80 protein-coding genes are annotated in these 106,250 nt (G+C 66.8%); 36 read left to right on the top strand and 44 right to left on the bottom strand.

From position 1 onward, the window contains the following. The coding region (locus ENSA7_RS21820; RefSeq protein WP_181233984.1) for an enoyl-CoA hydratase/isomerase family protein at nt 1-686 on the bottom strand (686 nt) is incomplete at its 3' end. A gap of 119 nt (nt 687-805) precedes the next feature. On the opposite strand from ENSA7_RS21820, the gene ENSA7_RS21815 reads away from it, so the two are divergent. Beyond that, a complete protein-coding gene (locus ENSA7_RS21815; RefSeq protein ID WP_106091249.1) occupies nt 806-4,570 on the top strand; it encodes a tetratricopeptide repeat protein in 3,765 nt (1,254 codons plus the stop codon). A 12-nt stretch (nt 4,571-4,582) separates the two neighbouring features. Here ENSA7_RS21815 and ENSA7_RS21810 read toward each other — a convergent pair whose 3' ends face one another. The 10 genes from ENSA7_RS21810 to ENSA7_RS21765 form a co-directional block, all read right to left on the bottom strand. Then, nucleotides 4,583-4,855 (bottom strand): hypothetical protein, encoded by a 273-nt coding sequence (locus ENSA7_RS21810; protein ID WP_106091248.1) that lies wholly within the window; start codon nt 4,853-4,855, stop codon nt 4,583-4,585. Nucleotides 4,856-5,272: 417 nt separating this feature from the next. Further along, a complete protein-coding gene (locus ENSA7_RS21805) occupies nt 5,273-6,178 on the bottom strand; it encodes a sigma-70 family RNA polymerase sigma factor (RefSeq protein ID WP_106091256.1) in 906 nt (301 codons plus the stop codon). A gap of 81 nt (nt 6,179-6,259) precedes the next feature. After that, on the bottom strand, nt 6,260-6,694 hold the full coding sequence (locus ENSA7_RS21800) for a cupin domain-containing protein (RefSeq protein ID WP_106091247.1): 435 nt from the start codon (nt 6,692-6,694) through the stop codon (nt 6,260-6,262). Nucleotides 6,695-6,735: 41 nt separating this feature from the next. Further along, nucleotides 6,736-7,485, bottom strand: a complete 750-nt coding sequence (locus ENSA7_RS21795; protein WP_106091246.1) for an SDR family oxidoreductase — start codon at nt 7,483-7,485, stop codon at nt 6,736-6,738. Nucleotides 7,486-7,691: 206 nt separating this feature from the next. After that, complete coding sequence (locus tag ENSA7_RS21790) at nt 7,692-8,147, bottom strand: carboxymuconolactone decarboxylase family protein (protein ID WP_106091245.1); 456 nt, start codon at nt 8,145-8,147, stop codon at nt 7,692-7,694. A gap of 278 nt (nt 8,148-8,425) precedes the next feature. Next, on the bottom strand, nt 8,426-9,169 hold the full coding sequence (gene istB, locus ENSA7_RS21785; RefSeq protein ID WP_106091244.1) for an IS21-like element helper ATPase IstB: 744 nt from the start codon (nt 9,167-9,169) through the stop codon (nt 8,426-8,428). Further along, the gene (gene istA, locus ENSA7_RS21780) at nt 9,156-10,760 is read right to left on the bottom strand and encodes an IS21 family transposase (RefSeq protein ID WP_106091243.1); all 1,605 of its coding nucleotides are present in this window, start codon (nt 10,758-10,760) and stop codon (nt 9,156-9,158) included. Before istA ends, istB begins: the two co-directional genes overlap by 14 nt. Nucleotides 10,761-10,813: 53 nt before the next feature. Then, the gene (locus ENSA7_RS21775) at nt 10,814-11,206 is read right to left on the bottom strand and encodes a helix-turn-helix domain-containing protein (RefSeq protein WP_181233983.1); all 393 of its coding nucleotides are present in this window, start codon (nt 11,204-11,206) and stop codon (nt 10,814-10,816) included. A gap of 175 nt (nt 11,207-11,381) precedes the next feature. Beyond that, nucleotides 11,382-11,654 carry a hypothetical protein gene (locus ENSA7_RS42425; RefSeq protein ID WP_146157979.1) on the bottom strand — a complete coding sequence of 91 codons (273 nt, stop codon included), beginning with the start codon at nt 11,652-11,654 and terminating at the stop codon, nt 11,382-11,384. A 68-nt stretch (nt 11,655-11,722) separates the two neighbouring features. After that, on the bottom strand, nt 11,723-11,950 hold the full coding sequence (locus tag ENSA7_RS21765; protein ID WP_146157978.1) for a hypothetical protein: 228 nt from the start codon (nt 11,948-11,950) through the stop codon (nt 11,723-11,725). A gap of 467 nt (nt 11,951-12,417) precedes the next feature. Between ENSA7_RS21765 and ENSA7_RS21760 the strand changes: the two genes are divergently transcribed. The 5 genes from ENSA7_RS21760 to ENSA7_RS21750 all read left to right on the top strand — a co-directional run bounded on the left by ENSA7_RS21760 (nt 12,418) and on the right by ENSA7_RS21750 (nt 22,496). Continuing rightward, the gene (locus tag ENSA7_RS21760) at nt 12,418-12,738 is read left to right on the top strand and encodes a J domain-containing protein (protein WP_106091239.1); all 321 of its coding nucleotides are present in this window, start codon (nt 12,418-12,420) and stop codon (nt 12,736-12,738) included. A 303-nt stretch (nt 12,739-13,041) separates the two neighbouring features. After that, on the top strand, nt 13,042-20,364 hold the full coding sequence (locus tag ENSA7_RS21755; RefSeq protein WP_106091238.1) for a SpvB/TcaC N-terminal domain-containing protein: 7,323 nt from the start codon (nt 13,042-13,044) through the stop codon (nt 20,362-20,364). Nucleotides 20,365-20,373: 9 nt separating this feature from the next. Then, nucleotides 20,374-20,601, top strand: a complete 228-nt coding sequence (locus tag ENSA7_RS42420) for a hypothetical protein (protein ID WP_146157977.1) — start codon at nt 20,374-20,376, stop codon at nt 20,599-20,601. A gap of 204 nt (nt 20,602-20,805) precedes the next feature. Continuing rightward, nucleotides 20,806-21,027: a hypothetical protein gene (locus tag ENSA7_RS42415; RefSeq protein ID WP_146157976.1), complete on the top strand. Its 222-nt coding sequence runs from the start codon at nt 20,806-20,808 to the stop codon at nt 21,025-21,027. A 143-nt stretch (nt 21,028-21,170) separates the two neighbouring features. Beyond that, nucleotides 21,171-22,496 (top strand): hypothetical protein, encoded by a 1,326-nt coding sequence (locus ENSA7_RS21750; RefSeq protein WP_146157975.1) that lies wholly within the window; start codon nt 21,171-21,173, stop codon nt 22,494-22,496. Nucleotides 22,497-23,060: 564 nt separating this feature from the next. Here ENSA7_RS21750 and ENSA7_RS21745 read toward each other — a convergent pair. The 3 genes from ENSA7_RS21745 to ENSA7_RS21735 are packed head-to-tail and all read right to left on the bottom strand — an operon-like array spanning nt 23,061 to nt 26,372. Beyond that, nucleotides 23,061-23,537: a hypothetical protein gene (locus ENSA7_RS21745; RefSeq protein ID WP_106091236.1), complete on the bottom strand. Its 477-nt coding sequence runs from the start codon at nt 23,535-23,537 to the stop codon at nt 23,061-23,063. Between the two features lie 48 nt (nt 23,538-23,585). Then, nucleotides 23,586-25,385, bottom strand: coding sequence for a hypothetical protein (locus ENSA7_RS21740; protein WP_106091235.1), 1,800 nt, complete (start codon nt 25,383-25,385; stop codon nt 23,586-23,588). Between the two features lie 42 nt (nt 25,386-25,427). Continuing rightward, nucleotides 25,428-26,372, bottom strand: coding sequence for an ABC transporter ATP-binding protein (locus ENSA7_RS21735; RefSeq protein ID WP_181233982.1), 945 nt, complete (start codon nt 26,370-26,372; stop codon nt 25,428-25,430). A gap of 227 nt (nt 26,373-26,599) precedes the next feature. On the opposite strand from ENSA7_RS21735, the gene ENSA7_RS21730 reads away from it, so the two are divergent. Together ENSA7_RS21730 and ENSA7_RS21725 are read left to right on the top strand one after the other, a co-directional pair. Next, complete coding sequence (locus ENSA7_RS21730; protein WP_181233981.1) at nt 26,600-28,033, top strand: S1 family peptidase; 1,434 nt, start codon at nt 26,600-26,602, stop codon at nt 28,031-28,033. A gap of 56 nt (nt 28,034-28,089) precedes the next feature. Further along, complete coding sequence (locus tag ENSA7_RS21725) at nt 28,090-29,193, top strand: hypothetical protein (RefSeq protein WP_106091233.1); 1,104 nt, start codon at nt 28,090-28,092, stop codon at nt 29,191-29,193. Between the two features lie 26 nt (nt 29,194-29,219). On the opposite strand, the gene ENSA7_RS21720 is transcribed toward ENSA7_RS21725, so the two are convergent. The 4 genes from ENSA7_RS21720 to ENSA7_RS21705 form a co-directional block, all read right to left on the bottom strand. Next, on the bottom strand, nt 29,220-30,548 hold the full coding sequence (locus ENSA7_RS21720; RefSeq protein WP_106091232.1) for a hypothetical protein: 1,329 nt from the start codon (nt 30,546-30,548) through the stop codon (nt 29,220-29,222). A 132-nt stretch (nt 30,549-30,680) separates the two neighbouring features. After that, the gene (gene truA / locus ENSA7_RS21715; RefSeq protein ID WP_106091231.1) at nt 30,681-31,496 is read right to left on the bottom strand and encodes a tRNA pseudouridine(38-40) synthase TruA; all 816 of its coding nucleotides are present in this window, start codon (nt 31,494-31,496) and stop codon (nt 30,681-30,683) included. A gap of 14 nt (nt 31,497-31,510) precedes the next feature. Continuing rightward, entirely contained in the window at nt 31,511-33,604 is a 2,094-nt protein-coding gene (locus ENSA7_RS21710) for a hybrid sensor histidine kinase/response regulator (protein WP_106091230.1), read from the bottom strand. A 50-nt stretch (nt 33,605-33,654) separates the two neighbouring features. Continuing rightward, complete coding sequence (locus tag ENSA7_RS21705; RefSeq protein ID WP_146157974.1) at nt 33,655-35,103, bottom strand: L,D-transpeptidase; 1,449 nt, start codon at nt 35,101-35,103, stop codon at nt 33,655-33,657. A gap of 242 nt (nt 35,104-35,345) precedes the next feature. Between ENSA7_RS21705 and ENSA7_RS21700 the strand changes: the two genes are divergently transcribed. From ENSA7_RS21700 to ENSA7_RS45420, 3 genes are all read left to right on the top strand, one after another. Continuing rightward, the gene (locus tag ENSA7_RS21700; RefSeq protein WP_106091228.1) at nt 35,346-36,173 is read left to right on the top strand and encodes an AAA family ATPase; all 828 of its coding nucleotides are present in this window, start codon (nt 35,346-35,348) and stop codon (nt 36,171-36,173) included. Next, entirely contained in the window at nt 36,170-37,441 is a 1,272-nt protein-coding gene (locus ENSA7_RS21695; RefSeq protein ID WP_244923867.1) for a VWA domain-containing protein, read from the top strand. The genes ENSA7_RS21700 and ENSA7_RS21695 overlap by 4 nt, the downstream gene beginning before the upstream one ends. 140 nt (nt 37,442-37,581) lie before the next feature. Further along, entirely contained in the window at nt 37,582-38,670 is a 1,089-nt protein-coding gene (locus tag ENSA7_RS45420; RefSeq protein ID WP_244923866.1) for a hypothetical protein, read from the top strand. A 16-nt stretch (nt 38,671-38,686) separates the two neighbouring features. On the opposite strand, the gene ENSA7_RS21685 is transcribed toward ENSA7_RS45420, so the two are convergent. Further along, nucleotides 38,687-41,143, bottom strand: a complete 2,457-nt coding sequence (locus tag ENSA7_RS21685) for a response regulator (RefSeq protein WP_106091227.1) — start codon at nt 41,141-41,143, stop codon at nt 38,687-38,689. A gap of 54 nt (nt 41,144-41,197) precedes the next feature. Here ENSA7_RS21685 and ENSA7_RS21680 point away from each other — a divergent pair, with 54 nt between their 5' ends. The 3 genes from ENSA7_RS21680 (at nt 41,198) to ENSA7_RS21670 (ending at nt 44,902) form a co-directional block, all read left to right on the top strand. Next, the gene (locus ENSA7_RS21680; protein ID WP_106091226.1) at nt 41,198-41,566 is read left to right on the top strand and encodes a response regulator; all 369 of its coding nucleotides are present in this window, start codon (nt 41,198-41,200) and stop codon (nt 41,564-41,566) included. Between the two features lie 135 nt (nt 41,567-41,701). Then, complete coding sequence (locus ENSA7_RS21675) at nt 41,702-43,210, top strand: protein kinase domain-containing protein (protein ID WP_106091225.1); 1,509 nt, start codon at nt 41,702-41,704, stop codon at nt 43,208-43,210. A gap of 321 nt (nt 43,211-43,531) precedes the next feature. Beyond that, nucleotides 43,532-44,902, top strand: a complete 1,371-nt coding sequence (locus ENSA7_RS21670) for a hypothetical protein (RefSeq protein WP_146157973.1) — start codon at nt 43,532-43,534, stop codon at nt 44,900-44,902. 222 nt (nt 44,903-45,124) lie between these two features. Here the strand turns inward: ENSA7_RS21670 and ENSA7_RS21665 are convergent, their stop codons facing one another. Continuing rightward, on the bottom strand, nt 45,125-46,561 hold the full coding sequence (locus ENSA7_RS21665) for a lipase family protein (protein WP_146157972.1): 1,437 nt from the start codon (nt 46,559-46,561) through the stop codon (nt 45,125-45,127). A 107-nt stretch (nt 46,562-46,668) separates the two neighbouring features. Between ENSA7_RS21665 and ENSA7_RS21660 the strand changes: the two genes are divergently transcribed. Then, entirely contained in the window at nt 46,669-47,685 is a 1,017-nt protein-coding gene (locus ENSA7_RS21660) for a fibrinogen-like YCDxxxxGGGW domain-containing protein (RefSeq protein ID WP_244923865.1), read from the top strand. 173 nt (nt 47,686-47,858) lie between these two features. Continuing rightward, nucleotides 47,859-49,274, top strand: coding sequence for a sensor histidine kinase (locus tag ENSA7_RS21655; RefSeq protein WP_181233980.1), 1,416 nt, complete (start codon nt 47,859-47,861; stop codon nt 49,272-49,274). Nucleotides 49,275-49,369: 95 nt separating this feature from the next. Here the strand turns inward: ENSA7_RS21655 and ENSA7_RS21650 are convergent, their stop codons facing one another. Beyond that, complete coding sequence (locus tag ENSA7_RS21650; RefSeq protein ID WP_106091220.1) at nt 49,370-51,469, bottom strand: YgiQ family radical SAM protein; 2,100 nt, start codon at nt 51,467-51,469, stop codon at nt 49,370-49,372. A 148-nt stretch (nt 51,470-51,617) separates the two neighbouring features. Here ENSA7_RS21650 and ENSA7_RS21645 point away from each other — a divergent pair, with 148 nt between their 5' ends. The 3 genes from ENSA7_RS21645 to ENSA7_RS21635 all read left to right on the top strand — a co-directional run bounded on the left by ENSA7_RS21645 (nt 51,618) and on the right by ENSA7_RS21635 (nt 55,138). Beyond that, nucleotides 51,618-52,046, top strand: coding sequence for a nuclear transport factor 2 family protein (locus ENSA7_RS21645; protein ID WP_106091219.1), 429 nt, complete (start codon nt 51,618-51,620; stop codon nt 52,044-52,046). 148 nt (nt 52,047-52,194) lie between these two features. Then, nucleotides 52,195-53,916, top strand: a complete 1,722-nt coding sequence (locus tag ENSA7_RS21640) for an N-acetylmuramoyl-L-alanine amidase (protein WP_181233979.1) — start codon at nt 52,195-52,197, stop codon at nt 53,914-53,916. Nucleotides 53,917-53,926: 10 nt separating this feature from the next. Then, nucleotides 53,927-55,138 carry a TolB family protein gene (locus ENSA7_RS21635; protein WP_106091217.1) on the top strand — a complete coding sequence of 404 codons (1,212 nt, stop codon included), beginning with the start codon at nt 53,927-53,929 and terminating at the stop codon, nt 55,136-55,138. An 87-nt stretch (nt 55,139-55,225) separates the two neighbouring features. Here the strand turns inward: ENSA7_RS21635 and ENSA7_RS21630 are convergent, their stop codons facing one another. From ENSA7_RS21630 to ENSA7_RS21620, 3 genes are all read right to left on the bottom strand, one after another. Next, complete coding sequence (locus tag ENSA7_RS21630; RefSeq protein WP_106091216.1) at nt 55,226-56,128, bottom strand: hypothetical protein; 903 nt, start codon at nt 56,126-56,128, stop codon at nt 55,226-55,228. Between the two features lie 103 nt (nt 56,129-56,231). Next, a complete protein-coding gene (locus ENSA7_RS21625; protein ID WP_106091215.1) occupies nt 56,232-57,608 on the bottom strand; it encodes a hypothetical protein in 1,377 nt (458 codons plus the stop codon). A gap of 6 nt (nt 57,609-57,614) precedes the next feature. Further along, entirely contained in the window at nt 57,615-58,316 is a 702-nt protein-coding gene (locus ENSA7_RS21620; protein WP_244923864.1) for a DUF6484 domain-containing protein, read from the bottom strand. Nucleotides 58,317-58,469: 153 nt separating this feature from the next. Here ENSA7_RS21620 and ENSA7_RS21615 point away from each other — a divergent pair, with 153 nt between their 5' ends. Continuing rightward, the gene (locus tag ENSA7_RS21615; RefSeq protein ID WP_106091214.1) at nt 58,470-60,377 is read left to right on the top strand and encodes a type VI secretion system Vgr family protein; all 1,908 of its coding nucleotides are present in this window, start codon (nt 58,470-58,472) and stop codon (nt 60,375-60,377) included. A 35-nt stretch (nt 60,378-60,412) separates the two neighbouring features. Beyond that, nucleotides 60,413-61,762 (top strand): cyclic nucleotide-binding domain-containing protein, encoded by a 1,350-nt coding sequence (locus ENSA7_RS21610; RefSeq protein WP_181233978.1) that lies wholly within the window; start codon nt 60,413-60,415, stop codon nt 61,760-61,762. 71 nt (nt 61,763-61,833) lie between these two features. Here ENSA7_RS21610 and ENSA7_RS21605 read toward each other — a convergent pair whose 3' ends face one another. After that, nucleotides 61,834-62,613, bottom strand: a complete 780-nt coding sequence (locus ENSA7_RS21605) for a thioesterase II family protein (RefSeq protein WP_181233977.1) — start codon at nt 62,611-62,613, stop codon at nt 61,834-61,836. 32 nt (nt 62,614-62,645) lie between these two features. Further along, the gene (locus ENSA7_RS21600) at nt 62,646-64,385 is read right to left on the bottom strand and encodes a serine/threonine protein kinase (RefSeq protein ID WP_106091211.1); all 1,740 of its coding nucleotides are present in this window, start codon (nt 64,383-64,385) and stop codon (nt 62,646-62,648) included. Nucleotides 64,386-64,791: 406 nt separating this feature from the next. Between ENSA7_RS21600 and ENSA7_RS21595 the strand changes: the two genes are divergently transcribed. Then, nucleotides 64,792-65,271 carry an RNA recognition motif domain-containing protein gene (locus ENSA7_RS21595; protein WP_106091210.1) on the top strand — a complete coding sequence of 160 codons (480 nt, stop codon included), beginning with the start codon at nt 64,792-64,794 and terminating at the stop codon, nt 65,269-65,271. A 36-nt stretch (nt 65,272-65,307) separates the two neighbouring features. On the opposite strand, the gene ENSA7_RS21590 is transcribed toward ENSA7_RS21595, so the two are convergent. Beyond that, on the bottom strand, nt 65,308-66,276 hold the full coding sequence (locus ENSA7_RS21590) for an alcohol dehydrogenase catalytic domain-containing protein (protein ID WP_219908032.1): 969 nt from the start codon (nt 66,274-66,276) through the stop codon (nt 65,308-65,310). A gap of 112 nt (nt 66,277-66,388) precedes the next feature. On the opposite strand from ENSA7_RS21590, the gene ENSA7_RS21585 reads away from it, so the two are divergent. The 3 genes from ENSA7_RS21585 (at nt 66,389) to ENSA7_RS44010 (ending at nt 69,216) form a co-directional block, all read left to right on the top strand. Beyond that, complete coding sequence (locus ENSA7_RS21585; protein WP_219908031.1) at nt 66,389-66,787, top strand: CBS domain-containing protein; 399 nt, start codon at nt 66,389-66,391, stop codon at nt 66,785-66,787. 5 nt (nt 66,788-66,792) lie between these two features. Beyond that, nucleotides 66,793-68,769, top strand: coding sequence for an acyl-CoA dehydrogenase family protein (locus ENSA7_RS21580; RefSeq protein WP_106091207.1), 1,977 nt, complete (start codon nt 66,793-66,795; stop codon nt 68,767-68,769). Between the two features lie 174 nt (nt 68,770-68,943). Beyond that, the gene (locus ENSA7_RS44010; RefSeq protein ID WP_106091206.1) at nt 68,944-69,216 is read left to right on the top strand and encodes a hypothetical protein; all 273 of its coding nucleotides are present in this window, start codon (nt 68,944-68,946) and stop codon (nt 69,214-69,216) included. 1,490 nt (nt 69,217-70,706) lie between these two features. On the opposite strand, the gene ENSA7_RS42400 is transcribed toward ENSA7_RS44010, so the two are convergent. The 3 genes from ENSA7_RS42400 to ENSA7_RS42395 are packed head-to-tail and all read right to left on the bottom strand — an operon-like array spanning nt 70,707 to nt 74,324. Next, complete coding sequence (locus ENSA7_RS42400; RefSeq protein ID WP_146157969.1) at nt 70,707-71,639, bottom strand: hypothetical protein; 933 nt, start codon at nt 71,637-71,639, stop codon at nt 70,707-70,709. After that, nucleotides 71,632-73,467: an ORC-CDC6 family AAA ATPase gene (locus ENSA7_RS21570; RefSeq protein WP_146157968.1), complete on the bottom strand. Its 1,836-nt coding sequence runs from the start codon at nt 73,465-73,467 to the stop codon at nt 71,632-71,634. Before ENSA7_RS21570 ends, ENSA7_RS42400 begins: the two co-directional genes overlap by 8 nt. 2 nt (nt 73,468-73,469) lie before the next feature. Next, on the bottom strand, nt 73,470-74,324 hold the full coding sequence (locus tag ENSA7_RS42395) for a phosphoribosyltransferase-like protein (protein WP_146157967.1): 855 nt from the start codon (nt 74,322-74,324) through the stop codon (nt 73,470-73,472). Nucleotides 74,325-75,177: 853 nt separating this feature from the next. On the opposite strand from ENSA7_RS42395, the gene ENSA7_RS21565 reads away from it, so the two are divergent. Next, nucleotides 75,178-75,438 (top strand): helix-turn-helix domain-containing protein, encoded by a 261-nt coding sequence (locus ENSA7_RS21565; protein ID WP_244923863.1) that lies wholly within the window; start codon nt 75,178-75,180, stop codon nt 75,436-75,438. Between the two features lies 1 nt (nt 75,439). Here ENSA7_RS21565 and ENSA7_RS21560 read toward each other — a convergent pair whose 3' ends face one another. After that, a complete protein-coding gene (locus ENSA7_RS21560; protein ID WP_106091204.1) occupies nt 75,440-75,751 on the bottom strand; it encodes a helix-turn-helix domain-containing protein in 312 nt (103 codons plus the stop codon). Nucleotides 75,752-77,268: 1,517 nt separating this feature from the next. Between ENSA7_RS21560 and ENSA7_RS21545 the strand changes: the two genes are divergently transcribed. Continuing rightward, on the top strand, nt 77,269-77,922 hold the full coding sequence (locus tag ENSA7_RS21545) for a hypothetical protein (protein WP_244923862.1): 654 nt from the start codon (nt 77,269-77,271) through the stop codon (nt 77,920-77,922). A 142-nt stretch (nt 77,923-78,064) separates the two neighbouring features. Further along, nucleotides 78,065-79,219: a tyrosine-type recombinase/integrase gene (locus ENSA7_RS21540; RefSeq protein ID WP_106091200.1), complete on the top strand. Its 1,155-nt coding sequence runs from the start codon at nt 78,065-78,067 to the stop codon at nt 79,217-79,219. Between the two features lie 34 nt (nt 79,220-79,253). On the opposite strand, the gene ENSA7_RS21535 is transcribed toward ENSA7_RS21540, so the two are convergent. From ENSA7_RS21535 to ENSA7_RS44005, 7 genes are all read right to left on the bottom strand, one after another. Then, the gene (locus ENSA7_RS21535; protein ID WP_106091199.1) at nt 79,254-81,176 is read right to left on the bottom strand and encodes an ATP-dependent DNA ligase; all 1,923 of its coding nucleotides are present in this window, start codon (nt 81,174-81,176) and stop codon (nt 79,254-79,256) included. Nucleotides 81,177-81,245: 69 nt separating this feature from the next. Then, nucleotides 81,246-81,677, bottom strand: a complete 432-nt coding sequence (locus ENSA7_RS21530) for a hypothetical protein (RefSeq protein ID WP_146157966.1) — start codon at nt 81,675-81,677, stop codon at nt 81,246-81,248. A gap of 29 nt (nt 81,678-81,706) precedes the next feature. Continuing rightward, entirely contained in the window at nt 81,707-82,504 is a 798-nt protein-coding gene (locus ENSA7_RS21525) for a hypothetical protein (protein ID WP_106091197.1), read from the bottom strand. Nucleotides 82,505-82,516: 12 nt separating this feature from the next. Further along, complete coding sequence (locus tag ENSA7_RS21520) at nt 82,517-83,251, bottom strand: hypothetical protein (protein ID WP_146157965.1); 735 nt, start codon at nt 83,249-83,251, stop codon at nt 82,517-82,519. 127 nt (nt 83,252-83,378) lie between these two features. Further along, the gene (locus ENSA7_RS21515; RefSeq protein WP_106091195.1) at nt 83,379-83,951 is read right to left on the bottom strand and encodes a response regulator transcription factor; all 573 of its coding nucleotides are present in this window, start codon (nt 83,949-83,951) and stop codon (nt 83,379-83,381) included. Further along, nucleotides 83,948-85,372: a HAMP domain-containing histidine kinase gene (locus ENSA7_RS21510; protein ID WP_106091194.1), complete on the bottom strand. Its 1,425-nt coding sequence runs from the start codon at nt 85,370-85,372 to the stop codon at nt 83,948-83,950. Before ENSA7_RS21510 ends, ENSA7_RS21515 begins: the two co-directional genes overlap by 4 nt. A 42-nt stretch (nt 85,373-85,414) precedes the next feature. Further along, nucleotides 85,415-85,909: a FixH family protein gene (locus ENSA7_RS44005; protein WP_181233975.1), complete on the bottom strand. Its 495-nt coding sequence runs from the start codon at nt 85,907-85,909 to the stop codon at nt 85,415-85,417. Nucleotides 85,910-86,128: 219 nt separating this feature from the next. Between ENSA7_RS44005 and ENSA7_RS44000 the strand changes: the two genes are divergently transcribed. Together ENSA7_RS44000 and ENSA7_RS21500 are read left to right on the top strand one after the other, a co-directional pair. Next, nucleotides 86,129-86,434 carry a NapC/NirT family cytochrome c gene (locus ENSA7_RS44000; protein WP_181233974.1) on the top strand — a complete coding sequence of 102 codons (306 nt, stop codon included), beginning with the start codon at nt 86,129-86,131 and terminating at the stop codon, nt 86,432-86,434. Then, nucleotides 86,421-87,314 carry a hypothetical protein gene (locus tag ENSA7_RS21500; protein ID WP_181233973.1) on the top strand — a complete coding sequence of 298 codons (894 nt, stop codon included), beginning with the start codon at nt 86,421-86,423 and terminating at the stop codon, nt 87,312-87,314. The genes ENSA7_RS44000 and ENSA7_RS21500 overlap by 14 nt, the downstream gene beginning before the upstream one ends. On the opposite strand, the gene ENSA7_RS21495 is transcribed toward ENSA7_RS21500, so the two are convergent. The 6 genes from ENSA7_RS21495 to ENSA7_RS21470 all read right to left on the bottom strand — a co-directional run bounded on the left by ENSA7_RS21495 (nt 87,256) and on the right by ENSA7_RS21470 (nt 94,610). Further along, entirely contained in the window at nt 87,256-88,572 is a 1,317-nt protein-coding gene (locus tag ENSA7_RS21495; protein WP_146157963.1) for a hypothetical protein, read from the bottom strand. The genes ENSA7_RS21500 and ENSA7_RS21495 overlap by 59 nt on opposite strands. Before the next feature lie 49 nt (nt 88,573-88,621). Then, nucleotides 88,622-89,533, bottom strand: coding sequence for an agmatinase (gene speB, locus ENSA7_RS21490; RefSeq protein WP_106091190.1), 912 nt, complete (start codon nt 89,531-89,533; stop codon nt 88,622-88,624). Further along, nucleotides 89,530-90,357, bottom strand: a complete 828-nt coding sequence (gene speE, locus ENSA7_RS21485) for a polyamine aminopropyltransferase (RefSeq protein WP_181233972.1) — start codon at nt 90,355-90,357, stop codon at nt 89,530-89,532. The genes speB and speE overlap by 4 nt, the downstream gene beginning before the upstream one ends. 162 nt (nt 90,358-90,519) lie before the next feature. Further along, complete coding sequence (locus ENSA7_RS21480; protein ID WP_106091188.1) at nt 90,520-91,176, bottom strand: OmpA family protein; 657 nt, start codon at nt 91,174-91,176, stop codon at nt 90,520-90,522. Nucleotides 91,177-91,494: 318 nt separating this feature from the next. Then, on the bottom strand, nt 91,495-92,886 hold the full coding sequence (locus ENSA7_RS21475; protein WP_106091187.1) for an NHL repeat-containing protein: 1,392 nt from the start codon (nt 92,884-92,886) through the stop codon (nt 91,495-91,497). A 23-nt stretch (nt 92,887-92,909) separates the two neighbouring features. After that, on the bottom strand, nt 92,910-94,610 hold the full coding sequence (locus ENSA7_RS21470) for a M66 family metalloprotease (protein WP_106091186.1): 1,701 nt from the start codon (nt 94,608-94,610) through the stop codon (nt 92,910-92,912). Nucleotides 94,611-94,938: 328 nt separating this feature from the next. On the opposite strand from ENSA7_RS21470, the gene ENSA7_RS21465 reads away from it, so the two are divergent. The 6 genes from ENSA7_RS21465 to ENSA7_RS21440 all read left to right on the top strand — a co-directional run bounded on the left by ENSA7_RS21465 (nt 94,939) and on the right by ENSA7_RS21440 (nt 105,588). Next, entirely contained in the window at nt 94,939-95,415 is a 477-nt protein-coding gene (locus ENSA7_RS21465; RefSeq protein ID WP_106091185.1) for a nuclear transport factor 2 family protein, read from the top strand. Between the two features lie 29 nt (nt 95,416-95,444). After that, nucleotides 95,445-101,087 carry an AAA family ATPase gene (locus ENSA7_RS21460; RefSeq protein ID WP_106091184.1) on the top strand — a complete coding sequence of 1,881 codons (5,643 nt, stop codon included), beginning with the start codon at nt 95,445-95,447 and terminating at the stop codon, nt 101,085-101,087. Nucleotides 101,088-101,203: 116 nt separating this feature from the next. After that, nucleotides 101,204-102,379: an STAS domain-containing protein gene (locus ENSA7_RS21455; RefSeq protein WP_106091183.1), complete on the top strand. Its 1,176-nt coding sequence runs from the start codon at nt 101,204-101,206 to the stop codon at nt 102,377-102,379. Next, on the top strand, nt 102,376-103,551 hold the full coding sequence (locus tag ENSA7_RS21450) for a V4R domain-containing protein (protein WP_106091182.1): 1,176 nt from the start codon (nt 102,376-102,378) through the stop codon (nt 103,549-103,551). The genes ENSA7_RS21455 and ENSA7_RS21450 overlap by 4 nt, the downstream gene beginning before the upstream one ends. Next, nucleotides 103,548-103,841: a hypothetical protein gene (locus tag ENSA7_RS21445; protein ID WP_106091181.1), complete on the top strand. Its 294-nt coding sequence runs from the start codon at nt 103,548-103,550 to the stop codon at nt 103,839-103,841. The genes ENSA7_RS21450 and ENSA7_RS21445 overlap by 4 nt, the downstream gene beginning before the upstream one ends. 136 nt (nt 103,842-103,977) lie before the next feature. Then, the gene (locus ENSA7_RS21440; protein WP_146157962.1) at nt 103,978-105,588 is read left to right on the top strand and encodes a vWA domain-containing protein; all 1,611 of its coding nucleotides are present in this window, start codon (nt 103,978-103,980) and stop codon (nt 105,586-105,588) included. Nucleotides 105,589-106,250: the final 662 nt, after the last annotated feature.

Below are 106,250 nucleotides of genomic sequence, written 5' to 3'. Positions count from 1 at the left end.
GTGGGGGGGGGGGGGGCTAGGGCTTGGTAGGCCTCGCGGCGGAGTTGGTCGTGGGCGTCGAGGAGGTCGGGGGGGAGTGGGGGTTGGTCGAGGGCGCGTAGGAGGGCTCGGTTGCCGGTGACGCTGTGGGGGGATTGTTCGCGGATTCGTTTGGCGAGGGCTAGCGCCTCGTCGTCGAGCTGGTCGAGGGGGACGAGGGCGGTGAGGCTGGACTGGGCGTCGGTGATCTCGACCTTGTCTCCGGCGAGCAGGAGGCGGCGGGCGATTGTGGGGCCGAAGGCTGCGTGGACGCGGGTGAGGCCGGCGGCGTGATAGACGACGCCTAGCTTGCCTGCTGGTAGGCGTAGGGTCGCGCCGTGACAGGCCAGGCGGAAGTCGCAGACGGCGATCAGCTCGACGCCGGCTCCGACTACGGCGCCGTTGAGCGCGGCGATGAAGGTGGCGTCGGCGGTTTGGATGGCTGTGGCGGCGCGGATTAGCGCGGCGTCGGGGGGGAAGGGCTGGTCGAATAGCTTGGGATCGGCGAGCGCGGTCAGGTCGAAGCCCGAGGTGAAGACTCGGTCGCCGGCTCCACGCACGATCACGACCTCGCCGCGCAGCTCGATACAGCGCGCCGTGATCCACTCGAACATGGCGGGGTTGATCGCGTTGCGCCGCGCGGGGTTGTCCAGCACCCAGCGCAGCACGCCTGGTTCGAGTTCGAGCTCTCGCAGACCTTCGGGGGGCGGCGTCATGGGGCGTGAGGGTACCCGAGCTTCGAGCGACGTGTGTTGCGCGGACCACTCCGATCGACGACCATCGCGGCGTGGAACCGCAGATCTTTCGTGACCAGTTGGATGGCTTGGCCGAGCAGCTCGAGCAGCGTGATCCCAACCCCGCAGCGAGCTGGGTGGGGGAGTCCAGAACGCTAGATGCGATCAAAGAGCGCTGCGTGTGGTTGCTCGACAATCACGCTGGGATCGAGTCGATCTCTGACAGCGAGACCACCGCCCGGCGCGTGCGCTTGTATCTGCTCGATCGCAGCGCCGCCGGGGCGGCGCTGCTGGATGTCGCCGGTCGCAGCAAGGAGGCGGGCGTGCTGCTGTCGCGCTGCGCGGAGCATTGCCCAGACATCGGCGACCAGCGCCTGTACCAGGCCGGCGTCGCGGATCTGAGCAGCTTCAGCAAGTTGGTGCGTGCGAGCTGGCTGCTTCGTCACAATCAGCTCGATGAGGCCCGGCGGCTGGGCGCGGCGCTGGCTTCGGCCGCGCCGCCGATCGCCGAGCTCGGGCGCCGCATCGCCAAGACCCCCACGCCGATCAACGGCGCGCCAGCCCTGTTCACGATCAACGGCTGCGGCGTCAAGTTCTACGGCAATCTCGATCACGAGACCGACGGCAGCTACACGACGATCCGGTTTGCGACCCTGATCTTCATCCCGATCATCCCGATCGACGCGTACAACGTCACGGACCATGGCGACCAGTACCAGATCCACGGCAAGGTGCCGCTCGGTCTGCTGATGCGGGTGTGGCAGTACGGCCTGCTCGCCTTGCTCGCGCTGGTGATCACGTTTGGCGTGGTCAGCTCGTACCTCGACTCGCCCGAGCGGCACCTGCGACTGGCGATCGACGAGGTCGCGCAGCTCGAGTCGAGCGACCCCGAGGCCGCGCTCGAGCGCTACGAGCAGCTGGCGATCGAATACAACGGCGTGGACGACGACACGGACCTCCTGCCGGTCGTGCAGGGCTGGGTACGCATGGCCACCGCGCAGGTCCCCGATCCGATCACGCCGGCCGCGGTCGATCCGATCACGGGCATCATCGAGCGCTACGCGGCGCTGCCGGGGCGCGTGCAGAACAACGAGCTGGCCGAGCCGTTCGTCGATCGCCTGCTCGACTGGTCCGACCAGCTCGACACCGACACGCCCGAGGGCGCCGACGCGAGCCTGGAGCTGCTGATCGCGGCCGATCGCTTCGCGCCGCCCAGTCGGCGTGAGCGCGTCGACCGGTCGATCGCCGCGGCGCGCATGGCCCTGGCCACCCAGCTGGCCGTCGACTGGCCGCTCGAGGCTCTGCGCCAGTATGCCCGGCTGGCCGAGGATGAACCCAAGGCCCGCGACGCCATGGGGGAGTTGATCGCCGCGCTGCCCGACTCCCCCACGCTGTTCGCCGACATCGCGCCGGAGCTGCGCGTGTGGGGGGCGGAGGTCGACCCGGCCGAGAGCGCGCGGGCGGGCGAGCTAGCGAACCGTGGGCTCGCGCTGGCGAATGATCCCGAGCGCGCGCTGATGTTGCAACATGGCGCCCCAGCGCCCGACCCAGCGCTCGCCGTCGAGGGAGCGGATGAGGGGGCGGACGAGGACGCCGAGCAACCGCAGGCGGTCGAGGAGCAGCCGGCCCCGGACCCAGAGCAGCTGGCTGTCGAGCGCGAGGCGCAGCTGCGTGCGGCCCTCGAGGCCGACCCAACCGATCAACCGGTGGTCGTCGCGCTCGCGGACTTGCATCGCAGCCGCGGTCAGCTCGACGAGGCCGCCGCCCAGCTCGAGGTGCTCGGCAAGCCGGGCCTGATGACCCACGACGCCCAGTACCTGCTGGCCTCGATCGAGCGTGATCGCGGCCACGTCGAGCAGGCCGCGGCGCTGCTCGAGCAGATGTTGCGCAACCGGCTGCCCGCGTTCATGGACGCGCGCCGGGCGTTCGACACCGAGATCACCCGGCTGCAGGACCAGCTGATCGCCCGCGCCGAGCAGGGCAACATCCCCGCGCAGCACAAGGCCAAGCTGCTCAGCGAGAACGAGGACGTCGCCCGCGCGGCGTTCAGCGCGTGGCTCAGCGAGGAGCTCGAGCGCTCCGGCAAGCTCACCACGTTGCAGGACGAGTACCAGCGTCAGAGCGACATCGTGCCGGTTGCGATCTTGCTGGGCACCGTGCAGCTGGAGCGCGCTCGCACGGCGACCGGTGAGCAGCGCGAGCAGCTGCTCGACTCGGCGCAGAGCACCTTCTTGTCATTCCGCAGCGAGGCCGGGGGTCTGCCCGACTACCACCTCTCGCTCGGTCAGGTGTTCTTCCGGCTCGGCAAGACGGAGCAGGCCCAGGCCGAATTCCAACACCTGCTCGACGACCCCGCGCCCGGCGTGCAGCTGCTCGCCGCCGCTGGCTACCGCGCGCTCGGGCAGTTCGAGCAAGCTCGCGAGATCAGCGAGACGGTCTACGAGACCAGCGCGGACCAGCCCGGCAAGCACCAGGCCGCCGTGTTTCGCTCGTTGCTCGCCCACGACATCGACGAGCGCCGGATGTGGTTGCAGCGCGGCAATCAGCAAGACGAGTACGTGCGCACCAGCTTGTTGGACGTCGAGGCCGACGCCCTGCGCCGCGACGGCAAGTTCGCCGCTGCTGACAAGAAGTACGCCGAGGTCTACTCCCTCTACGCCGCCCAGGCTGAGCGCCAGCACGGCTCGTTCAACAACGCCGCGTTGACCCTGGTCGCCCGCCACGCGTGCACGGGCGAGCTGCGCCACGTCGACGACGCGGTCGCGCTCATGCAGGGCGCCGTCGCGGACTCACCGGACGATGGCATCGTACTTGGCAACTACGCGACGGTGCTCGACTTCAGGGCCCAGCTCGAGCTGCTCGATCGCTTCGTGCCGACCAAGGGCCTGCGGATCTCCGCCCCCGAGGTCAGCAGCTTGCTCGTCGAGATCTCGCGCTCGTCCAAGCACGACGAGCTCCTGGCCGCAGTTCAAGGCGACCCCATGCGGGTCCGCGCGCTCGACACCTGGACCCGGCTCGAGACCATCGCGCCGCAGATGACGGTGCCCTATATGGGTCAGTATGAGTGGCAGCGCCTCGCCGACGACTCCGCGGCGACGGCCAAGATGCTCGAGCGCCTGCGCCTGGTCGGGGGCCTCGACACCTCCGATGGCGCGCGGGCCACCGCCGAGTATGTGGACGGCACCAATGACGAGCAGGGGCTTCAGGAGCTGACCACCAGGCTCGAGGCGCGGGCGGCCGCGGAGCAGCTGGGCAAGCGCGCCAAGCCGGCGACGCGGGCGGTGCTGCGCCAGCTCGACGGGGATGACCTGTACCAGCGTTCCCGGATCCAGCAAGGTGAGGCCGCGCTGGCGGACGCCCGCGCGGCCGTGCAGGCGTACGAGGACGCGCAGGAGCTGTGGGCCGAAGGCCTGAGCACCAGCAGCCTCGCCAGCGCGCTGGTGCTGGTCGCCGTGTTGGAGATCGAGGCTGAGGATCCCAGCGTGACCGAGCAATGGCGCGCTCGGGTGCGCGGCGATGGGTTTACGCTGACGCTCGTCGATCTGCGGGCCGAGGGCGCGCCGCTGTTGAACAAGCTTGCTGCGCACTCGGAGTTTGTGCGGAGCGTGGAGCTGCGGCGGGCTGCACCGGACGCGAGCTTGACTCCGATGGATCTGCTGATTGCCGAGATGATCGATGATCAGACGCTGCGAGCGCGCGCGCTCGAGCAGACGGCTCGTCCAGCTGTCGATCTGGGGTTTGAGGTACTCGGGGTGCTTGCGCCGTATGACACGTCTTCGACGCGGACCCGGGCGTGGTTGGTGTCCGCGCGTGGGTAGGCGTTCCTCGACCTAGATGCTGTTCTCGAGCGCGACGGCGTTGAACTCCACGACCTGGGTGCTCGGCTGCTTGCGCTCGACACGTACTTCAACCCAATAGATGGCCTTGCCAAAGTCGACGTTGCACGGCGTGCTGATGTTCCGTTGCCATTGGCCCGCTGTCTTCGAGTTCACCGAGCACTCTGTCTTCAGGTTTCCGTTGCTGCGCGCGAAGCTCGAGAGTCGCGCGCTCACGCCGAAATCATCGCCCGGTCCGTCGGGGTCTTGGTAGTAGAGCGCCAGCACGGTGTCTGGACCACCGAAGGCCTGATCGTTGATATTGTTGCATCAGTTAAATTGTATGTCTGGTTTGCGACGAGCACAGGCGGCGGTCGGATATTGCGCTGGCTCGGGTGGAACGTGGAGTCGATCCACACGCCGAAAATGAGCGGCGCGACGTTCACGCTAGCCCCGACCCCGCATCGCATGTCCCATCCGCCCGCGCTGTTGACGAGGATCGACACCGGCTTGCTGGCGGAGACGACACGATCAGCGAAGGCCCGAGATGACCTCCATCGCCGTGCTGGCGGCACCGAAGCCGGAGCCGATCGGCTTCTGCGTCATGCTGTTGTCCTGCGCGAGTTGGCGCGCCCTGCCGGAGCTTGGAGCGCTTCAAGGGGTTGGATGTTGTGCGAGGCGTCCCCGCGGTCGCCCGCTGCTCGATCACTGTGTCCGGTAGCCCGGGTCCAGCTCCGCCGCGAGAGCCTGCGCGACGTGGCGAAGCTTGTCAGGATTGCGCGTGATGTAGATCGCGGTGATCCGGCCGTCTTCGATGGCGAGCGCTGTCGTCTGGAGGACGTCGCCACGCTCGCGGCTGACATAGCCGGGCAGCCCATCGATCCAGATGGGTTCGAGCAATTGCGCCCAGCTTCCCCCCCACTTGCGCCGCACAGCCTCGTACAGCCGCAGGAGGCGGTCCAGTCCCATGATGGGATTGATGAAGGCCAGAACCTTGCCGCCGCCGTCCGAGCGCAAGACCGCGTTCTCGGCAAGAAGCGTGCGCAGCATTGCGGTATCGCCGCTGGTGGAGGCCGCGAAGAAGGCACGCGCGATCCGCTCGCCCTCCTCGCGCTCCACCGGGAAGCGCGGGCGCGCGGCCTGAACGTTCCGCCGCGCCCGGACAGCGAGCTGGCGTACCGCCGCCGCTTCTCGGTCGAGCGTATCCGCCACCTCGCCGAGCGGCACCCCGAAGACGTCGTGGAGCAGGAAGGCTGCCCGCTCGAGCGGCGACAGGCGCTCCAATGCCATCATCAGCGTCAGCGTCAGGTCGTCCTCGCCCACGCCGTCCTTCTCTGTTTCCACCAACGGTTCGGGCAGCCAGGCGCCAACATAGTTCTCCCGACGGACGCGAGCCGATTTCATCTCGTCGAGGCAGAGCCGGGTGACGATGCGCGCGAGGAAGGGATAAGGGGCCGCGACATCGTCCCGGTCTGCGCCGACCCAACGCAGCCAAGCGTTCTGCACGACGTCCTCGGCCTCGCTGCGTGAGCCAAGCATGCGGTACGCAATGCGCAACAGCCGCGCCCGATGGGTCTCGAAGATGGCCGTGATGTCGTCTACCTTCCGCATGTGCATGTCCTCGACGATGGTTTCGGTTGCCTCAGCGATGATAGCCACGGATGAGCCCCTCCGCCGAGATACATGGGTCTCCTACGGGCGGTCCGGCGTTGTCAGCTTGGTGTCGTCCGTATCCACGACGAGGACGGCAAGGAGCTTGGACGGCTCGACGTCACTGGCGTTGGCGCTGACGCCGTGATGGTCGCCCGGTATCTCGACGAAGCTCTCGCCAACGCGGAAGACGATCTCCGGCCCGTCGTTGATCCGGCTGCGCACCGCGCCCTCGATCACGGTTGCCGTGATGAGGGCGGATGCGGCGTGAGTGTGGGACGGCGAGGAACCGCCTGGGCCGTACTCGACAAGGACACCGCGCAGGCTCTTGCCGGGGACCGAAGGCAGAGGATGGTCGAAGATCGTCGTGACGCGTGCCTCGCCCCTCGCGACATCCGCCGCCATGGCGGGGATGGGGGAGATGGGGGAGATGGCGGAGATGGCAAAGAGGGTGCCCAGCAAGATTGTCCTGAACATGGATGGGACCCTTTTTCGTGGATGGGAGAAGCACATCGGGATCAGGCGGCGGAGAGCCAGTTCTCGAACCGCGTCGGCCCGAGACGCGCCGCTCCCACATGCTCGGGAACAAGCGAACCCGGCTCGAGCGCGGCGCCGAAGTAGAGCGCCGCCCTGTCGGCCTGCACCTCCCGATGGTCGCCGCCGGCGGCGATGCGGCGGGCGACGAAGTCGCGGAACGGCAGGCGGTCGGGCCCAGCGATCTCGATCGTGGCGTTGCGTGGCGAAGCGAGCGCGACCTCGGCGAGCGCTGCGGCGACATCGGCGGCGGCGATGGGCTGGAAGTCGGCATCGGGTACGACGAGGCGGTTGCCGTCGACGGCCGCTTCGATGATGGTGGCGACGAACTCGAAAAACTGGGTCGCACGCACGATGGTGAAGGGGATGCCGGCGTCCTTGATAAGCCGCTCCTGTGCGACCTTGGCGCGGAAGTAGCCGTTCCCCTCGAGGCGGTCCGCGCCGACGATCGACAAGGCGACGTGATGCTTCACGCCCGCCTCGCGCTCAGCGGCGAGGAGGTTGCGGCCCGAACGCTCGAAGAAGTCGAGCACCGCCGCGTCCTCGAAGGAGGGCGAGTTCGACACGTCGACGACAGCGTCGGCTCCGGAAAGGATCTCCGCGAGGCCTTCGCCGGTCAGCGTGTTCACTCCGCTGCTCGGCGATGCCGCGATGGCCTCGTGGCCCTGTCGCGAGAGTTCGGCCGTCAGATTTCGACCGATGAGCCCGCTTCCGCCAATTATCACGATCTTCATGGCACCCGTCTCCTTGTTCGAGAACGGACCCGGCGGCCCCATGCCGCTGTCAGGCGTCCGTTGAACCAAAGGACGATGTAGGATGGGTCGGATGTGACATGGTTTGGAAAAATTGGCGATGTGAGACGCAGAGCCACGGACCAAAGATCGACATCGGCGGTGGCGGGACGGCTATGTCGCCGCCCCTGACAATATGAGCGAGCTGACTAGGCTTTCGCTTGGACAGGGAGGCGGAAGGGGGCGCCGAGGCGGTTGAACGCGTTCATCGCCGCGATGGTGATCGTCAGGTCGACGAGGTCCTTTGGCGCGAAGGCGGCGCTTGCAGCGGCATATGCCTCGTCGGAGGCGTGCGTCTCGCTGACCAGCGTGACCTCCTCCGCCCAGGCCAGCGCGGCGCGGTACTGTTCTGAGAACAGGTGGGGCACCTCGGCCCAGACCGGAACCAGAACGACCTTCTCGAGTGGCATCGTCTTCAGAAGGTCCCGGGTATGCAGGTCGATGCAGTGCGCGCAGCCGTTGATCTGCGACACCCGCAGGAAGACGAGGTGGATCAGCTCGTTCGGGAGATCGGTGCTCGTGGTGATATAGTGGTGGATGCCATAGAGCGCCTTGGCGCCTCGCGGCGCCACCTCGTTCCAGACCAGTCGCGTGTTCTCGCTCATGTCTCGTCCTTGTGCTCGGAGCGCCGGGATCGACGTTCGAAGCTATGACGAGCCGAGCGGCCGAGGTGTGACATGCTATACAGCATCCCCAATCAAAGCGGCTCGTATTCCTGTCAAGGGTCGGCAGGACTGATCGCGCTCAGTTCGGCAGGACTGATCGTACTCAGCTCGGCAGGACTGACCGCGAGATCGGGCGTCGCAAAACCGCCGATCCCAGATTCAGAAAATCCACCGCCAGCTCGGCAGGACTGATCCACGGCAGCCCCCCGGACATTGCCTCAGGCGACCTTCCCAGGAGGCGGGTTGCGGTACGAGTCGCCGGTGATCTCGATGATGTGAGCGTGGTGCCGAAGCCGGTCCATCGCGGCGCTCGCGAGCAGAGCATCCTTGAAGAGCGGGTCCCACTCCTCGAGCGCTCGATTGGACGTGATGATCGTCGACCCTCGTTCGTAGCGAAGCCGGATGATCTCGTAGAGGTCGAGCGGTTCGTCACCAGTCAGCGCTCGCAGCCCGAGGTCATCGATGATCAGCAAGTCGACGCTGCCGTAGCGAGCCAGCCGGCGCTCGTGCGAGTTGTCGGCCCGACCCGCGCGCAGCTCCGTCAGCAGCTTGTGCGCGGAGGTGAAGAGCACTTTGTAGCCGGCCATGCAGGCACGATGGCCGAGCGCCTGGGCGATGTGGCTCTTGCCGACGCCGGTCTCACCGACGAGGCACACGTTCTCGTGTTTGGCGATGAAGGTGCAGGTGGCGAGATCGATGATCTTGCCCTTCGGGATCTTGAGGTTGAAGGTGAAGTCGAAGTCCTCGAGCGACTTGTGGTGCTCGAAGCTCGCTTGGCGCAATCGGTTGTCGATCTGCTTGGCGTCTCGGCGCTCGACCTCGTCAGTCAGCAGTCGCAGGAGAAATTCGGAGAGAGCCAGGTCGTCGTCGACCGCCTGGCGCATGCGGAGATCGAGGGTCTGCAGCACGCCGGACAGGCGCAGCTTTTTCAAGATCGAGGGTAGTTCGTCAGTTGGGTGCATCGTTGGGGTCCACTGTGAAATCCAGGAGTTCCTGGACGTTGCGGGCAAACCTGGGACGTTCGAGGCCGCCGCTCGTTGGCACGAGGCGCGACGGTAAGGGCTCCAGATCCAAGCCCTCGAGCAGGATGTTCTTGATCGCAAGGTAGCTGTAGCTGCCGTAGAACGACGCGCGACGACACGCCGCACGAGCTCGCTCGATCGGGAAGTTGTCGAGGTGACGGATGATCGCCTGGACCTTGGTCAGCTGGCACAGCACGTCGTCGCTGGCGAAGATCTCGGCGACGTAGCTCTCGACTTCCTCGCCGAGGGCCTGCGCTCGCTCGACCCAGTAGCTGCGCTCGCGGTGACGGTACTCACCGCGCTCGGGCGGGAGGTGCTCATCGTGCGTGCTGCGTCCACCTGGCTGCCTGAAACCGTGGGTCGCCACGCGAGTGTTCTCGAAGTACAGCTCGACGCTCTTGGAGCCGACGCGCGCGAGCAGCTGCTTGCCGATGAGGCGCCACGGTCCGGAGTAGCGGGCACCGTCGACGAGGGCGTGGCAGTCACGCTGGAGCATCGGCTGACGCCACGAGACCGGCTGCCAGCGGTGTGCTGGCAGCGGGCGCATCTTGGCCCTCTCGACCGTCTCGAAGACCTCGAGCGGTCGCTTGTGCGTGGTCCCGTGCGTGCGCTGGCCGGCGACCTCGAGCACCCAGTTCATCAGGCGAGGATTGAGCACGGTGATGTCGCGCTCCTTGCCGATCGTGACCATGAAGTTGTGCTTGACGTACCCGACGCCGGACTCGACCTTGCCCTTCTTCTCGGGGTTGTAAGGCGGCGTCGGATCGACTTGAAACTCGTAGTAGCGCGCGAGCTCGCGGTAGCTGCGGTTGAGGACGGGCTCGGTCCGCACGTCGAAGGCCGCCCGGATCACCGCGGCCTTGAGGTTGTCAGGGACCATGGTTGCGATCACGGCTCCGAAGAACTCGAAGGCCTCGACGTGCAGCGCGAGCCAGGTCTCGACCTTCTGGTCGAAGACCAGCTTGGCGAATTGGTGGCGCGAGTAACCGAGCACGATCACGAAGACGTAGGCCTGGCGCAGCGCGTTGGTCACTGGATCCCAGAGCTTGCCGACGGAGCCGAAGTCAACCTGCCCGACATGGCCGGGGTTGGTGTCGACGGGGATCTCCACGTCGTCTGGCGAGATGCCCTTATCGGCCCGGATCCGGGCGTACATACGCTTGACCGCGGACAGGCTGCCCTTGAAGCCTGCGGCTTTGTGCTGGGTTCGCAGGAGATCGTAGATCGCCGTCGGCGTGGCGCCGTCGTTGGTCAGCTCGACGATCTTCTCGCGCCACTGCTCGACGCTGGATGTCTGCTGCTGCGCGGGTGGCTTGGCTGGCCTGGTGGCCTCGATCGCAGCGCGGAGGATCACGAGCTCGGGGAGGTCGTCGGGGTCGCCCTCGAGCAGGCCTGCCTCGCGGAGCGCGAGTCGGTAGTCACGCTCGGTGTTGGGGCTCATCCCGAGCAGCCGAGCGACCTCGCGGGCGCCAGTGCCGAGGCGGTGGAGTCGAACCAGATCTTGAAGTCGATGCATGGTGATCGTGCGCATCTCGACAGGATCGCCGGGTGATCCCGAACAACGTTCCGGGACTGGTCGCCTGTTTAGGTTCTAGCGATCAGTTCTGCCGAGCTGAGTGCGATCAGTTCAGGCGAGCTGGCGGCGATCAGTCCAGGCGAGCTGGCGGCGATCAGTTCTGCCGAGCTGGCTGCGATCACATAGCCCGGGCTGTGACACCCGGTACGAGCGAGCCACAAGATGTGGTCGTTGGCCTTCGCCCGGTGCTCATCTCCAAGTGCCACGATTCGGTCCGCGAGCATCCACGCCTCCGGAGCACGCTCGAGGAAGTAGTCGATTACTGTGAGGTAAGTGGACATTCGAACGTCTCCACCGCATTCCAGGCGAGCGAGGGCGCTGGCGTCGACGCCAGTCGCGTTCGACAGCTCAGCCCGGCTCAGACGCAAGTACTCTCTCAGCACCCGCAGGCGCTGGCCCACGAGCGGTTGTCGGAAGGTCCTCCGCACGCCGCCGCTGGTTCTCCAACATCTAAATTGGAGGCCCGTGCGTGTTTCGTTCGAATTATTTTCAACTTTTTCACGCGCACCAAACTGCACGCGTCGAGGCGTCGCCAGAACGCTGCCCCTGCTGCACGTGCAGCCGTTTGTAGATACTTCAACCAGCAGATGTTCGGGGTGTTACCATCACGATCACATGGATGAGCAGGCCGACCAGTCCCCCCGGCGTCTGAAGGAGTTCAGTTCGGACCGGTTCGAGAACGCGTCCCCGATCGGTGGGGGCCGCAACGCGACGGTCTACCGGGCTTGGGATAACCACCTCGAGCGTCAGGTCGCGTTCAAACGGGCGGAGGATCCCTTCGCCGACATCGACGTCGCCGACGTCGAGGCGCTGTTCGCAGGTCAGCGTCACGGAATTCGACACGATCATCGACGAAGTCTCGAAGGATTGAGAGGGTGGGACGAAGCGAGGCTTCGTCCCACCCACCAACCTGGCGGTTAGTCGAGACAGGTGACGGTACCGTCCTGATTTGTGACGCCGTCGTTGCACCAGTAGATGTCCTGGATCTCGCAGTCGTTCGACCCAGTGTAGGTGTTCCAGCAGATCCCCTCATAGCAACACATGAAGTTTGCCTGCGGCTGCGCCTGGAACCCCGGCTTGCACGGGAACACCTCGCAGAAGTCGGGGACCTCGAAGTAGCAGCTCACCTCGCCGGTGGCGCGCACCTCCCCGAGCTCGCAGTAGTAGGGGTTCCCGCTGACGCAGTGACATCCCGGGCCGGGGAGCAGCTGCGACCCTCGCAGCAAACGGTGTCGTCGAAGATCGGCGCACCGTCGCGGTGAGGCTCGCAGAGGATCGGCTTGCCCGTGTCCGTGTAGTAGAGGTCACACAGATCCGGAGGCCCCCCGTTGGTGGCAGTGAGTGTCGCGAAGAACGTGAGTAGTACCTGTAGCTTGATGAACATGATGCTTTCCTTTCGCCAGCGGTTGGCTGGCAAGGAAAGCGTCGCACCGCCGAGGCGCGCGGCTCGACCGCTGGGTTTTCTGCCGCTCGGCTGGTCGGAACGGTCAGCAATGCTGCCCGTACAACGCCGTTGCAACCCAACAGCCCGCCGTCCGCCGCGAGTCGATGACCCACCGGTACGCCTCGGGTTGCGAGCGCGTCGCTGCCGCGAGACGATGGCGGCGGCAGAATGAGTGACGTCGACTACTACGCGATCCTCGGGGTCGGCCCGGAGGCCGAGCGCGACGAGATCCAGGACGCCTACCAGCGAGAGTTCTTGCGGGTCGAACCCGGCCGAGCACGGGTGCTCATGGAGGCCTGCGCGGTGCTGCTCGATCCCGCCGCTCGGGCGGCCTACGACGCTCGCGCTGTCGGGTCGGCGTTGATCGAAGAGACCGTCACCGCGATCTTGCAAACTCACCTGCCCCGGGCGGAAGCGCGCCGGTTCATTCGGGCGCAGCGACAGTTGATCGCCGCCACCCGGCCAGACGCCCAAACCCCGTCGAGTTAGAGCCGCGTGAGTCGGGGCAGCGCTCTCACGTCCCCGACCTGCGGGCAGTAGGCGTCCCACCTTGGGCCACGTGGTGCGAAGCTGCACGTGCGTGTCCGTCGATGATGTTTCCGTCACGGTTTCTTCGTTGTGATCTCTCATGTCCGATCTTCGCGACGGATGATCAATTTGCTCGCACCGACAACAAACCCTGATACCGTTGGCTCCGCGTCGAGTAGTCTTCCTTCGGTGAACCCGGCCGCTCGGCCGGCTCACCAAGCGCCGCTATATTCCCTTCGCTACACGCTCGATTGAGGTGACGGCATGGGCAACAACGACAATGATCGTCGCAACCGATCCAACTTGACCTCCGGCCCCTCGTTGCCGATTCACGGCGCGCAGCGGAGCCAGCCGTTCAACGCGGGTGTGTTTCCCGGGCGAGACGCGCCCGGGGCTGGCAGGCCGGCTGATCCCAACCCGTTCGCGCGTGCGTTTCGATCTCCCTACGGCGGCGATCAGGCTGGTGATCCACGCTCGACCTTCGCACCGACGATCTCGCTGCCCACCGGCGGCGGCGCGGTGCGCAGCATCGGCGAGAAGTTCTCGCCCAACCCATTCACCGGGACTGGCTCGACCTCGGTGCCGGTCGCCACGTCACCGGGCCGCGGTCGCTTCGGGCCGAGCCTCGCGCTGAGCTACGGCTCGGGTCAGGGCAATGGGCCGCTTGGGATCGGGTGGTCGCTCGGCGTGCCGACGATCTCGCGCAAGACCGAGAAGGGCCTGCCCGAGTACTGGGACACGAACCCCGACCCCAAGCAAAACGACACCTTCATCTTGTCGGGTGTCGAGGACCTGGTCGAGGTCGACTTCGAGAAGCGTGATGGTCACTTCATCCACCGATTCCAACCGCGAGTCGAGGGCGGGTTTTCGAGGATCGAGCGTTGGCGCTCCAAGGCCACGAAGCAGGTGTTTTGGAAGACGATCTCGCGCGACAATGTCACGAGCTACTATGGCAAGACCGCCGCGGCGCGGGTGGCTGATCCAGCATATCCAAAGCGCGTGTTCTCGTGGCTGCTCGAGGAGTCCCACGATGATCGCGGGAACATCATCGTCTACGAATACAAGCAAGAGGATCTGGCGGGCGTGGACGTCAACGCGGCCGAAGAGCGGCCGCGGCTCGCCAACGATGGCGTGCAGGCGCAGCGCTATCTCAAGCGGATCAAGTACGGCAACGCCACGCCCTTCGTCGCGGGTGGCTGGATGTTCGAGGTCGTGCTCGACTACGGCGAGCATGGCACCTGGCACGGTGAGCAGCTCGAGGTCAGCCCAGCCGAGGATCGGCCCTGGCCGGCGCGGCTCGACACCTTCTCGAGCTACCGGGCTGGGTTCGAGATCCGCACGCGCAGGCTGTGTCGGCGGGTGCTGATGTTCCACCACTTCGCCGAGCTCGGCGAGGCGCCGTATCTGGTTGGCTCGACGGATCTGCTGCATGCGGAGGATCCCGCAATGACGCGGGTGACCGGTGTCGTTCAGCGCAGCTATCGACTCGACGCCGACTCGGGTTGGTTCGACACTGCCGCTCTGCCCACGCTGGAGTTCGAGTACAGCGACGCGTCGGTGGATCCGGTGCTGCACGAGATCACCGACGCGACCACCTTGAAAAGTCTCCCCGCGGGGATCGACGGGCGCATGACTCGGCTCGTGGATCTCGACGGCGAGGGCGTACCGGGGTTGGTCACCGAGTCGGCCGGGACCTGGTACTTCAAGCGTGGCCTCGGCGACGGCCGCTTCGGGCCGATGGTGGCCATGCCCTCGCGGCCGACCACGCTCGGTGCTCCCGGCGTGCAGCTCATGGATCTCGACGGCGACGGCCGCAAGGAGCTGGTCAGTTTCGTCGCGCCAGCGCCGGGGTACTTCACGCGGACCAATAACGAAGGCTGGGGCAACTTTCGCAAGTTCTCGACGATCCCCAACATCGACTGGCAGGACCCGCGGATGCAGCTGATCGACGTCTCCGGCGATGGCTTCCCAGACGTGTTGATCGATCGCGGAGATCACTTCACCTGGTACCGAAGCAAGGGCGCCGATGGGTTTGACGCACCCAAGCGGATCCCCAACACCCACGACGCGGGCTCGCGGCCGACGCTGGTGTTCAACGACGCGCGGACATCGATCCAGTTCGCGGACATGACCGGCGACGGCCTGCCGGACTTGGTTCGGATCCGCAACGGCGAGGTCGCATACTGGCCTTGCCTCGGCTTTGGGCAGTTCGGGAGCATGATCCGCATGCGCGGGCTGTCCAGCTTCGCGTCGGCCAGCGATCTGTTTCATCCGAGCCGGGTCCGGCTCAGCGACGTCGACGGCAGCGGCACGACGGACTTGATCTACCTCGGTGATCGCGGCGCCACGATCTACCGCAACCTGTCGGGCAACAGCTTCGCGGCTGGCGAGCACGTGTCGCAGTTCCCCAGTCTGCGCGGCGTGGACTGGGTCGAAGTCGTGGATCTGAAGGGCAACGGGACCGGGTGCCTGGTCTGGTCATCGTCGCATTCGGCCGGTCGCGGGGGTGTGCTGCGCTATATCGATCTGACCAGCGGCACGAAGCCGCACTTGTTGATCGCTACCAAGAACAACATGGGGGCGCAGACGCGGATCAGCTACGCGCCCTCGACGAAGTTCTACCTGGCGGACAAGGCCGCCGGGAAACCGTGGTTGACCAAACTGCCGTTCCCCGTGCACGTCGTCGATCGCGTCGAGCACCTCGACCACGTCTCGCGCCAGCGGTTCGTTCAGCACTTCGCATATCACCACGGGTACTTCGACGGGCAAGAGCGCGAGTTTCGGGGCTTCGGCATGGTCGAGACTTGGGACACCGAGTCATTCGCGGACTTCTCGGGTGATGGGTTGTTTGCGTTCGAGCAGTTCGACGTGGTCGAAGAGCAGCTGCACCAGCCGCCCGTCTACACGAAGAGCTGGTTTCACACCGGGGCCTATCTCACGGGCGGCAAGAAGTACTCGAGGCTGTTCGCGGATGAGTATTGGGCCGGCGACGCGGACGCGTGGCAGCTGCCCGACAGCCGCATGCCGTCGGGGCTGCGCGGCGACGACACGGCCGAGGCCTTGCGCGCGCTCGCGAATCGAACGCTGCGAACCGAGGTCTATGCGCTCGACGGTTCCGAGCTCGAGGGCGTGCCGTACACGGTCAGCGAGGCGACCTTCGAGGTTCGTCAGGTGCGAGCGCGAGGCGACAATCGGTTCGGTGTCTACCTCGCGCATGACCGTGAGGCGCTGAGCTATCACTACGAGCGCGACGCTGCGGATCCGCGGATCGGGCACAGCTTCGTGCTCGAGGTCGACGACTATGGGACGGTGCTGCGCTCGGCGGCGGTCGCCTATCCGCGGCGGGGGGCCCCTGAGCACGCCGACCAGTCAGCTTTGCACGTCACGATCAGCGAGGCTGACGTGGTGCACCTCGATGGTGATCCCAACACCCTGCGCCTTGGCGTGGCGATCGAGTCGCGCAGCTACGAGCTGCACGGCCTGGTCGCGCCTGCCGACTCGGCGTTCGCCTGGAAGGTCATGCGCGCCGCCGCGGACACGGCCGACGGCGTCGACAAGCGGCTGCTCAGTCGCACGCGCATGCGCTACCTCGCCGATGATCTGTCGGACCCGCTGCCCCACGGCAGCGTGCAGAGCAAGGCGCTCGTCTACGACAGCGACGCGATGGCGATGACCGAGGCCCAACGCCAAGCGGTGTTCGGCGGGCTCACCGGCGCGCCGACTAACGCGGAGCTCGAGGACGAGGGCAAGTACGTGCTCGCCGACGACGCCTGGTGGGTCCGCACCGGTCACCCGACCTACGACGCGACCAAGTTCTTCATGGTGACGGCCGTCGAGGATCCGTGCGGCAACGTGTACTCGACCACCTACGACGCGCACGCGCTGCTGACCGTCAGCAGCACGGACCCGCTCGGCAACACGGTCAGCGCTGCGCACGACTATCGCCTGCTCGCGCCCTGGCAGCTGACCGACGCCAACGGCAACCGCAGCCAGGTCGCCGCCGACGTGCTCGGATTCGTGATCGCTAGCGCGATCATGGGCAAAGTGGGCGACAACGACGGCGACACCCTCGATGATCGAACCAGCACCTTCGAGTATGACTTGTTCGCGTGGCAGAACTCCGGCAAGCCAAGCTGGGCGAAGTCGCGGCAGCGGGAGACCCATCAAGACCCGAACACGCGCTGGCTCGAGCAGCGCACCTATTTTTCTGGCGCAGGTGGTGTGGTCATGGTGAAGGCCCAGACGCGTCCCGGCCTCGCGCCGCAGCGCGACCAGGACGGCGCGCTGATCATCATGGATGGCGAACTCCAGTATGCGGACACCAGCCCAAACCTGCGCTGGGTGGGCAACGGTCGCGTGGTGCTCGACAACAAAGGCAACGTCGTCAAGGCGTATGAGCCCTACTTCTCCAGCATACCCGACTACGAAGACGAGGCGGAACTCGTCGAGCAGGGCGTCACGTCGCTCAACCACTATGATCCGCTCGGCCGGCTGATCCGCACCGACCTGCCCAACGGGACGTTTTCCCGCGTTGAGTTCACGCCGTGGGGGCAGACCAGCTGGGACGTCAACGACACCGTGCTCGACAGTGACTGGCACGCGGCACGGATCGGCTACGAAGGCCAGGACGTCGCGCTGCAGAAAGAGCGTCGCGCCGCTCAGCTCGCAGCCAAGCACGCGGACACGCCGAGCAAGGTCCACCTCGACACGCTCGGCCGGCCATTTCTCGCCGTCGCCCACAATAAGGATGATCAAGGCGTAGACGAGTTCTACGCGACCCGCTCGGTACTCGACATCCAGGGCAACGTGCTCGAGGTCGTCGACGCGCGCGGCAACTCGGCCGAGACCCGCACCTACGGCATGCACGGCCAGTCGCTGTTCGTCGGCAGTGTCGACGCTGGTGATCGCAGGCACCTACTTACCGCGCTCGGCCAGCCCATGCGCAGCTGGGACAGCCGGGGCCAACGCTTCTTGAGCACCTATGACACTCTGCGACGACCCGTTGACCGCACGGTCTCCGTCGGTGGCGGCGCAGAAAAACTGCTCGAGCGCATGGTCTACGGCGAGCTGCTCGCCACACCGGAGACCACCAACCACCGCGGCCGCGTGTACCGTGTCTACGATGGCGCTGGCGTGGCCACGACCTCCGCGTTCGACTTCAAGGGCCACGCGCTGAACGAGCAGCGCCAGCTCGTCGCCAGCAAGACCACAACGCCCGATTGGAGTGCGCTTCTCCAAGAAAGTACAATTCCCGCGATGGCCACCGCCGCCGCACCGCTGCTCGACACCGAGACATTCTCGGCGCGCAGCCAGCGTGACGCGCTCGGCCGCGTGCTCACGGCGATCTCCCCCGACAACTCCGAGGTCACGTACTCCTACGACGAAGGTGGTGGACTCCAGCGCGTCGAGCTCGAGCACCGCGGAAGCCCGACGCTGGAGACCGTCGTCGGCGAGATCACCTACAACGCCCGCGGCCAGCGAGAGCGCGTCGTCTACGGCCCCGCAAACTCGCCGACCACGACCACGACCTACGCCTACGATCCGCAGACCTACCGACTCTCCCGACTGTTGACGATCCGCGGCTCCGACCAGACCGCGCTCCAGGGCCTCCACTACCATTACGATCCCGCCGGCAACATCACCGACATCCGCGACACCGCCCAGCAGACGGTCTACTTCCAGAACGCCGTCGTCGAGGCCGCGAACTCGTACACCTACGACGCGACCTACCGCTTGATCGAAGCCACCGGCCGCGAACACGCGACCCAAGGCACGACGCAGCGCACCCACGAGCAACTCCCCGTCGGCCCGCAGCCGATGACCAGCGATCCGTCGGCGATGCGCCGCTACACGCAGCGCTACGTGTACGACAGCGTCGGGAACATTCTGAAGATGCAGCACCTCCCCGCCGCGGGGACCGGCTGGACCCGCCGCTACGAGTACGCTGCCAACGGCAACCGACTGCTCGCCATCTCCGCTCCAGGCGACGCGGCGAACGGCCCATACTCGCACACCTATGGTTACGATGCCCACGGAAGCATGACGACCATGCCGCACCTCGCGGCGATGGACTGGGACCACGACGACCAACTCAGGCACGCCACCGCTGGCACGGAGCAGGTCTACTTCCAATACGCTGGCGGAATCAGGAGCCGCAAGTACACCGAGAAGCAAGGCAGCACGACCGAAGAGCGCATCTACCTGGGACCCTTCGAGTTCTACCGCAAACGCACCAACGGCACTCTGGACCTCGAGCGGGAGTCACTGCATGTCAGCGATGGCAGCGGCCGGATCTGTATGGTCGAAACGAAGACCGTCGACGACGGCATGACTGTCGGCAACTCGGTGGCGTTCTGCCGCTACCAGCTGAGCAACCACCTGGGCTCAGCGGCGACCGAACTCGACCGAGGCGGAGCGATCATCTCCTACGAGGAGTACCACCCCTACGGCACCAGCGCGTACCGAGCGGTCGACGCCAGTATCGATGTATCGGCGAGGCGATACCGGTACACCGGAATGGAGCGCGACGAGGAGACCGGGCTCGAGTATCACTCGGCTCGATACTATTCGCCATGGATATCACGTTGGATATCGCCCGATCCAGTCGGACTCACAGCGGGGGACAATCGCTATCGATATGCTTGCAATAATCCATCAAGCGCATCGGATGTGACCGGTGAAGAGGAGACATTTGTCAGTGAGACCATGCCAGACTGGGCCGGCTCGAACGCGAAAGGATCTTGGGAAGCGGGAGGAACAGACTTCGATGACTATGGACATGAAGCGACAATCTGGGTTTGGCATGCAGAGGAGTCCGTCGGGCCACCGACGGGATCAATCAAAGCCGGAAACCGCGCCAAAGCAGCGGCCGCGCAGCGCCAATACGAGCAGGACCTAGCTCAGGCCCAGCAGATTGAGCCACCCTTGGGATTATATGAGAATTTTCCTGCCCATGCCGGACCACATCTCCGCGACCAGACCGTCGGCATCCAGGACGACTTTCTCGCTTTCCATGCTGACTTCGTCCAGAGCGAGCAACGACGAATCACATATATCGGAGGCCGAGTCAGCTTTGGCGCACAGGTCGCAATGGAGGCGATGCCGCTGATTGGAGAATTCGGGCACCTTGCGGCACTGGGGGCGCGTGTTGGCCGATCGGTGAATCGCGCACTGTCGAAAGGACTCGGGCAGATCGAAGCACTGTCCGCAAGTACCAGGGGAGGGGCTCAAGTCGGGGAAGGACTCGTCGAGGGGGGAGGGCCGGTGTTCAAGATCTTGGAGGAGGAGTCTGGAACGATCCACCTCACCGCCAACATCGGCGACGACACCTTGGAAATTCTCGCAGGCATCAAGCGTGAGGGTGACATTCTCGTCCTGGAAGGACTCCACATTCAGAAGACGACCGGCGAAGTTGAAACTGCGTTCAACACGGTTGGTCCCCGGAAACTGATCGAAACCGTAAGGGCATTTGGCAAAGAACGCGGCGCAACCGCCGTCAGGGTCGAGGGCTTTGCCCGTTCGACCGGCTCCACAAAGGGGCGGACTCCCAAGCCGTTCACCATCACAGTCGACCCGGTCGACCCGTAGGCTGAAACAATGGTCAAAATCACAGGTTATACCGAAGGTTTTCTCCCGATCTCCGTGGTAAGGGCAATTCGGACCGGCACCGGCGTTGGCCTGGCAGAAGGCAAGGCGCTCATGGAATCGATCGTTGATGGACGAGATGTCATTTTGACTCCCGCAGACGGTGTCAGCGATCAAGCCCTTCTTGATGTTATGCGCGCGGCAGGTGTCGAAGGTGAAGTAATGCGCAAATGTGAATGAGTCGCTCCGTCAAGTCCAGCATTTGCATCTATGGCGGCCACACACCGTTCGATGCATGCCCGGCACGCCAGATATTATCCAATAATATCATATAGTTACAGCGATATCCCGGGCACGCATCGAACGGTGCGTGGCCGGTGCGAATGGGGCGTGGATCGCAGCCTGAGCAAGCTTCCAGCTTGCTAGCTGATCAAACGGATCTGTGTGTCCCGATCGCACATCGTCGTCATCGAAGAACTCGTGCATCCTGATCCTACGATGGCAAGGAACGCGAGGATCCCGAAGATCACCCTGTCCGACACGCAGCTCGATGATCTCGCGCAAATGATGAACGAACTCGTGGATGCGCGAATCGGGGCGGGGGCGACATTGGCAGAGCAGTCGGCGGCGACGCAGGCGCTCACCGAGGAGCTTCTTCGGCGGTAGCCCGGCGACTTCGTATCGAGGATGAACCCCCCTCGGACTGAGCCGTCCTGGGATCACGACAGGCTTCAGCAACGACTTAACCAGGTATGCCCAGGAACGCCAGGATCCCCCAGATCGATCAAACCGATGAAGAGCTCGACGCGATGGCCGAAGCCATCATGAGGAGGGCGCGCACGCGAGCTAGCGGCGACAGTTGGATGGAGCAGTCGTTCGCCGAACGCTCAATTGCCGGAGAGCTCATGTGGCGATGCGAGCAAAAGCGGCTCGAGGCCGCGCGGACCACTGCGTCGCGGGTCACCGTCGACGGAGAGCCCTACAAGCGGCTCAGTCAGGAGTCGACGTGCCTGTACCACGGTTTGTGGGGAGCTCACGTCGTTGACGAGCCGCTGTATCGCCGCGAGGGCGTACGCAACGGACCGACCATTCACCCGCTCGATGTCGTCGTGGGCGTCGTCGACGGTTCTTTGCTGCCCGACCTGGCTCTGGCCGCGGGTGGCCTCGCGGCGACGCTGACGAGCCGCGAGGTCGAAGCCACGCTCGCGCGACTCGGGTTTCTCCCGCCGAGCCGGACGACGCTGAAGAACCGGCTCGATGGCCTCTACGGCGACATGGCGACGACGGCACGCGAGCTCGAGGGCAACGTCCGTGTCGAGGAGGACCTCGACTTCGAGCTCGGATCGATCAGCTGCGGCCTCGATCGTTTCGCCGCGCGGATGCGGGAGGAGCTGCCTGAGGGACCCAAGCGCGACGCGAAGCTGGCAGCTCGACAACAGCGCGTATATCAGCGGACCCCCGTCGACCCTTGCGAGTGTAACTGGCGGATGGCTTGGGCGGGCAACGTCACACTCTACGATACCGATGGCGAGGCGCGCCGAACACTGCGATATGGGGCAGACGCCGACGCCGACGTCGATGATCTCGTCGCGCGCATGGCCGACGAAATCATCCACCACATCGAACACCGACGAGATGTCCCCGTGGTGACCATCCAGGACGGCGCCGCGGAGCTCGAAACCCTCCCTCGCGAGCTGCGCGAGCGTCTTCCCGAAGGAGTCCCTCGCTGGCAGCTCGTCGACTTCCATCACGCCATCGCCTACCTCGATGCGGTCATCGTCGCATGCAATGACGGCGACCCCTACGACATGCGACGTACCTACCGCAACTGGCTGCTGAACGAGGAGGACGGCGCACAGCGAGTCGTGCGTCATCTCCGGCGCGAGGCAGACAAACCCGACCTCGAGGCCACAGTCGCAGCCGCCCTCCATTCGGCCCTGACCTACTTCAAGAAGCGAAGGCCATTGATGAAATACAAAGCCGCGCGTGAGCACGGGATGGCGATCGGCAGCGGGGCAACCGAGTCGACGTGCGCGCTTCATCAGCTGCGCGTCAAGCATCCGGGCTCTCAGTGGGAAGTGCCCGGGTTACGTGGTGTCATCACGGCTCGTGGGTTGCAGCTCTCTGGGCGGTAGCCCGGCATTCCCGCGGGCCGGCGCCAAGCGGTGTCTCGGCCCCAAAAGGCCCCCGATGTTGCTCGGTTAGGGTGCATCCGCGGCAAGAAGGGCACCGTGTCGCCACAGTCTCGGCTTGGCCTTGCGAAGCTCCATCAGCGATCATGAGTCGGGACACCGTAGTGATCGGCAAGGAGCCAGCGCCGGAACGTTTGCGTCGATCATGGTCGCTCACTTCGTGACGCGTGGGGCAGCAGCTCGTGGTCGTCGGTCCAGTCGGACTGCGCATGGAGCCGCGAGGCGGTGAAGTCATCTGCCAGCAGATGTCTTGGTCGATGCGGTAGATCGGCATCGATGACGAGGCTCGCTCCAACGTAGACTCCCCCCCGAGAGCGACTTGAGGAGCGATACGGCCCGGTGCAAGGTTCAGGCCCACGCCTGCCGCACTCGGCCACCGCCCAGCCGCCAAAAACTCGTGCTGTCCTTGTGCTGTGACTCTGCTGCAGCAGCCCAAACAATCACGGCGGGATGCGGGCCAAGGCCGCGCCATCGTTGCGGAAATCCGTATCCCGCCGTACGGGCTCCCTAGCCCGCAGGCTTGTCGTCAGCCAGCGACGGATCATAGGTCTGATCCGGATTCCGCAGATACTCCGGCGCCTCGATCACCATCCCCTTCTCCTTGGGCGGCTGACCCGGAATCTCCACCTGCCCAGCAAGCGCAGCCTCGCGGGCATCCTCGAGCGCCCTCGCGGCCTCCGAGTCGGGGTTCTGCATGATCTTCTTGCGCAGCGCATACGCGCGCTTGCGGTTCTGCTCGGGGCCGAGCGTCTTCGGATCGCGCGCGAGCAGGTCGACCTCTTCTTCGGTCAGCTCGTACTTGCCCAGCGGCTTCGCGTCAGCCGTCGCACTAGCCTTCACGTCAGCCTTGGCGTCTGGGTCGGCGTCCGCCGTGGCTGGCTGCTTCTGCTCCGCCTTGGTGGCCGCCGGGGGATCAGCCACGCAGGCAAAGCAGGGCAGGGACAACAACAGCAGGGCCGCCAGCGGCACGCGGGAGAGACTCATGGCCAGGAGCTTAGCCGGTTTCTTGAGGAATGAAAGCTTTCACGTGCACTAAGAAATCGCCCGCAAACTCTTGCGCAAGTGCAGGACCAGCGAGGTCGGGATCCAGATCGTGAGCGCGATCTGCAGCAGACCCAGCACCGGGCTCAGCCCGCTCATCACGAACACGTCGCCGAAACCGTGGTGCCCCGAGCCGTCGGCCCAGAAGATCGCCTGGCCAAACCCGACCAACAGCGACATCGCGCAGAACCCCGCCCACAGGTTCGCGGCGATCTTGCCGGGGACCGCGACGATGCGGATCGCAATGAGCGCCAGCACGGCCGTGCACCACACCAGCCAGCCGAGCGCCACCGGGTGCAGCGACTCGACGCTGCTGCCGAACAGCGCGGCCACGATCACCAGGTGCAGCACCCCCCAGCTGCCAAACTCGAGCAGCAGCGCGGGGACCGGCACCGAGCGCATGCGCGGGTGCCCGTCGCCGGTGGGGACCCGGGACATGAGCAGCAGCGCCAGCGGGAGCGCGAGCATGCCGAGCCCAACGTACTGGCGCACGAACCCCTCGCTGTGGTTGAGGTCGGGGATCGCAACATTGACCAGCGCGATGCAGGTCAGCGCGCCGATCAGCGCCGACCACCGATCCAGGAGCACGCCGCCGCTGCCCTCGATGCGGCGCGAGAGCGCGTTCATGGTCAGCCAGCCCAAGATCACGGCCCCGCCGATCCACACGAACGCGCCGACGAACACCTGGCTGAAGCTGGCCTCGACGTCGAAAAAGGTCTCGACCAGCAGCGCCGAGAGGCCCAAGTGCGGGAGCACGGCGGAGATGCCGGCGATGTCGTGCTCGCCGCTGGACATCAGGCCTGCGCCCGCCAGCCACGCGACGCCGGTCAGGCACATCAGCGCGATGCCGATGATCCCCGGCGTGCGCTTGTCACCCATGAGCTGGCCGAGCAGCTGGGCGCCGAAGATGAACAGCGCGCCGGTTGCAGCCAGCGCGGCCAGCAGCGCGCCCGCGACGAAGATCTCACCGACGAGCAGGGCGCAGACCAAGAAGATCAGCAGCTGCGGCGCGGCGAAGATGCCGATCACCGCGGTGGGCCCGGCGGCCAGGCCGACCGCGAGCTCGCGGGGCGACAGCGCGGTGCCAGTCAGCGGCATCAAGGTGTTCTCGTGCCGCTCTTGCGCCTGCTGAACCGCCACGAGCAGCGGGGCGAACACGGTGGCGAGCCCGGCCAGGAGCATCCCGGCGAACATGCCGATGAGCTTCAGGCCGTCGGCGACACCCAGGGGCGAGCTGTAGGCCGCGACCTGGGGGATCCCGTCGTGGTCGAGCACGGCCTCGAGCATCCGAACCTGGACTGAATCGTGCCACGGGAAGGTGTTGTCCCAACCGCCGTACTGGTTGAACTGCGGGTCGTCGATCAACGCGGCGGCTCGCTGATGCAGCAGGTTGTGGCTGGGATCGGCCGCGGGCGAGACCGCAGCCTGGCGGACCATGGTTTGGCCCTGCTCGAACAGATCGTAGGCCTCGCCGTAGTAGGTGTCGGGGTAGCCCCCGTTGGCCTCCAGCGTGGCGATCTCGGCCTTGGCCCGGCGATGCTCGAAGGGGTCGTGGGTGAGGACCGTGAAGGTCTCGCGCTCGACCTCGTACTCGTAGGCCTCGACCCCGAGATCCGTCCGCAGGCTCTGCTCGAGGGTGCCGCTGCCGAGGGTCAGCCACATGCCGATGAGGCTGGTCAACGCGGCGAGGATCAGGCTGAAGATCACATAGCGCCTGCCCCGACCACCGCGCAGCGAGCGGGTCACGAAGGGCAGGGCGAAGGCCGGGAGCTTGGAGAGGAGAGCTTGCATGAGGTGGACTCCAGCCAGCGCTGCGGCGCCGGCGGTGGGGGACTAGTTGACTTGGTCGGCGGAGATGCGGTCGTAGACGTCTTCGAGCCGCGAGCGCAGGCGACTGCAGGTCACGACCTTGACCCCGGCGGTGATGAGCTCGGCGAGGATCGAGGCCATGAGCGCCTCGTCACCTTGGACTTGCATGCGGATCAGCTTTTGACCCTCGGACTCGCCGGTGTGCTCGATCAGCACGCGCTGGCTGGCCAGGACCTCGAGCGCGCGCTCGTGCCCTTCGATCGTGCGCAGCTCGTAGACGAAGCGGCTGACCTCGTGGCTGTCGATGATCTTGTCGACGTTGCCGGCGACGACCAGGCGGCCGCTCTGGATGATCGCGACTTGGTCACACAGATCATCGAGCTCGCGCAGGATGTGGGACGAGATGACGATCGTGACCCCGCTGTCGCGCACGCGGTCGAGGGTGCGGCGCAGGTCCGAGCGGCCGCGCGGGTCGAGCCCGTCGGCCGGCTCGTCGAGGATCAACAAATTGGGCTTGTGCAGCAGGCAGCGGGCGATTAGCACGCGCTGGCGCATGCCCTTGGACAGGTCACCGCAGACGGTGTCGCGCTTTGCGCTGAGATCAAAGGTGGTCAGGGTCTCGTCGATCGCGGCCTCGAGCTCCGCCCGACCCATGCGGAAACACTGGCCAAACATGCGCAGGTAGTCGGCCGGCGTCATGTCCTTGTAGAGCGGGTTGCCGTCGCCCAGGAACCCGATGCGGCGGCGGGCGGCGAGCGGATCGGCGCTCGAGTCATGACCATCGAGGCGGACTTGGCCCTCCGTCGGGGTCATGACGGTGGCCATCATGCGCAGCGTGGTCGACTTGCCGGCGCCGTTGGGGCCGATCAGGCCAAAGATCTCGCCACTTTGGATATCGAGCTTCAGGTCGCGGACCGCCCAGCTGTCGCCGTCGTAGGTCTTGCCAACGTTCTCGAGTTCGACCCGCACGCCGCCCAACGATGGCACGAGTCGGCGCCGAGCGCATGCCGACTTGGCGTACTTCGCTCGCCGCTTCGGTGGGTTTTATGTGCAGCAGTCCGATTGCCGGCTGCGCACGCGACGCTTCGGCCGGCAGCGCAATTTCGCACCGCCATCGGACCCTCACTGGCCACGCCGCCTCCACCAGCGTAAGCTGCCCAACAGTGGGTTCACGCGGTTTGAGCTGCACTCGGCGGGTGCCGGCGATCGCCGTCCTGGCGCTATTGCTGAGCACGACGGGGGCCTGCGCCTCGGCCCAGGAACTCAACGGCGTGCGGGTGCTGGAGGGCGCCAAGCGCCGCTCGTACGAACCAGGCGCCGTGGCCGAGCGCTCGGTCGGGGCGATCGGCGTGGTCATCACCGACACCGGTCGCGGGCTTGGCTTCGTGATCGATCCGGGCGGCTACATGATCACCAACCGCCACGTGGTCGAGGACGCCGACTACATCGACATGGTCAGCTTTCCGGGCCTCGATCCGGCGCCGGAGTTCACCCAGGTCGAGATCGTCTATATCGATCCGGTTCGGGACCTCGCGCTGCTTCGGATCGAGAGCGACGAGCCGCTGCCGTATCTGGCCCTGGCCACGGGCAAGCGCGCGCCGGCCAGCCACTATGTCGCGGAGCGCGACGCGGTGGTGCTGTTGTCGCGCGAGGTCGGCCCCGAAGAGGCGGCCGAGCTCGAGCACGATCCGGGACTGCTGGCCCACACGGGCCGGGTCGAGCGGCTCGAGGTCTACAACCCCACGGTCGGCCCGGGCCCCTACCTGGGGGTCAGCGCGCAGATCGAGCAGGGCCAGAGCGGCGGGCCCGTGTTGGATCGTTTTGGTCGGGCGGTCGGCGTGGTCACCTGGACCTGGAAGGATCAAAAGGGTGGGTTTGCGATCCCGATCAGCGAGGCCGCGCGGATGCTCGCGGAGCGGCCCAAGCTCGGCACCAGCGGTGAGCAGCAGCAGCGCGCCGAGGATCGGGTCAAGGCCTACGTGGCCGCGCTCGGGGCTGGCTCGGGCGGTGAGCTGCGCCGCCTGACCTCGCCCAGCCGGGCCCGAGAGGTTCGCGGGGAGACCGTGGATGTGCTGCTCGAGCGCAGCATCGAGGGCACGGTCTTGCAGAGCTTCGTGACCTCGATCGACGAGCTGCTGGTCGAGGCCGCGCGCGGCGGCAACGACCCCACGCCGATGTTCGAGGGCATGGTCGACCACACCTCCAGCGACGCGTTCATGCGCAAGCTCGGGGTTGAGGGCTCGATGTCCAAGCACGCGGTCGTGACCTTCTTTTATGAGCTGGGCAGCGCCTACATGGCCGCGCGCTGGCACGGCAACTACGATCGGCACGACGCCCTGATGCTCGCGGTCCAGCGGGTCCACAGCCTCGAGGCGGCGCGCAGCATCACGGTGCTCACCACCATCGAAGCGCTCGCGGGGTTGCGGGCGGTGGTCGAGCGGGTCGAGGTTCGACCTGGGTTCTACACGCCGCAGGCGGTGGCCACCGTCGACGTCGGCGAGGGCAAGAAGATCAGCGTGCAGATGCGGCTCGAGTGGGGCGACTGGTACGTGGTCAGCATCGAGGGCAGCGGCGAGCCTGTGCGGCTGCACCCGGCTGGGGTTCAGTCCAGCCCGATCGGCCAGCGCTGAGCGCCTGCGATCGCGCCCCGGTTTCCTGAGAATTTGGGTACACTGGCCACCTCATCGTGGCCAAGACCAATGATACCGATCATGAATGGGAGTCGCCTTATCAGGTGATCACGGCGGAGTGCGACGCCATGCTGCGCTACGCCATGGGCAGCGGTCGGCCGCTCAGCTCTGCGATCGTCGAAGACGTCGCGGCGGCCGTGGCCTGGGGCGAAGCTCGAGCCCAACACGCGGCCGAGACGCTGTCGCAGGCCAAGCTCGACGAAGCGAAGGCCAGCGCGCCCACAATTGGGAGGCTGAGCAGGACCCACCAGCGGCTCGCCCAGGTGATCGCGCCTGCGCAGCCGCGACCGCTGCGACTGATGCATCAGGTCGCGGGCTACGACAACAACAATTTGTGGCTGCGGATGCCGATGCCGCGCAACATGGCGATCGTCGCCGGAGTGTCGGTGGTCGTGATGCTCGCGGTTGGAACCTCGCCGCTGGTCTCGGCCGACCCGGCCGACGGCAACCCGCTGTTGTCCTCGGGCCCGAGGCTGCTGCTCAATCAGCTGTTCTTCCTGTCGATCGCCTCGCTTGGGTCTTGTTTTCACGGGCTGTTCAAGGTCAATGAGTACATTGTCCGCGGCACCTACGATCCCGACTATGCGTCGACCTACTGGGTTCGATTCTTGCTCGGCGTGATCTCGGGATTGATCCTGGCCTCGCTGATCTCGATTGATGAGAGCAACGCGCTGTATACGGTGGCGCGGCCGATGCTGGCGTTGCTCGGCGGGTTCTCGGCGTCGGTGGTTCACCGGATCTTGGATCGCCTGGTCAGCACCGTGGAGGATCTGATCAGCAGCGACCCCAAGAAGCTGGCGGACGAACAGCAGCAGGTGGCCAAGTCCGCCGGTGACGCGCGGGTCCGCGACGCGCGGGTCGACGCCGCGTCGGCGCTCCTGAAGCTGCAAGTCAAGCTGAACGCCGGGATGACGACCGAGCAGGCGCGGGCCGAGCTCGCGGAGCTCGTCAAGCAGCTGGTGCCTGCGGGGGAGCTACAAGCGGACGAGCCAGCCGAGGCCGCGGATCCGAAGCCGCGCGTCAACGGGTCGAGCGCGCCCGAGCTGGCCGCCGCCGAGCTGACCGGACCCGCGACCGAGCCGGCCGAGCCCGCGAACTAGCTGCCTACCCCGCAGAAGCCGTGGGATCACTTGAAGGTGCAGGGCGCCTCGAACAGCGAGTTGAGAAACAGCCGCACCCCCACCGTGGTGGGGTTTTGCGAGATCGGTAGCTTGGTGTCGTAGGCGTGGCCGCCGAGGTAGCTGATCTTGCCCGCGCCCGGGCAGACCTTGGCGGACGCCGGACACTGGCCGTTGCGAAAGCCGGTCATCCACACGTCGGCCACGCCCTCGGCGGTGCCGGCCTCGGAGATGATCGTGGTGTCGCTCTCGAGGTAGCTGTCGCCAGCCGGCAGGGTGTAGGCCGGCTCGCTGCCGCCAACGCTCTCGAAGCTGCCGTCGTGCTGACCGAAGGGCGTGTCCATTCGGTAGAAGTCGTAGGTCGTGGGCCGGTCCGCGATCTCGAGCCCGTTCGGGGTCAAAAAGTGGCCGAACTCTGGGTGGTTCTCGAACGCGTTGACGGCCTGACACTCGGCGAAGAAGTGGGTCGAGAAGCGCAGGTACTGGCCGACCTCGGCGACGACCTCGGGATTGTTCAGGGCCTCGTTGATGCCCCAGTGCATCGACATGAACTGGCAGTAGATCGGCGCCTCTTTGCCGCCGAACAGGGCCCCGTCTTGATGGTCGACGTCGCTGGGCCCGGCGACCTCGTCCACGTCGAGCAGGTCGGGGCTGTCGTCGGGCCAGCTCAGGTCGCCCGTGGAGTCGGGGATCTTTGCCGCCAACAGGTAGCCGCGGGCGATGTCCTCGTTGCCGTCGGCGAAGATCGCGATGGTCGGGGCTTGCAGCAGGTAGCGGGCGACGAACACCTCGAACGGAGCGCTGGCCTCGTGAACGTTGGTGTTGGGGTTGGCGTCGAGCCAGTCCTGAACGACCGGGAGCGCGAGCGCGACGTCGTCAGGGTGAACCACGAACGGGCCGCCGCGGTAGCCGTGATCGAGCACCTCTGCGCCGCTGCGCAGATCGACGGCCGAGGTCGTGAAGTCCACATCGCCGAGTTCCTTACCGGGGGCGATCGCCCAAGAGACCGGGACCTTGGCCAGCAGCAGCTGATAGAGCAGCCCGTAGGCCTCGAGCATGCCCATGTCCTGGAAGTCGGTGTCCATCGGGATGATCAGCGCGCCCGGCCCGAACGCGACGACCAGGCCATCGTCGCCATCGCCGTCGCCATCGCCGGGGTCGCCGTCCCCGTCGCCGTCGCCTGTCCCGTCCGCGGTGGCGTCACCGCTCTCGTCGCTGCCGCTGCCATCGTCGCCGCTCTCGGTTCCGAGCGTCCCCCCGGCGTCGCCGTCCGCTCCGTCGGTGGCGGGTCGGTCTCCACCGCAGGCGAGCTCCGGCAGTGCCAGCAGTGTCAGCAATGGGAGAAGGGCGGCAGGGGCTCCTCGGCGCAGACGGGTCATGTGGTTTGGACACTGCGGCGCATGTCGATTCCAACCTCGTCATGACATCGAAGCGCGGGGCCGCCGGGCGCGAGGGTGTGAAGCAGGCAATCACGCGAGCGGGGGCGAGTCCGTCACCGGCCGATAGAACACTTCGTCGAGCACCAGCCCGGACGCGGGCGCGCTGCCGGGCGCGGCGGCGCGATCGCGTGCAGCCAAGATCTCGGCCAGGCGCGCGGTGTCGTAGCGACCCTCGCCGACCTTGGCGACCGCCCGCACCAAATTGCGGACCATCTTGTACAGAAATCCGTCGGCGGTGATGTTCAGGGTGACCCGCCGCTTTTGCTTGTACAGCTGATCGAGCGTGAACGACTCGACCACGCGCACGCTCGACGTGCGGTCGAAGTTGCTGCGGGTCGCGAACGACGTGAAGTCATGCTGGCCCACGAACACATGCAAGGCCGCGCGCATGGCCTCGACGTCGAGCGGCCGGCGGACCTCCCAGACCTGCCCCTCGAGGTCGCGCGGGCACTTGCCACCGTTCCAGATCTCGTAGCGATAGCGCTTGGCGATCGCGTGCTCGCGCGGATGAAACTCGAGCGGCACACGATCGACCTCGAGCAGGCCGATGTCGTCAGGCAGCGCGCCACCGAGCGCGGCGGTGAAGCGCTCGAGCAGCGCCCCGTCGGCGGCGATGTGCTCGGGCAGGGTCACCGTTGCGATCTGTCCCTGCGCGTGCACGCCCCGGTCGGTCCGACCCGAGCCCCTGATGTGGAGGTCGAGGCCGGTGACCGCGGTGATCGCCGCCTCGATCGCGCCCTGCACGGTCGCAGCGCCGGCTTGTCGCTGCCAGCCGCGATACCCACGCCCGTCATAGCGCAGCCGCATCCGCAGCTGGATCTGAACCGATCCTTCAGGTGAGTTCATGCGCGCATACCGGCTCAGCCCGCGCGGGGGTGGGGGCCCGAGACGTCGGCCCCAGGTGTGATCGGCACGGGCGTGAAGTCGCCGCGCAGGTAGCCTTCAGTCGGGTTGAGCAGGTCCGTGAGCACGGCCGAGAATAGCCGGTTGTCCATCGGCTTGCGCACCGATCGGGTCGGGCCGGCGGCGATCATGCGCTGCAGCATCGGATCGGTCGGCTGGTTCGACAGCAAGATCACGGGCATCTCGGGGAACAGCTCGCGCACGGTCTTGAACAGGCGCTTGCCGTCGGTCGCGGTGATCTCGAGGTCGAGGATCAACAGATCGACCTTGTCGCCCATCTCGGTGAGCAGCGGCGTCGCGCCCTTGGCGTCGTTGGTGCAGATCGGCGCGCACTCCGTCGCCTCGAGCAGCTCCTCGAACTCGTCGAGCGCGTCTTGATCTTCGGTCAGCACGACCACGACGGGGCCCTTGGCGTCCCCGCGCAGGACCGGCCAGGGCTTGGGCGCGTCGGCCTTCTCGTCGGTCACCGCGAGCGGCAGGTAGATCTTGAAGGTCGTGCCCTCACCGACCACGCTCTCGACGTCGACCCGGCCGTGGTGGCGCGTGATCGTGCCCATGACCATGGCGAGCCCCAGCCCGCTGCCGGACCCGACCGCCTTGGTCGTGAAGAAGGGGTCGAAGATCTGGCGCAGGTGGTCCTCTTCGATCCCGGTGCCGTTGTCGCTCACCGTCACGATCGCGCTGCGCTCGGTCTCGGGGTTGAAGTCTTCGCTGTCGTCGGCGGCCTCGGCCTTCTCGCTGGCGGCTTCGGTGCTGGTCGTGAGCCCGACCGTGATCACGCCGCCTTCGGGCATCGCGTCGCATGCGTTGAACACCAAGTTGACGATCGCTTGCTGAAACAGGTTGCGATCGACGTCGACCGAGACGCTGCGCGCGAGCTCGATCTCGAGCTTGACGTTGCCCGGCAGCGCGTTGGACAGCATCGGCAAGATCGTGCTCTGCAGCAGCTGACGGAGGTTGGAGCGGACCGGCTGATAGGTGTCTTTGTGGGCGTAGGTGAGCAGCGCCTGGGTGATCTGCGCGGCCGAGATCGCCGAGTCGAGGATCCGCTGGCCATAGCGGCGGGTCTGCTCGACCTTGTGATCGCCCTCGGTGATGAGCTCGGCGTGGCCGCGGATCGGCGTGAGGATGTTGTTGAGCTCGTGGGCGAGGCCGGCGGCCATGGTCCCGACCATCTTGAGCTTCTGAGCCTCGAACAGCTGCTCGCGCGAGAGCTCGAGCTCGTTGCTCTTGCCCTCGAGCCGGCGCTTGAGCTCCTCGCGCTGCTCTTGCAGCTTGGCGATGCTGGCCAGCAGGCTGTGCTCGGCGTTGCGCTGACGCAGGTGCAAGGTCGCGCCGAGGCCCAGCGGGATCGCGATGAAGGTGACGAGCACGGGCAGCGCGTACTGCCGACCTTCGTCCACCGGGGCTGCGGCGGCCTCACCGGACCCGCTGGCGACGGCCCGGGGCTGGAGCTCCATCTGCGAGGGTGTGAGCACGAACTGGCCGCCGAGTAGCCACATGGTCAGGACGCAGTAGGCGGCCAGCAGCAAGTTGTGGCGCGGACGCAGCAGCATCCCGCACCACATCAGGATCACCAGCACCCCCGCGAGGATCACCGAGCTGTCCATGCTCGATGACGCGAGCAAGGTGTTGAGCGACGCGATGCCGATCAGTCCGGTCCAGATCTGTTGGCCGCCGCGCTCGCGCAGCCCGAACGCCAGCCACGAGAGCGCCGCGGCCACGACCAGCCAGATCAGCCAGCCATAATGGTCCCCGACCTCGCGAAAGTGGCCGGTCGCGAGCTCGGTGATCGTGAACGCGCTGGTGCACACCGCGGCGACCAGGAACAGCATGGCGTTGCTGCGGATCAGCGCAGAGGAGTCGACTAGCCCGCCTTCGTCCGACCCCTGGCGCGGGCCACCGCCGAGCGAGCGGGCCGCGCTCTGCATGACCGAAAGATGCTTGTCACCCGGGGTCGCGTCGTCGTCCCGACCGCTCGCGCTGATCCGTATCTTGCCGCTGGTTGCGGCAGCGGCCGATCCTTCGCGCTCCGACTTCCGATCTGCCATCGCGGCGAGTCTATCAGCCGAGCGCGCACCCGGCTGATGAACCTGCCCGCTCAGGGAACTTGATCTTCTGACCACGCCGCGATCGAATTGCCGCCCTGACCCCCCAGCTGCTCGCGTCGATCTGGCGTGGGTGTGTCTCGCTTGCGGACCCGCACCACGGCGCCGGGATCGTCGGCGTGCTCGTGAACGAACAGCCAGCCGTGGGGCAGGGTGGGGCTCGTCAGCTCGAACACGCGCTTCGCGTCGCGCGGTGACAGGTTCACGCAGCCGTGGCTCATTCGGTGGCCAAACATGTCGTGCCAGAACGAAGCGTGGAGCGCGTAGCTGCCCTGGAAGTACATCGCCCACGGCACCGCGTCGACGTAGTAGGGATCGCGGGCGTGCGCGTTGCTCTGCATCTTGCCGTAGGCGCGCTTGTTCTCGATCCGATAGATGCCCGGTGGGGTCTCGTCGTTGCGCTTGCCCGACGAGATCAGGGTGACAAACACCGGCGTGTCTTCGAGCCAGACACTCAGCACTTGCTCGTCGAGGTCCACGTCCACGGTGATCTGCCCGCCGCGCACGGGCTCGGGTGGTGGCGCTGGCACGAAGCGGCCAATGTCGTGATCGCTGATCCAGCCGCGCGCGTGGTCGTTGCTGGCGGGGACCTCGAACCAACGCTCGCCGTCTTCGCCGACCACGCCGTCGCCGACCACGCTCAGCGTGTCGTGATAGTTGACGCGGGCGAGCGTGTCGGACTCGGGGTTGGGCTCCGCGTGAATCCACGTCTGCCAACGGATCGCCCACGCGAGCGTGTGGCCTGCAGGGATCGGCGCCTCACCGAGCTCGCGGCCGCCGAACTTGCTGGGGTCGAACAGCGTGAGCTCGGCGGCGCGAACCACCCGGCGGTCGCTGGTGATCAGGAGTGGATCGCCGTTGTTGGGGCGGTAACGGGTGAACGCGTAGCTGCCGTAGGCCGGCAGCAGCTCGACGGGATCCGCGTGGGCGCGGGCGTCCGAGACGCTGGCGTAGGCGGGGATCGGCGGGGTCGAGGCGACGTCGTGATGCTGGTGTCGCGCGTACAAAAACGGCACCAGCGCCCCGTCCTCGAGGGTGGGCAGCGGCGCGGGCTCGACGTCGCTCGGCTCGGTGTGCTCGAGGCAGATCCAGGCGGCCGCGGCGACCTTGGCCCACGCCCGCGAGCAGCCGGGACCCTCGCGCTTCTCGAACACCTCGAAGCTCTCGCGGCTGGGGATCCGGCCGCGGATCGCGGCGCCCTCGTCGAGGTCGGCGTAGACCATGCGCGTGCGCTTGGTCTTGCGGATCTCGATCGGCTCACCCAGCGACGACGGCGGCTTGTACGGGGGGCGCTGCGCAGGCTCGCGGGCGCTCGGGCCCGCGTCGTCTTCGGACGCGATCACGGTCTCGGCATCGGGTGCGACCTCGCCAGCGGTCCGCGGGCGCTGGGTCGTCTCGCCGTGGCAGGCGAGCATGACCAGCGAGACCACGAGGGTAGTCACACGCCTGATCTCACGCCTCGGCTCGGGTCGGCTCACAGGGCTGGTATGCCACAGACTCGATGAGATCGGAGCATGATCACCTCGGGGCGCCCCGGTCACGCCCCGCGCAGATCCGGCCTGACTCCCCGCTACCAGCGCAGCCGGCTCAGTCGACCCGCGAGATGGCCGAAACCAGCCCGCTGCCAAAGTGAGCCAATCCACCCATGGCTGCGCGGGTCCAAACCCATCATACTGCGCCACCAATGAGCCGATTTAAGAGCAGTGAGCGCTATATCGTCTCCGACGATCTGGGCAAGGCCGTGGACGTGGCGATCGCGATTGGGCGACCGCTGCTGATCAAGGGTGAGCCGGGGACCGGCAAGACCTTGCTGGCTGTCGACCTCGCCAAGCAGCTGGGCAAGCCGCTGGTCCGGTGGCAGGTCAAGTCCACGACCAAGGCGGTCGAGGGGCTGTATCAGTACGACACCGTCAAGCGCCTGCACGACAGCCGGTTTGGCGACGGCGACGTCGGTGACATCGGCAAGTACATCGAGCTTGGCCCGCTCGGTCGCTCGTTCGCGGCCGAGCACCAGAGCGTGGTGCTGATCGACGAGATCGACAAGGCCGACCTCGAGTTCCCCAACGACCTGCTGCACGAGCTCGACGCGATGAGCTTCTCGATCCCCGAGACCGGCGAGGTCGTCGACGCCAAGCAGCGGCCGATCGTGGTGATCACCAGCAACAACGAGAAGGAGCTGCCCGACGCGTTCTTGCGCCGCTGCGTGTTCCACTGGATCGCGTTTCCCGAGCGTGAGCTGATGGCCCAGATCGTCGCGGTGCATCACCCCGATCTCGAGTCGGAGCTGCTCGCTTCGGCGCTCGAGGCGTTCTATCGGCTGCGGCGGCTGGACGGCCTGCGCAAGCCACCAAGCACGAGCGAGCTGATCGACTGGATCGCCGCGCTGCGCCACGCCGACATCGATCCGGCCAAGCTGCTCGGCGCCGGCTTGCCGTTCCTGGGCGTGCTGCTCAAGAAGGAGCAAGACGTGACATTGGCCGAGCGTGGGGGCGCGCGCGGGGGCCGGCATTGAGCGCCGCCGAGGCAGCGCCGCCAGCCGGGGGCGGCCGGGGGATCCCGCTGTTCCTCGATTTCTTCTACAAGCTGCGCGAGCGCGGGCTCAAGGTCAGCGCCCACAACTGGCTGGCGCTGCTCGACGCGCTTGGCCAGGGCCTGCACGAGTCCTCGCTCGATGGGTTCTACGCGGTCGCCCGCTGCATCCTGGTCAACGACGAGGGTGACTACGACGGGTTCGATCTCGCGTTCGCCGAGACCTTCCGCGGGGTCATCACCGATCTCGAGCACCTGACCGATCAGCTCGAGCAGTGGCTGCGCGACCCCAAGCAGCTGATGTACCTCGATCCGGCCATGCGCGCGCTGCTCGAGAGCATCGGCATCGAGGAGCTGCGTCGGCAGCTGCTCGAGCGCCTGGCCGAGCAGAAAAAGCGGCACGAGGGCGGCAACCGCTGGGTTGGAACCGGCGGGACCTCACCGTTTGGGCAGGGGGGGGTGCACCCCTCGGGCGTGCGGATCGGCGGCAGCGGTGGCGGCCGCTCGGCGCTGGCGGTCGCCGACGCCCGGCGGTTCAGGGACCTGCGCAAGGATCTGGTCCTCGACACCCGGCAGATGGGCACCGCGCTGCGACGCCTGCGTCGGCTCAAACGCAAGGGCGCGATCGAGGAGCTGGACATCGACGGCACCGTCGACGAGACCGCCCGCAATTGTGGCGACCTCGAGATCGTCATGCGGCCGCCCCGAAAGAACGACGTGCGCATGATCTTGCTGCTCGACGTCGGCGGCAGCATGGATCCGCACACCGAGCTGGTCAGCCGGCTGTTCTCGGCCGCCCACCAGCATGGCGGGTTCAAGCAGCTCGAGAGCTACTACTTTCACAACTGCGTGTACTCCAAGGTCTACGAGGACGCGGCCTTCACCAAGCCCGTGACCATCGACTCGCTGCTGCGCCGGACCGACAGCAACTGGTACCTGGTGCTGGTCGGCGACGCGTGGATGCACCCGGGCGAGCTGATGATGAACAGCTCGAGCTTCTGGAGCGTGGAGGCGGCGCCCAGCGGGTTGCGCTGCCTGGCCAAGCTCGCCGACCACTTTCCCCGGTCGGCCTGGATCAACCCCGAGCCCAAGCGGCTGTGGGACGCGCCGACGATCCACGAGATCGGTCAGCTGTTCGAGATGGTCCCGCTGACCCTCGACGGGCTCGGCGAGATGGTCGAGCACATGCGCACCCCCCCGCGGGCGGGCCGGCGCACGCGGATCGCCAAGGTCCTGCGCGAGCGCGAGTGATCGCTGGAGCAATCAGACGTCGACAGTCGCAATGGCGGTCATCGGGGGGTGCCACGAGTCGCCAGATCGATCGTTCTCTTTGTTCGATCGAGCGAGCGGTTTGGCTGGTGTTCGCGCGTCGGCTGTGCGAGTGTCGCGCTATGGGTATGTCGAACGATCGCTGGGTGGGTCTCTTGGGTCTCGCGCTCGTGTCCCCGCTGCTGCTCGCGGGCTGCGGCGACGACAACGAGGCGACCAGCTATCAAGTGACGACGATCAACAGCTCGCTCGGGGGCTCGAGCTCCGACTCGGAGACCGACACGGCCGAGGATCAGATGGACACGTCGAGCACGGGTGACACCAGCGACACGAGCGACAGCAGCGACACCACCTCGGACACGGACACGGACACGGGTACCGACACGGGCACCGACACGGACACCGACACGGACACCGACACGGACACCGACGACACCGGTCTCGAAGGATGCAGCGACGGCGACTCCGGCAACGCCCCCGCACCCGGCGATCCGGACGACATCTCCGCGTCCGATCCACCGGACAATCCGCTGGGAGGTGGGTTCGTCCCGCCAGACGAGGACATGGGCGGCGCCAGCGAGTGTGACATCTTCTTGCAGGACTGCCCCGACGGCGAAAAGTGTGTGCCTTACGCCAGCGGAGGCGGCAACTGGGACGCCAACAAGTGCGTGCCCGTGCTGGGGAACGGCATGCTCGGCGAGGCGTGCAACTACGACGGCGTGGTCGCGGCGACAGACGACTGCGACGAGAGCACGGCTTGCTGGGACGTGAATGATCAGGGCATCGGGACCTGCACGGCGTTCTGCGAGGGCACGCCGCTGAATCCGATCTGTGCGGCCGGCACGTCTTGTCTGCAAGGCAGCAACGGATCCATCGCGTTTTGCGTGGATACCTGCAATCCGCTCACGCAAGAGTGCCCCGTGGGCGAGGCCTGCTTTTGGGCGACCGATGAGTTCAACTGCATCTTCACGACCTCGGACATACCGACCGGGCAACCCTGCGGGTACATCAATGACTGCGCCGGGGGCAACATGTGCGTGACGGGTGAGGTGGTGCCGGCCTGCAATGGCGCGAACTGCTGCGCAGAGTTCTGTGACCTCGACTGTGGCGCGGGCGTGTGCTCGACACCCGGAACCGTGTGCGTGCCATTCTTCGAGCAGGGCATGGCGCCGCTGGGCTCGGCTGACGTCGGCCTGTGCCTCGAGATGTAGCCCGCTTGGGATCTCGTCAGGACTTAGCGATCGAGAGGTCCACGAGCGAGCGGATGTGCTGGACCAGCTCCGAGCGCGAGTACGATCCCTTCTGCATGATCGAGCTGACCCGCTGGGCGAGCTGGTCCCGCTCGCCGCCGCCGAGCTGCTTGGCGGTGACCACGATCACCGGCAGCGACGCCAGCGATGGATCGGCGCGGAGGATCTCGAGCAGCTCGAACCCGTCCATCTCGGGCATCATGAGATCGAGCAACACCAGCTTGGGTCGTGACGCGCGGATCGACTCCAGCGCGCGCGCGCCGTTGATCGCTTGTTGCACGTCCCAGCCCTCCTTGAGGACGGCGCGGCACAGCAGATCGCGGGCTTCGGGGTCGTCGTCGACGACCAGCACGTGGTGCGAGCCAGCGTTTGGACCAAACCGCGAGAGCACGCCGCGCAGGCGATCGATCTCGATCGGCTTGGCGAGCACGTCGGCGGCCCCGAGCGCGTAGCCCATGTCGGCGTCGGGCATCAACGAGACGATCACCACGGGGATGTCGGCGAACTCGGGTCGCTGCTTGAGCCGCGAGAGCACCGCCCACCCGTCCATGCCGGGCATCATGACGTCGAGCGTGATGACGTCGGGCTTGTGGAGCTCGGCCAGCTGCATCGCGCGCGCGCCAGTCGGAGCGGTGAGCACCGCGTAGCCCTCGGCCTCGAGCAGCCGCGCGAGCATGCCGCGGGACTCGGACTCGTCGTCGACGACGAGGACGGTCCCGATGTTGTGGCCGGTCACGGCCCGGAAGGTGCCCGAGGCGCTGGCGGCCTGCTGCTGGGCGTGGTGGGTGGGCAGCCACAGGGTGAAGGTCGAGCCGACCCCGTACTCGCTCTCGACCTCGATCCGACCGCCCAGCATCTGCGCGAACTGATCGCTGATCGACAGCCCGAGCCCAGTCCCCCCGAACCGCCTCGAGGTCGACGCGTCGGCCTGGGTGAACGGCTTGAACAGCTTGGACAGCTGCTCGGGCTTGATGCCGACGCCGCTGTCGCTGACGTCGAGGCGCAGCCAGCCTTCGGTTCCGACTCGGAGCTCCTGGACCCGCAGCGAGACCCGGCCTTGCTCGGTGAACTTGCACGCGTTGCTGAGCAGGTTGAACAGCACCTGGCGCACGCGGGTGATGTCGGTGGTGATGATCCCGGCGCCGAGCTCCAGCGACAAGCTCAGCTCGTTGCCGTTGTTCTGGGCCAGCGGCCGGACGGTGTCGATGATCTCGTCGATCAGCGCGGACAGCTGCACGGACTCGATGAACAGCTCGATCTTGCCGGCCTCGACCTTGGACAGATCCAGGATGTCATTGATGATCCCCAGCAGGTGCTTGCCGGCGTTGCGGATCCGCTGGAGATCGGGGACCAGGTCCTCGCTGCCAGTGTCCTCGGCCTCCTCCATCAGCATCTCCGAGTAGCCGATCACCGCGTTGAGCGGGGTCCGCAGCTCGTGGCTCATGCTGGCCAGGAACTGACTCTTGGCCAGGTTGGCGGCCTCGGCCGCGCGCATGGCCTTGTTGAGCTCTTGCTCGGTTCGCTTGCGCTCGGCGATCTCTTGCTCGAGCGCCGCGGTCCGCTGCGCGACCAGCTCGTCGAGGCGCTCGAACATCTCGCGGCGCTGGGTCTCGATCTGCTTGCGCTCGTTGATGTCCTCGATGAACGCGACGGTGCGGACCTCGTCGGTCTTGGGATCGCCGTAGCGAAACGCCGACAGCTGGGCCCACAGGATCTTGCCGCTGCAGCCGGCGTAGCGCTTCTCGACCCGAACGAACTCGCGCTCGCCCCGGCGCAGCTGCTCGAGCTCGCTGCGCCCAATCTCGAGGTCGGCCTCGAGGGTGATGTCGTCGAGCGTGCGCCCGATCAGGCCGCCCGAGCGGGCGCCGAGCATCTGCTCGAGCGCCGGGTTGGCGGCCATGATCGTGCCCTGGGCGTTGATCAGCACCAAGCCCGTCGGTGCGCCCTCGAACACGGCCTGGAAGCGCAGCTCTTCGCGACGGCGCGCAGCCTCGGCGGCCTTGCGCTCGCTGACGTCGCGACAGATCGCCGCGAACAAGCGTTGACCCTGCTCCTCGAATGGCGCGACCACGACCTCCATCGGGATCTCGTGTCCGTCCTTGCGGACCAGGTTGGTCTCCACGGTCACCGAGCTGTCGAGCGGCATCTTGCGCCACTGCTCGCCCAGCCGTTCCTTGGGGATCGACCCGACGTCGGGGTTGACGTCGCCGATCGACAAGCGCAGGAACTCCTCGCGCGAGTAGCCGAGGCTGTCGTGGCCGAACCGGTTGACCTCGAGCAGGCGGCCGCGCACGTCGTGCAACATCAGGGCGTCGCGGCTGCGGTCGACGAGCAGGCGCAGACGCCGGAGTTCTTGCTCGACCTCACGCATCCGCTCGGTCTCGCCCAGCTCGTCGCCCGCCTCGCCGCGCGCGCCCGACTTTGAGTCACTCATCTGCTGCTGTCGCTCCCCACTCGTGTTGGGTTGGTGTATCGTCGCTCGACCCCAATGGTGTCGATCCTCATCGTCGAAGACAATGAACTCAGTCGCGACATGCTGAGTCGTCGGCTCCGCCGCCGTGGGTTCGACGTGCTGACAGCGGCGGATGCGGAGATCGGCATGGATATCGCACATCGGGAGCGGCCGTCGATCATCCTCATGGACATGAGCCTCCCACGGATCGACGGCTGGGAGGCCACCCGCCGGCTCAAGGCGAACGAGCTCACTCGCGCGATCCCGATCATTGCGCTCACCGCCCACGCGATGGCCGGTGACCGCGAGTCGGCGCTGGGTGCCGGCTGCGATGACTACGACACCAAGCCCGTGGAGCTACCGCGCTTGCTCGCGAAGATCGAGCGGCTGCTGGGAACGGCGTGAGCCCCATACTGAAGAACGGGGTGGGGCTCGTGCTCGAGGGCGGTGGGTGGATCCCTGAGGGGCGATTTCACCCGTCTCGTTCGACGCGCCGCTCGGGCTCGACGCGAGCCCTACGCGCGGACAGATCAGTTTAGAATGCTGCGAGGTGGCGCTGCCCAGCGCCTCTTGGCGATCGTGCCTGGCGATCTACCACAGACGACGTTGATGGCCGAGCACCACGGTGAGCGGCTGCTCGTGGTCGATGACAACCAGGACAACCTCGACATGCTCGCGCGGCGTCTGAGGCGACGCGGCTACGAGGTCACCACGGCGGACTCGGGGGCCGAGGCGCTGGCGGCCGTCGCTCGGGTTCGATTTGACGCGGTCGTGCTCGACATCAACATGCCGGTCATGAGCGGGCTCGACGTGTTGCGAGAGCTGCGCAGGCACTACTCGAAGCTCGAGCTGCCAGTGTTGATGGCGACGGCGCGCAGCGAGAGCGACGACATGGTCGAGGCGCTCTCGCTCGGCGCCAACGACTACGTGACCAAGCCGCTCAATTTTGCCGAGGTCGTCGCGCGGCTCGCTACCCACCTGGGGCTGCGGCGCGAGTTCACGGCGATGCGTGGTGAGGTCGCCAGCAAGGTCCGCTCGACCGACGCGATGGTGGCCGGCACCCTCGTCGACCGCCGCTACGAGATCGAGTGCCAGATCGGTCACGGCGGGTTCGCGGTGGTCTACCGGGCCCGACAGCTCAGCACCGGGCAGGCCGTCGCGCTCAAGGTCCTGCGCGCGCGCCGGGCCATGCGGGCGGGCACCGACGGGATCGAGTACACCCGGTTTCGGCGCGAGATGCAGGTGATCGGCGCGGTCAAGCATCCGGCGATCGTGCGCTTGATCGACTCGGGCAGCCTCGAGCTCGAGGGCGGGTGGAGCACCTTCGAGGACGAGACGCCCGAGGGCTCGACCCAGACCAACGCGGTCACCGAGGACTCCAGCAGCGATCACGTCCCCACGCCCATGCCCCCCGCGATCGCGCGCGTGCCGTACTTCGTGATGGAGTGTCTCGAGGGCGAGACCCTCGCGCAGCTGCTCGAGCGCGATCAAAAATTGTCGCTGGCAGACACGCTGGAGCTGTTCTTCCCGATCATCGGGGGGGTCCACGCGCTGCATCGTCGCGGCATCGTGCACCGCGACATCAAGCCATCGAACGTGTTCTTGCACGAGGGTGATCAGCGTCGCCGACAGCCCAAGGTGCTCGACTTTGGCATCGCCAAGCTCAAGTCCGAGGACACCGAAGAGCAGATGACGGTCGGGTTCGTCGGGACCCCGAGCTACATGTCGCCCGAGCAGGCGCTGGGCGAGCGCGACATCGACGCTCGCTGTGATCAATATGCGCTGGCGGTGATGCTCTACGAGTGCCTGGCTGGCCAGCGGCCGTTCACCGCTGACAACTACACGCAGGTGCTGTTGCTGGTCACGGCTGGGGACTTCACGCCGCTCGCTCAGCTGTGTGACGAGCCGAAGCTGAGCGAGATCATCACCAAGGCGATGCAGCGCGAGCGCGCACGTCGCTACGAGGACCTGCAGGAGTTCGGTCGGGCGCTGTTGGAGGTCGCGCCCGAGTCAGTCCGCGCCCGCTGGGGCAGCACACTCGACGAGTGAGAATCTAGCAAGTAGATGACCCCCACATGGACCTTGGACTTCGCCGACTGCAGCCGCTGGCGCGTCTGGTCGCTTCGCTCCTCGGGGCTGTTTGTTCGCAGGCGCATGTGTGGCCCCCTGGGAGGGGGCTCTGAACACATTTCCTGTGTCCATGGATTTCACGAGAAGTGCCGTCAAGGGCACTAGCTATCAGCTCGGGCGAGGCTCCTCGCCCGCTTGCAGGCGCCATTCCTGGACTGGCTCACTGTTGGCAGCGAGGATTTACGAGTTTGGGTCAGCGCGACTCCGGGTTTGGGCTCAGTTCGGCTTATGCTCGGCGCCGTGCTCGCCTTGGCCCTGTCGCTGATGCTCGCGCTCGGACCCGGGAGCGCGGCCGAGGACGGCATGCGCTTCGCTCCGCCGCCTGTCGAGCATGGGTTCGACCTGCGCGAGAACTGGGACGACTTGTGGCGGCGCGTCGAGGATCGTCACGGACGGCCAGATCCTCGGGGCCCGCTGCTGCAGCCGGCGCCCGAGCTGCAGCGGCCCGAGTACGAGCTGACGCTGGCGGTCGCCGAGTCGCCGCTGTACCTCGAGCGTGACTGGAACCGGCGGACCCGCGGGGCGCAGATGTTTCTGCACTCGGACGACGAGTTCGTGTTCTTCAATCAGGTCAGGCTCAAGGAGTACACGCCGGTCGGCCCGGTCGGCGCGTTTGGGATTCGCTATGATCGCCGGGAGCTGCGCGGGATCCGAAGCTCGCTCGTGCAGCTGACCTTTGCGTTCCCCGACATTCGCGGGACCGGGCTGTTCGTCGAGATCCGACCGATCGCGCGGCTCGAGAAGCCCGACCTCGACGTCGATCTCGCGGTCGGCTGGGCCCGGCCCAAGCTGGGCAGCGTGCGAACCCGCGTGTTCGTGTTGGATCCGTTCAACAACGCCAGCGACGCGCTCGCCCAGAATCGTGCGGCGACCCAGGACCTGCGGGTGGTCCAGCGCAACCCCTCGGTCGGGCTCTCGGCCGAGGCTGAGGTGTCGGTGCTGCCCAGCCTGCGCGCGCAGGCGTACATGGGTGGGGTCTTGCCCTCGCGCTCGAGCTACTACTACTCGACCTTGCTCGAGGACGAGCAGGGCAAGTTCGACGTCGAGCGCGAGCAGTCGGCGCTGCTCGGCGGCGGCTGGCTCGAGTGGGCGGTGCCGCGGGTGCCCGTGCAGATCGGCGCGAGCACGACCGTGATTCGCACCCACCAGCACGACTTCAACGACCGGGGGGCCCGGCTCAGCCGCGTGCCCGAACGCGAGACCCGGGCGCGGGCCTACCTGCTCGTGCACCTCGACGCTGAGAACGTCACCCGGTTTCCTGGCCGGTTGGATCTCGAGCTCACGGGCAGCACTCGGCTGACCGAGATCCCCGCGCACACCTCCGAGTTTGGCGCGATCCCGCGGGATCAGAGCTGGCTGGGCATGCTCCGGGCTCACTGGCTGCCCACGCGGACCTTTGGGCTCGAGCTTGCGTACCTCGTGCTGGATCGGCAGGCCGAGGGGGACAATGATCTGTCTGCATATTTGAGCGAGACCAATCATCGATTGAGCACACGGTTTGCGTTGGCGTTTGACCCCTATGTGCGGATTACCTTTGGGGTTGGGTGGGATCTCGATGATGCTAGCAATCGTTATGATCAGGGGGGGATGACGCTGATCGCTCGCTGGTAGACGTGGTGGGGCCATCGGCGCCCGGCGGCAGGCGCGTGCACCCGGGCTCCGGTGCGAAGACGTTGCGGTTTGCTGCTGCTGGCGGGTGGCCTCATGATGGGGATGATCGGTCTGATCGGTCTGATCGGTCTGCTCGACGCCGTGCTCCGCCGGCGCTGGCGATCCGAGAGTACACGCGAGTAAACCGCCGTCCGATGTGCACCGTATCCCCGTGCAGCAGGCCTAAAATTCGTTGTCGCGCAGCAGTCGGGCGTTGTCGCGGAAGAATACGATGTGATCGTAATTGATCCCGGTGAGCCCGCTGATCTGGCCGATCTCGTCGATGTGGTCGGCCGGGATCAGGCCCAGGTACTCGCCCCAGATCGCGCTCTCGAGCGGGACCAGGCCGTCGTTGTCGCCCGCGACGCCAAAGATCATGTTGTAGCTGAACAGCAACAGGGGATCGACGGCGTCCTGGCAGCCGATCGCGGCCACGCAGGTCTGGCCCATCCAGCTGTAGTACTTGACCCGCGGGTCATCGGGGTAGAGGACGTTGAACTCACCTTGCATGTAGGTCTCGCTCAGTGTGTAGAGCGAGGCCTCCACGTCGGACTGCTGGTTCTGGGCGGCGCCAAGCAGGTTGAGCAGGAACGCGAGGGCCTGCTCGGCCGGGCCGGGGATCAGGCCCAGCGCCATGTCGGTGAACGGGGTGCCGTAGTGGGGGGTGCCCAGCGTGATCACGGCGCCGATCCGATCGCCGTAGCCTCCGCCGGCCTCGGCCGCGACGTAGCGCGAGTCGATACCGCCCTGGCTGTGGCCGAACAGGTTGACCTTGCGCGCGCGCTGGGACTCCAGGGTGCCCTGGACGAAGCTCACCAGCTGCTCGCCGCGGATGTCCACGGAGTTGTAGGGATCGAGCACGGCGATCGCCAGCGGATAGCCGAGTCCCACGAGGTCGGCCTGGACGTTGTAGAAGTAGGTGAGCGGGCCGATGTTCTCGAACCCGGTCCAGCCGTGGACCATGACCATGGGGAATCGCGTGGTCTCGCGGCCGCACTCGTTGCTGCAGGTGGCGGTGATGTCGTAGTCGAGCTCGAGCTCGGGATCATCGCCAGGGTTGACGGCGCGCACGACCACCGCGAACTCGCCCGAGCGCGGTGCGACGAACGACAGTGAACCGGGCTGGTACAGCGAGTCCGCGGCCAAGGTCTGGGAGAAGCTCGGTTCGTCGGGGTAGCTGACTGCGATGTCGACGGGCTCGCTGGCCGCGACCGAGATCGTGAGCTCGGTGCCGGACGCGGCGGACACCCACCATACATGGTTGTCGCAGGCGCTCAGCGGCACGGCGTCGCGGCCGTCGCCGGATCGCAGGTAGGCCTGTTCGACCAGCTCGGGCGTGAACAGGTCGCATGCAGCCGGCTCGCCGGTCTCGGTCGTCGTGGTCGTCGCGCCGTCGGACTCGGCGGTCGTGGTCGACTCGTCGTGGCTCTCGTCGCCCGCCTCGGGGCTGACGGTCTCGCCCGTGTCGCCGGTCTCGCGGCCCGTGGCACCAGTGGCATCACCACCGCACGCGAGCGCCGGCAGCAACAACGAGACGGCCAGGCAAGCGAAGGGACGATGAGCAAGATCCATGGCGGCCGCAGTGTAGCGAACTTGGCCGGGATCGAGCAGGCCTGTCATTTGGGCCAGTGGCCGTGGATCCAGGGGCGGGGTAGATTCGGTGGCCCGCCCGGTCCATGGAGTGTTCGAACACAGTCAAGCATGGGTCGAGGTGGCGAATCGCAGCTGTGGGACTGCTGGCGCTGGCTTGTGCGTGCAATGACGACGCGGGGCGGGAGTTCGGCGCGGAGAGCCTCGGGACTGACAACGGTGACAGCGGCGGCGAGACCGAAGCCACGAGCGGCGCCGGGGATGGTGACGGGGATGGTGACGGTGACCCGAGCGGCGACGGCGACGGCGACGGCGAGGGTGGATGTGGCGACGGCGTGGTCGGCGGCGAGGAGGCCTGCGATGACGGGGTCAATGACGGCGGCTACGGCGGCTGCCTGGCCGACTGCAGCGACTTTGGCCCGCGCTGCGGCGACGGACGCGTCAACGGGCCCGAGCAGTGCGACGACGCCAACTCGGGCACCTCGGACGGCTGCCTGGGCGACTGCAAGATCCCGCGCAGCTGTCGAGAGATCCTGAATTACGATCCCAACGCGTCCGACGGGGTGTATATCGTCGCGCCCAAGAGCCCCGAGCTGGGGTTTACGACCAACTGCGACATGACCACCGACGGCGGGGGGTGGACGGAGATCACCCTGCCGCACCTGTGCAACGGTGATCTCGACACCCAGATCAGCGCGATCGAGGCGGCCTCGGTCGAGGGCATTGACGCGATGTGTCGGCCCTATACTCGCGACGGCCAGGGCGAGCATACCTATGTATTCGACCTCACTTTCCCGCCCGGGTTCGAGTCGTTCTACCTGAGTGCGCACGTGATGAAGGCCAACGCGGCCGGCGGAGACTCGTCCGATATCACCCCGGCTGGGTTCGTGCAGACCGACTGGAACCTCGGCTATGGGCAGGCTGGCGATGTCTCGTTTGGTTCGGCTGACGACGCCGGTCCGGTGGTCAGCTATGCGGCGTTGTTGGTGGACCCAGTGTCGTGCCAGAGCTGCGAGACCGCGCTGCCGCTCGATCCGGCCGGGCCGTATTTGGTTGGTTCGGCGACGACGCTGTTTCGCGTCGGGTGGGGCGAGTCCGGTAGTCAGTCGGAAGGGTGGTACCCGTGGTGGAGCGGGAGCGTGTACCTGCGGTAGGCTCCGTGCGGCCAGAGCGCGCACGTCTTGCAGCGTCAACGGGTGCATATTCGGGATTCGCACCAGCCGGGCAATGAGCGCTGGCATTGGGTGCAAACAGCGCGATATTCTCGGGCGGCCACGTGGATGTGGCAGCGTTAATGCTATGTGTGCGATCGCCGCGAGGCTGCCACATGAACACCATCGACTTCACCGCGCTCGACCTACTCCCAGGGATCGCCCTGGTCCTGGACCCAGATGGTGGCATCGTTCACTCCAACCGTGCGTGCGGGCTGCTGTTTGGTGAACCCGTCGAGCAACTTCGCGGCCGGCCAATCTCGCAGTTCGTCGCGGATCCCAAAGACGCCGCGTTCGTGCCGAGCATGATCGAGTCGCTGCAAGCCGGGAAGCCGCCAAGGACCTGCGAGTGTGGCTGGGTCCAGCCCTCGGGTGAGGCGTGTGTGTTCGCGGTCTCGGGCGCGCTGGCTCCAGGTCCCGACGTCGAGCGTCCATTCCTCGTGCTCACCGGGGTCGACGTCACGCAGATCGTGACCCGACGCGAAGAGGCGATGGTGCGGCTTAGAGCGCTGCTCGAGCAAGCACCCGACGGCATCTTCATCGCCGATCTCGCGGGTCGCTTCACGGACGTCAACGACGCTGGCTGCGAGATGCTGGGGTACGCCAAGGACGAGATCGTGGGCAAGGCGATCGTCGATGTGATCCTGTCAGAGGACGTCGAGCGGCTGCTGCGATCTCGCGAGCAGATGCTGGGCGGGGCCGTCGAGGTGGGGACGTGGCTGCTCTGCAAGAAAGACGGCTCGCACCTTTCGGTCGAGATCAGCACCAAGCTGCTCTCCGATGGCAGGTGGCAGGGCTTGGTCCGCGACATCAGCGGACGCGACAGGATGGAGAGCGCGATCCAGGACAGCCGCGTGGCCCGCCGGGCGATCGCGGCGCGCGATGAGGTGCTCGGCATCGTCGCCCACGATCTGCGAAACCCGCTGAACATCGTGCTGTTGCACTCCGAGATCCTCCGGCGCCGCGGTGCGAAGGCTCCGAAGTCACTCGACGCGATCCGGCGGGCGGCGCTGCGGATGAACCGCCTGATCGGGGACATGCTCGACATCACCGCGCTCGAGGCTGGGTCGCTGGCGATCGTGCGGGGGGCGGTGTCGGTCCAGGGCTTGCTCGACGAGGCGGTGGACACGGAGTACGCAGCGGCGGCGCGGGCCCAGCTGTGCATTCGCGTGGAGGTGACGGAGCAGCTGCCGGATCTGTACGCCGATCGCGATCGGCTGCTGCAGGTGTTCGACAACCTGATCGGCAACGCGATCAAGTTCACGCCGCCTGGGGGCGAGGTCGTCGTGGGCGCGCAACCGCAGCTGGGCGTGGTCCAGTTTTGCGTGTCCGACACCGGGGCAGGGATTCCGCAGGACAAGCTGACCCGCGTGTTCGATCGGTTCTGGCAGGCCAAGAAGACCGACCAGCGGGGCGCGGGCCTGGGCTTGCCGATCGTCAAGGGCATCATCGAGGCCCACGGCGGGACGATCTGGGTGTGCAGCGAGCCCGGCGAGGGCACGAGCTTCTATTTTACGGTGCCGGCGGTGTGAGAGCGGACGCAGCGCTGGTCACGAGCGACGACGCGCGAGACCGCGAGCGCCTCGCCGCGGGTCTGGCCACCGACGAGTCGGAGGACGCCCGCGGGTCAGTCCCGGCGCCGTCGAGCGCCCGTCTCGCGCGGCGGGAGCCCAGTATGCTGGGTCAGCGCTGAGCCCTTGCGCGGCCCTTGCTTGCCCTGCTTGCGCCGCCTGCCTTCGCCGAGGCCCCCGGTGCCAGCCGGCTGGAACTTGGGGATCAAGTGTCGCTTGCCGTTGCCGATCAGATCCTCGCGACCCATGCGGGTGAGCGCCTCGCGGAGCAGCGGCCAGTTGTTGGGATCGTGGTAGCGCAAGAACGCTTTGTGCAAGCGGCGAAGCGCGAGTCCCTTGGGCACGCTGACCTGCTCGGCGTCGTCGGCCCGGGTCAGCTTGCGCAGCGGGTTGCGACCGCTGTGATACATGGCGGTGGCGGTGGCCATGGGCGAGGGCAGAAACGCCTGGACCTGATCGGGGCGAAACCGGTTTCGCTTGAGCCACAGCGCGAGCTCGAGCATGTCTTCGTCGGTCGTGCCGGGGTGCGCGGCGATGAAGTAGGGGATCAGGTATTGCTGCTTGCCGGCCTGCTCGCTGTAGCGCTCGAACAGCTGCTTGAAGCGCTCGTAGGTGCCAACCCCGGGCTTCATCATCTTCGCCAGGGGCCCCTGCGCGACGTGCTCGGGGGCGATCTTGAGGTACCCCCCGACGTGGTGGGTGACCAGCTCGCGCACGTACTCGGGCGACTCGACGGCGAGGTCGTAGCGCAGCCCCGAAGCGACCAGAACCTTCTTGATGCCGGGCAGCGCCCGGGCCTCGCGGTAGAGATCGATCAGGTCGCTGTGATCGGTGTTCAGATTCTCGCAGATGCCCGGGTACACACACGAGGGCCGCCGACACGCCGCCTCGATCTTGGGGTCTTTGCAGCCCAGCCGCCACATGTTGGCCGTGGGTCCGCCGACGTCGGAGATGATGCCCGTGAACCCGGGCACGGTGTCGCGGATCTGCTCGATCTCGCGGATCACAGACGCCCGCGAGCGGCTCTGAATGATGCGTCCCTCGTGCTCGGTGATCGAGCAGAACGAGCAGCCGCCAAAGCAGCCGCGCATGATCATGACCGAGGTCTTGATCATCTCGTAGGCGGGGATCTTGGCGTCGGCGTAGCGCGGGTGCGGGCGGCGGCCGTAGGGCAGCTCGAACACCTCGTCCATCTCCGGGGTCGTCAGCGGGATCGGTGGCGGGTTGAGCCACACGTCCCGGTTGCCGTGGCGCTGGATCAGCACCCGACCGTTGTGGGGGTTGGCCTCCTGGTGGAGCACCCGCGAGGCGTGGGCGTAGAGCACCTTGTCGTTGCGGACCACCTCGAACGCGGGCAGCCGCACCGCCGTGCGCTCGCGCGGCACGGCGGGTCCCGAGCGGACCCGGCGCAGGCTGACCAGGTTCTTGGGTTGATCGACGTCGCTCGAGTCGATCTCCACGAACGCCTTCGGCAGCTCGCGCACGACCACCGCGGTCCCGCGAATGTCACGTAGCGCGCTGATCGGCTCGCCCTCACCCAGACGATGGGCGATCTCGATGATCGAGCGCTCGGCGTTGCCGTAGACCAGCATGTCGGCCTTGGCGTCGAGCAGCACGCTGCGCCGGACCTTGTCGGACCAGTAGTCGTAGTGGGCGATGCGGCGCAGGCTGGCCTCGATGCCCCCGATCACGACCGGGACCTCGGGCGCGACCTCGCGGCAGCGCTGGGTGTAGACGATGACCGCGCGATCGGGCCGCGATCCCGAGCTGCCGCCGGGGGTGTAGGCGTCGTCCGAGCGGTGCTTGCGATCCGAGGTGTAGTGGTTGACCAGCGAGTCCATGTTGCCGCCGGTCACTCCCCAAAACAGGTTGGGCGCGCCGAGCTGGGTGAACGCCTCGGGGTCCTGCCAGTCGGGCTGGGCGAGGATGCCGACCCGGAACCCCTGATGCTCGAGCACGCGGCCGATCACCGCCGCGCCAAAGCTGACGTGATCGACGTAGGCGTCGCCGGTCACGATGATCACGTCGCAGCTGTCCCACCCGAGCTGGTCCATCTCGGCGCGCGACGTGGGCAGGAACGACGCGACGCCGAAGCGATGCGCCCAGTACTTTCGCCGACCGAATAACGGCGGCGCGCTCGCACGGGTCACGGACACGGCGGGAGAGTAGGGGATTTTGATGCGTCCCCACAGGCCGTCTCGCAGTTTGCCGGGCGCATCCGCGCTGGGTCGGGTCGGCCGGCGGCGCTCCCTGCGAGCGCGCACGTTGGCCGCGATCCTGCGCGCGCTGTTATGCTGCGCGCGAATGAGCGACTCGCCCCGATCCGCCCTCGACGAGCTGACGCGGGCCAACCGCGAGTTTTACCGGGCGTTCGCGGCCGGCGACATCGTCGGCATGGATCGGCTCTGGGCCGATCACCAAGAGGTCCTGTGCACGCACCCGGGGTGGACGCTGCTGCGCGGGCGCGAGCGGGTCATGGCCAGCTGGCGAGGGATCCTGCGCCGGCCTACGCCGGTCCGGTTTCGGGATGAGGTGGTCGAGCTGCTCGGCGAGGTCGGGGTGGTCGTGTGTGTCGAGGTCCTGCCCGAAGCCGAGCTCGCGGCCACCAATGTGTTCGTGCTCGAGCAGGGCCGCTGGCGAATGCTTCATCACCAGGCCGGCCTGATCGCGCGCCATGTCGAGCCCGAGGACGACGAGCCCGAAGATGTCGACCAAGGTCGCTTGCTCAACTGATACGCGCGATTTCACTCAGTGCAGAACTTTGCGTGGGACAGGCCACTGAAATCGAAAGCAGTGCAAATCTTCGTTGACGCCGTGATGGTGGACACGATACCTAACCACTCGCACCTACACGTAGGTTCGGGTGCTCAAAGAGACCGCCATGTATCGCCAAAACCTGTCCATCTGCTCGATTTCGCTGTTGCTGCCCATTCTTGCGCTGTCCGCGTGCGACGAGAGTGACGGTCGTCCGGACGATCAATCGGGCATCCAAGACGGTGGCGACACCGATCCAGACGGCGACGAGAGCCTGCCTCAGCAGCCGCCCGAAGACCTGGCCGAGATGTTCGAGGTTGCCGGCGAGGAGTTCGACGTGCCCGCCGCGATCCTCCGCTCGGTCTCGCTGGTCGAGACCCAGTGGCAGATGGTCCAGGGCTCGTCCGAGTTCGAGGGTCAAGCGGTGGCGACCGGGTTGATGGCGCTGCGCGGGCAAGACCTGGCCGAGGGCGCCGAGCTGGCGGGTGTCTCGATCGTGCAGGCGAGCGGCGACCCGCTCTCCAACATTCGCGCTGGTGCGGCGCTGCTGTCTGCGCTCGCCGATCAACACGGCATCGCCAACCGCGGTGACATTGGCGCGTGGGTCCCCGTGCTCGCCGAGTACAGCGGGATTCAGAGCCAAGAGGGCATCGACGCCTACGTCTACGACGAAGTGTTCCCCGAGGCGATCGGTGGCGTTGGCTACGAGGTTGGTGACATCCCGCTCGCGCTCGACTCGGGCAACGGCGCGGCCGCGACCGCGCTCTCGGCTGGCCCCAACTACGCGGGCTCGGTCTGGCGGCCGTCGCCCAACCACAGCGCCCGGCCAGCGGGGGCGATCGGTGATCCTTCCATGGTCATCATCCACACCTGCGAGGGCTCGTACAGCGGCTGCTGGAGCTGGCTGAAGAACGGCAACTCTGGGGTCAGCGCCCACTACGTGGTCAACAACACCGGCTCCGAGATCTCCCAGCTGGTCGACGAGAGCCGCAAGGCTTGGCACATTGGCGCGTCTTACAACTGCGCGCTCAATGGCAACACCGACTGCAACAAGGGCGGCACCAGCAGCAATAACTTCACGATCGGGATCGAGCACGCGGGCTACGGCAACCAGGCCAACTGGGACGGCGGCCTGATCGACGCCTCGGCCGAGCTGGTGTGTGACATCACCCAGGATCAGGGCATCCCGCGCGATCAGTATCACATCGTCGGGCACGGCCGGCTGCAGCCCTACAACCGCACCGACCCGGGCCCGAACTGGCCGTGGTCGGACTACCTCGCGCTGATCAACAACTACTGTGGTGACGGACCCGCGCCGGATCCCGATCCGCAGCCGGATCCCGATCCGCAGCCGGATCCCGATCCGCAGCCGGATCCCGATCCGCAGCCGGATCCCGATCCGCAGCCGGATCCCAACCCCAACCCGGTCGATATCGTCATCGACAGCAACAACGGCCTCAACGGCCAGAACGCCAGCATCTACGTGTCCAACGCGTGGGCCTCGGCGACCGGACCGACCCAGTACGAGACCGGCTATTGGTGGCACTCGACCCAGGGCATCTCCGACGCGGCCGAGTTCGCGTTCTACCTCGACGAGCCCGCGCAGCTGACCGTCGAAGCGTGGTGGACCGCGGGCAGCAACCGGTCCTCGTCGGCGCCCTTCTTGATCTACGACTCGTCGATCAACCTGCTCGACACGGTGTACGTCAACCAGCAGCAAAACGGCGGCAAGTGGAACGGGCTCGGCACCTACCAGTTCAAGGCTGGCTGGAACTTCGTGGACCTCTCGGTCTGGGCACCGGCGGGCTACGTGGTCATCGCCGACGCGGTCCGCGTGCACACCCCGTGACTCGCACCCCGTGACTCGCACCACGCTCGCCACGCTCGCGCTGCTGACCGCTGTGGTCGGCAGCGCGTGCTCCAAACCCAGCGCGGATCCTGGCGCCGAGACCCGCGCCGAGGGTGGGAGCGCTGACTCTGCTTCGCCCGCCGATCGTCCCGTGAAACCGGCGGTCTGCGGGCGGGTGTTGTTCGTGTCCTCACCCGCGGAGGGGTTCGACCAAATCTGGTCGGTGCCCGCAGCCGGCGGTCCAAGCAGTGAGCTGCTGCGCTCGGGCGCCTCGGTGTATCCGGCCGCGATCTCGCCGGACGCTCGCTCGCTGCTGGTGCTTCGCTCCGAGCCGCTGCCGGAAGGAAAGACGCGCGATCGGTTCGGGATGCTCGGGCTGACGCCGGACAGCGCAGCGTCGGGCCCTGCCGCGCTGGCGGCTGCGATCGGGCCCAAGGACATCGGGCTGCGCAACCCCCAGTGGTCGCCCGACGGCGGCTGGATCGTGTTCGAGAGCGACGCCAACAGCTTTCGAGATCTCTACCGGCTCGAGCTCGGCTCCGACGCGCTGCTGCGCCTGACCGACAACCCCGAGGGCAACTTCGAGCCGGCCGTGTCGCCCGATGCTCAGCGGATCGCGTTTGTCTCGAGTCGCGACGGCAACGCCGAGATCTACGTGATGACGGCCGACGGCGGCGCGCCGATGCGCGTGACCAACAGCCCGGGCGACGACACCGAGCCCGTGTGGTCGCCGAATGGGGAGACGATCGCGTTTCGCAGCGCCCGCGACCGCGAGCGGGGCGTCGATATCTTCATGACCGACGTCGCGGGCGCCGAGGTCCAGCCAGCGCTGCGCGAGGGGCCGCGAGAGCCATCGGTGATCGCCAGCGGCGTGGCCTTTTCACCCGATGGCTCGCTGCTGGCGTACACCGAGTTGGTGCCCAAGCGCGGCGTCGCGACGATCGTGATCGTGCGCGCGGATACGGGCGAGCTGGTCGCGCGGACGGGCAGCGCGGGTGCGAAGACTGTCGACGAGCAGCCGACCTGGTCGGGAGATGGCGAGCACCTGGTGTTCGCTCGCAGTCAGGATCAGCGGTCCGACATCGTGCGCATGCGGGCCGATGGGAGCGAGCAGGAGCTGCTGACTGACGGCGCGGGGGTGTACTGGTTGCCGCGCTGGGTCGCGGATCCGCAGTGCGCTCGGGTGGCGCCGCTGGTGGTGCCGGTCGCCGGTCAGGGCTGAGCCTCCTGGGCCTGTTGAACCTTCTAGCCATTGCTCAGGCATGCTCAGCCATCGCTCAGGCCATGGCCCGATGCTCGGTCTCGCGGTTCATGCGTCCTCGAACAGCGCCGAGACGTCGGTCACCTCGCGGGCCCGATCCGCCCAGCGCTCGAGAACCGCGATGTCTTCGCATGCGCGGAGGCGTGCTTCGCTGTCTGCCTCACAGGCGACGCCGCGGACGTCGAGCAACGCGAAAATCAACTCGACGAGGGTCACGCGTCGACCTTCCTGCCGACCGGTCTCCAAGCCGTGCCTACAGCCGCGCAAGTAGGTCCCGCTGTTCTTCTCAATCTGCCAGATCTCGTGCTTCTCTTCCATGTTCAGCTCCTGTTCTATCGCTGCCCGCTCTCGCTCTGACAACGCCGCTAGTATCGTTCGAATATACGATTGCCTTCGCTTCTCCGGAAGGCCCATGCACGCGCGCACTCCATTTTGCGCGGCCTCGCTGTCACCCGCGTGTCCGTGCAGGGCCCCAACCAGCACACCTGCGGTTGGCCACCGCATCATCTCCTCGAGACTGAGGCGCGGCACGGTGTCCACGTCGAGCAGCAGGCCGTCGATCCGAGGTGGTGGACCCACTTTCCAGTCACGAATCGCCGCCGACATGCGGCGACAGTACGAGACGAACACCATCCAGGTCTGAAGCTCGTAGCTGTCGGCCAGGACGGCTTGATAGTACGGGAACCGCCATCGCTTGATGCGCTGGTACGCCCCCTGCGCCTCGACACCAATGACGATGCCGCGCTTGGGGACCTCGACCTCGTGAACCAGCACGAGGTCGGGGTAGCGCACGATGACCTTGTCGGGATCCTCGGGATCTTCGCGCTCGACTTCGCCCTGCCGGGGAGTTGGTGTCCCAGCTACGGGCCGCTCGACACCGAGGAGATCGAACGCGAGCCAAGGGTCGTGGCGGAACAGCTCGATGGTTCCTTGATGAAGCTTACCCAGCACATCTGCGATGTCGGCCCCCGCAGATGTGCTTTGCAGCTGCTGCGATAATTTCTTGCCGCGATGTTCGCGCCGCTCGAGTCAGGGGCCCGCGCAGAGCGACGCCCTACATCAGCGGCAACCCACCCTGGAAGTCGACGCTGCCGCGACCTTGGGCGCGCAGCTGATCCAAGCTGGCGAAGATCGCCGTGGTCTGCGAGGTCTGGATCCGCGCCGCCGCCCGGGTGTCGAGCATGCCGATCCCCGCGCTGCGGATCGCAAGCTCCAGCGCGAGCGGGTGTCGTCGTCGCATGGGTGCGGTCCGCAGCGCGTGCTCGATCGTGCTCGGCTCCAGCGGCCGCCCGGCGTAGTAGCGCAGCGCAGGCGAGAGCTCGTTGCGACACTCGAGCCACCACGCTCGCGCGCGCTCGGGGTGGGGCAGCCGCAGGCGCAGCTCGTCGGGCGGGACCAGGTTGGCCGCGAGGTCGTCCCGCCCGAGCACGGGCAGCCCTTCGTCCTCGTCGTCGCCGTAGCCCCCGTGCGCGCCCTCGTCGAGCCAGTAGTGGTCGACGCGAGTCGGGAGCCCGGCGACGAAGGTCATCAGCTCCCCCGCGAGTCGGGCCAGCTGCGGGTGGTCGAGCAGCGCGGCGGCGAGGTCGACCGCGTCGGGCCGACCGGTGACGCCGGCCGCCCACAGCAGATCCGGGTCGGGCCGGGCACGCAGCAGCTCCAAGATCCGCGCGTGGGAGGCCGCGTCGCCCTGCATGGCGACCCATCCGAGCGCGGCGCGGCGCAGGGATCCGGCGCCGCCCGGGCTCTGGCGATCGAACGCAGCCTCGCAGGCCAGCTGCCACGAACCGGGCAGCCCGCGGATCAGCGCGCTCTCGATCGCGGCCTCGCGCAGCTTGGCGTCGGGGTCTCGCATCAACTTGAGCAGCCGCTTGAGCACGTTCGACGAGGTCGAGTACCGGGCGAGCCAGGCCGCGGCCCGGCGGACGCGCGGCTCACCGTGCTTGAACCACACCCGCAGGCGCTTGCCGACGTCGACGCCGAGTCCGGTCAGCGCTTCGAGCCGGCCCGCGAGCGCGGGGCCGTCGTGTTCGGGTAACGAGGCGATCAAGCGCGCGGCCAGGTCCGTTCGCCGCGACAGGTGCATGGCCCGGATCAGCCCCCAGCGACCCTCGGCGCCAGCGCGGGGCAGATAGTCCAGGACGATGTCGGGCCCCTCGAACCCGCCGCCATCGAGGATCGCGAGCGCGGCCGCGGCGGTTCGGTAGCGATCATCGTCGAGGTCTTCGTCGAGCACGGGACGCACGAGGCGGTCGAGCACGGGCTGGCCGCCGACCACGAGCCCCATGATGTTGGCCATCAGCCGCTCTTCGGGTCCGGCCCGCAGCTCGCCGATCGTGAAGATCGGCGAGTCGACGGCGCGCTCCCAGGTCTCCCAGAAGAACTCTGCCTCGCCGAGGTGCTCCTCTTGTACGTCCCAGAGCAGCGCTGCCACTTGGCCTCAGTTGATCTGGACGGAGCCGCCCTTGATGCGGTTGACCCCGCGCGAGCGGGTCTCGACGTAGGTGCCGCGGATGACGACGCGGCCGTTTCGGCGCAGCACGATGCTGGCCTGTCCGCAGCGCAGGACGATCTCGTCGGCGGCCTCGATCTCGACGCGCCGGCCGTCGACGCTGGCGGCCATCGGCGGGATGGCCTCGCTGGCGGCGAGCTCCTGACCGGCGTTGGTGTCGGTGTTGGTGTTGGTGTTGCCCGGCTCCCGATCAGTTTCGAGCTCGACGTCGACCTCGAACACCACGGGCTGCAGCAGCCCGGCGATGATCGGCGCGCGCGGCTGGCCGTCCTCGAAGGTCAACATCACGCCGCGCTGCTCGGCGATCGCCTCGGCCACCAGGTCGGGGTCGAGCGGGATCACGCTGCGGGCGGCGAGCGGGCCGTGCTCGTTGCCCGGGAAGTCGACGGTAGGGGCGGAACCGGACGCCCACTCGACCAGCCACCCCACGCGGGTGCCGAAGCTCGGGTGTGAAGCGGGTGTTACAGGCCGCAGCTGAGGCCCAGCTTGCGGGCTGGGTTGGTCGCGGGTGCCCTCGAGCAGCTCGGCGAGCAAGCCGGGCGTGGGGCCGTCGCTGGGCTGGATCGCGTGTTCCGACGCCGCTGGGGTGTCCGCGGGGGCTTCACCGTCTTGGTTGGCAGACTCGGTCACGACCGGGGGCAGTCTACCAGATGAACGGTTGCCGTACGCACGTTCACGCCGGTATTCTGCGAGGGTCCAGACCCAGGTTTGGGCGAGCGCTGGCGCGGCCATATCGGCGGTCGGCGATTTGTTGGGCCGCTGGACGTGCCCCCGAGAGATATCATGCTCAAGCTCAGTCTCCCGCCGCCCGCCTACGAGCTGACGTTGTCCGAAGAGGGCGCGCAGTGGACCGTCACTCGCGTGTTCATCGCGGAGGGGCTCAACCGCAGCTATCGCGTGGTCATCGACGCCGAGACCGACGGCGAGGCCGAGACCGACAGCTTGCTCGGCTGCAACGCGGCGCTGCGACTGGTCCGCGGCGGCCAAGAGCAGCGCGCGATCTGTGGGGTGGTGTCCCGCATCGACTACACCGGGATCGTCGATCACCACATGACGATCCGGCTCGAGGTCGTGCCCGCGTTCGAGCTGCTGCGACAGCAGGTCAAGTCGCAGATCTGGCAGGAGCTCAGCGTCCAGGCGATCATCACGGAGGTGCTCGACGAGGCGCTGGGCGCCTACGGTCGCGCGATCGACTTCGGTAGCGTCAGTCGGGGCGCCGCAGCCCGCGACTACTGCACGCAGTACCGCGAGTCCAACTTCGACTATGTCTCGCGGCTGCTCGAGGAAGAGGGCATCAGCTACGAATTCATCCACGACGGCGACAGCGGGCTCGAGACCCTGACCTTTCGCGACGCCAACGATCAGTACACCGAGATCGAGAATCTCGACGGCACCCCGGACATCCCGATCATCGGGACCCAGCCGGAGCTGGCCGACGTCGAGTCGATCCAGGCGCTCGAGTGGTCCAACCAGCTCACGACCACGGGCACGCTGCGGCGCGACTACGACTGGATGACCCCGCGCAACCTGCTGAGCGAGCCGGCCACGGGCACCGACGCGCGCGGGCTCGAGCGCCGCGTGTACACCCACGGTCGGCGCCGCTACATCGACGACGATCTCGGCGACCAGGCCACGGATCTCAAGCACGCCTCGACGATCGGTGGTCGGATCGCGCGCGGCCGCAGCAACTGCATGAGCATGCGGCCCGGCCTGCGCTTCAAGCTGGCCAACTCCGAGCGGCCCGACATCGAGATCGAGTACCTGATCACCGCGGTGACCCACTCGGGCGGTCACAGCTACCAGGCCCAGGACGACGGCGGCGCCGAGGCCGGGTACACCAACGAATTCGAGTGCGTGCCGTTCGACGCCGTGATGCGGCCCGAGCCGGCCACGCCCAAGCCCCGGGTTCACGGCCCGCAGACGGCGATCGTCACCGGCCCCGACGGCGAAGAGATCCACACGGATCAACACGCGCGGATCCACGTCCAATTTTACTGGGAAGAGAAGCCGACCTACACGGCCGGCTCGTCGTGCTGGGTGCGGGTCTCGCAGAGCTGGGCCGGGCTCGGGTGGGGCACGCAGTTCATCCCGCGGATCGGCATGGAGGTCATGATCGAATTCCTCGAGGGCAACCCCGATCGCCCGCTGTGCACCGGCTGCGTCTACAACGGCGAGTACCCGCCGCCGTTCGCGGTGCCCGACAACAAGACCCAGACCGGCTGGCGGACCAACTCATCGCCGGGCGGCGGCGGCTTCAACGAGCTGCGCTTCGAGGACGCCAAGGGCGAGGAGCACATCTACATCCACGGTGAGAAGGACTGGGTCGTGGAGATCTTGAACGATCATCGTGAGACGATCGGCCACGACCAGTACCAAGAGATCGGCAACGATCAGACCAACGTGATCAAGCACGATCAGACCGAGGACGTCGGCCACGATCGAACTGAGAGCATCGGCAACAACGTCAGCGAGTCCGTGGGCAAGCTGCGCACGGTGACCTCGGGCGACAACATGAGCTTCACCAGCGACAAAGAGACGCTGATCGAGGCCGCCGACAAGATCACGCTCAAGTGCGGGGCCGCGTCGATGACCATGAAGAGCAACGGCAACATCGTGCTCAGCGGCAACAACCTCACCCTCAAGGGCAGCGGAAACATCGTACTCAAGGGCAACAAGATCGGGAGCAATTGAGCTACCTGAACAGGCCGAACGGGCGGGGTACCAGCTTGGGCGACACGTCGGGCGACATCTCGAGCTACTGGCCGTTCGACGCGCTGCCCAAGGCCGCCGGCAAGCTGTTGTCGGAGGCGGCCCTCGAGCTCGAGCTCGACCACGACACCTGGCTGTTCCATCAAGACGATCCGGCTGACGCCCTGTTCGTGCTCGTGTCCGGCCAGCTCGACGTCTATCAAGGTGATCCACCGATGTGGCGCAAGCGGCTCGCGCCCGGGGCCTGCGTGGGTGAGCTGCCGCTGGTCGTGGGGGGCGAGCGCGTGCGCTCGGGCTCGATCCGGGCGGTCGGCAGCTGTCGGCTGATCGGGCTGGGCTACAGCGACGTGCGCCGGTTGTTGACCCGGCGGGTGTTCGACGCGCTGCTGACCCCGGTGACCGAGCGCCACCTCGCGCGGCTCGAGCTCGGGCTCGCCACCTTGTTTGGCACGCTGCCGCTGTCGATGCTCGTCGAGATCGACGGCGCGATGATCCAGCGCCACCTTCAGGCCGGCGAGGTGCTGTTCAACCCCAACGAGACCTTGCGGCATGTCTGGCTGGTCGATGAAGGCCGGCTCGAGGTCCTGGTCGAGCGAGACGGCCAGCTGCAGCGCGTGGCCGAGATCGGACCGGGCCAGCCCGTCGGTGAGCTGGCGGTGCTGATCGGCGGCGAGCGATCGGCGATGGTCCGCGCGGTGCGTGACACCTGGTTGCGGGGGCTGACCGCGCCCACCTTCGAGGCGCTGCTGATGCGCCACCCCGGCGCGGCGCTGGGTCTGGCGCGGACGCTGGCGCGGCGCCTGGTCCAGGCCAACCAGCAGCCCGTGGTCGTCAACCATCCGCGCACGCTCGCGCTGGTTCCGGCCCAGCCAGGCGTGGATCTACGCGGCTTCGCGGGCGCGCTGGTCGAGCAACTCAGCAGCGACGTGGCCGTGCTCGGGGCCCAACAGTTCGCCGCGGACGCCCCCGGTGCGGTGTCGCTCGACGACGATCCAGCCCTGCGTCGGTTTGGTGAGTGGCTGTCGGCGGCCGAGGCCGAGCATGACGCGGTGCTGCTGTTGGTCGCCGGTCAGCTCGACGCGTGGACCCGGGCGTGCGTGAGCGCGGCCGACGAGGTCGTGCTGATCGCCGACAGCGGTGACGTGCCGCCGCCGACCGAGGTCGAGCGGGCGATGCTCACGGGTGAGTCGCCCGGGGAGCTCGTGCAGCTGGTGCTCTGCCATCCGCCCGGGACGCCGACCCCCGGAGACGAGAGCGTGCTGATGCCGTGGCTCGAGGCCCGGTCGCAGCTGGTGTTCCTGCACGAGGTCGCCAAGGGCGATCGGCGGGACTTCTCGCGGCTCGGACGTGGGCTGTTTCGCAGCTGATCAGCTCCGAGCAGGGCTGATCAGGTCTGACCAGGTCTGATCAGGTCTGATCAGGTCTGATCAGGTCCCAGTCAGACCTGGGCCGGTAGATCGGCGCGGAGCTTGTCGAGCAGCCAGCGCATGCCCGGCGCGGGTGCTAGATAGAAGTGATCGCCCGCGAACTGGCCCGACTCGAAGCTCGCGGTCGTGAACTCGGCCCATCGCTCGAGGCCGGCCTTGCCCACGTGGGGATCATCGACGCCCGCGTAGGCCCGGATCGGGATGTCGAGCGGGGCTTCTTCACTGAGCGTGTGGGTCTCGTTAATCGTGAGATCGGCGCGCAGGACCGGGAGCGTGAGCGCGAGCAGCTCGGGCTCGTCGAGGATCGGCTTGGGGATGCCGCCGTAGATCCGCTGGACCTCGTCGATCAGCTGCTTGTCGCTGAGCTTGTGGAGCTCGAGCTTGCGGCCCACGCCCGGCCCGTTGCGGCCCGACGCGACCAGCAGCTCCGGGCGTGGGAGTGATCGACGCCGGAGCTCACGGGCGAGCTCGAAGCCCAGCAGCGCGCCCATGCTGTGACCAAAAATCGCGAGGCGAGGGCTGGCTCGCAGCAGGGGCGCGAGCGCCTCGGCGAGCGGCTCGACGACCTCGGCCACGCTGTTGACCGGGGTCTGCCGCAGCCGCGCTTCACGACCGGCGAGCCGCACGGCGAGCAGCTCCACGTGGTCCGGGAGCTCGTCGAGCCACGGCCGAAAGCTAGACGGGCTGCCGCCCGCGTGGTGAAAGCACAGCAGACGGATCGTGGCGTCGGGGCGGGGCCGCGGGCACGCCAGCCACGTTCGGGTCAGCTCGGGGGCGTCTTGAAGTTGCACCACGGCCAGCCTACCCGCGGGCGCCAGGCTTGTCAGTCATCATCATCGTCGCAGTCGCGGCCGCACAGGTACACGTCGCCGCACTTCTTGGGCTTCTTGCGCTTTTGTTTGCCGCGCTTGTCGGGGCGATCTGGACACTGGACGTCGCAGCCACCTTGTGGGCAGTGGACCTCGCAGTCGCCCAGACACTCGACGGTGCACTTGCCGACCCGATCACACCAGACCGAGCTCTCGTCACCCACGCTGAGCTCGCAGTGGCCGACGTCCGTGCAGCGGACCACGCAATCCTCCCCACAGCCGAGCTGGCAGCTGGGCATGCTGCGGCACTCGCAGACGCCGTCCGAGCAGTCCAAGTCTGCGCGCTCGCCAGCGGAAGCTGGTTGTGCTCGTGCTCGTGCTTGGTCTCCGAGCTCGGCCCCCGCGGCGGTGGGGCTGGTCGCCGCCGCGGGCTTGTCGTGGTCGGCCTGCAGCGCCTGGCCAGCGCCGAACGCCATCAGCGCGACCATGATCGCGGCCGCCCCGATCGCCCACGGCAGCCACGGACGCGCCGGGCGGGCCGGAGGCCGCGTGATCACGACGGGCTCGTAGCTGGTGATCTCGAGCCCGGGGTGATGAGGACCTCCGGCGTGCGGGGCCAGCTGATGGCCGTGGGTGGCGGCGTTTGGTTCCTGGGCGGGCGCTCGCGGGGGACCAACCGGCGGCAGGGGAAGAGCGGGCGCCAGGGCAGGGCCGGGCGCGTGTGGAGCAACGGGCGCTGGCGGAACAACGGGCGCCAGCGGAGCCGCGGGCCGAGCTGCGGGTCCGGCCGCCGGTTGCCAGGCGCTCGACCCCGCGGCCGGCTCGGCGTGGGTCTGCATTGATGGCGTCGCGCTGGGACCCGTGACCTGCGGGGCCGCGGCCGCCGGGGCGCTCGCCGCTCCGACCAGCTCCGGCCGCAGCCGCGCCAGCTCGTCGATGACCTCGCGGGCGCTGGCGTGTCGATCATTGCGCGACTTCTCGAGCAGCTTGGCGACCACCCGCGCGAGCGGCTCGGGCACGCTGGGCGGCAGCGCCGGGGGATCCGCCAGGATGTGCATGCGCAGCAAGGTGGCCGCGTCGTCCGAGACGAACGGCGGGTGCCCGGCCAACATCTGATAGAGGATCAGCCCGGTCGCGTAGAGATCCGTCCGCTCGTCGAGCTTGCCGCCCGACGCCTGCTCCGGCGACATGTAGCGCGGCGTCCCAAACACCATCCCGGCCCGCGTCAGCTGCTCTTTGGCGCCCTCGTCGTCGATCAGCTTGGCGATCCCGAAGTCGACGAGCTTGACGATCTCGCCGCCCCGAAAATCCTGGGTCACGAACACGTTCTCGGGCTTGAGATCGCGGTGGACGATGCCGAAGTGGTGCGCGTGCTCGAGGCCCTCGAGCATCTGCATGATCGTGTCGACCGCCCGAACCGGCGCCCACGGCTGGCCCAGCGACGCCTCGAGCTCGGCGCCCTCGAGCAGCTCCATGACCAGGTACTTGACCCCGCCGTCGGTCGTGCCGAAGTCGGTCACGCGCACGCAGTTGCGGTGGTCGAGGCGCGAGACGCTGTGGGCCTCGCGATCGAACCGCTTGGCGGTCGAGGGGTCACGGCTGAGCTCGGTGTGGAGCACCTTGATCGCCACGTCGCGACGCAGCCCCACGTGGTGAGCCCTGTACACCGCGCCCATGCCCCCGCGACCGAGCAGCCCCTCGATCCGGTAGCGCTCGTGGATCATCTCCCCGGTGATCATTGCGCCCACCAGCATCGTGCCCGCTGGCCGCCGCGGCCGCCACCGCTGCGGCCGCCACCGCTACGCCCCGCCACCGCGATGGCGGTGGCGCCGCGGCCCTCGCTGCGCAAACCGCTGCTGGTCAGCTGTGCGGCGATGAGCTAGGGTACGCGCTTGTTGGGCACCCACTGGCGTGGGTTGCGCAACGGAGACAAGACCGATTTCAGCTCGAACACATCGCGCGCCCCATCAGATCGAGCCCCTCGCGGGCGCTCGATCGACTGCGTTGGGGCGACAACGTTGATGATCGCTCGAGTCGAATTCACGGCGGGGTACCAGCGCGCAGGCTCATGTGGAGCTGCGTCGGGTCGGTCCACGCCTCACTCGCCCACGCGACCAACACACTGTCGCAAGGGTCCAACCAGCCACAGGGAGTCCATGCATGGGTCGCGGTAGTAACTCGGTAGGTAAGCGTAGGCGTGAAGCCGAGCGTGAGCGTAAACAGCGAGAGAAGGGGGAGCGCGCGCGTCAACGACGTGCAGACTCCACCGGCGAGGTCGAGATCGCCAATGTCTCTGATATCCAGACGGCCGCCGTCAACGCGACGGTCGAAGGCGTGCTCGCCGACGGCACCATCCTGACCGGCGAAGATCCCGATGGCGCGTCCTCGGGCCCGCCCTGCCGCTTGTTTGTCGGCGGACTGAGCTGGGACACCACCGCCGTGGAGCTGCGCAAGGCGTTCGCCGATGTCGGCGAGGTCGTTGACGCGGTGATCGTCATGGATCGCGACACCGGCGACTCGCGCGGGTTTGGGTTCGTGACCATGGCCGATCGCAGGGCCGCCTCGAAGGCCATGCGCGAGCTCGGCGGGCACGAGCTCGATGGCCGTCCGATCCGCATCGACATGGCGACTGACCGTTAGTTGGTCGATAGCTGATCGATAGCTGCTCGCAGCTGTCTACATCCGCAGCAACACCTTGAGCACGCCACGTTGACCGGCGTGCTCGAGGGCTGCGGGCGCCTGCGCCAGGGCCATGGTCGCAGCGATCATCGGGCGGGGATCCAGGCGCTGCTGCGCCAGCAGGTCCACCGCCCGATGCATGTCGCCGCAGCGTGATCCAACCACGCGCAGCTCATTGACGACGATCGCCGAGAGATCGACGGGGATCGGCGCGGCGCTGGTCGTCTTGAGGATCACCAGCCCGCGCGGCCGCGCCAGCCACAGCGCCCGCGCGAGCCCGCTGGGGTGACCGGTGGCCTCGACGACGACCGCCGAGCTGCGCTGATCGGACGCGGCGAGCTCGTGCTCGAGGGCCGTGGCGGCGACGCCCGCTGCGGCCGCCAGCTCGAGCTTGGCGCGGTGGTGGCCGATCGTCCGCACCTGGCGACCGCTGGCCGCCAGCGCGAGGCTGATCAGCAGCCCGAGCTTGCCGTCGCCGAGCACATCGATCCGCTCGCCCGCCGCGCGTGGATCGAGCTCGTCGAGCACGTGGAGCGCCGCCGCGACCGGCTCGGCGAACACCGCGAGATCGTCGTCCACGCTGTCGGGGACCCGCACCAGGTTGCGGCGGGGGATCGCCACGCGGTCCGCAAAACAGCCAGGGCGAGATCGAATCCCGAGCGTGGTCCGATCCGGGCAGTGGTGACCGTCGCCGTGGCTGCACCGCGGACACGCACCACAGCCGATGTTGATGTCGGCGACGACCCGCTGGCCCGCGAGCTCGGGATCGGCCTGGTCGACGACGCCAACGAACTCATGGCCAAGCACGCCGGCAAATCCAGCGTACCCGCGCACGAGCTGCAGATCCGTGTCGCAGATGCCGGCCCGCTTCACGTGGATCAGCGCCTCGGCTGCGCTCGGGATTGGGTCCGGTTGATCATCGACGAGGGCGAGCTCGCCGGCGGCGTTCAGGATCAGCGCGCGCACGGCTCGACCATACGCGTTGCTTGGCGCACTTGCTGCAATCAGGCGTGGCATGCAACCCAGCCAGTCACGAGAACCAGGACAAGAAGCACAGCCGAACACGGTCGGGGCGATCATGACCCGCGATCCACTGACCCTGCCCAGCACGGCCTCGCTGACCCAGGCCGCCGGGGCGATGCGAGACAACAACATCGGCGCGGTGCTGGTCGTCGACGGCAATTCCCAGCTCGCGGGGATCGTCACCGACCGCGACATCACCGTGCGCGCGATCGCCGACGGCCAGGACCCCAACAAGGTTCCGCTGAGTCGGATCGTCAGCAAGCCCGAACACACCCTGAGCCCAAATGACCCAGTTGACCGCGCGGTCGAGCTAATGGGTTCCAACTACGTCCGCCGGATCCCCGTCGTCGAGGGCGGGCGCGCCGTCGGCATCGTGTCGCTTGGTGACTTGGCCGCGGTCCGCGACCCCAAGTCGGTGCTCGGCCAGATCAGCACCGCCCCCTCGACCCACTGAGCGGCATGTCGGAGGCAGACGAACTCATCCAAGCGAGGGAGGCCCGCGCCGTCGCGGAGGCGTCTCGCGAGCGAGTATGGAGCGGCGCGAGCTTCATCCGTGATCTGTTCATGGGGCGGTTCCGCCTCGAGTTGATCGAGTCGCTCGAATTCCAGCCGCCGACGCGACCCGAGTTCATTCAGTTCATGCAGACCTTGCGCGGGTTCTTGCTCAGCAGCGTCGACCCAGTCGAGATTGACGCGACCGGCGAATACCCGCCCGACGTGATCCAGGGGCTGCGCGAGCTCGGGGCATTCGGCCTGAAGATCCCCAAGGAGTATGGCGGCCTCGGCATGTCGCACATCGAGTACGTGCATGTCATGGCGCTGCTCGGCAGCCACGACGCCAACGTCACCGCGCTGCTCTCGGCCCACCAGGCGATCGGGGTCCCGCAGCCCGTGCTGTTGTTTGGTACGGAGGCGCAAAAGCGTCAGTTTCTGCCCCGCTGCGCCAAGGGAGCGATCTCGGCGTTCGCGTTGACCGAGCCGGCCGTGGGGTCGGACCCGGCGCGGATCCAGAGCCGCGCCGCGCTCAGCGACGATCACACCCACTATATCCTCGACGGCGACAAGCTGTGGTGCACCAACGGCACGCTCGCCGAGCTGCTGGTGGTCATGGCCCGCGATCCCGAGACCGGGCGGATCAACGCGTTCGTGGTCGAGACGTCGTGGCCGGGCGTGACCGTCGAGTATCGCTGTCGGTTCATGGGCCTGCGCGCGCTGGCCAACGCGTACATTACGTTTCGCCAGGTTCGCGTGCCGCGAGAGAACCTGATCGGCCCGGTCGGTGAGGGCCTGCGGGTGGCGCTGACGACCCTCAACACCGGGCGGTTGACGCTGCCGGCCGCGACCGCCGGGGGCGCCAAGAAGTGCGTGGAGATCGTGCGCAAGTGGTCGAGCGCGCGGGTCCAGTGGGGCCAGGAGATCGGCAAGCACGAGGCCGTCGCCCTCCTCAACGCCAAGATCGCGAGCTCGGCGCTTGCGATGGAGTCGGTCGCCCACGCGGTCGGGGAGATCGCGGACCGCGAGCAGTTCGACATTCGGCTCGAGGCCGCGGCGGCGAAAGAGTGGAACACGGTCCGCGCGTGGCACTTGATCGACGACACCCTGCAGGTCCGCGGTGGGCGTGGCTATGAGACCGAGCTGTCGCTCGCGGCCCGCGGCGAGCCGGCGATCGGCGTCGAGCGAGCGCTGCGCGACGCCAGGATCAACACGATCTTCGAGGGCTCGAGCGAGATCATGCACCTGTTCATGGCCCGCGAGGCCGTCGATGAGCACCTCGAGGTCGCGGGCGCGCTCGTCGATCCCGGGGCCAGCATGGCCCAGCGCCTGGCCGCGCTGCCGCGGGCGATCGGCTTTTACGCGTGGTGGTATCCAAGTCGCTGGATCGGCTGGGGTCGCTGGCCTCGCTACCGCGGCTACGGACCGCTGGCCAAGCACCTGCGCTTTGTGGATCGCTGCTGCCGTCGGCTGGCGCGGGCAGTGTTCCACGGGATGGCGGTATATCGGGCCAAGCTCGAGCACAGGCAGGCGTTCTTGTTTCGGGCCGTCGACGTGGCCATGGAGCTGTTCGTGGTCACGGTGACGCTGCGGCGCGCGCAGCTGCTGCACGAGCGGGATTCGAGCGCCAGCGACGGGGTGCTCGAGCTCGCCGACTTGTTCGCCGCGGGTGCGCGTGAGCGGATCCGTCAGCACCTGCGGGGGCTGTGGCACAACGCCGACTCCGCCGGCTATCGGGTCGGGCGCGAGCTGCTGGCGGGTCGCTACGAGTGGCTCGAGCGCGGGATCATTGGGATCGCGGAGCAGGCCGACGAGCTCACGCCCATGTCGCTCGAGGACCTGCTCGCCGAGCACGCTGCACCCACGGAGGAGCCAGGGCCAGCGCCAGAGCCAAGTCGGCAGAGCCAGGTCGGCCAGGGGAGCGAGGATCGCAGGGCCGGCTGAGGACGGCCCCACGGGCTCCTAGCCCGTGCAACCACACACCGCAACACCGCGACATGGCTGCGGATCTTCGTTGGGCACACGAAAACAAGGGTTCTGAGGCGAGGGCGGAGTCCTCGTGGGTCCGGTAGGGTCCGCGGGGTTCCGCCCTGTTCTTGGAGATATCCTGGAGACGGGATGATCGGGTCGCCAGAACTGTTCGGCGCGGCGCTGTGTGGCGGCGTCGGTTTCGCGTTCGCGCGACAGAGTTGGCCAGGTTGGGGACAGGCTTCAGGGGTCGCCGACCTTGCGTCGGGCATCTCGCATGACGAATTTGTCCACATGTTCGTCGATTGCGTGACCATTCGTCCCTTCTTCGAGGATTTGCTCCGCCTCAAGCGGACGATGGCGATGCTCCCTCGGGTTCCCGGCGCCGAACCACGCAAAGACAAGACGACGGTCGCTGCTTGATTGGGTCGCTCAAAACACGGCACGGCGAGGCATAGCGGATCATGTGAAAACGCGGTGGCGGGATCAGGGCGCACAGCCGCGCGATGAGGTCGAGCTGAGCGAGCAAGACTGCATGCACGCCATTTTCCACGCGTGCCGAAAGTTGTAACGGCATCGGCCGTCGCCGGTGGTCTCGAGGCGATCCTGGGCGACGGACGGACGCGCCACATACCGACTTCGGCGAGCAGCGCCTCGTTGGGTTTGGCGAGCTGTCGGACGGGATGCACGAGCTTGCGGGTCCGCTGCTCGGGTGGCCGTGACGTTCGAGCACACGGTTGTCGATCAGCCCGTCGCAGTTGTTGTCGATGTTGTCGCTCGGGACACACTTCAGTGTCACCAAATCGTTTCTTCGGACCGCGTAATCGCCTCACGCTGTGTATCAAGGCTTCGGAGCCAGTTATCAAGCCTGCTGATCGTAATGTAACGCGCCCCGGTTCCGCGATACAACTCGACGAGTTCTCCTCCGCGAGTCCTGATCCGAGATGCCCACACTTCGGCCATCTGCCGCGTCTTCAGCGTAATGCCAATGACGCAGTCTGATAGCTGGACTTTGCCTCGCGCGAATACAGGTCGAATGTAGTCAAGTCGTGGGACACCTACACGAGGAAGAAGAATTGTCCAACCGCGAATCGTTCCGCGACCGACGGGACTAACGCGACGCATCGATGAAAAGGCGGCTGCGGTGGCGCGGGTGGCGAGTATCGCCAGTTCTGTGGTGTGAATGTATGGGAGACCGTGGATACTAGTTTTCGCCTCGAAGCATGGTAGACCACCCCGCACAACCTCAACCCCGGCGACATCCAGGCGACTTGAATCACGAGACGGGGCCTCTTTCTGTATGAAACGGTCGCTGTCGGGTACTCGGATAACTGCGGAAATAATTAGGGAGCGGGCGCGAGCACCATTGAACGTATTGTGAGACACCTCACTCCTATTCACGAGCTCGATTTTGGTGGAAAGGTAGCGCCTTGCGGCGCTATCGAGCAGTGAAAAACACAGTGACTCAGGCACCACAGCTGCGACAGCCTTGGTGGGCATCACCGCATCCAGCGATGTCAAAATATGCTTCATTGCTTTACTACATCGAATTTCCTGGCCGTCGATGGTGCGATGAACGTGGGAACGTTTTCCATTTTCGCTGAATGGAGGGTTCAGAAGCAACAGATCGCAGTGCCGAGCGGTTTCCATAGCCCGACATCGAACGAATGAAGTAGCCGCGAGCACATCACCGCGGGAAAGTACCCACTCTGGGTGAGCCCGCCGTAACCTTCGTATGGTTAGCGAGTTATAATCGATTCCTACACACTGGGTATTTGGATAGGCCGACTCTGCTGCCGCCAGAAGTGCGCCGTCGCCACAGGATGTATCAACGCAGACTCGCGCATCCAAACCGGACAGAGGCCTAATCAGGTCCCGTGCGACGTGCGCAGGTGTATAGTATTGGTCAAACATCAGTTCACCGTGTAGATATGGACTTTCCCGACTCCTGAGGTCCTCTCGGGACGCTTAATCGGGTTGTCGTACATTAGCTCCACCTTTCCTCGCCGTCGAATGGCGTGCAGCACTGCGCCAACTGCGTGGGGCTTGGTGCCGACTGGAGCGATTAGTAGTTGCTCAGAGGAAAACTCCTTCTCAAGATCCTCGAACAAATCCATTACACCAAAAACGTCGTTCGCCGCGACTGTTCGTACCTGCGAATAGGCGTCAGTTTGATCAAGGAAATCGAGATTGCATGCGACGGCTACGGATGGATACTCCAGACGAAACCCAGGAACGCCGACGATAGGTATCGTGTGTGGTGGCGCGGGGTCGAGGCGTTGGGAAAGGTAAAGCGCTCGGTTCCCTTCGAATCCAAGCAATGGTACGAAAACCCGTTGATTTGACCACGGGTCCTCAGAGAGCGTAGCAAATCCGGGCAGCGGACACAGGCCAAGTTTCCCCGTGCTGAGGTCAAACATACTATTCGACGACGGACTTTTATGGTACCGATATTCTCGCGGCTCGATATACATGACGCGGATCCGCAGATTTTTGGCGATTCCCGCGCGAAGCACAGATGCCCAAATATGATGAGGCAAACCAGAAACGTCGATAAACAAGTCCCCCTCGCCGAGCGCACTCATGATTTGCGAATCGGCACGTAAGGACACGCTTTTGTGACTGTCTCCACTCTCGAAGTTCGCCAGAAGAAGGTCGGATAGACTCTCGGGGGCGGGGGACGTAATGCTCACGCATCCCCCTCCCCTTGACTCCGCGGCATTGTCCCATTTACTGATTCGCCCTCGCTCCTCAGTGCTGCTCCCGGCGTAGATAGCGATTTCGTTCGCGTTCAGCATGTCGATCGTGAATTCATCTGTGACACTCCACTTGCACATTTCAGTCATTTCCGCCCTCATAGAAGTCAGAGAACAATGCAATTTGCTCGGGCATCTCGTCCTGTTCTGCCATCTTGAAGTCGGTTCCAAGGAGATCCCTCATGGCTTGCCGAGGATTATCCCCAAACTTGAGGATCGACGCTGCGTCGAAGGACGCACGGCGCTTCTGTCGATGTGAATATTCGAAGTACGCGGAGAATATCGGATGGAGCCTGTACTCCGTGTCCTGCTTTTCGTCGGGGGTTGTCGCCTTAGTGGGCTTCAGCGCCTCGAACGCGAGATGAGACGCACCTTCATCCAAAATCTTCGCTACCTCCACTATTTTGTTCATTTCTCCGGCTAGGATGAACTGGTTAACTTCAGGAGCATGGTTGGGGGTTCGCGCGAGCTCAAAGAACACTCGACCGATTCCCAGGGCAATTCGCTTGATCTCAATTCCATTTTCAGTCAAGCCTTCGAGTTGTTTGAGCCTTCGCGCACCAACTCGGGTCGCCGCCTTGGTTTGAGCTTTCGGCGTGAGTTCCCCATGAAACCCCTCGCCATCTATCTGAACTGAAATCGACTCATCTAAGAGTTCCAGAAAATAACGGATGTTCCCAGACGCCATCAGTATGAAAGTCTTCCAACCGGAGTAGTATTTCCTGAGTCGCTTTCCTTTCCAGCCCTTGTTGATCCAGAAAAGTGATGCATATAGATGATTTCCAATCCTGGTTTCCCAAACGGAGGGATTGCGTTGCCACGATGACGCCAGATCTACCAGCCGTTTGTTCGACTTTGCTCGCCAAAACTCCAAGAAGAACAACTCGACGGTGGTCCGCTCCCCGAGCCAGTTGGTGAGTTCCGGCGAGTTGGCGAGTTCCCCACGGACTTTGGCGGCATGTTTTTCGGCGCCCAGTATCAGTGCTTCGTCATTGACTGACAGCCCTGGCACGAACTCGGTTAGGGACGTCGGAATATTGAGATTGAGGTCTCGTGCGAATTGGAGGCGCCGCGTCGCTACGTTTTCAGCAAAGTTGTCGAAACCAGCAGTCGCTATGTCGACCTCCTGGTAGTCATCGGGCGTCGTCAAGAGGTCGTCCAAATCCCTGGTTCGATGAGTCCTGTGGCCGTGCTGGCGCACACCAAACTTGTACGAGAGAGGCGGCTCTGCGTGCTTGATGTAGGTGTTAAGTATTGCTTGTTGCTCGTCGGTGAGATTCTCGTACTCGTCAATACAGCAGAATATCAACGGTTTAGGTGTATTCACATTACGACTGAGCTCCTCCGCGAAATATCGAATAGGAGATTCGGCCATGGATTTGAAAATGCGTGGTTGGTCTGTTGGGTTGTTGACGAAATTTTCCACATGAATAAGACATGTCTGTATGTGTCGCTTCAGTTCGGCCTCATCTGCTAATTCTGCACTATTGGTCAGAGAAAGTGCGACTGACGCTACGGAGAAAGAATCGTTTAGTAGACCGTTGTCCCGCAGCCATACGGTGAGCTCACAGAATTCTAGACATATCAGGAGGTTCATGTAATGGGCAAATAATTCCCCCCAGTCCGTAGCAGATAGCTCTGGCCCCGCGAACGCATAGACTCGGTTCTTGTTGACGCGGAGATAGACTCCGAAGTACGGTATCTGTCGAGGATCGCTCAGTCCGAGTCGTGGCATCGTGACGTCGAATCGAAGGGACCTGAGTGCCGTGGTCTTTCCGGTTCCTCGCCCACCCATGAGTTTACAGGACCGAGGGATCTCCAGTTGCGAAAAATATGGTGGATTGATGAAGAAAGCGTCGAAAAGGTCGCTGGACCACTCAGCGCGATAGTCGGAAAACAGGCTTCGCAGTTTGTCCATGATTACGTCCGAGACACCAGAGGTGTCCACCCCTGGGTGGACGAGTCAGCCCAATAGATCGGGAGTGATCCATCTGGCACTGAGTGTGAAAAGGCTAGCGCCAACCCTAGATTATTGAATCCCCAGACTTTGTCTATGTAGGACTTTGTGATGAGGTTTTGCGCGTGGGATTCGAGGAAGTGGATGATGGTAGCCTCGTCGAAAACCTCGTTGATCGCATTGGATTCACCTCGCAGTATTTCCTTGATGTGGTACTCGGGTCCCAGTATATGCGCGAAGTGGCAAGGGATGTTCATTGTAGATCGGATCCGGGATACTCCAGTCTCGGTGGCCACCAGGCCGAGATATCGTACGTCGATTCGAAGAGGATCTGTGCCAGCTGTTTTCAGTGACCCGGAAAGTCGGCTCCAGGTTGCCGACATCTGCTGTCCGGTACCAACGAAGTCGTCCACAAAAATGAGAGTATCGCCTGGCTCAAGGTTTTGCGCACAGTTATCAATTGTGAGGCAGCGTTCCTCGGCAACCTTTAGCAATTGGCGCGCCTTGCGGCAAAACATGTAGCCCGAGTCGGTCGGATTTGGGTTCTCACCTTCAACACCAGCGATAAATGTGCGCTTGGCGGTGAGGTCTGCGCCGACATGCCGGGCCGCGGTAGTCAGCATCCGGTTCACCATGTCTTCAGAGAAGAACTGAAATTTGTCGAGTAGTCGGGCTGCAAGGGGTTGTTCGTTATCCGGGAAGTTGTTGAGCCACCCACGAGGTGAAATTCGAACTTCTCGGTCCCAAAATCCCGCCTTCTTCAACGCGTCGCATTTGCGAAGCACGCGAGCGATGTAGACGTCGGGTCGGGTGGGCATGGTACCGTTGACGCCTGGATCGGCTGACGAGGTTGCAGGGTCGCTTCCTGATCGCGGTCAGTCAAGCGGTGGGGCGAACTCGGCCAGGAAACATTGCGGGGACCATTGGTTGTAGATCGCGGATCTCGCGGAACTGGACGCAGGTTCAGTGCCGCGCCTGAGGGTGATGGCGAGATCATCAGGAGCTTCGGCCGGGGTCACGCGAGACCCCGCTGTCGTCGACCTGGATCGCTGTCGTCGGCCTGGATCTTGCCCTTGGCGAGCCAGGGCCGCCGCCGAGGGCCGCGCAGGCCTGGGACACGATCGTGTCGGTCACCGACGATTCAGGGGCCTCCGTCGGCGGTGGACTCGAGGCGATCCTGGGCGACGGGCGGACGCGCGACACGACCAACTACTCGGCCGTCGTGGGGTCGCTTGCAGAGCTCATGCGTGAGCCAGCGAGGTGTCCGGGATCTGGGACGATTTTGCTAAGGACACGTGCGCCAAGACGGTCACGCACCGCTCGGTGTGTGCACGGGGTCTTGCGGGTGCGTGGCTTGGATCTGGGCCACCTCGCCAGTTCACGCCTGAGTCTCGCAACGCGACCCCGCGACGGCCGAGTAGCTGGTCGTGGAGGTCACCGCGATATGGTCGGCGCAGCGCCGGGACGGCTGTGAGCGCCGGCAGCCAGAGCAGACGCGGCTCTATCAGGTCATCGCCGAGCACTGGTCGAGATTCCGCGAGCGAGTTGAGCAAGCCGTCGGCTTGCCGAAGTTCGCAGTCACGAATCGAGCCGCGTCCGCGGGCACGCTGTGCCCGCCACCGCTGACGCTGGGTTCCAAGACGCTGCCCATCACCGCCGCGCCATCCCTGGTTGGCCGACCAGATCTCGGTGTACCGTCCGTTAGTGACTCGGCGCCGCGCCTACGAGGTTCTCGCCACGAACCTTCATCGTCTGACCTTCGAGCAGAACCTCACGCTCGAGGAGGTCGCCCGCAGGGCTGGCATCAGCTTGGAACAACTCGAGGCGATCTGCTCGGGGGAGGTTGATCCCGACCTCGATCTCGTCGACCTGATTGCCAAGGCCGTCGGCGTCACTGCGTCTGAGCTTCTCGCCGAGCCCGACTACAACTGACTCAGCCGGCGTGCACGTGCTCGGACAGCGCCTGGAGCATCACTCGCGCGATCTCCTGCTCGCGTTCCGGCAGCTCGGCCACGAGGACCGCAACCTCCTCGCACGTTCGCTCGGCGAGCAGCACGGACACGTTTGTCCCCAGAGCAAGGGAGACCTTGTCGACCGTTTCCAGCGCTGGGGTACCCGCCGCCTGCTCGAGGCGGCCGATCGTCTCTTTCGAGACGCCCGCCCGCTCCGCCAAGCTCTCCTGCGAGAGCCCGAGGCTGCGACGACGCTCCCGGATCCTCCGGCCCAGTTCCTCATAGCTCACCATGGTTCCCCTCCTAAGAGCCGATTCGCATGCAGTCGAGAAGTCGGGCGAGTCATGAGAGCTGAGCCTGTACACGCGGGAGAAGTCCGCTCGATTCCAACCAGGAGCGACCCTAGCAGCGGCTCGGTTGCGAAGCAAGGGGGTCGTCACCAACTACACCCCGAGGGGGAATCGCTGACCTGTCATCACTGGCTGACCTTCGCGATGGTCCCGCTATGGCGCATGTCGTCGGCATGTTCATCGAGCACATTCGCGAGGTTTCCACCTGTGTGGCGAATGACAAACTCGTCAACTTGATTCGGGAGCCAAGGGGATGAGCGTGAGGCATCGTTGTGGACAGGTCTCGGTGCTGTCGACGCCCGACGATCAACACAGTCGCCTCACATACGAAGTCGAGCAAGCCAGCTGGCGAGAGATGGCCGCGGAGCTCCTGCATGAGGCGACCTTCGACGCGACATCGCTGAGCGATGCGGCGTCCAGGCTGGGGTTGAAGCGAGCCGACCTCGAGACTTGGATCCGGTGGAGCCGGGGATCCGATGGGGGCGTACAGGCGGGTTACCTGGTGCGCTTGGGATCATGGTCGGAGATGGCGGAAGCGCTGCTCTTGTCGGTGGTCGCTGACGCCGGGTCGGCGCGGAAGGCTGCACCGATCCTCGGGGTGCCCCGGTCAACGCTGGGCCACTGGGTACGGAAGGCGAAGCGGCGCGGGCTCTGGTGAGCCCGACCCTGCCTTCATGGTGTGGTTCGTGATCGAGATCTCGGAGCGACTCACGTTCACGGCTGCTGTCGACTGGCGTCCTGCACCACTGGAGGGGCTGCGCGAATTGGAGGTGACCGGTACGACTGGGGCGGTGGGTCGACACGACTTGGCGGTGGACCGGTTCGACTTGGCGGTGGACCGGCTCGACTTGGCGGTGGATCAGCACGACTTCGCGCTGGCGTGCATGATCCCGCTCAACTTGCGGTTTTTGCTATGCATGATCCCGCTCAAGTTGCACTTCTTGCTATGCATGATCCCGCTCAAGTTGCACTTCTTGCTATGCATGCACCGCTCAACTTGCAAAATTCACTATGTTTGCCCGTCTCAACTTGCAAATTCCACTATGCCACATGCTATGCATGATCGACCGCCTCAACTCGGGAACGGGAGCGACCAGATCGCAAGGTTGTTCGCCTAACACACGCCCAACGGCCCTGTTTGGGGTAGATCCGAAAACTCGGAGCCGTCACCGTGTTTGAATGAGGCAACGCAACGCATGGCGAGATCGCGGGTCGATCTGCCTGAACCTCGAAGCAGCAGGCACAGGGACGACACGATGACCACCATGAAGGTCATCGGGATCGTCGCCGCCAGTCTCGCGGCGGCCGCAGCTGTCGGGGGTGGGATCTGGTGGTGGCGCAAACAACAGCGACGCCACGAAACGCCCTCAAACCCCGATGCCTCGCCGCGTGTCGTGCCCAACGGCCCGCAGCCGCGCCCAGACGCCGGCCCACGGGACACAAATCCACGGGGTCACTGGATGGCAACCTCGGAGCTGCCGCCCGAGCTCGAAGCTGCGCTCAACGAACGCTTCCCGGACTCGTGGCCGCCCGACGACGCGGTTGTGAACGCGATGACGCAAGAGGATCAGATCGTGGTCGCGGTCGAGAGCGAGCCCGTCGCCAACTACACGCAGACCCGGCAAGAGCTGATCTCGGCGAAGGTGCTCAGCGTCGAGAAGACGGTGGTCCGCGCCCGGGTGCTCGCCCCTGTCGCCCACGCGGAGCACCACGGCGCGCACGCGGGCCACGGCTTCAGGGTCGGCGATCTGATCGAAGTGCCGCGCTCCAAAATCCTGCTCGCGGCGCGGTCGGTCGAGCCGAAGAAAGAAGGCTATGGCGCGGAGGGCAAGGCCGAGCAGACGTTCAAGCCGAGCAACTTGACCAAGGAAACGTACCGAGTGCGACCGGCGACGCCCTACGATCTGGTGCTGCCGTACCGCACCGACGAACTCGAGTGGTACGTGGACCGCGACATGGTCAGGATGATCAAGATCGGCGACAGCGGCCTGCTCGAGCAGATCATGTTCAGCGAGGACAGCATGCGCGGCGTGGTGACCGTGCGCGCTCTCGACAATGATCCCAAGCAGGGCAAGATCTTTGTCGCTCGCTGGGAATTCAGCATCGACCCGTAGGCCGTTCGACGCGGCGCGGTGCTGCGCGAAGAAGTAGCTGGAACATGACGATCGGCGCTCGCGTCCGCGGTCGCCCGTCCGGTAGGATGGGCGTGCCTAACGGAAGCACGCGCGCCGTGTCGTTGAAGGGAAGCCAACAACGATGAGCGTGAAAATCAGGCCCTACCGCAAAGGGGGCTACGAAGTCGACATCATGATCCGCCTGGCCAACGGCAAGACCTACCGAGAACGGCGCAAGTCGCCGTACTCGAGCAGGTCCGCGTCGCTGCGCTGGGGCAGGGAGCGAGAGCGCCACCTGCTGGTTCATGGCACGACGCCCGCCGGCCAAACCACGGCCGGCACTGACGAGAAGGAGGTCCCGACGATCGCCGAGTTCGCCGACCGCTACATGGAAGGCTACGCGAAGGCCAACGGCCACAAGCCATCGACGATCGACGGCAAAGAACAACACCTACGGAGCCACTTGCTCCCAGCGTTCGGCAACAAGCGGCTCGACGCGATCACGTCCGAGGACGTGCAGCGCTTCAAAGCCAAGCTGTCGGAGCTATCCAACAAGACGATCAACAACATCCTCGCCACCCTCAACACCATGCTCAAGTGCGCGGTGGAGTGGGGAGAGATCGAGCGACTGCCCGTGCAGATCAAGCGCCTGCGCGTGCACAACCCCTCGATGGACTTCTACGACTTCGAGGAGTACGAGCATCTACTCACGGCGGCGCGGGCGATCGGGCCCAAGCAGCTGGGCTTCGTGCTGCTGGCTGGTGACGCAGGCATGCGCGCGGGTGAGATCCGCGGGCTGCACTGGACCTCGGTCGATCTCTCGCGTCGGCTGATCACGGTCGAGCGGTCGGAGTACCGCGGCGAGTTCACCACGCCCAAGCACGACAAGATCCGCACGGTGCCCATGACCAAGCGGCTCGCGGCGGTGCTCGGTGAGTTGAAGCAAGCCAAACAAGCGCTGGTGTTCACGGGTGGCGGCGACGTGCCGATCACTCAACAGGTCGGGCGCACGTGGATGGGCCACGCCCTCGACCGCGCCGAGCTACGCCAGCACGGCCCGCACACGCTGCGCCACACGTTCTGCAGTCATCTCGCCATGCGCGGGATCGCTGCGCGTGTGATCCAGCAGCTCGCTGGTCACAGCGAGCTGACGACTACGCAGCGATACATGCACCTGTCACCCGGAGCGAGCGAGGCGGCGATCGCCATGCTCGAAACCCCACCACCACGCCGGGACGCTCCCGCGCGTGGAGACATGCTGGAGACGGCTTCACACCGTCCCCCGCACACTCCCTAATTTCAATGACTTACCCTCAGCACCCTTCGGGCTCCTAGCCCAGTCGCTGCTGCATGTAGAGGTCCTCGATCGCCGAGACCTTGTCGACCTCGCCCGCGTGCTTGTCCGAACGGATCGCCACGAGCTTGGGGTCGCGCAGCTTGAGATCCTTGGTCACGTTGTCCTTCACGATCCCCTCGAAGCGCACGGTCACGACCACATGCGGCCGCAGCTCCACGCCGGCCCGGACACCCGACGCGCTCTGGCGCTCGACCCGGCGTCCGGTGATCAGCCCATTGCGCATGATCTCCGCCTGGATCTCGCGGTCGCGGTGTTGATCGACCCCGGCCACGTCGCCAACGTCGACGAACCCGCCGTCCTTGCTGCGCGCACCAATGGCGAAGCTCCCGAACATGCCGGCCTTGTCCTTGGTGGTGACCGAGAAGATGCCCTGCAGCAGGACGAGATCCAGCGTGATCTCGGGCTTGCGCTTGAGCCAGTCGGGGTCGCGGCGGGCCAGCGCGTAGGCGCCGTCGAGATCCTTGGTGATGATGCCCTCGTAGCCCTGGCCGCGGAAATACTGGTACAGGCGATTGACGTCGTTCTTGTTCTGGGCGAGCTGGCCCTCGGCGATCGACACTGGGATCGCCAGATTGTAGTTGGCGAGCGGCCCCAGGAATTGCTGCAAGGTCTGGCGACGCTGACGCAGCGGCAGCTGGGTCAGATCCTGGCCGTTGAGGTAGATGAGGTCGAACGCGGCGTACTTGAGGTTGACCGGGCGCTGCTGAACCTCGCCGGACAAGCTGGCGTAGACCTCGTACACGGTTGCGAGGCGCGGGCCCTCGAGGTCGAGCACGGTCCCGTAGAGCTCGCCGTCGACGATGCAGTTGTTGCACGGGAACATGCTGATCGTCTGGCGCATGCCGCTGACCTGCTCGAGCCAGTCCTTGCGACCGCGGGTGTACGCCGCACACAGGACCGAGCCGTGGGCGTCGGTCGACTTGTGGAGCATGAAGCGGATCCCGTCGTACTTGCGCTCGACCCAGGCCGGGTACTTCTTCACGCCGTCGGATCCACCGCTGGCGAGCGCGGGCTTGATCGCCACCAGCGGCTGCAGACGGACCTCGCGCAGGCCCTCGGCGCCCTTGGTTGCCAGCATCCGCGCGACCGCGAAGGGATCCGACAGGGCGATCGCGTGCTGGACCGCCTCGGGCTCGGCGTCGTAGTAGCCCGCGAGCGCGCGGGCGATCACGGCGCCCTCGTACTCGAACCCAAAGTCGGCCTTGCGCAGGATCAGCCGGGCCATGAAGTAGGCCTCGATCTTGCCCATGCGGGTCAGCAGCGAGCGCAGCAGGTCGAACTTGAGGCTGCGCGGGGCGTCGGGCAGGAACTCGAGGGTCAGCAAGACCTCGCCGGCCGTGAGCGCGGGCGTGGACTTGAGCTCGCGGCGGCCCTCGGCGAACAGCACGCCGACGTCCCCGACCTGGGTCAGCCGATCGAGCATGTCGCGGTAGCTCTTCATCTGCACCGACATCAGCAGCCGGATCAGGCTGTCGCGCTTGAACGTGCTGGTTCGCCCGACGAACGCGTCGCCGACCAGGCAGCCGATCTTTTGCACGGCCGTCAGCCCGATCTCTTTGTCGAGGAAACTCTGAACCAACGCCCCGCGCCCGGCCGTGTCGGGCGGCCGCGCGATCTCGATGCCAAACAGCTGCGCGGCCTTCTCGGGGTGCATGCGCATCAGCGGGATGAACACCGCCCGGCACAGCGAGTGGAACGGGATCGTGTTGAGCGCGTCGAGCGAGCGGTGCTGCGCAGTCAGCTGCTCCACGATGAACTGGACATGCAGGGGCATGCCGAGCACGGCCTCCATGTAGCTCGCGCTCGGACGGTGGCTGCCGAGCGCGCCGGTCAGCTGCTCGAGGTTCTCGCCGGAGTGAAACCAGCTGCGGACGGTGGCGTCGTCGACGACATGCATGGGGCGGGCAGGATACCAGGGTCCGCCGGGTTGTCTGCGCGTGGCCTGCCAGGGTGGCCGGGTGGCGTCTCACTGCGGTTCGGTGCAGATCAGGTAGGTCCCCTGACACTCCAGCCCGCACGGGCAGTCGGCGTCGGTCGTGCACGACAGCGCGCAGATCATGTCGGGCTCGCCCGGGTTGACCGGCATGCAGATCGGCGTGGCGCCAGGGAAGTCGGCTGGATCCCCGCACTCGCTCGCCGTGCTGCACGAGCGCGTGCAGGCCTGATAGAGATCGCCACCCAGCACACACTGGCAGCCCATGTTGGTGCTGCATGGGCCGTAGATCCCCTCTGGAAAGCACAGCGGATCACCCGTGTCGGCGCTGGTCTCGTCGGTCCCCGCGGCGTCGCCCGATTCATGGAGATCACCCGTCGTCGCGTCGCCTTGCTCGGTCGCGTCGTCGCCCTTGCAGCCGAGCAGCAGCAGCGAGGCGAGCACCAAAGTCGAGAGTCGAGCCATGGCGCAGCTTAGCAGCGCCCGCGCCGGGCTCACAGCGGGCCGATGATCTTGGCCCACACGTCCAGGACCACGAACACGGCCATGCTCACCCCCAGCGCCGAGAGGGCTGTCCGTCGGATCGTCCAGGTCCGATCTTCGTCGATCCCGGCGAACACCGGGATGCTGATCACGAAGAAGCTGCCATAGAACATCGACCCCCACACCAGCATGCGGCCGCGATCGGCGTACTCGAACACGTCGTCCAACGCTGGCACGGCCATGAAGAAGGTCTCGGCGAACGCGACCACATAGGCGAGCAGCCCGACCACGGCGACCTTGCCCAGCAGCTTCAGCGACCAGCGCGTGCTCAGGTAGCGGAGCACGACCGTGGTCACCACGTGGTAGGTCATGAAGTAGGCCTGGGTGAGCGGGTACAAGAACAGCGGGACGGTCGCGTCGCTGTCGCCGACCAGCTCGGCTTGCAGGTTCCACTGGGTCGGGAATCCGTAGCGCATGCCGACCACGTCAAAGAAGTAGTGGGTGAACACGTAGCTGCCCACGAACACGAAGATCCCGATCCACAGGTTCAGCCGAAACCACTGCGTGCGCCAGAACGGGACGCTGGCCGAGTCGGGCGGCAGCACCAGGTACGGGATCAGCCACAGCGGCGCGGCCACGCCCAGGCCAAACAGCATGTAGCCCGGGTCGCCCCAGCTGCGGTACATGCCGGTCAACATCACCAGACCGACCAGCGCGATCCAGATCGGGCTGTAGATCAGATACAGGCGCTCGACCCTGGCCTTCGCCGGGTTGCTCGACAACCATTGCCCCGTGCCGGTGGTGGCCACCGGCGCACGATACTACTGCCGGGCCTTGGGCAGGAGATCTGGACGCGGCGCGTTCTCTGGCGGCTGCTTGGCCTCGGCGATCAGCTTCAGGACCTCGGGCATGGCGTCGCGTGGGCACGCGTCGTCGGCCCAGCTGATCAGGCGCACGGAGGACCAGCCCGGCAAGAACGCCCAGTTCAGCCCGTCGGCCTGGCTCCACACGGCCCCCTCGACCCCGGGGATCGGCGTGGACTCGAACGCGTCGTTGTTGGTCAGCCGACCCAGGCGCAGGTCATGATCGGCCGCGGCCTCGCTGACGTCCTCGCGGTTGATCTTGGAGCCCCGCATCGAGACCGGCGCGCTGCCGTTCATGTCAGGCAGAAAGAAGTAACCGCAGCTCTGGTGCAGCGACTCACCCATGTACAGCGCGTGGCCGCACAGCTGCTGGACCCGCTCGGCGTCGAAGCCGGTCTCGAACGGGCAGCAGTGGGGCTCCTCCAGCTTGGGCGCAAACAGCTTGCACACGCCGTTGCTGGTGTCGGGCTTGCCGGAGCCGAGCGCGGGCTGGCCCGGCAGCGGTCGCGGGGCCGACTCTGCCGCGTAGAGATCGTCGCCGTCGCGCACGACCCGGGGGTCCTCGGTCGCCGTGACCTCGGGCGTGGCCGGGGTCGGCGTCGCCTGTTGCTCGGGGGTCGGGACCTTGGCCGGGCAGCCGAGACACAGGGCGAGCCCGGCCAAACTCAGTGACACAGGGAGAAGTCGGGACATGGGCGCAGTGTTCTTAGCGTTGCGGCGGCCCGAGGTCGAGGGCGCCGCCGGGCAACGGCGGAGGAAGCGGCCGCTTTCGCCCCCTCGCGCCCCCAATTGGACAGCAGAACGCCGCGCCGGAGCACGATCAGCGGGAGTCGGGCTTGCGACGCGAGGGGACAGCGGCCTTGCGCGCGAGCTTGCGCTGCAGGGTGCGTCGGTGCATGCCCAGGCGCCGCGCGGCCTCGGACACGTTGCCCCCGCAGTCGGTCAGGACCCTCTGGAGGTGCTCCCACTCGAGCTCGTCGAGCGGGGTCGCGTGGTGGTTGGTGGGCGTGTCGAGCAGGACCGGCTCGGTGCGCTCGAACGCCGCGAGGATGTCGTCGACGCTGGTCGGCTTGGTGAGGTAGTGGACGGCGCCCAGCTTGATCGCCTCGACCGCGGTTGCGATCGAGCCGAACCCGGTCAGCACGACCACCCGCAGCGTCGGCCAGCGCTCGCGCAGGCTGGCCACGACCTCGAGCCCGTTGCGGCCCGGCATGCGCAGATCGATCACCGCCTGCTCGGGCTGCCAGGCCTCGGCCTCGGCCATCGCGCCGTCATAGTCGTGGGCGAGCACCGTCTGAAACCCGCGCCGACGCAGCGCGCTGGCGAGCGCGGTCGCGAACGGACGATCGTCGTCGACGATCATGATCGTGATCGCGGTCGGGGGCGTGGTCATGCCGACGTCCCCCGCTCGTCGAGCGGCAGCTCGACGCGGACCAGGGTCCCGCGCCCGAGCTCGGACTCGATCTCGATCGTGCCGCCGAGCTGACGCAGGTGGGCGCGCGCGAGGTACAGGCCCAGGCCCATGCCCTGGTTCTCCGGTCGGGTCGTGTGGAACGGGCTGAACGCCGCGGCGAGGTCGTGGCTGTCCATGCCGACCCCGCGATCGACGATGTCGATGACCAGCGCCTCGGCGCGACTGTAGAGCCGGACCACGACGGCGCGATCTGGCTGACCAGTGCGCCGGGACGCGTCGGCGGCGTTGTTGAGCAGCTCGCGGAGCACCTGGCTGAGCGCGCCAAAGGGTTGGCGGCAGGATCGGTCGGCGACTTCATCGTCGATCTCGACCTCAAGCGACACGCCAGCGTCGACCCGCTCGAGCTCGGCGGCCAGCTGGGTGAGCGGCCACGGCTGCGCGCTGGCCTGACCCAGCGCGGTCACGCGCAGCTCGGGGCTGGCCATCCGCGACACGATCAGCTTGCAGCGGGCGAGCTCAGTCCGGATCGTGTCGAGCGCGGCCTCGGACTCGGCGGGCGGCAGGTGCGGGAGCTCGTCGACCAGCAGCTTGATGGTTCCAAGCGGCGTCCCGAGCTCGTGGCCAGCTCCAGCCGCGAGGGCCCCGAGCGCGGTGAGGTGGCGATCTTCGAGGGTGGTCTGCCGCAGCCGGGCGAGCTCGTCGCGCTGATGCGCGAGCGCCAGCGCGGTCCGGTGGACAAACACGGTGATCAGCACGCCGACCAGCCCAAACGCGACCCACATGCCAAGCTGATGGCCCTCGAAGTGCTCGCCGTGCGGCTCGGCGCCCATGGCCGGACCCATGGCCGGACCCGCGGCCGAGTCGTGCGGCGCGGGCATGTGGTGGTGGGCGTGGGGATCTTCGACGGCCGTGACCGGCTCGGGCGCTGGCATGGGCTCGGGCTCGGCCGGCGTGAGCAGGAACAGCCCCGCGAACCCGGCCACGCACACGCCAGCCAGCGCCCACGTCCAGCGCGGCGAGACCTGCGTGGCCAGGGTGATCGGCAAGAAATACAGGATCGTGAACGGGTTGGCCGGCCCGCCCGAGAGCGCGAGCAACAACGTCAGCGCGACCGCGTCGGCGAGCAGGTGGGCGCCCGCGAGCGGCTCGCTCGCCCGGCCCCGCCCCAGCGCCAGCGTGCTTGCGACGTTGAGCAGGGTCCACACGGCGATCGTGGTGCACACCGCGAGCGGGTGCTCGCTCCGCGGGAGCAGGCCGACCGGGAGCCGATCAGCGGCGAGCGCAGCGATCAGCACGCTCGCCGAGGCCAGCGCGATCAGGACCCAGCGCGCCGCGATCAGGTTGCGCAAGGTGATGCGCGCGTTGGCTCGCGCTTGCTCGCCGATCATCGTCGTTGTCATCGCGCGCCGAGATGCTACCGCGGACCCGAGCGATCACCTCGCTCAGTCGACACAGAACCCAAACATGATCGAGTCTTGCTGGTCGGCCAGCGCGATATCCAAGGTGATCTCCCAGTAGCCGGCCATGAACAGGTTGACCGGGTCGAGGCGGTACTCCCCGGGGACCCCGGTCGGCGTGACCTCTGCGCTGACCGGTGTGCCGTGGCCGTGGTCGGGCATGATCGGCGTCACCGTGATCTCGAGGTCGTCGAGCGCCGCGCCGTCTGCGTCTGAGAAGCTCAGGACCCAGCTGTTGTCGCCGCGGATCGGTGGGGCGGGGTCGGCCGAGACGAAGCTCGCGGTCACCAACGACCCGCTCTTGCTCAGGCCCACGGCGTAGTGTTCGGCGCGAGTGTCCGCGGCGCAGTCCTCCTCGGCGTCCTCCTCCCCCGAATGCGTGCCGTGCCCGTGCTCGTGTTGGCAGGTGCCCTGGCCGTCGTGCACGTCGCAGATGAGCTCGCCGCCGCAGTCCTCTGTGGACGCGCAAGGGCTGCCCACGCCTGGTTCACTGTCACAGCCGATCATCAGCCCTGCGATAGACCCAAGCAGGAGCGACGCGGCCAGCAACGAAGTCGAGGTGCGTGTCATGGGGCGAGAACCTACCGGAGGGATTCTGGCGAGGGTGCGACGACCTGTCACCGCGACATTTCGTCGCAGGCCGGGGTCGGCAACTCGGCATATAGCGTACGCGTGCGCCACGGGCTGATAGGAGCCGTCGTGATTGCGACGCTGGGATGCCTGCCTGCGTTCGCGCCAAATATTCGCGTGGTGGGCGAGCACGCGGGGGTCAACCAGGCGAGCGACTCGCAGACGTGCATGGGCTGCCACGTGAGCGAGCGTGAGGCGCTGAAGCTGGGCGGGCCGACCGAGGCGCCGATCGTCGCCGACTGGATGCTGACGGAGGCGCGCACATGCGTGGACTGTCATCGCGCTCGTGACAGGTCGGGCAGCGTCGACTCGCGCCGGGCCACCAATAGCGATCGCCTGCCGTCCCTCGCCAAGGTCGGTCATGCAAAGGAGTAGCGAGCCACGACGCCGACTCGCGCTGGTGATTCTGGCCGTGGTGTTGGTGTGGTTTCCGAGCCGGGCAAAGGCCCACCACGTGGCCGGCCACGGCAGCTCCGAGGGCGTGCGCAGCATCAACAGCCTCGGCAGCCGCGGCGGATCAGCGCGCAGTCGCTTGATGTTGCTCAACGAGTTCAGCCACTCGGGCGTCGGGATCGTGCCGGGCCAGCGCAATGATCTGAGCTTGCTCGGCGAGTACGCGCCGATCCCTGCGTTCTCGTTTGGTGCCCAGCTGCCGTTCACGATCATCGCGGAGCAACCCGACGGCGGACCGAGCGAGGTCCAGGCCGGCTACGGCGACACCCGGGCGTTCATCCGCGTCACGCCCCACGCCGACAAGCTGATCCATCGAACCTTGACCTTCGTCGTTGGCGCCAGCTTTCCGACCCGGACCATTCGCAGCGTGGTCGACACGGGCCGGCTGTGGTCGGTCACGCCCAGCGTGATCTACACCCGCACCTACTCGCGGCTGTACTGGCAGCTGCTCGGCGTGGCCAGCACCGAGTGGCGACCCGCTGGCGTCGCGCTGGATCTCAGCGCGGGTGGCCAGGTCGGCGGCCGGCTCCTCGGTGGCAAGCTCGCCGTTGGCGGCGGGGCGCTCGTCGATGTTCGGGCGGTCAACGCCTGCCGCAGCGTCGCGGGCGAGCTCGACTATTGCGCGGGCAGCCGCGCGGGCGAGCGCGATCGTGAGGTCGGGACCACGCGGGCGACCGCGCTGGCCAACTTCGCGTGGAACATCGACAGCCGCTGGTCCCTGACCCTGGGCGTGCAGGTGCCGTTCACCCCGCGGCGGGACTTTGACGTGGGCGCGGCGCTCGGCGCCGTCGTGGTGTTTTGAGCAGGCCCAGCAGCGCGAGCAGCCCGAGGGCGACCAGGCTGCCTCGCTCGCCCCGCTCGCCGGGGCGCGTCGCGGTGCAGTGGCAGCCGTCGTCGAGGCGCAGGGGCTCGTCGCCCACCACGACCAGAAACTCGAGCGAGGTCTCGTTGCCGGCCGCGTCGCGCAGGCGCAGCTCGAACACCCACTCGCCGACTGGCAGCGCGGTCACGTCGAAGCTGGGATCGTACACGGGCGAGAACACCGGGTCGTCGACCAGATCGCGGATCCCGATCGCCAGCTCGTAGCGCTGCGGGTGCTGATCATCGATGACTCGCAGCTCGACGCCGAAGTCGGCGGGGGCCACGAAGTACGCCCCGTCGAACGGCCTGACCAGCTCGAGGACCGGGGCGATGTCGTCGATGTAGGGCTCGCCAAACAGCAGCCGCATCATCGCCAGGTCGTTCTGAAAGTCCGGGAGCCCGCACTGCTCGAGGCTGATCTGCGGGCAGCTACCCGTCTCCTCGACCGGGGTGAGCGCGGTGTCCGTGACGATCTGCGCGCAACCGTCGAAGAACTTGGTGATCGTGTTGCCCCCGCTCGGGGCCATGAGCGTGTGCTCGAGCCCGAGGTGGTCGAAGCCCCAGGTGTGCGCCGACTCGTGCAGGGCGGTCGAGGCCCCGCCGTTGACCCACGAGCTGCGCTCGCCGTCGAGGTACACGTGGGCGATCTCGTTGGGCCGATCATCCCAGCAGTCGCCAGCTGGCGCGCGGCCGAGCGCCTCTTCGTCGACCGACTCCCCGCCGTACACGACCATCACATACGACTCGCTGTCCGGCGGCCGCTGGCCCGTGACGCGGACGCCCAGCTCGTTGACCTGCGATCGCATCGCGTCGAGGATCGCCACGCGATGGGCGAGGCTGCCGCTGTACGGCGCGAAGGTATTGCCGGCCTCGAGCGACGAGCAATTCTCGTGGCTGTTCGGCGGCGAGCAGGCGCCGATCGTGACCCCGTCGAAGTTGACGAAGATCGTCGTGTTGGTGCCGAGCTTGCGCCGGGGCTGGGCGGGATCAGGCCGCTGCAGGTCCGTGGCCGCGTGCTCCACCGGTGGGATCGGGACCGCGTCGTCGTAGGGGATCGGGAGCTGATCGGGGGCGGGCGCGTGCGGCGAGCTCGGGCTGACCGCTGGCGCGACCTCGATCGCCGGGGCCCGCAGGTGCAGCGCAAATTCTGGATCGCCCGCGATCAGCGTCGCCAGCACCAGGATCTGCGCCGCAGGCATCAAGTCCACTCTAGCAGAGGAACCGCGCGTCGCTGAGCGCGATCCGGCGTCACGCCGACGCCCGGACCAGCCCGAGCAGCAGCGTGCGAACCAGGCGGGCGACCGCGACCTGCGAGCGTCCGGTCGGATCGATCGCAGGCGCGAGCTCGACCACGTCCGCGCCGATCAACCCCGGGCCCTTCGTCGGCGCGCTCGCCAGCAGCCCCAGCGCGGCCTCGACCACGCCAAACCGCAGGCCGTCGGGCTCGGGTGTACCGGTGCCGGGGATGTCCGCTGGATCGATGCCGTCGACGTCGAGGGTCACGTAGATCGGCAGGTCAGCGGCGAGCAGCTCACGCACGCGGGCCGCCATCGGCTCGAGCGACGCACCGAGCAGCTCGATCCGGGGATCGTCGGCGGCGAGCTGGTACTCGGTCCGCTCACCCGAGCGAATCCCCCACTGGTGGAGGCGGTGATCGGGCCCCATGCGGTCGCGCAGGCGCCCGAGCACGGTCGCGTGATTGTAGGGCTCACCGTCCCACGCCGCGCGCAGATCCATGTGCGCGTCGACGTGGATGATCTGCAGGTTGGGGTGCTGCTCGAGCGCTCGCTCGACGAAGGGGTAGGCGACCAGGTGATCCCCGCCGATCGCAACCAGCGGCAGCACGGGCAGGGCGTCGAGCTGCTTGCGCAGCGATCGCACCAGCCGCTCGCCAGGCGTCGCGCCAGCGATCGCGCCCGGCTCGGGCACGTCGACGACCAGATCTCCAAAGTCGACGTACCCGAATTCGTCGAGGGAACGATCGAGCTTGGGGCAGTAGGTCTCGATGCTGTCCGACGCCAGGCGCAGGCCGTCGGGCCCCTCGCTGGCGCCGCTGCGATAGGTCACCGCCCCGTCGTAGGGGACCCCGACGAGCGCCGCGCGGGCCTGGCCTGCGTCGGTGGCCGGCCCTGCACCCAAGAACCGCGTGGTCGTGTTCACGGCGTGACCAGCTTGGAGATGAAGTTGGGCAGCATGAACGCGCCAGCCGCCACGGCTGGCGAGTAGTAGCGGCTCGACAGCGCGGCGGCGCGCTCGAGATCGACCTGGTCGGGCGTGAGCGAGTCGCTGGCCAGGCAGAACACCCAGCCGCCTCCGGGGTAGGTCGGGATCACGCCGTAGTACGCGTGGACCTGGTTGAACACGCGCCGGACCGTGCCGAACAGATCACGCACCACCTCGGGCGCGTAGTAGGGCGACTCGGCCTGCGAGCTGATGATCCCGCCGGGCCGGAGCGCCGCCGCGAGGTCGCGGAAGAACGCCTCGGCGAACAGCGCCGCGGCCGGGCCGATCGGCTCGGTCGAGTCGACCAGGATCGCGTCGAAGCTGTTCTCGTGCTGCTTGACGTAGGCCGCCGCGTCCGCGAACACCAGCTCCACGCGCGGGTCCTCGAGCGCGCCCGCGACCGAGGGGATGTACTCCTGGCACACGCGGGTGACTCGCTCGTCGATCTCGCACTGCACGACCCGCTCGACGCTCGCGTGCTTGAGCACCTCGCGGACCGAGCCGCCATCCCCGCCGCCGACGACCAGGACCTGGCGCGGGTTGGGGTGGACACACAGCGGCACGTGGGTCAGCAGGTCGTGGTACACGAACTCGTCGAGCTCGGTGACCATGACCATGTCATCGAGGGTCAGCAGCCGACCGTGGCCGACGGTCTCGTGCACTTCGATCGCCTGAAACTCGCTCTTCTCCTCGTGCACCAAGCTCTTGGTGTTGATGCCGGTCGCCGAGATGTCCCTGTAGTGCTCGTAGAACCACGCCATGGTGGGCGGGCTTTTAGCCCAGCGCGTGCGGCGGGTCCATCCACGCAACGACGTGCCCGGCGACCAGTCGCCGCCCATAGCTCACGACTGGTCCGAGCCCGGCCATTCAGCGAAGATCGCGTGGGTCGCGTTGCGGATCTGCAGCTTGATGACCTCGACCTCCTAGCTCCCGACTCGCAGCTCCACGCGACGATCCCTCGGCCACATGTCGGGATCGGGATGGGCCTGTTTCTCACCGACGCTCTCGGTCTCGACCCGACGCTTGGCCACACCGTGCTCGCGCAGCACCTCCGCGACCGTCTCCGCCCGGCTCTTGCCCAGCTGCTCGTTGTAGGCGTCGGATCCGCGTGGATCGGTGTGACCCACGATCTGTAGGGTCTGACCTTTGAGGGGTCCGTCGTCGAAGCAGGCCGCGATCCCGGCCACGATCTGCTCGCCCTCCGCGGTCAGCTTGGCGCTGTCGTACTCGAAGTAGGCCTTGGCTCGCTCGATCCCGCAGAGATCGGCGAGCCCGACGTCGACGACCACCGCGGTGATCTGCACGGGCACCTTGTCAGGATCGGACCAGTCCACGCCGGGCACCACGCCGGGCAGCTCGGCCTCGGGTGCCAACGTCGCCCGGTCAGCCTGCTCACGGTCAGGCTCGATCCTGGGCTCGAGCGGCTGCTCATTCGACGGGGTGACCTCATTGGCCGGGCGCGCCGTCGCCTGGTCGTTGTCGTTATTCTTGTACTGCGAGCACGCGGCCAAGACGGCGAGGGTGGCCCCACTGACGAGCGCCACGACAGCTCGTGCTCGTTGCTTGTTGATCAGCGACATGCCCCACGAGTGTGCACGCGTTGTTCCAACTTCAACCCGCCCCGCTCGCGCGGCAAACACTGCCGCGCCCCCAGCCGCAAGCCTCGTAGAGTGCTCTCATCGCGCCGTCGGCCTCGAGCTCGAAGTCGTTCTGGCGTCCGCCCGGACGCGCGTTAGGAGCCATCTGGCGCCCGCCCGAACGCGCGTTAAAAGCCCTTTTAGGGGGCCACACATGCGGACGCCAACAAACGCCCCCGAGGAGCGAAGCGACCAGACGCGTCAGCGGCTGCAGTCGGCGAAGTGCCAAACTGTATGTGGGGTCAAATACAGCCGGGGGTCTCAAAGAAACCCCCCGAGCCAGAGGTAGTTCTCGGGCCCGTCGCGGATCTCACCGACCACGACCGTGCCGTTTGGCCCTTCGGCGAGCCCATAGTTGAAGGTCGAAGCCGGGATGATGTGCGCGTTCTTCCACGTATGCGCGCCGATGCACTGACCCTCGCCCGCCAGCGAGATATTGGCGATCCAGACCTCGGACCAGTCGATGCCCTGGCCGGTCTCTTCGTTGCGCAGCGAGCCGCCGATCGTCAGCAGGCCGTCGTCACTCACTGCCAGCCCGGCCACGCCCCAGCTCTTGGTGGGCGCGTACACGAAGTCCTCTTCGGTCAGCTCCCACCCGAGCTCGCCAGCTGCGGACGCGCGATGGACCCAAAACCGCCACAGTCCGCTGCTCTGGTAGACCGCAAAGTAGACCTCGCTGTCGGGCCCCGCCGCGACCCCGACCGACTGGTGCAGGTGGCTGCCGCCGGTCACGTGCGGGCTCAGCTGCCACTGCTCGGAGCCGCCGTCGGGCCCGTAGGCCAGCAGCACCGCCTCGCGGGTCTGGAAGTCGACGCCGACCTCGCCGCCCACGTAGATCGAGCCGTTGGGCGCGACCGAGAGCGACGCGCCGCGATCGATCGAGAACCCGCTCATGTCGACGTTGCCCGAGAAGGTCGCCGTCCAGCTCGGTGAGCCGTCGGCGCTGGCGAGCTTGCGGACCCAGATGTCCGAGTCTTGATCGCCCATGCGCACGCTGCCTGACACCACGATCGTGCCATCGGGCGCCAGCGCGACGTCACCCGGCTCGTTGTCCCCCGCGAAATTGCTGACCTCCGTGAGCGTCCAGGCCAGGCTGCCGTCGGCGCCGCTGCGCTTCTCGACCCACAGATCCTTGCCGCTGACGCCCTGCAGGCTGCCGACGACGATCACATCGCCCGCGTCGTCGAACACCACGCCCGACGCGAAGTCGACGCCGCCGCTGTCGACCACCTCGCTCCACAGCGGCTCGCCGTCGGCGCTGAACTTGCCGATCCACGCGTCGAAGTTGGCGTTGTCTATCCGCCCGGCCGCGACGAACTCGCCGTTGGGCGCGACGTCGACAGCGAAGGCCGCGTGGATCTGGCCGTTGACCTTCATCTGGGTCTGCTCCCAGCTCGACGCGCACGGTCCGTCGCCGTCGCCGTCACCTGGATCGCCGTCGCCGTCGCCGGGGTCGCCGTCGCCGTCACCAGGGTCGCCGTCGCCAGGGTCGCCGTCACCTGGATCGCCGTCACCGGTAGTGTCGGGGTTGGCGATCTCGCTGCCCCCGTCGTCGTCCCCGCCGCAGGCCGTGATCTGCGTGATCGGCATGAGGGGGATCAGCAGGGCGGCGAGGGCCGCGGTCAGCGTCGTGGGCTCGGTGCAGCTGCGCATGTGTGACTCTCAGTCTTCAGCCTCTAGTTGTCGAAGCGGCGGGTGATCTGCCCGCGCGGGACCACGGTCGCGACGTCGTTGGAGATGCGCACGATCTGATCGACCAGCGGCAGATCCGAGTCGGGAACCTCGGCCATGAAGTAGCGGGTCTTGCCGTCGTCGAGCAGCCAGCTGGCGGCGGGCAGCTGGTCGATGAGCTCGCCGTCGTCGGCGTAGAACCCCACGTAGTCGCTGGCGGTCAGCATTTCGTCGGGGAGCTCGCCCGGTGACGTCCACCACTGCTCGAGGCCCGAGGGGTGAACCCAGCCGTGCAGGACCTCGACGAACTGATCATCGCTCCCGGCCCCGGCCCCAGAATAGTCCCACGACGTCAGCTGGCGAACCTGCTCGTGCACGAACCCCCAGGTCCAGTCGGACACCCACGCTGGGCTGCAGTAGCTCATGTAGTCCTTGCGGGTGCTGGGGCTGTACCACGCGAAGCTCACGACGTTGAAGCCCCACGCGCCGATGCTCGACCCAGCGTGCGGGTAGTTCTCGTCGGGCCCGTCGGGGTTGCCGCAGGGCGAGTGCGGCCGGCCCTGGTTGTGGCCGAGCTCGTGCACGATCGTGTCGCGGGTCCACCCGGCGTCGACCCACAGCGAGGTCGAGACCCGCAGGTCTCCGGAGCCCTTGTAGGGACCCGGGGTGCCTGGCGCGAGCCCCCCGGCGCCGTCGACCCCGCCCGAGCACGAGTTGACGATCGCGTGGTAGTACTCGTTGGGCTCGGCGAAGTCCGTGAACCGCAGGGCGGCCAGCCTGCTGTTGATCTGGCTGAGGGTGGTCAGCTGGGTGTCCAACACCAACGTCTCGGGGTGGATCGTCATGTTCAACGTGTGAATGGGGTTTTGCGCGAAGAACCAGTCCTGAAAGTTCTGAAAGTTGGTATTGATGATGTTGTTGGTGTTCGTGTGGCAATTGCCATAGTCGTATTGCACGGGCACCAACACGACCTTGGCCTCCATCGGCTCGGTGGTCACGCCAATTGGCTGCATGCCGCCAGCCGGGGCCGAGGGCGACGCGCTGGAGGCCGCGAGGTTGTCGTGACCGCCCTCGCCCTCCCACAGCTCGATGAAGAATTCGAGGTCACCCCCAAACTGCTCGGCCGGCAGCGCGAAGGTGATCGGACCGTCGATGCTGCCGGCCGAGGGCGCGCCCGAGATCGTCTTGGTGAGCTCGACCAGCTCGAGCTGGTTTTGGGTGTTGCGGATGTGCAGCTTGGCCTTGATCGGCCGCGGCTGCCAGCCCCCGGGGATGGTCCAGAACACCTGGATCAGCGTGTTGCGATCCTTGACCAAGCCGCCGGTTCGCTGCTCGACCGGGATCAGCTGACCCCCCGACACGACCTCGATCGCCACGGCCTGATTGACCTCCACGCGATCGATGGCGATCCCGCCTCGGGCCCAGTCAGCCTGGGCGAAGGGGACGAACGGAGGCCCGGGGTCGCCGTCGCCATCACCGGGGTCGCCGTCGCCATCACCGGGGTCGCCGTCGCCATCACCGGGGTCGCCGTCGCCATCACCGGGGTCGCCGTCGCCGGGGTCACCGTCGCCGGGGTCGCCGTCGCCCGGGTCTGCGTTGGTCTCGCCGCTGAGCCCGGCTTCTAGCGTGCCGCCGTCGACGGTGACGTCATCACCACAAGCGCAGAGAAGGGCCAGTCCAAGCCAGACGATCGTTCCGCGTCGCATTCGCGCACACTATCATGTTCCGGTCGCCGGTCTCGGGCATTCGCACCACCGGAATCGGGGACCGAGCGCCCAGTCGAGCGCCTTCGTGCAGGGATTGTTTTGAGGGTAGTCAGGACACTATCCGCATACAAAATGTGTTGGCCACATCCCGCATTGGAATCACGGGATCAGCGGGTCGTGGACCGCGATGTGTGCAAACGCCGCGTCCCGCTGCCGGGTAGATTTCCCAACACTCCCGCACAATTTGAGCGCCGCTGGGTATATAGTGAGTGAGGCGAACGATCTGCGCGCAGCGTGAAGCCCGCGCACTGAACGCCCGGTAGCTGAGATGCCCAACCCCGACAACGACCACAATCCTCATGTTCTCGCTGCGCGTATTCGCGAACTTCAGGATCGCGAGCACCTAAAGGAGCTCAAGGCGCAATACGCTCGCCGGTCAGACGCCGTGTTCAATGCGCCGGGAGCCGCCAGCGCGATTGCGCTCGCGGACTTGTTCACCGACGACGGGGTGCTCGATCTCGGTCCCTACGGCAAGTTCGAAGGGCGCGCGGCGCTGCTCAACGCGTTCGAGAACCTGCTCCCGCAAGGCACGCAGTGGAGCACCCACTATGTGGCGAATCCGCTAATCTCCGTCACCGGAGACACCGCCACGGGCAGCTGGTACTACTTGATTCGCACCCTCCCTGCGGGACCGGACGCCGTCGTGATCCCGCTGTCCGGGTCCTACGACGACACCTACGTGCGCACGCCTGACGGCTGGAAGATCAAGCAGACGATCAGCGGCTTCTTCATTCCGCCGGGGTAAATCGCGTGGGTTCGCCTGCGAGGCCGGGCATGCGACACGAGCCACGCACAGCGGGCCCGAGCGGAACACCGACGGAGCTGTCTCTGACGGGGTACACGGACGCACGTCTGCTGCGGGCCGCGGGGCAGTCGCGGATCTACGAGGCCGTGCGCCGGTCCGATCGCCGGCCGGTGATCGCCAAGGTGTTCGACCTTGGCGGCGAGGACCTCGAAGCGCGCGTCGAGCACGAATTCGCCCTGCTTCGCGGGCTCGACGTCGAAGGGGTGGTTCGGGCGCTCGAGCTTCAGCGCGTCGGCGAGCAGCTGGTGTTGCTGCTCGATCGCTCGCCGGGGGTCAACCTCGCCGTTCACTGCGGCGGGCGGGCGCTGCCCGTGGCCAACTTCATGACGATCGCGGTGCAGCTCGCGACGATCCTCGAGCGGATCCATGAGTGTCGGATCATTCACCGCGACATCAAGCCGACCAACATCCTGATCGACCCGGCCACGCAGGGGGTTCAGATCGCCGACTTTGGGATCTCGGTGCTGCTCGAGGGCGAGCGGCGCCACATCTACGATCCGGCTGTGCTCGAGGGCACGCTGCCGTACATCTCCCCCGAGCAGACCGGTCGTACCGGTCGTCCGGTCGACTTTCGCAGCGATCTCTACTCGCTGGGGGTGACCTTCTACGAGCTGCTCACTGGGCGTCGGCCGTTCGAGTATGCGGCGCCGCTCGAGCTCATCCATGCGCACCTGGCTCGGGTCCCGGTCTCGCCCGCGACCCATCGACCCGGCCTGCCCGACGGCCTGGTCCGGCTCGTGCTCGAGTTGTTGGCCAAGGCGCCGGAGCACCGCTACCAGACGGCGGCGGGCTTGGCCGCCGACCTGCGCCGGCTCGACCGGCTGCTCGCGGCCGGCGACGAGGGCGTCGGGTTTGTCCTGGGCACCGAAGACACCTCCCGCGAGCTCCAACTGCCGCACCAGCTCTACGGTCGAGCGGCCGAGCGTGAGGCCCTCGCGGCCGAGCTCGAGCTCGTGACCCAAGCTGACAGCGCGCGCTTGCTGTTGGTGTCGGGGCCAGGGGGCATCGGCAAGTCGGCGTTGATCTCCGACTTCGACGTGGCGGTCGCGGCCTACGGCAGCTACGTCGGCCGCGGTAAATTCGATCGGGATCGGCCCTACTCGGGGTTCGTGCAGGCCCTCGCCAGCCTCGTCGAGCAGCTCCTGACCGAGAGCGAGGCCCGGCTCGAGCGCTGGCGCGACCGCCTGGCTGCAGCGCTCGGCGGGCTCGGCAGCGCGGTCGTCGAGCTGGTCCCGATCCTCGCCCTGATCGTGGGCGAACAGCCCGCGGCCCCGTCGCTCGAGCCGGTCGAGGCCCGCAACCGCGTGCACTTTGGGCTCGCGCGGTTCTTGTCGGTGTTCTGCCGCGAGGGCCGGCCGCTGGTGTTGGTGCTCGAGGACCTGCAGTGGGCGGACAACAGCAGCCTGGCCCTGCTCGAGGCGCTGCTCGACGGCGGTCGTCATGGATCGATGTTGTTGGTCGGCAGCGTGCGCACGGGCGAGGCCGGCCACACGCCCGCGCTGGATCGGCTGGTCATGAAGCTCCCCGACGAGCGGGGCCGGGTCGTCGAGCTGGGGCCGCTGTCGCGTCCAGCGGTCGAGCAGCTGCTCGCCGATGCGCTCGCGCGTCCCGCCGCGGAGCTCGGATCCCTGGTCGAGTTGGTCGTGCGCAAGACCGACAACAACCCGCTGTTCATCCGCCAGCTGCTCACGCATCTGTACGAGGCTGGGCTGATGCGCGCGGGCGTGGACGGTGGCTGGAGCTACGACGACGACGCGATCGAGGCCGCCGGGATCCCCGACAACGCGCTCGAGCTCATGGCCGCCAAGCTCGCTGCGCTGCCCGAGCACGCGCGTGAGCTGCTGCAGCGCGCGGCCTGCATCGGAGACAGCTTCGAGCTGGCCACGGTCGAGCTGATCTGCGATCGCAGCGGCGTCCAGCTGGCCGCGACCTTGTACGATCTCGTCGCGGCTGGGCTGATCGACCACGTCCGCGGCGAGTACCGGTTCGCCCACCAGGGCATTCGCGAGCTGGCGAGCCTTGAGGCTGGGCTCGAGCTGCGCCAGCGGCTGCGCTGGCGGATCGGGCAGCACTTGCTCGGCAAGCTAGATGCGGGGGTGGGAGTCGGGGACAAGCTGTTCGAGGTCGTCGATCATCTCGACGCCGGGCTCGCGGGCGCGGGTGAGCTCGACGCGTCCGCCCGCCTGCGCCTCGCCGAGCTCAACCTCCGCGCCGGCCGACGGGCGCTCGACAGCGCCGCCTACGAGCCGGCGCTGCGCTACCTCGAGCACGGCCTCGGGCTGGTGACGGACGAGCGCGAGGTGGTCGCCCGCGACGGGCTAAACGCGCCCCACTATCAGACGATCGTCGAGCTGACGTTCGCGCGCGCGCAGGTCCTGGCCGCCTGCGGGCGGGCGGAGCTGGCCGAGCGCGCGTTCGAGTCGCTGTTGGACTGGCGCCTGGAATCGCGCGACCACGCCCGCGCGGCCGCCAGCTGGGTCGCCCATCTTCGACTGTGTGGTCGAAACGCCGAGGCCGAGCAGCTCGGGCGCGCCGCCCTGGCGCGGCATGGCTGCACGATCGAGCCCGCGATCACGCCAGCCTCCGCGCGCGCTCAGCTCGAGCGAGCGTGGCGCAGCGTCCGTGATCTCGAGCTCGAGCAGCTCATGGCGATGCCGCCGTGCACGGACGAGCGCGCGTTCGCGGTCATGGAGATCCTGACGCCGACCAAGACGGCGGCCTACGTGACCGATCCAAACGCCTACGTCGTGCTGATCTGCACCCAGCTGCAGTGGCTGCTGCGCTACGGGGTCTGCCCCGGAGCCTCGCTTGGGATCGCCCAGCTGGCGATCTGCGTGGGCTCGATGTTGGGCGAGGTCGAAGGCGCGATTCGAGCCTCCCAGCTGGCGATCGCGCTGGCCGAGCAGGTGGACTCTCGGCCCACGCAAGTGCAAGTCGATTCGGTCTCTCAGCTGTTTGTCGCGCACCTCGGGCGGCCGTTCATCGAGCCGCTCTCGCGCATGGACGCCGCGTTCGTCCGCGCGCTCGAGGTCGGCGACTTCCTGTGGGCCGGCTACACGGGCGCGGTCGCGCTGTCGATGAACCTCGAAGTGGGCACCCACCTGCAGGTGCTCGGCCGGCTGTGCGACAGGTTCGAGCAGCAGCTCGGCGCGCGGGCGTCGGCCGAGGCCTGCGTGGTCGCCTCGAACTTGAGCGCGCTCGGGGTCGTGCTGGGTGGTCGAGCCAGTGACGCCGAGCTCGACCAGGCTCGCGCGCGGCTGCAGCCCGAGCCGATCGAGGCTGGCGCGGGCAGCCGCTACTCGCTGTACGTGACGATCGCCAACGGTGCGATGGTCAGCGTGGTGCTCGGCGAGCATGACAACGCCCTGCGCGCGTGCCTGCGCATCATCGACACGGTCGAGCGCGTGTTGTTTGGCTCGTGGATGATCCCGCGGGTGGCGTTGACGGCGATCATCGCCGCCCAGGCTGTGCGCGCGGCTGGCCAGCCGACCGCGAGCGCGGGTGAGCGCGCGCTCGAGATCGTGCGCGAGTGGGCTGCGAACTGCGAGGACAACTATGCGCACTACCTCGACCTCGCCGAGGGCCTGCTCGCCGACGACGCCTCGCGGATCGCCGCCGCGCTCGAGCGCGCGCGGGCCCACGCGCACGAGCGCGGCTGTCGGTGGGTCGAGGGCCTCGCCGCCGAGCAGCTCGCCGCGCTCGCTGATCGAGACGGCCTGACCGGCTTCGCCGCGGGTGCGCGTCGGCAGGCATGGAGCGCCTACGCGGCCTGGGGAGCCGGCGCGAAGCTCGAGCAGCTCCGCGCCAGCCACCCCGAAGAGTTCGCGGTCCCGCTCGCCCGCGAGGCCGGCGTCACCCGCTCGAGCTCGAGTCCACTGGCGCCTGGGACCAGCTCGAGCGACCGCGAGCGTCGCAGCCGGGCCGGCGCGCTCGACTTCGACAGCGTCCTGCGCAGCGTCGCGGCGATCCGTGCGGATCTACGTCTGGACCAGGTCACCGCGGCGGTCCTGGAGGTCGCAATCACCAACGCGGGCGCGGACCATGGCATGCTGGTGCTCGAGCACGGCGGTGTGTTTGGGATCGTGGCCGAGAGCGCGCTGGACTCGGCCGTGCCCGCCCGAGCGAGGCCGCTGGCCCTCGATCTCGCCGGGGATCAGGCGCCGACCTCACTCATCAACTACGTGCTGCGGACCGGCAAGGACGTGGTCCTCGAGGACGCCAGCGACGATCCTCGGTTTGGCGAAGATCCCTACGTGGCCCAGCGCGGCGTGCTGTCGCTGCTCGGGATGCCGATCGTGCAGAGCAAGCGCACGCGCGGTGTGCTGGTGCTCGAGAACCGGCTGAGCCGCAGCTGCTTCACCCCTGACCGACTCGATGTCCTGCAGCTGATCTGTGGACAGGCAGCTGGCGCGCTCGAGCACGCGCGGGTTCACGACGCGCTGCGCGAGGGTGAGGCCCGCTGGCGCTCGCTCGTCGACGGCGCCCCGGATCTGATCGCCCTGATCGACGAGGACGGCGAGGTCGAGTTCGTCAATCGCAGCGGCATGAGTGGGGCGGGCGCGTCGGCGACCGACTCGGATCCACGCCATCGCATGCCCGAGCTGTTCGCGGGCTCTTCGGCGGCGGCGCGCTGGCGAGCCGCCGTCGACGCGGTGCTGCTCGAGGGCACGATCCAGGAGCTCGAGATCGAGGTCCCCCGGGAGGTCGGCCCGGCTCGCTGGTACACCGCGCGACTGGCCCCGATCGAGCTCCAGGCCAGCGGTGGCTTCGAGCAGCGGACCCATCGCAAGGCGATCGCGATCGCCACCGACATCAGCGCGCGCAAGCAGGCGGAGGCCGACAAGCGCGCGCTCGAGGCCCAGCTGCGCCAGCAACAGCGGCTCGAGTCGATCGGGACCCTAGCGAGCGGCGTCGCCCACGAGATCAACAACCCGATCCAGGGGATCATGAACTACGCCGAGCTGATCAGCAGCAACGTCGACCAGGCCGCGCTCGTGCAGGAATTCGCCAGCGAGATCGTCTGCGAGTCCGAGCGCGTCGCCACGATCGTCCGCAACCTGCTCGCGTTCTCTCGCCACGAGGGCCTGCAGCCGATCGCCGACACGGACCTCGGTGTGCTGGTCGCCCGCACGCTGTCGCTGATCCACTCGATCGTGCACAAGGATCACATCAAGCTGCGGGTCGCGATCCCCCCCGGGCTGCCGCTCGTTCGTTGCCGTGGTCAGCAGATCCAGCAGATCGTCATGAACCTGGTCACCAACGCCCGCGACGCGCTCAACAGCGTCGGTCGTGACGGCGACCGCGAGAAATGGATCGAGATTCGCGGCGAGGAGCTCGAGCGACCCGAGCACGCACCCGGTGGCACCTGGGTCCGCCTGACCGTCGAGGACCTCGGACCTGGGATCCCTGCCGATATCCTGCCGCGGATCTTCGATCCGTTCTTCACGACCAAGGGGCGCGACCAGGGCACCGGGTTGGGGTTGGCGGTGTCACACGGGATCGCGCGAGACCACGGCGGCGAGCTGAGCGTCGACAGTGCCCCCGGCCGGGGGACTCGATTCTATTTGGACCTCCCTGCAGGTGAGCCTGGGGCGGGTGCCAGCTCGAGCTAGCGCTAGCTCGCAGACGCAGGCCCTGACACGCGGTGCTCGCCGTGCGGGGATCCGGCGGACGTTCGGATCTTCGCGCGTGTCAGTCGAGCCGATGCCTGCTATGTGCCGGCAACTCCATGGGCACACGAACCTACGATGACCTCCCGGTCGGGGTGTTGATCGCAGACGACGCCATCGTAATTCGAACGGCGAGCGCGTCGTTTTTGCGCGATTTCAGCTGTTTGGCCGAAGACGTGCAGGACCGCGAGCTGTCGGAGCTCATCTCGCCCCGGGATCGCCGGGCGAGCATGTTGATCGATCGTGCCTCCACGCAGGCCGCGACTGAACCTGTCGATACGATCGCCGTCGTCGAGGTCGGCGAGGTTGCGCGATTGGCACGCATCGTATTGGTACGAGAGTCACAACAATGGATGGTCCTGGTCGAGTGTATCGACAATCCTCAAAACCTCGTTCTCCAGCTGTTCAGTGAGCACCGACGCTGGTCTGCGGCGCTCCGGGGCTCGTCGGATGGGCTGGTGTTCGTCGATGAGGCCCTTACGATCACCGACTACAACGCGCGCTTTGTCGAACTCATGCAATTCCGCTCGGACCACGGCGTACTGCTTGGTGAGGAGCTGCTGCCGGGGCGCGAGCTCGCCACGCTGTTGGCCCCTGCCGCGTTCGAGCCCATGCGTGTGCGGCTCGACGCCATGTGGTCGCGCGAGGGTTGTAGCGACGAGTTCATGCTGCACGGGCGATGGCTCGAGCTCGACGCCCGGCCGATCTACCTCCCATCCAAGGGTCTGTCTGGGCACGCCATCTCGCTGCGCGACGCGACGGATCGCCACGACATGGAGCACGCACGCGCGGAGCGACAGCGCGAGCTACTGCGGCACAGTGAAGAGGTCATCGCCGCGCAGCGACAGGCGATCCGAGCGCTGACCGCCCCGCGCATTCCAATTGCGCGGGGTCTGACGGTCGTCCCGTTGGTCGGTGCCCTCGACACCCAGCGCCTGTCCGAGATTGTCGAGGATCTGCTCGAGGGGGTCGCCCGCGATGGCACGCGAACGCTCGTCTTGGACATCACGGGCGTTCCGGAATTCGACGGCGCCGCCGCGGCTGGGCTGCTGAGCGCCGCACGCTCGCTGCGCCTCATCGGCGTGCACCCGATCCTCACAGGGGTGTCTCCGCGGACGGCGCAGCTGTTGGCGAGCGAGCATGTCCCCACGCACGGGCTCGAAATTCACGGTAGCCTGGAAGCTGCGATCGCGTCATCGATGCGCCGATCGTCTGCGCGACCCGTCACGTCATGAGTCAGTTCCAGCTGCAATTCGATCCCAGGTCATACCGCCGCACCATCGCCGGCAAAGATGTGATCATTCACTGCCACCACTATAACGCCCGGGTCCAGCGGACGCTCGAGAGCGCGGTCGCGGTCGACGGTCGGGCGATCATTCGTGGCGCCGCCGAGACCGTGTTTGCCGAGCAGATCGCACAGGCGCTGCGCGACGCCGACGACAGTGAGCCCAAGCTCGGCGTCGCCGAGCAGCTCTACGCGCAGCTCGGCTACGGCCGGCTGGTGCTCACGCCGACGCCACAGGGCCGGGTCCACGCCACCTCGTCGCACTATGTAGAGGGGTGGCTGGCCGGCTTTGGTGCCCGTGACGAGGGCGTGTGCACCTTCACCGAAGGCTACATTCAGGCGGCGATCTGGGCGGCGACCGGCGAGCTCGTCCACGCCCGTGAGCGCGAGTGCATGGCCCGGGGCGACGCCCAGTGCGTGTTCGAGATCGACGGCGGGCGAACCCAGGCAATCGCCGCCAACACCAAGCAGCCCGTAGCGTTCGAGCCCAGGACCACTGGCGAGTATCTGCGCTCACAACATGTCGACGAGCCCGCGATCATCCAGGCGCTCGTGGACATGCCGATCCACGGCAACGCCGAGGGGCTGATCCCGGCGTTCAGCGTGTACTTGGCCAACACCCCGGCCGACTACTACAACCTGATCTGCATCCGCTTCGTCGAGCAGATGTCCGCGCACGGCCGCGACAAAGCGGCGAAGCGCATGCTGATCGCCGATGGTGAGACCTGCGCGATGAACACCTTTCGCGGGATCATGAACTCGGTCGAGTGGGAGGGCCTCGTCGCGCCGATGATCCACGAGCCGCGCGACAACATCTTCGCGCTGGTGGCGATCAGCAACGGGCTCGGGTGGGGCAACTGGCACATCACCGCCCACCCCAGCGCCGAGACCATCGAGTTCGAGTCGCTCAACGGCTACGAGGCGCTCGGCTATCGTGAGTATCGGGGGCGCGCCAGCGATCCGACCTGCTTCATGCTCACAGGCGTCGCGGCCGGGCTGCTCGAGCTGGTCTACGGGGTCGGCACGATCGCGGATCGGCTCGGGACTTGCGGCACTCGAGAGACCGCCTGCATCAGCCGGGGCGACGCCACCTGCGGGTTTGCGGTCGAGCGAAGTCAGTGATCGCGCCAGCGCGCGGGCCGACTCGGGTTCGCCACTACGCGTGCATTCACCCCGAGACCTACAAGTACTTCTTCGCCAAGCACGACGTGCTCGCCGTCTGGGGCCGACTCGCCGCGATCTACGGCGAGCCATCCGTCCGCCCTGGATTTGGCGTGATCGAGATCCAGTCCGAGCGCCTGATCCTGCGGGCGACGACCGGCGGAAACCCGATCACCGTGATCCGCACGCGGCGATGCACGAGTCAGGACGTGGAGGCGCTGCATCGGGTGTTTGGGTTCGAGCTCGAGTGAGGGTGGCGACACCAGCCGCCAGCAATGCGGTTGCACGAGCGTCGCGCGGTCGCCAACCTTGTTGTCTCACTCGCGAAGCTCTGCCGCGAAATCACTGCGCTTTTTGGCGGCCAGGGCCTTGCTTTGGTGACCGGTGATGCTGAACCGCCGCCTCACCCTCACGTCCGTCGCCCTCCCCATGCTCGCCGCCGCGAGCTTCACGTCGGGCTGCAACGCGCACCCGATCAAGCCCGTCGAGCTCGGGAGCAACATCGTCGAGATCGGCGGGCTGCCGCTCGACGTCAACAAGAAGGTCGACGTGTTGCTGGTGATCGACAACTCGGGGTCGATGGGCGACGAGCAGGCCAACCTCGCGGCCAACTTTGGCCCGTTCATCGAGCGGCTCGAGCTCGCGGGGGCCGACTACCGGATCGGGATCACGACCACCGACATCGGCGGTCCGCTGTGTGGCAACACCGCCAACGGCGGCGAGCTGCAGCTGTCGTCGTGCGTGGATCGTCCGCACACCTTCAGCTCGGCCGCGACCAAAGAGGACAAGTTCGACGTCGCGTGCGCGGCCCAGTGCGGGCTGAGCAGCGCGGACCTCGAGATCCAGCCCACGTCGATCAGCGCAGACGGTGAGGCCGTCGCGCGCCCGTGGATTCAGAGCTTCAACGGGGTCGACAACCTGCCCGCCGACGTCGACACGCACGCCGCGTTTGCGTGCTTCGCCCCCCAGGGGATCAGCGGCTGTGGCTGGGAGTCGCCGCTCGAGGCCACCGCGCGGGCGCTCACCAACATGCAGAACGTGGATCGGCCCGAGTTTGGGTTCTTGCGAGATGACGCGATCCTGGCCGTGCTGATCGTGACCGACGAGGTCGACTGCTCGTTCAACCCCAGCCTGAAGAACGAGCTGTTCGTCGAGGACACCTTCTTTGCCGAGGGGGCGGAGAGCGTGACGTCGGCGGTGTGCTGGAACGGCGGGGTCCAGTGCTCGGGCGAGAGCCCGTACGACGACTGCTGGGACGCCAACCTGGGCGCCAGCGGCGAGCTGACCACGGATCCTGACGCCTCCGTGCTGCGCCCGGTGTCGCGCTACGTCGATCTGCTCGAGGGGATCGCCGCGACCAAGATCGGTGGCCGCGAGGTGCTGGTCTCGGTGATCGCGGGGGTGCCGGCCGACTACAGCAGCGGCGCGGGCGAGCTGATCTATGCGGACAGCCCGAACCCCGAATTTCAGCGGGACTTTGGGATCGGGGCGGGCTGCGAGAACGAGGTCAACGGGGAGCTTCAGACCGCGGTGCCGCCGGTCCGGCTCGAGGCCTTTGCGTCGGCGTTCATGGGGGCGGGGTTGGCCGAGAACGCGCGCAACGTCTACTCGGTGTGTGAGGCTGACTATACGCCTGCGATCTTGGATATCGTCGCGGGGATCGAGGTCGAGCTGCCGCCGGCTTGCTTCCCGGCTTGTGTCCTAGATCTCGACGCGTCGACGGAGGCGCTCGAGTTCAGCTGTGATGTGACGCAGACTGCTGGGGGGGCGGAGCAGGACATCGTCGAGTGCTTGGTTGGCGATGGTGGGTATGAGCTGCCGGCTGGGGAGGATGCTTGCTGGATTGCCAAGACTGGGGATGAGCTGGCTGAGGCTTGTGTGGCGGAGCGTCGGAATCTGGAGTTCGAGTTGATTCGGCGATCTGGGGTGGTGGTGCCGGGGGATGTGGTGGTGCGGGCGGAGTGCGAGCTTTCTTCGCGGCCTAGTATTGATTGCTAGAGGAGGGGGCTTTTGCTGATGTTGGATTGAGAGTTGGAGGTGCGGCTTTGAGTTCGTTTGCGGGGGGCGTGTCTGCGATGGTGCAACGCGCACGGGCTGGATGAGGTCCCAGCCCGAAGATTGGCTGAAGATCGTTGGCCTATTCCTTGGGGATCGGGGATGACTTCGGGGGGGCTTGGGCTTCGCTGTGGCTTTCCGCCGCGCCAGAACGTTCGGGCTGGGACCTCATCCGGCCTTTTGTGCGCTCCACGGTTGGCCGACGTTGTCTCCGCTGCGGACATAGGGGCGGTCGCGCATGAGTTGTCCCTGATGTTGGATTGAGAGGTGGAGGTGCGGATTTGAGTTCGTTCGCGGGGGGGCGTCTGCGATGGTGCAACGCGCACGGGCTGGATGAGGTCCCAGCCCGAAGATTGGCTGAAGATCGTTGGCCTATTCCTTGGGGATCGGGGATGACTTCGGGGGGCTTGGGCTTCGCTGTGGCTTTCCGCCGCGCCAGAACGTTCGGGCTGGGACCTCATCCGGCCGTTTGTGCGCTCCACGGTTGGCCGACGTCGTCTCCGCTGCGGACACCGGGGGCTCTGTCAGGATAGTTGCAGTGTGTCTGCGGCGGCGTAGACGACGGAAACACTGTTGGAATCGGGGGGCAGTTGCTGGGGGGGCCG

Origin of the sequence: Enhygromyxa salina, from assembly GCF_002994635.1 — a bacterium.
Taxonomy (GTDB): Bacteria; Myxococcota_A; Polyangia; order Nannocystales; family Nannocystaceae; genus Plesiocystis; species Plesiocystis salina_B.
Note: the sequence above shows the minus strand (reverse complement) of the source record. Positions and strands in the feature narration are given on the sequence as shown.

Excerpts from the sequence above, each read along its gene's own strand:
- ENSA7_RS21805 (WP_106091256.1), bottom strand. The coding sequence starts at position 6,178 with ATGCGGAAGGTAGACGACATCACGGCCATCTTCGAGACCCATCGGGCG.
- ENSA7_RS21455 (WP_106091183.1), top strand. The coding sequence starts at position 101,204 with ATGGGCACACGAACCTACGATGACCTCCCGGTCGGGGTGTTGATCGCA.
- ENSA7_RS21665 (WP_146157972.1), bottom strand. The coding sequence starts at position 46,561 with ATGACAGGCCTGCTCGATCCCGGCCAAGTTCGCTACACTGCGGCCGCC.
- ENSA7_RS21755 (WP_106091238.1), top strand. The coding sequence starts at position 13,042 with ATGGGCAACAACGACAATGATCGTCGCAACCGATCCAACTTGACCTCC.
- ENSA7_RS21685 (WP_106091227.1), bottom strand. The coding sequence starts at position 41,143 with ATGAGTGACTCAAAGTCGGGCGCGCGCGGCGAGGCGGGCGACGAGCTG.
- ENSA7_RS21530 (WP_146157966.1), bottom strand. The coding sequence starts at position 81,677 with ATGGCTCGACTCTCGACTTTGGTGCTCGCCTCGCTGCTGCTGCTCGGC.
- ENSA7_RS21465 (WP_106091185.1), top strand. The coding sequence starts at position 94,939 with ATGCCCAACCCCGACAACGACCACAATCCTCATGTTCTCGCTGCGCGT.
- ENSA7_RS21760 (WP_106091239.1), top strand. The coding sequence starts at position 12,418 with ATGAGTGACGTCGACTACTACGCGATCCTCGGGGTCGGCCCGGAGGCC.
- ENSA7_RS21560 (WP_106091204.1), bottom strand. The coding sequence starts at position 75,751 with ATGGTGAGCTATGAGGAACTGGGCCGGAGGATCCGGGAGCGTCGTCGC.
- ENSA7_RS21450 (WP_106091182.1), top strand. The coding sequence starts at position 102,376 with ATGAGTCAGTTCCAGCTGCAATTCGATCCCAGGTCATACCGCCGCACC.
- ENSA7_RS21470 (WP_106091186.1), bottom strand. The coding sequence starts at position 94,610 with ATGCGACGCGGAACGATCGTCTGGCTTGGACTGGCCCTTCTCTGCGCT.
- ENSA7_RS21475 (WP_106091187.1), bottom strand. The coding sequence starts at position 92,886 with ATGCGCAGCTGCACCGAGCCCACGACGCTGACCGCGGCCCTCGCCGCC.
- ENSA7_RS21655 (WP_181233980.1), top strand. The coding sequence starts at position 47,859 with ATGAACACCATCGACTTCACCGCGCTCGACCTACTCCCAGGGATCGCC.
- ENSA7_RS21710 (WP_106091230.1), bottom strand. The coding sequence starts at position 33,604 with ATGGCAGATCGGAAGTCGGAGCGCGAAGGATCGGCCGCTGCCGCAACC.
- ENSA7_RS21745 (WP_106091236.1), bottom strand. The coding sequence starts at position 23,537 with ATGAGTCTCTCCCGCGTGCCGCTGGCGGCCCTGCTGTTGTTGTCCCTG.
- ENSA7_RS21480 (WP_106091188.1), bottom strand. The coding sequence starts at position 91,176 with ATGTCGCTGATCAACAAGCAACGAGCACGAGCTGTCGTGGCGCTCGTC.
- ENSA7_RS21520 (WP_146157965.1), bottom strand. The coding sequence starts at position 83,251 with ATGTCCCGACTTCTCCCTGTGTCACTGAGTTTGGCCGGGCTCGCCCTG.
- ENSA7_RS21460 (WP_106091184.1), top strand. The coding sequence starts at position 95,445 with ATGCGACACGAGCCACGCACAGCGGGCCCGAGCGGAACACCGACGGAG.
- istB (WP_106091244.1), bottom strand. The coding sequence starts at position 9,169 with ATGCACCCAACTGACGAACTACCCTCGATCTTGAAAAAGCTGCGCCTG.
- ENSA7_RS21545 (WP_244923862.1), top strand. The coding sequence starts at position 77,269 with ATGGCAACCTCGGAGCTGCCGCCCGAGCTCGAAGCTGCGCTCAACGAA.
- ENSA7_RS21440 (WP_146157962.1), top strand. The coding sequence starts at position 103,978 with ATGCTGAACCGCCGCCTCACCCTCACGTCCGTCGCCCTCCCCATGCTC.
- ENSA7_RS21540 (WP_106091200.1), top strand. The coding sequence starts at position 78,065 with ATGAGCGTGAAAATCAGGCCCTACCGCAAAGGGGGCTACGAAGTCGAC.
- ENSA7_RS21570 (WP_146157968.1), bottom strand. The coding sequence starts at position 73,467 with ATGGACAAACTGCGAAGCCTGTTTTCCGACTATCGCGCTGAGTGGTCC.
- ENSA7_RS21750 (WP_146157975.1), top strand. The coding sequence starts at position 21,171 with ATGGCCGAAGCCATCATGAGGAGGGCGCGCACGCGAGCTAGCGGCGAC.
- ENSA7_RS45420 (WP_244923866.1), top strand. The coding sequence starts at position 37,582 with ATGGGTATGTCGAACGATCGCTGGGTGGGTCTCTTGGGTCTCGCGCTC.
- ENSA7_RS21510 (WP_106091194.1), bottom strand. The coding sequence starts at position 85,372 with ATGACAACGACGATGATCGGCGAGCAAGCGCGAGCCAACGCGCGCATC.
- ENSA7_RS21645 (WP_106091219.1), top strand. The coding sequence starts at position 51,618 with ATGAGCGACTCGCCCCGATCCGCCCTCGACGAGCTGACGCGGGCCAAC.
- ENSA7_RS21675 (WP_106091225.1), top strand. The coding sequence starts at position 41,702 with ATGCTGCGAGGTGGCGCTGCCCAGCGCCTCTTGGCGATCGTGCCTGGC.
- truA (WP_106091231.1), bottom strand. The coding sequence starts at position 31,496 with ATGAACTCACCTGAAGGATCGGTTCAGATCCAGCTGCGGATGCGGCTG.
- ENSA7_RS21535 (WP_106091199.1), bottom strand. The coding sequence starts at position 81,176 with ATGCATGTCGTCGACGACGCCACCGTCCGCAGCTGGTTTCACTCCGGC.
- ENSA7_RS21800 (WP_106091247.1), bottom strand. The coding sequence starts at position 6,694 with ATGTTCAGGACAATCTTGCTGGGCACCCTCTTTGCCATCTCCGCCATC.
- ENSA7_RS21700 (WP_106091228.1), top strand. The coding sequence starts at position 35,346 with ATGAGCCGATTTAAGAGCAGTGAGCGCTATATCGTCTCCGACGATCTG.
- ENSA7_RS42395 (WP_146157967.1), bottom strand. The coding sequence starts at position 74,324 with ATGCCCACCCGACCCGACGTCTACATCGCTCGCGTGCTTCGCAAATGC.
- ENSA7_RS21740 (WP_106091235.1), bottom strand. The coding sequence starts at position 25,385 with ATGCAAGCTCTCCTCTCCAAGCTCCCGGCCTTCGCCCTGCCCTTCGTG.
- ENSA7_RS21680 (WP_106091226.1), top strand. The coding sequence starts at position 41,198 with ATGGTGTCGATCCTCATCGTCGAAGACAATGAACTCAGTCGCGACATG.
- ENSA7_RS42400 (WP_146157969.1), bottom strand. The coding sequence starts at position 71,639 with ATGACTGAAATGTGCAAGTGGAGTGTCACAGATGAATTCACGATCGAC.
- ENSA7_RS42425 (WP_146157979.1), bottom strand. The coding sequence starts at position 11,654 with ATGATCGTGTCGAATTCCGTGACGCTGACCTGCGAACAGCGCCTCGAC.
- speE (WP_181233972.1), bottom strand. The coding sequence starts at position 90,357 with ATGGCGTGGTTCTACGAGCACTACAGGGACATCTCGGCGACCGGCATC.
- ENSA7_RS21595 (WP_106091210.1), top strand. The coding sequence starts at position 64,792 with ATGGGTCGCGGTAGTAACTCGGTAGGTAAGCGTAGGCGTGAAGCCGAG.
- ENSA7_RS21515 (WP_106091195.1), bottom strand. The coding sequence starts at position 83,951 with ATGACCACGCCCCCGACCGCGATCACGATCATGATCGTCGACGACGAT.
- ENSA7_RS21790 (WP_106091245.1), bottom strand. The coding sequence starts at position 8,147 with ATGAGCGAGAACACGCGACTGGTCTGGAACGAGGTGGCGCCGCGAGGC.
- ENSA7_RS21795 (WP_106091246.1), bottom strand. The coding sequence starts at position 7,485 with ATGAAGATCGTGATAATTGGCGGAAGCGGGCTCATCGGTCGAAATCTG.
- istA (WP_106091243.1), bottom strand. The coding sequence starts at position 10,760 with ATGCGCACGATCACCATGCATCGACTTCAAGATCTGGTTCGACTCCAC.
- ENSA7_RS21640 (WP_181233979.1), top strand. The coding sequence starts at position 52,195 with ATGTATCGCCAAAACCTGTCCATCTGCTCGATTTCGCTGTTGCTGCCC.
- ENSA7_RS21600 (WP_106091211.1), bottom strand. The coding sequence starts at position 64,385 with ATGCTGGTGGGCGCAATGATCACCGGGGAGATGATCCACGAGCGCTAC.
- ENSA7_RS21495 (WP_146157963.1), bottom strand. The coding sequence starts at position 88,572 with ATGCCTGCGGCGCAGATCCTGGTGCTGGCGACGCTGATCGCGGGCGAT.
- ENSA7_RS21500 (WP_181233973.1), top strand. The coding sequence starts at position 86,421 with ATGCAAAGGAGTAGCGAGCCACGACGCCGACTCGCGCTGGTGATTCTG.
- ENSA7_RS21585 (WP_219908031.1), top strand. The coding sequence starts at position 66,389 with ATGACCCGCGATCCACTGACCCTGCCCAGCACGGCCTCGCTGACCCAG.
- ENSA7_RS21615 (WP_106091214.1), top strand. The coding sequence starts at position 58,470 with ATGCTCAAGCTCAGTCTCCCGCCGCCCGCCTACGAGCTGACGTTGTCC.
- ENSA7_RS21580 (WP_106091207.1), top strand. The coding sequence starts at position 66,793 with ATGTCGGAGGCAGACGAACTCATCCAAGCGAGGGAGGCCCGCGCCGTC.
- ENSA7_RS44010 (WP_106091206.1), top strand. The coding sequence starts at position 68,944 with ATGATCGGGTCGCCAGAACTGTTCGGCGCGGCGCTGTGTGGCGGCGTC.
- ENSA7_RS42420 (WP_146157977.1), top strand. The coding sequence starts at position 20,374 with ATGGTCAAAATCACAGGTTATACCGAAGGTTTTCTCCCGATCTCCGTG.